General features: G+C 43.0%; 96 protein-coding genes, 3 tRNA genes and 4 pseudogenes. 34 read left to right on the top strand and 69 right to left on the bottom strand.

The genetic code is table 11. The annotated features are described in order from the left end of the window. Positions 1-29 precede the first annotated feature (29 nt). From L2744_RS08060 to motY, 12 genes are all read right to left on the bottom strand, one after another. Positions 30-105: transfer RNA gene (locus L2744_RS08060), tRNA-Lys, on the bottom strand. A gap of 51 nt (positions 106-156) precedes the next feature. Continuing rightward, positions 157-246 (bottom strand) — tRNA-Lys (locus L2744_RS08055). 58 nt (positions 247-304) lie between these two features. Continuing rightward, positions 305-380: transfer RNA gene (locus L2744_RS08050), tRNA-Lys, on the bottom strand. 142 nt (positions 381-522) lie between these two features. Further along, positions 523-1,272, bottom strand: coding sequence for a tol-pal system protein YbgF (gene ybgF, locus L2744_RS08045; protein ID WP_248991425.1), 750 nt, complete (start codon positions 1,270-1,272; stop codon positions 523-525). A gap of 24 nt (positions 1,273-1,296) precedes the next feature. After that, positions 1,297-1,833, bottom strand: coding sequence for a peptidoglycan-associated lipoprotein Pal (pal, locus tag L2744_RS08040; protein ID WP_248991424.1), 537 nt, complete (start codon positions 1,831-1,833; stop codon positions 1,297-1,299). A gap of 46 nt (positions 1,834-1,879) precedes the next feature. Further along, positions 1,880-3,208 (bottom strand): Tol-Pal system beta propeller repeat protein TolB, encoded by a 1,329-nt coding sequence (gene tolB / locus L2744_RS08035; protein ID WP_248991423.1) that lies wholly within the window; start codon positions 3,206-3,208, stop codon positions 1,880-1,882. Positions 3,209-3,218: 10 nt separating this feature from the next. Continuing rightward, positions 3,219-4,208, bottom strand: a complete 990-nt coding sequence (gene tolA / locus L2744_RS08030) for a cell envelope integrity protein TolA (RefSeq protein ID WP_248991422.1) — start codon at positions 4,206-4,208, stop codon at positions 3,219-3,221. Next, positions 4,209-4,643, bottom strand: a complete 435-nt coding sequence (gene tolR / locus L2744_RS08025; RefSeq protein ID WP_248991421.1) for a protein TolR — start codon at positions 4,641-4,643, stop codon at positions 4,209-4,211. After that, positions 4,643-5,329 carry a protein TolQ gene (tolQ, locus tag L2744_RS08020; RefSeq protein WP_248991420.1) on the bottom strand — a complete coding sequence of 229 codons (687 nt, stop codon included), beginning with the start codon at positions 5,327-5,329 and terminating at the stop codon, positions 4,643-4,645. The genes tolR and tolQ overlap by 1 nt, the downstream gene beginning before the upstream one ends. Continuing rightward, positions 5,319-5,720: a tol-pal system-associated acyl-CoA thioesterase gene (gene ybgC, locus L2744_RS08015; protein WP_248991419.1), complete on the bottom strand. Its 402-nt coding sequence runs from the start codon at positions 5,718-5,720 to the stop codon at positions 5,319-5,321. The genes tolQ and ybgC overlap by 11 nt, the downstream gene beginning before the upstream one ends. Positions 5,721-5,889: 169 nt before the next feature. Next, positions 5,890-8,079: a prolyl oligopeptidase family serine peptidase gene (locus tag L2744_RS08010; RefSeq protein ID WP_248991418.1), complete on the bottom strand. Its 2,190-nt coding sequence runs from the start codon at positions 8,077-8,079 to the stop codon at positions 5,890-5,892. A 556-nt stretch (positions 8,080-8,635) separates the two neighbouring features. Further along, positions 8,636-9,505 (bottom strand): flagellar protein MotY, encoded by an 870-nt coding sequence (gene motY / locus L2744_RS08005; protein WP_248991417.1) that lies wholly within the window; start codon positions 9,503-9,505, stop codon positions 8,636-8,638. 142 nt (positions 9,506-9,647) lie between these two features. On the opposite strand from motY, the gene rnt reads away from it, so the two are divergent. Next, entirely contained in the window at positions 9,648-10,319 is a 672-nt protein-coding gene (gene rnt, locus L2744_RS08000; protein ID WP_248991416.1) for a ribonuclease T, read from the top strand. Positions 10,320-10,402: 83 nt separating this feature from the next. Here the strand turns inward: rnt and L2744_RS07995 are convergent, their stop codons facing one another. After that, positions 10,403-11,008 (bottom strand): peroxiredoxin, encoded by a 606-nt coding sequence (locus L2744_RS07995; RefSeq protein ID WP_248991415.1) that lies wholly within the window; start codon positions 11,006-11,008, stop codon positions 10,403-10,405. A gap of 384 nt (positions 11,009-11,392) precedes the next feature. On the opposite strand from L2744_RS07995, the gene L2744_RS07990 reads away from it, so the two are divergent. Next, positions 11,393-12,712, top strand: coding sequence for a Na+/H+ antiporter family protein (locus tag L2744_RS07990; RefSeq protein ID WP_248991414.1), 1,320 nt, complete (start codon positions 11,393-11,395; stop codon positions 12,710-12,712). Positions 12,713-12,828: 116 nt separating this feature from the next. On the opposite strand, the gene upp is transcribed toward L2744_RS07990, so the two are convergent. After that, positions 12,829-13,455 (bottom strand): uracil phosphoribosyltransferase, encoded by a 627-nt coding sequence (upp, locus tag L2744_RS07985; RefSeq protein ID WP_248991413.1) that lies wholly within the window; start codon positions 13,453-13,455, stop codon positions 12,829-12,831. Positions 13,456-13,788: 333 nt separating this feature from the next. On the opposite strand from upp, the gene purM reads away from it, so the two are divergent. The 3 genes from purM to L2744_RS07970 all read left to right on the top strand — a co-directional run bounded on the left by purM (position 13,789) and on the right by L2744_RS07970 (position 16,379). Beyond that, on the top strand, positions 13,789-14,826 hold the full coding sequence (gene purM, locus L2744_RS07980) for a phosphoribosylformylglycinamidine cyclo-ligase (RefSeq protein ID WP_248991412.1): 1,038 nt from the start codon (positions 13,789-13,791) through the stop codon (positions 14,824-14,826). Beyond that, positions 14,826-15,470: a phosphoribosylglycinamide formyltransferase gene (gene purN / locus L2744_RS07975; RefSeq protein ID WP_248991411.1), complete on the top strand. Its 645-nt coding sequence runs from the start codon at positions 14,826-14,828 to the stop codon at positions 15,468-15,470. Before purM ends, purN begins: the two co-directional genes overlap by 1 nt. 162 nt (positions 15,471-15,632) lie before the next feature. After that, positions 15,633-16,379: an HAD-IIA family hydrolase gene (locus L2744_RS07970; protein ID WP_248991410.1), complete on the top strand. Its 747-nt coding sequence runs from the start codon at positions 15,633-15,635 to the stop codon at positions 16,377-16,379. Positions 16,380-16,399: 20 nt separating this feature from the next. Here the strand turns inward: L2744_RS07970 and L2744_RS07965 are convergent, their stop codons facing one another. Beyond that, positions 16,400-16,540: a hypothetical protein gene (locus tag L2744_RS07965; RefSeq protein WP_248991409.1), complete on the bottom strand. Its 141-nt coding sequence runs from the start codon at positions 16,538-16,540 to the stop codon at positions 16,400-16,402. A gap of 94 nt (positions 16,541-16,634) precedes the next feature. Here L2744_RS07965 and L2744_RS07960 point away from each other — a divergent pair, with 94 nt between their 5' ends. Continuing rightward, positions 16,635-18,311 carry a M28 family metallopeptidase gene (locus L2744_RS07960; protein ID WP_248991408.1) on the top strand — a complete coding sequence of 559 codons (1,677 nt, stop codon included), beginning with the start codon at positions 16,635-16,637 and terminating at the stop codon, positions 18,309-18,311. Positions 18,312-18,897: 586 nt separating this feature from the next. Continuing rightward, positions 18,898-20,562, top strand: a complete 1,665-nt coding sequence (gene asnB / locus L2744_RS07955) for an asparagine synthase B (protein ID WP_248991407.1) — start codon at positions 18,898-18,900, stop codon at positions 20,560-20,562. Positions 20,563-20,711: 149 nt separating this feature from the next. On the opposite strand, the gene L2744_RS07950 is transcribed toward asnB, so the two are convergent. The 4 genes from L2744_RS07950 to L2744_RS07935 form a co-directional block, all read right to left on the bottom strand. Beyond that, complete coding sequence (locus L2744_RS07950; protein ID WP_248991406.1) at positions 20,712-22,040, bottom strand: DKNYY domain-containing protein; 1,329 nt, start codon at positions 22,038-22,040, stop codon at positions 20,712-20,714. Between the two features lie 113 nt (positions 22,041-22,153). After that, the gene (locus tag L2744_RS07945; protein ID WP_248991405.1) at positions 22,154-23,062 is read right to left on the bottom strand and encodes a DUF1444 domain-containing protein; all 909 of its coding nucleotides are present in this window, start codon (positions 23,060-23,062) and stop codon (positions 22,154-22,156) included. A gap of 235 nt (positions 23,063-23,297) precedes the next feature. Then, a complete protein-coding gene (locus tag L2744_RS07940) occupies positions 23,298-25,547 on the bottom strand; it encodes a TonB-dependent siderophore receptor (RefSeq protein WP_248991404.1) in 2,250 nt (749 codons plus the stop codon). Positions 25,548-25,914: 367 nt separating this feature from the next. After that, positions 25,915-27,705, bottom strand: a complete 1,791-nt coding sequence (locus L2744_RS07935; protein WP_248991403.1) for an acyl-CoA dehydrogenase C-terminal domain-containing protein — start codon at positions 27,703-27,705, stop codon at positions 25,915-25,917. Between the two features lie 245 nt (positions 27,706-27,950). On the opposite strand from L2744_RS07935, the gene L2744_RS07930 reads away from it, so the two are divergent. Beyond that, complete coding sequence (locus tag L2744_RS07930; protein WP_248991402.1) at positions 27,951-28,799, top strand: D-hexose-6-phosphate mutarotase; 849 nt, start codon at positions 27,951-27,953, stop codon at positions 28,797-28,799. 102 nt (positions 28,800-28,901) lie between these two features. Here L2744_RS07930 and L2744_RS07925 read toward each other — a convergent pair whose 3' ends face one another. From L2744_RS07925 to yceD, 11 genes are all read right to left on the bottom strand, one after another. After that, positions 28,902-29,777, bottom strand: a complete 876-nt coding sequence (locus L2744_RS07925) for an NAD(P)-dependent oxidoreductase (RefSeq protein WP_248991401.1) — start codon at positions 29,775-29,777, stop codon at positions 28,902-28,904. A gap of 315 nt (positions 29,778-30,092) precedes the next feature. After that, the gene (locus L2744_RS07920) at positions 30,093-30,572 is read right to left on the bottom strand and encodes an acyl-CoA thioesterase (protein ID WP_248991400.1); all 480 of its coding nucleotides are present in this window, start codon (positions 30,570-30,572) and stop codon (positions 30,093-30,095) included. Between the two features lie 118 nt (positions 30,573-30,690). Next, entirely contained in the window at positions 30,691-31,059 is a 369-nt protein-coding gene (locus tag L2744_RS07915) for a hypothetical protein (protein WP_248991399.1), read from the bottom strand. Positions 31,060-31,278: 219 nt separating this feature from the next. Next, entirely contained in the window at positions 31,279-32,517 is a 1,239-nt protein-coding gene (gene fabF / locus L2744_RS07910) for a beta-ketoacyl-ACP synthase II (protein ID WP_248991398.1), read from the bottom strand. A gap of 236 nt (positions 32,518-32,753) precedes the next feature. Next, positions 32,754-32,987 carry an acyl carrier protein gene (acpP, locus tag L2744_RS07905; RefSeq protein ID WP_006081231.1) on the bottom strand — a complete coding sequence of 78 codons (234 nt, stop codon included), beginning with the start codon at positions 32,985-32,987 and terminating at the stop codon, positions 32,754-32,756. Between the two features lie 164 nt (positions 32,988-33,151). Next, positions 33,152-33,898, bottom strand: coding sequence for a 3-oxoacyl-ACP reductase FabG (gene fabG / locus L2744_RS07900; RefSeq protein ID WP_248991397.1), 747 nt, complete (start codon positions 33,896-33,898; stop codon positions 33,152-33,154). Between the two features lie 10 nt (positions 33,899-33,908). Next, positions 33,909-34,835, bottom strand: a complete 927-nt coding sequence (gene fabD, locus L2744_RS07895; RefSeq protein ID WP_248991396.1) for an ACP S-malonyltransferase — start codon at positions 34,833-34,835, stop codon at positions 33,909-33,911. 90 nt (positions 34,836-34,925) lie between these two features. After that, complete coding sequence (locus L2744_RS07890) at positions 34,926-35,885, bottom strand: beta-ketoacyl-ACP synthase III (protein WP_248991395.1); 960 nt, start codon at positions 35,883-35,885, stop codon at positions 34,926-34,928. Between the two features lie 9 nt (positions 35,886-35,894). Then, positions 35,895-36,923 (bottom strand): phosphate acyltransferase PlsX, encoded by a 1,029-nt coding sequence (gene plsX / locus L2744_RS07885; protein WP_248991394.1) that lies wholly within the window; start codon positions 36,921-36,923, stop codon positions 35,895-35,897. A 15-nt stretch (positions 36,924-36,938) separates the two neighbouring features. Beyond that, complete coding sequence (gene rpmF / locus L2744_RS07880) at positions 36,939-37,109, bottom strand: 50S ribosomal protein L32 (protein ID WP_006081226.1); 171 nt, start codon at positions 37,107-37,109, stop codon at positions 36,939-36,941. Positions 37,110-37,126: 17 nt separating this feature from the next. After that, positions 37,127-37,651 (bottom strand): 23S rRNA accumulation protein YceD, encoded by a 525-nt coding sequence (gene yceD / locus L2744_RS07875; protein WP_248991393.1) that lies wholly within the window; start codon positions 37,649-37,651, stop codon positions 37,127-37,129. Between the two features lie 263 nt (positions 37,652-37,914). On the opposite strand from yceD, the gene L2744_RS07870 reads away from it, so the two are divergent. Then, positions 37,915-38,499: a Maf family protein gene (locus L2744_RS07870; RefSeq protein ID WP_248991428.1), complete on the top strand. Its 585-nt coding sequence runs from the start codon at positions 37,915-37,917 to the stop codon at positions 38,497-38,499. Positions 38,500-38,664: 165 nt separating this feature from the next. On the opposite strand, the gene L2744_RS07865 is transcribed toward L2744_RS07870, so the two are convergent. Together L2744_RS07865 and rluC are read right to left on the bottom strand one after the other, a co-directional pair. Continuing rightward, positions 38,665-39,381 (bottom strand): HAD family hydrolase, encoded by a 717-nt coding sequence (locus tag L2744_RS07865; RefSeq protein WP_248991392.1) that lies wholly within the window; start codon positions 39,379-39,381, stop codon positions 38,665-38,667. A 23-nt stretch (positions 39,382-39,404) separates the two neighbouring features. Continuing rightward, a complete protein-coding gene (rluC, locus tag L2744_RS07860) occupies positions 39,405-40,367 on the bottom strand; it encodes a 23S rRNA pseudouridine(955/2504/2580) synthase RluC (RefSeq protein WP_248991391.1) in 963 nt (320 codons plus the stop codon). A 538-nt stretch (positions 40,368-40,905) separates the two neighbouring features. Here rluC and rne point away from each other — a divergent pair. Beyond that, on the top strand, positions 40,906-44,301 hold the full coding sequence (gene rne, locus L2744_RS07855; protein ID WP_248991390.1) for a ribonuclease E: 3,396 nt from the start codon (positions 40,906-40,908) through the stop codon (positions 44,299-44,301). 908 nt (positions 44,302-45,209) lie between these two features. On the opposite strand, the gene L2744_RS07850 is transcribed toward rne, so the two are convergent. From L2744_RS07850 to L2744_RS07840, 3 genes are all read right to left on the bottom strand, one after another. Continuing rightward, complete coding sequence (locus L2744_RS07850; protein ID WP_011789734.1) at positions 45,210-45,419, bottom strand: cold-shock protein; 210 nt, start codon at positions 45,417-45,419, stop codon at positions 45,210-45,212. 299 nt (positions 45,420-45,718) lie between these two features. Next, positions 45,719-46,534, bottom strand: a complete 816-nt coding sequence (rlmA, locus tag L2744_RS07845) for a 23S rRNA (guanine(745)-N(1))-methyltransferase (RefSeq protein WP_248991389.1) — start codon at positions 46,532-46,534, stop codon at positions 45,719-45,721. A gap of 42 nt (positions 46,535-46,576) precedes the next feature. Continuing rightward, positions 46,577-47,383, bottom strand: coding sequence for a hypothetical protein (locus L2744_RS07840; protein ID WP_248991388.1), 807 nt, complete (start codon positions 47,381-47,383; stop codon positions 46,577-46,579). Positions 47,384-47,561: 178 nt separating this feature from the next. On the opposite strand from L2744_RS07840, the gene sbcB reads away from it, so the two are divergent. Together sbcB and cdd are read left to right on the top strand one after the other, a co-directional pair. Further along, complete coding sequence (sbcB, locus tag L2744_RS07835) at positions 47,562-48,974, top strand: exodeoxyribonuclease I (RefSeq protein WP_248991387.1); 1,413 nt, start codon at positions 47,562-47,564, stop codon at positions 48,972-48,974. 165 nt (positions 48,975-49,139) lie between these two features. Next, entirely contained in the window at positions 49,140-50,030 is an 891-nt protein-coding gene (gene cdd / locus L2744_RS07830) for a cytidine deaminase (protein WP_248991386.1), read from the top strand. Positions 50,031-50,200: 170 nt separating this feature from the next. Here cdd and L2744_RS07825 read toward each other — a convergent pair whose 3' ends face one another. The 3 genes from L2744_RS07825 to L2744_RS07815 all read right to left on the bottom strand — a co-directional run bounded on the left by L2744_RS07825 (position 50,201) and on the right by L2744_RS07815 (position 51,539). Beyond that, complete coding sequence (locus L2744_RS07825; RefSeq protein ID WP_248991385.1) at positions 50,201-50,413, bottom strand: DUF1289 domain-containing protein; 213 nt, start codon at positions 50,411-50,413, stop codon at positions 50,201-50,203. Next, entirely contained in the window at positions 50,388-50,738 is a 351-nt protein-coding gene (locus tag L2744_RS07820) for a VOC family protein (protein WP_248991384.1), read from the bottom strand. Before L2744_RS07820 ends, L2744_RS07825 begins: the two co-directional genes overlap by 26 nt. A gap of 96 nt (positions 50,739-50,834) precedes the next feature. Continuing rightward, on the bottom strand, positions 50,835-51,539 hold the full coding sequence (locus tag L2744_RS07815) for a DUF445 domain-containing protein (protein WP_248991383.1): 705 nt from the start codon (positions 51,537-51,539) through the stop codon (positions 50,835-50,837). Positions 51,540-52,130: 591 nt separating this feature from the next. On the opposite strand from L2744_RS07815, the gene L2744_RS07810 reads away from it, so the two are divergent. Both L2744_RS07810 and L2744_RS07805 read left to right on the top strand, forming a co-directional pair. Continuing rightward, positions 52,131-55,406 carry a DUF748 domain-containing protein gene (locus tag L2744_RS07810; protein WP_248991382.1) on the top strand — a complete coding sequence of 1,092 codons (3,276 nt, stop codon included), beginning with the start codon at positions 52,131-52,133 and terminating at the stop codon, positions 55,404-55,406. A gap of 311 nt (positions 55,407-55,717) precedes the next feature. After that, entirely contained in the window at positions 55,718-56,074 is a 357-nt protein-coding gene (locus L2744_RS07805) for a glutathione S-transferase N-terminal domain-containing protein (RefSeq protein ID WP_248991381.1), read from the top strand. Positions 56,075-56,132: 58 nt separating this feature from the next. On the opposite strand, the gene L2744_RS07800 is transcribed toward L2744_RS07805, so the two are convergent. Continuing rightward, positions 56,133-56,822: an energy-coupling factor ABC transporter permease gene (locus L2744_RS07800; protein ID WP_248991380.1), complete on the bottom strand. Its 690-nt coding sequence runs from the start codon at positions 56,820-56,822 to the stop codon at positions 56,133-56,135. Positions 56,823-56,972: 150 nt separating this feature from the next. On the opposite strand from L2744_RS07800, the gene L2744_RS07795 reads away from it, so the two are divergent. Continuing rightward, on the top strand, positions 56,973-57,437 hold the full coding sequence (locus L2744_RS07795; protein ID WP_248991379.1) for a hypothetical protein: 465 nt from the start codon (positions 56,973-56,975) through the stop codon (positions 57,435-57,437). A 58-nt stretch (positions 57,438-57,495) separates the two neighbouring features. Here L2744_RS07795 and L2744_RS07790 read toward each other — a convergent pair whose 3' ends face one another. From L2744_RS07790 to L2744_RS07775, 4 genes are read right to left on the bottom strand one after another with little or no spacing between them, the layout of a single operon-like run. Then, positions 57,496-57,675, bottom strand: a complete 180-nt coding sequence (locus L2744_RS07790) for a Trm112 family protein (protein ID WP_248991378.1) — start codon at positions 57,673-57,675, stop codon at positions 57,496-57,498. Continuing rightward, entirely contained in the window at positions 57,662-58,675 is a 1,014-nt protein-coding gene (gene lpxK / locus L2744_RS07785) for a tetraacyldisaccharide 4'-kinase (RefSeq protein ID WP_248991377.1), read from the bottom strand. The genes L2744_RS07790 and lpxK overlap by 14 nt, the downstream gene beginning before the upstream one ends. Beyond that, a complete protein-coding gene (gene msbA, locus L2744_RS07780; RefSeq protein WP_248991376.1) occupies positions 58,676-60,484 on the bottom strand; it encodes a lipid A export permease/ATP-binding protein MsbA in 1,809 nt (602 codons plus the stop codon). A gap of 32 nt (positions 60,485-60,516) precedes the next feature. Next, entirely contained in the window at positions 60,517-62,841 is a 2,325-nt protein-coding gene (locus L2744_RS07775) for a DNA internalization-related competence protein ComEC/Rec2 (RefSeq protein WP_248991375.1), read from the bottom strand. Between the two features lie 32 nt (positions 62,842-62,873). Here L2744_RS07775 and L2744_RS07770 point away from each other — a divergent pair, with 32 nt between their 5' ends. From L2744_RS07770 to L2744_RS07750, 5 genes are all read left to right on the top strand, one after another. Next, entirely contained in the window at positions 62,874-63,383 is a 510-nt protein-coding gene (locus L2744_RS07770; RefSeq protein WP_248991374.1) for a DUF2062 domain-containing protein, read from the top strand. Between the two features lie 214 nt (positions 63,384-63,597). Continuing rightward, the gene (locus L2744_RS07765) at positions 63,598-64,002 is read left to right on the top strand and encodes a phosphate-starvation-inducible protein PsiE (protein ID WP_248991373.1); all 405 of its coding nucleotides are present in this window, start codon (positions 63,598-63,600) and stop codon (positions 64,000-64,002) included. Between the two features lie 159 nt (positions 64,003-64,161). After that, positions 64,162-64,464, top strand: coding sequence for a PilZ domain-containing protein (locus tag L2744_RS07760; protein ID WP_248991372.1), 303 nt, complete (start codon positions 64,162-64,164; stop codon positions 64,462-64,464). 77 nt (positions 64,465-64,541) lie between these two features. After that, positions 64,542-65,210: an AAA family ATPase gene (locus L2744_RS07755; RefSeq protein WP_248991371.1), complete on the top strand. Its 669-nt coding sequence runs from the start codon at positions 64,542-64,544 to the stop codon at positions 65,208-65,210. Then, positions 65,197-65,538, top strand: coding sequence for a ribbon-helix-helix domain-containing protein (locus tag L2744_RS07750; RefSeq protein ID WP_248991370.1), 342 nt, complete (start codon positions 65,197-65,199; stop codon positions 65,536-65,538). Before L2744_RS07755 ends, L2744_RS07750 begins: the two co-directional genes overlap by 14 nt. A gap of 63 nt (positions 65,539-65,601) precedes the next feature. On the opposite strand, the gene L2744_RS07745 is transcribed toward L2744_RS07750, so the two are convergent. Further along, on the bottom strand, positions 65,602-65,844 hold the full coding sequence (locus L2744_RS07745; RefSeq protein WP_248991369.1) for a YecH family metal-binding protein: 243 nt from the start codon (positions 65,842-65,844) through the stop codon (positions 65,602-65,604). 128 nt (positions 65,845-65,972) lie between these two features. Here L2744_RS07745 and L2744_RS07740 point away from each other — a divergent pair, with 128 nt between their 5' ends. The 5 genes from L2744_RS07740 (at position 65,973) to L2744_RS07720 (ending at position 71,086) form a co-directional block, all read left to right on the top strand. Next, entirely contained in the window at positions 65,973-67,655 is a 1,683-nt protein-coding gene (locus L2744_RS07740) for a sensor histidine kinase (protein ID WP_248991368.1), read from the top strand. Beyond that, positions 67,652-68,362, top strand: coding sequence for a two-component system response regulator BtsR (gene btsR, locus L2744_RS07735; RefSeq protein WP_248991367.1), 711 nt, complete (start codon positions 67,652-67,654; stop codon positions 68,360-68,362). Before L2744_RS07740 ends, btsR begins: the two co-directional genes overlap by 4 nt. Before the next feature lie 150 nt (positions 68,363-68,512). Beyond that, the gene (locus tag L2744_RS07730; RefSeq protein WP_248991366.1) at positions 68,513-69,961 is read left to right on the top strand and encodes a carbon starvation CstA family protein; all 1,449 of its coding nucleotides are present in this window, start codon (positions 68,513-68,515) and stop codon (positions 69,959-69,961) included. 150 nt (positions 69,962-70,111) lie between these two features. After that, a complete protein-coding gene (locus tag L2744_RS07725; RefSeq protein ID WP_248991365.1) occupies positions 70,112-70,486 on the top strand; it encodes a VF530 family protein in 375 nt (124 codons plus the stop codon). A 147-nt stretch (positions 70,487-70,633) separates the two neighbouring features. Further along, the gene (locus L2744_RS07720; RefSeq protein WP_248991364.1) at positions 70,634-71,086 is read left to right on the top strand and encodes a FlxA-like family protein; all 453 of its coding nucleotides are present in this window, start codon (positions 70,634-70,636) and stop codon (positions 71,084-71,086) included. A gap of 93 nt (positions 71,087-71,179) precedes the next feature. On the opposite strand, the gene L2744_RS07715 is transcribed toward L2744_RS07720, so the two are convergent. The 7 genes from L2744_RS07715 to rssA form a co-directional block, all read right to left on the bottom strand. Next, entirely contained in the window at positions 71,180-71,971 is a 792-nt protein-coding gene (locus tag L2744_RS07715) for a hypothetical protein (RefSeq protein WP_376711937.1), read from the bottom strand. Positions 71,972-72,141: 170 nt separating this feature from the next. Then, a complete protein-coding gene (ribA, locus tag L2744_RS07710) occupies positions 72,142-72,753 on the bottom strand; it encodes a GTP cyclohydrolase II (RefSeq protein WP_248991363.1) in 612 nt (203 codons plus the stop codon). A 255-nt stretch (positions 72,754-73,008) separates the two neighbouring features. Further along, entirely contained in the window at positions 73,009-73,365 is a 357-nt protein-coding gene (locus L2744_RS07705; protein WP_248991362.1) for a YibL family ribosome-associated protein, read from the bottom strand. Positions 73,366-73,479: 114 nt separating this feature from the next. Then, a complete protein-coding gene (nrdG, locus tag L2744_RS07700; protein ID WP_248991361.1) occupies positions 73,480-73,941 on the bottom strand; it encodes an anaerobic ribonucleoside-triphosphate reductase-activating protein in 462 nt (153 codons plus the stop codon). A gap of 114 nt (positions 73,942-74,055) precedes the next feature. Then, positions 74,056-76,173, bottom strand: a complete 2,118-nt coding sequence (gene nrdD, locus L2744_RS07695) for an anaerobic ribonucleoside-triphosphate reductase (RefSeq protein WP_248991360.1) — start codon at positions 76,171-76,173, stop codon at positions 74,056-74,058. Positions 76,174-76,679: 506 nt separating this feature from the next. Then, positions 76,680-77,375, bottom strand: coding sequence for a hypothetical protein (locus tag L2744_RS07690; RefSeq protein WP_248991359.1), 696 nt, complete (start codon positions 77,373-77,375; stop codon positions 76,680-76,682). Positions 77,376-77,462: 87 nt separating this feature from the next. Then, entirely contained in the window at positions 77,463-78,425 is a 963-nt protein-coding gene (gene rssA, locus L2744_RS07685) for a patatin-like phospholipase RssA (RefSeq protein WP_248991358.1), read from the bottom strand. Between the two features lie 244 nt (positions 78,426-78,669). On the opposite strand from rssA, the gene L2744_RS07680 reads away from it, so the two are divergent. The 4 genes from L2744_RS07680 to L2744_RS07665 all read left to right on the top strand — a co-directional run bounded on the left by L2744_RS07680 (position 78,670) and on the right by L2744_RS07665 (position 81,719). Continuing rightward, positions 78,670-80,019, top strand: a complete 1,350-nt coding sequence (locus L2744_RS07680) for a DEAD/DEAH box helicase (protein WP_248991357.1) — start codon at positions 78,670-78,672, stop codon at positions 80,017-80,019. Positions 80,020-80,156: 137 nt separating this feature from the next. After that, positions 80,157-80,594, top strand: a complete 438-nt coding sequence (locus L2744_RS07675) for a DUF3010 family protein (protein WP_248991356.1) — start codon at positions 80,157-80,159, stop codon at positions 80,592-80,594. Positions 80,595-80,637: 43 nt separating this feature from the next. Continuing rightward, positions 80,638-81,147 carry a M48 family metallopeptidase gene (locus L2744_RS07670; protein ID WP_248991355.1) on the top strand — a complete coding sequence of 170 codons (510 nt, stop codon included), beginning with the start codon at positions 80,638-80,640 and terminating at the stop codon, positions 81,145-81,147. Positions 81,148-81,248: 101 nt separating this feature from the next. Further along, the gene (locus L2744_RS07665) at positions 81,249-81,719 is read left to right on the top strand and encodes a hypothetical protein (protein WP_248991354.1); all 471 of its coding nucleotides are present in this window, start codon (positions 81,249-81,251) and stop codon (positions 81,717-81,719) included. Between the two features lie 337 nt (positions 81,720-82,056). Here L2744_RS07665 and L2744_RS07660 read toward each other — a convergent pair whose 3' ends face one another. From L2744_RS07660 to L2744_RS07645, 4 genes are all read right to left on the bottom strand, one after another. After that, positions 82,057-83,352: a peptidoglycan DD-metalloendopeptidase family protein gene (locus L2744_RS07660; RefSeq protein WP_248991426.1), complete on the bottom strand. Its 1,296-nt coding sequence runs from the start codon at positions 83,350-83,352 to the stop codon at positions 82,057-82,059. 267 nt (positions 83,353-83,619) lie between these two features. Next, on the bottom strand, positions 83,620-86,676 hold the full coding sequence (locus L2744_RS07655) for an AAA family ATPase (protein WP_248991353.1): 3,057 nt from the start codon (positions 86,674-86,676) through the stop codon (positions 83,620-83,622). 2 nt (positions 86,677-86,678) lie between these two features. Next, complete coding sequence (locus L2744_RS07650) at positions 86,679-87,818, bottom strand: exonuclease SbcCD subunit D (protein WP_248991352.1); 1,140 nt, start codon at positions 87,816-87,818, stop codon at positions 86,679-86,681. Between the two features lie 341 nt (positions 87,819-88,159). Beyond that, on the bottom strand, positions 88,160-88,930 hold the full coding sequence (locus tag L2744_RS07645; RefSeq protein ID WP_248991351.1) for a TSUP family transporter: 771 nt from the start codon (positions 88,928-88,930) through the stop codon (positions 88,160-88,162). A gap of 156 nt (positions 88,931-89,086) precedes the next feature. On the opposite strand from L2744_RS07645, the gene L2744_RS07640 reads away from it, so the two are divergent. Beyond that, complete coding sequence (locus L2744_RS07640; protein ID WP_248991350.1) at positions 89,087-89,983, top strand: LysR family transcriptional regulator; 897 nt, start codon at positions 89,087-89,089, stop codon at positions 89,981-89,983. A gap of 209 nt (positions 89,984-90,192) precedes the next feature. Here the strand turns inward: L2744_RS07640 and L2744_RS07635 are convergent, their stop codons facing one another. From L2744_RS07635 to L2744_RS07615, 5 genes are all read right to left on the bottom strand, one after another. Continuing rightward, positions 90,193-90,588 (bottom strand): ribonuclease E inhibitor RraB, encoded by a 396-nt coding sequence (locus L2744_RS07635; protein ID WP_248991349.1) that lies wholly within the window; start codon positions 90,586-90,588, stop codon positions 90,193-90,195. 22 nt (positions 90,589-90,610) lie between these two features. After that, a complete protein-coding gene (locus L2744_RS07630) occupies positions 90,611-90,841 on the bottom strand; it encodes an RNA-binding S4 domain-containing protein (protein ID WP_248991348.1) in 231 nt (76 codons plus the stop codon). A 215-nt stretch (positions 90,842-91,056) separates the two neighbouring features. After that, on the bottom strand, positions 91,057-91,593 hold the full coding sequence (locus tag L2744_RS07625; RefSeq protein WP_248991347.1) for a GNAT family N-acetyltransferase: 537 nt from the start codon (positions 91,591-91,593) through the stop codon (positions 91,057-91,059). Between the two features lie 66 nt (positions 91,594-91,659). Beyond that, a complete protein-coding gene (locus L2744_RS07620; RefSeq protein WP_248991346.1) occupies positions 91,660-91,938 on the bottom strand; it encodes a peptidylprolyl isomerase in 279 nt (92 codons plus the stop codon). Positions 91,939-92,117: 179 nt separating this feature from the next. Continuing rightward, entirely contained in the window at positions 92,118-93,947 is a 1,830-nt protein-coding gene (locus tag L2744_RS07615; RefSeq protein WP_248991345.1) for a DUF885 domain-containing protein, read from the bottom strand. Positions 93,948-94,027: 80 nt separating this feature from the next. Here L2744_RS07615 and L2744_RS07610 point away from each other — a divergent pair, with 80 nt between their 5' ends. Next, positions 94,028-94,537 carry a diguanylate cyclase domain-containing protein gene (locus L2744_RS07610; protein ID WP_248991344.1) on the top strand — a complete coding sequence of 170 codons (510 nt, stop codon included), beginning with the start codon at positions 94,028-94,030 and terminating at the stop codon, positions 94,535-94,537. A gap of 83 nt (positions 94,538-94,620) precedes the next feature. Here L2744_RS07610 and L2744_RS07605 read toward each other — a convergent pair whose 3' ends face one another. Genes L2744_RS07605 through L2744_RS07580 form a run of 6 tightly spaced genes read right to left on the bottom strand, consistent with a single transcriptional unit; the run spans position 94,621 to position 99,569 of the window. Then, positions 94,621-95,862 (bottom strand): tetratricopeptide repeat protein, encoded by a 1,242-nt coding sequence (locus L2744_RS07605; RefSeq protein WP_248991343.1) that lies wholly within the window; start codon positions 95,860-95,862, stop codon positions 94,621-94,623. 2 nt (positions 95,863-95,864) lie between these two features. Then, complete coding sequence (locus L2744_RS07600; RefSeq protein ID WP_248991342.1) at positions 95,865-96,485, bottom strand: energy transducer TonB; 621 nt, start codon at positions 96,483-96,485, stop codon at positions 95,865-95,867. A 1-nt stretch (position 96,486) separates the two neighbouring features. Further along, positions 96,487-96,891 (bottom strand): ExbD/TolR family protein, encoded by a 405-nt coding sequence (locus L2744_RS07595; protein WP_248991341.1) that lies wholly within the window; start codon positions 96,889-96,891, stop codon positions 96,487-96,489. Between the two features lie 13 nt (positions 96,892-96,904). Next, entirely contained in the window at positions 96,905-97,432 is a 528-nt protein-coding gene (locus tag L2744_RS07590; RefSeq protein ID WP_006081157.1) for a MotA/TolQ/ExbB proton channel family protein, read from the bottom strand. Next, a complete protein-coding gene (locus L2744_RS07585) occupies positions 97,432-98,787 on the bottom strand; it encodes a MotA/TolQ/ExbB proton channel family protein (protein WP_248991340.1) in 1,356 nt (451 codons plus the stop codon). Before L2744_RS07585 ends, L2744_RS07590 begins: the two co-directional genes overlap by 1 nt. After that, a complete protein-coding gene (locus tag L2744_RS07580; protein ID WP_248991339.1) occupies positions 98,787-99,569 on the bottom strand; it encodes a DUF3450 domain-containing protein in 783 nt (260 codons plus the stop codon). Before L2744_RS07580 ends, L2744_RS07585 begins: the two co-directional genes overlap by 1 nt. A 563-nt stretch (positions 99,570-100,132) precedes the next feature. Between L2744_RS07580 and L2744_RS07575 the strand changes: the two are divergent. The 3 pseudogenes from L2744_RS07575 to L2744_RS07565 form a co-directional block, all read left to right on the top strand. Further along, positions 100,133-101,174, top strand: a pseudogene (locus L2744_RS07575) (IS630 family transposase). Positions 101,175-101,275: 101 nt separating this feature from the next. Next, a pseudogene (locus L2744_RS07570) lies at positions 101,276-102,031 on the top strand (IS5 family transposase). A gap of 517 nt (positions 102,032-102,548) precedes the next feature. After that, positions 102,549-102,865, top strand: a pseudogene (locus tag L2744_RS07565) (IS1182-like element ISLpn13 family transposase); the annotation flags it as partial. Positions 102,866-103,017: 152 nt separating this feature from the next. Here L2744_RS07565 and L2744_RS07560 read toward each other — a convergent pair. From L2744_RS07560 to L2744_RS07550, 3 genes and pseudogenes are all read right to left on the bottom strand, one after another. Beyond that, a complete protein-coding gene (locus L2744_RS07560) occupies positions 103,018-104,847 on the bottom strand; it encodes a 2OG-Fe(II) oxygenase family protein (RefSeq protein ID WP_248991338.1) in 1,830 nt (609 codons plus the stop codon). 76 nt (positions 104,848-104,923) lie between these two features. Next, on the bottom strand, positions 104,924-107,644 hold the full coding sequence (locus tag L2744_RS07555) for a TonB-dependent receptor plug domain-containing protein (RefSeq protein WP_248991337.1): 2,721 nt from the start codon (positions 107,642-107,644) through the stop codon (positions 104,924-104,926). An 845-nt stretch (positions 107,645-108,489) separates the two neighbouring features. Beyond that, a pseudogene (locus L2744_RS07550) lies at positions 108,490-108,648 on the bottom strand (porin); the annotation flags it as partial. Between the last annotated feature and the right edge of the window lie 111 nt (positions 108,649-108,759).

Here is a 108,759-nt window from a genome sequence, read left to right as displayed (position 1 = left end):
ATCTTGCATTCACAATGCGTAAGATTAAGTGGTGGGTCGTGAAGGATTCGAACCTTCGACCAATTGGTTAAAAGCCAACTGCTCTACCGACTGAGCTAACGACCCATCTATATGTCTATTAAAACTGTTACGCTGATTTATGCACTTTCAGTAAAGTGGTGTGCCGTGAGGGATTAGAACCATTCGACTGATTGGTTAAAAGCCAACTGCCCTCGCTTTATAAAAAAGCGACTGAGCTAACGACCCAATATACTTATAACTATCACACTAAAAACCACTAACTTATTCTATTCATTAGAGTAAGTGGTGGGTCGTGAAGGATTCGAACCTTCGACCAATTGGTTAAAAGCCAACTGCTCTACCGACTGAGCTAACGACCCATTTACTGGTATTTTGCGCCCCGAACGACCTCGCCGCTCTGAGGGCGCCTATAATACCTTTTTCATCTTCCCATGCAAGCGCAAATTCCCATTTTTTTATCGTTTGCATGAAAAACAGACTAAGAGTATGTTTTTTAGTTAATTACACTTTAATTGCAGCTAATTGCTGCTGGGCGATACGTGCAGCTGCGCTGTTTGCGTAGTCTTTCACTACTTGTTGGTAATATTGAGTGGCACCGGCTTTGTCACCTGTTTTCTCTGCGATCATGCCAAGTTTTACTAAACTATCGCCACGTTTATTCGAATCACTAAAACGTACAACCACAGTATTGAAGGCTTGCTTCGCTTCTGCAAATTCACTCTTATTAAATAACAACTGTCCTAACCAGTAATTAGCATTAGCGGCATATACTGAATCTGGGTATTGTTTAATAAAGGCACGAAATGCAGGAATAGCATCATCATACTTACGTTCTTTCAAAACTAAGTTAACGGCGCTTTCATAACTTGCAGTTTCGCTTAGGCTACTTGCGGCAGCATTTGCAGTAGCCGCAGAAGGTATTGATGTCGCAGCAGAAGCTGCTGGGGCGGCAGAAGCCTTTGATGATAAATTAGCTACGTCATCATAAAGCTGACGTTGACGCTGTTGCATCTGCTCTATTTGATAATTCTGTTGTTCGGTTAAACCACGTAATTCGAGAACTTCCTGCTGCAGAGTATCCAGACGACGCTGCATTTCTAACTCGCCTTGTTGTCTCGATTTAACTATGCGCTCTAAACGAGCAAGTCTGTCATCACCTGAACCACCAGCAATATCTTCCACTGGTGCCGGCGCTGCAACTGCAGCACCCGCGCCAAGGAACATTGCCGTAATTAAGACGGCACGTTTCATGTAGTTACTCTCCGTAATTCAATCTTAGTAAACTAAAACTGCGCGACGGTTTTTACCAAAACCTTCATCTGTACGAGAAAAGTCTAATGGCTTTTCTTCGCCATAGCTGACGACACTCATTTGGCTAGGTTGTACACCCATACCTTGTAAGTATTTAGCAACAGCTTTAGCACGGCGCTCACCTAGAGCAATGTTGTACTCAGGAGTACCACGCTCATCCGCATGGCCTTCAATCAGTACACGCACACTTGGGTGTTCAACTAGATAAGTGCCATGGGCTTCTAATATTGCGGCGAATTCAGTTTGAACTTCACTGCGGTCAAAGTCGAAGTAAATGATGTGCTCTCTTCTTAACTCTTCTAACTGCTGACGTTGTTGCTCTTCTGGTGACAACAGAGCGCCAATACCACCCGTTTGAACGCCACCGCCATTCAGTTCACTACCAGAACCATTTGTAGAGCCCATTGCATCAGTTTCTGATTCAGAAGTTGAGCTACATGCACTAATAGCCATAATTGGAAGTGCTACCAACATAGCTTTTAACAACTTGTTCAGATCCATTACGTGTTCCTTATAAAATTAAATGTTAATAAATCAGTGTAATACATTAGAGAAACGGAGACCAAGAAGGTGATTTAACCTCACCCTGACCTACCGGTAATCTTGCTTTAAAGCGTCCGTCCGTAGAAACAGCTGCTAAAACTTGTTTGCCTTGATACGTAGTGCCATAAATCACCATAGTTCCATTGGGAGCCACACTTGGAGATTCGTCTAGACGTGTCGATGTCAGCACCTGCATAAAACGCGTATTAAGATCCATACGCGCAATATTAAATTTACCATTTGTTCGGTTAACAAAGATCATACTACGGCCATCGGGAGTAATAGAACCACCCATATTCCATTCACCTTCAAAGGTTTCACGATTAACTTTGCCAGAAGCTAAATCTACGCGATATAACTGGGGTTTACCACCACGCTCAGAGGTAAACAACAGAGATTTGCCATCAGGATACCAAGTGGCCTCTGTATCGATTGCATAATGGTTAGTAATGCGCTTAATAGCCTTTGTTGCGATATCAATGATGTAAATTTCGGGTTGACCATCCTTAGATAAAGTCACCGCTAGGGATTTTCCATCAGGTGAAAATGCGGGCGCACCATTAATACCAGAGAAACTGCTCACCTTAGTGCGCACTTGGGTATACAGATCTTGTACAAAAATTTCGGCTTTCTTGTTTTCAAAACTCACATAAGCCAAACGACGTCCATCAGGTGACCAAGTCGGTGACATTAACGGTTCAGGCGAGCGCAGTAACATTTGCTCGTTAAAACCGTCATAGTCAGCAATCATCAACTGATAGGGTGCTTTTTGCCCATGGTTTACAACCACGTAAGAGATACGCGTTAAAAATGCACCGCGGATACCTGTCAATTTTTCATAAACAATATCGCTGATCCTATGTCCATATTGGCGAAATTGTGCCGCTGATATGACGGTTTGGCGGCTGTCCATCAAAAACTCAGTTGGACTGACAGCACCTTTTAAGCTTTGGTTTTGCGCTTTAACAAGATCAATCAGATCAAAACTAACAAGATACTGATCTGCGCCATAGGGCTTAACTGAACCTAAAACCAAGGCCTCTGCACCCACACTCGCCCAAGCATTGGCCTGAAATTGCGCTACTGCTCCAATATTACGCTGGGGCAATCCTAACTCGTCTAAAGGTTTAAAAGTGCCACTACGCACAAGATCTGACATGACCACATCAGCGATGGCTTGAGGCGGCGTACCAGTGCCTTGCCATACAAAAGGCATGACGGCGATAGGACGGGCTGCATCAACACCTTCAGTAATCACAATATCCAATGCCGCTTTTGCGGGGGTGCTGCATAGCAATACTGCCAATGCTAACCATTTTGCCAAAATTTTCATGGGACTCCTTTTAATTAAACGTTGGTTCAACGATTAAGTTAATTTCTTTCATCAAGTTATAAACTGCAGGATCTGGAGACACAGGCAGCTTACCCGCCTTTAAAATCGCGGCTTTAGTCGCCCGACACACATTTGCATCACCGCCTTGGGTTTGACTACTGATCACAAAACCATCATTAGCTAAACGTACAGAGACCTTACAAGTTTTGCCGCGCATCGATTCATCAACAACAAGATTGCGTTGAATCGTCGATTTAATCATTGCCTGATACTTACCAACTTCCGTTTGCATCTGCTTATTCATGGTTTGCGACAACGCCGTCTGCTCGGCTGCTAAAGCATCTGCCATTTCCTGCTCTTGTTGTGCACGGGCTTTGGCTTCTGCGTCAGCTTTACGTTTACGTTCGGCTTCTTCCTTCAGTTTACGATCGGCTTCTTCTTTCTTCTTGCGTTCAGCCTCTTCCTTCTGCTTACGCTCAGTTTCCGCCTTCGCTGCAGCTGCTTCCTCAGTCTTACGTTTTTCTGCCGCTTTCTCTGCGGCTTCTTCGGCAACTTTACGCTCTTGTTCTTTCAGCTTACGGTCGGCTTCGGCTTTTTGCGCCTTTTCCTTTTCCTGCTGCTGTTTCACCTGCGCGACTTTGGCAGCCTCGTTGGCCTTTTGAGTTTCAATCTCTTGATGTTTACGTTCTTGCTCTAGCTTTTTAAGCTGTGCTTGTTCACGTTCGCGTGCTTGCTTTGCCTCTTGAGCTTTGCGTTCAAGTTCGGCTTGACGTTCTTGTTCAAGACGCTCAGCTTCACGCATTTCCTGCTTAAGCTTTTCAACCTGATTAGCGACTTTCTGCTGATCCACCATAACAGCTTTTACCGCAGGGGCACTAACTTGTTGCACAAGTTCAGGTTTATGGGTGAAGTCAACGCCAAGCGCTAGAATAATTATCACGCCAATATGAATACCTGCTGAAATTGACAGAGGTAATGCAACATTTGAATTATCCGCCACCTATTTCTCCTTGGGTGAATCCGTCATCAAACCGACTGATGGTACGCCAGCACCTTGCAAGGTCACCATCAACTGAATCACTTTATCGTAAGGAATATTTCTGTCGGCTTTAACTACTACAGGAACCTCTGGAGTAACTAGCATAATTGCAGCTACCTCGTGAGCAAGTTCGTCCAAATCCATAGGCACATTCGTTGAACCACCTTTATTCAGATAATAATCTCCATCACCATCAATCGAGGCAACGACGGGCGGTTTACTGTCCGCAGGTAAAACTTCCGCAGCCCCTTGGGGCAGCTCCACTTTTACCCCTTGAGTTACTATGGGTGCTGTCACCATAAAGATAATTAACAGCACTAGCATGACGTCGATATAGGGCACCACGTTAATTTCAGCAACGGGGCGACGACGTTTACGCTGATAAGCTGGTTGCATTATGCCCCTTCCTTCTCGCTGTACGCTTGGCGATGCAAAATACTGGAAAACTCTTCCATAAAGTTTGCGTAGGCCATTTCCAATTTATCGACTTGAGTCGAGAAACGGTTGTAAGCAATAACTGCTGGAATTGCCGCAAATAGGCCCATAGCCGTTGCGATCAATGCTTCTGCAATACCTGGGGCAACCATTGCTAATGTGGCGTTTTCCATTGAGCCAATTGCAATAAATGAGTTCATAATACCCCATACCGTACCAAATAAACCGATATAGGGGCTAGTTGAACCAATGGTGGCTAATAGCGGCAAATTAGCTTCCAATTTTTCCATTTCGCGAGAAAGCGTCACACGCATGGCACGGGAAGTACCGTCCATCACAGCGTCTGGCACTTTACTATTTAATTTATTTAAACGTGAATATTCTTTAAAACCAGTCACGAATAATGACTCTAAGCCAGTATTATCGGGACGAGCAGATAACTCTTTATACAGACGGTTTAAATCTACGCCTGACCAAAATTTATCTTCAAATTTTACCGATTTACTTTTAGCCGATGTCAATAAGTTACGGCGTTGCAGAATCACCGTCCAAGACATTACCGACAAGCAAAGTAAAGTGAACATGACAAACTTCACTAATAAACTGGCTTGTAAAAATAACCCAACAATCGACATATCAGCTTGCACTGTCAAACTCCTGCACAATATTTAAGGGGATAGCACGGGGACGCATACGTGATAAGGCTACACAGACCACAAGCACTGAGCCTTCACAATAACATTCTCCCTGATGATCAACCAAGCGTTGATGAAATACCAACGAGGCCTTTTTCAACTCTATGACCTTAGTTTCTACAATAAGGTTCTGTTCAAAACGTGCGGCTTTTCGAAAATCGAGTTCAGCACGCTTTACTACAAATGCCGTATCGTCGGCCAACAACGCAGTCTGACTTACACCAAGGGCTTTTAGCCATTCGGTTCTCGCACGCTCAAAAAAGTTGAGATAGTTTGAATGATAGACAACGCCGCCAGCGTCGGTGTCTTCGTAATAGACAGATATAGGCCAATGAAACGTCATTTAAAGGAAGCAAATTTTGGTTGAAAAATTGAGGCTACTATACCTAGGGAAACAAGACTTGTGAATGACTCCATGAAGATATAGATAGGGATAATGCGGGTTTCAGTGGAATTAGGGGGTTTGTGAAAAACAATGGGGTCAAATGACCCCATTCCATTAACATAGTTCGCTATTTTGCAATAGTTTGCGGCAGCGTCAAACCGAAACTTTGCCATAGGAAACTATAAATATCGGCAAACTCATCGATCTTCATTGCCGTTGGCTTACCCGCACCGTGACCCGCATTGGACTCGATACGCATGATCACAGGCTTGTCACCCTGTTGTTTTTCTTGCAGCATGGCTGCAAACTTGAAACTGTGTAGTGGCACAACACGATCATCATGATCGGCTGTCATTACCATAGTCGCAGGATAAGACTGTGCTTTAACATTATGGTACGGTGAATAAGCAAGTAATGCGGGAAATTGCTCTGCATTATCGGCGCTACCGTATTCACTTGTCCAAGCCCAACCAATCGTGAATTTGTGGAAACGCAACATATCTAATACGCCCACCGCAGGTAATACTGCAGCGAACAGTTCAGGACGTTGAGTTATCGCCGCGCCCATGAGGAGCCCACCGTTACTGCGACCATAGGCGCCAAGCTTAGATGTATTAGTGTATTTTTCGTTAATCAAGTATTCGGCAGCAGCAAAATAATCATCAAACACATTTTGCTTTTTATCGAACATCCCTGCTTGATGCCAACTTTCACCGTATTCAGCGCCACCTCGTAAACTTGGCACGGCGTAAATACCCCCCATATCTAACCAAGCAATATTGGCAGGACTAAAGCGTGGGGTCATCGAAATGGCAAAACCGCCATAGGCATAAAGTAACGTTGGGTTTTGACCATTCTTCACTAAGCCTTTTTTATAGGACAGCATCATAGGCACTCGTGTGCCGTCTTTGCTGCTATAGAATACTTGCTCAGAAATATAGTCATCGGGATTAAACGAGACTTTAGGTTTGGCAATAACGGTTGATCCGCCAGTTTTAAAGTCAAACTTATAGGTGGTTTCGGGTTGAATATAGCTATTAAACACATAATAGAAATAGTCTTTGCTCGCCTTGCCGAAAGGCCCTGCCACATTGCCTTGACCTGGCAAAGTCACATCTTGGCGCTTCTGACCGCCCATGCTGTAAATCGATAATTGACCTAATACATCGTGTAAATAACTCACGACTAAATGATCATTAATAATGGCAACATTATTAATCGGATCCTTTGATTCAGGAATAATCGTTTGCCATTGGGATTTATCACTATTGCGAGTATCAATCGCAATCACTCTACCATTAGGTGCATCTAAGTCGGTTTTAAAATAAAACACCGAGCCATCATTGCCTAAAAACTCATACTCAGCTTCTAAATTGAGGATCAATTCCACCACTTGAGATTTAGGTTCAAACAGAGATTTATAGAAGAAGCGATTGCGTTTATCCGTACCTTGGGAAATAGACAATAATAAATATTCACCTTTCTCCGAGACATCAATTCCAAAACCCCAATCTTTATTCTGAGGGCGTTCGTAAATCAATAAATCTTGACGTTGATCAGTACCTAAGGTGTGGTAATAAACTTTTTGATTAAAGTTAACATCGGCTAATAAATCCCCACCAGCGGGGGCATCATAGCGCGCATAAAAAACACCTTGGTTTTCTTTATCCCAAACTGCGTTAGAAAATTTAATCCACTTTAATTCATCCGCAAGCTTTTTACCTGTGGCGATATTGATAAACTGCCACTGCTGCCAATCAGAACCTGAATTAGACACTCCATAGGCTAAAATTTTACCATCATTGCTAACAGATACACCTGATAGTGCAACCGTGCCATTTGCAGAGAGCTTATTTGGATCGAGTATTGGCTTTTCAACACCATCACGACCTTTTACATACAGTACAGATTGAGCCTGTAAACCATCATTGCGGTAATAGAATTGATTATCACCATGTTCAAAGGGTGCTGAAACTTTCTCGTAATTCCACAGCTCAGTGATACGCTCGACGACGGCTTGTTTATTCGGGATTTTTGCTAAATAGTTTTGACCGAAAACTTGCTGCTCTTTTACCCACTCGTCTGTTTCTGGTGTGTTTGCTTCAAGATGGCGGTAAGGATCCGCCACCGAAATACCATGAATGGTTTCAACTAAGTCGCCTTTATCCGTGTCGGGATAAACTAATTTATTTGCACTCGCCTGTTGCATCTCAACTGAATTTTGCTCAGGAGTATTGCCACTTTGGCAAGCACCAAGCGCCAGTCCTAGTGTGGCGACTAGCAAACCTTGTTTTGCAAGGTGAAATCTTACTGCCATCTCGTTATCGTCCTTCTTGTGGTTTCGGGCTTAACGCCTTTTTCAGCAAGTACTATACAAGCTAAAATCTCCATGGCAATCCCGTAATCCCATTGAGCTTTTTTTAGGACGGTTAATGGATTTAATAAAGTGGTAACAAAGATAAGCTTATTGAAATGTATTTTTATGCACTTAAACTGATTGATAAGTTATTAATCAAGCTAAATAGTGACTTAAGTGAGCTAGATCACTTAATCAACCATTAGATTTGCTAATGTATATGGGCAATTTTTCTCGTTTGTTTTGTGTAAAATCAAGCACTAGAATAGCTTTGTTTTCAGGAAGTATCTGCTTGCAGATATTGAAAACAAGAACTTTTAAGCTGATGTGTTCCCAACATGTCAGTTTCATCCCTGGTTCTTATGCTTGACTTCCTTCCTTCAATTTGTTGATTGCAAATGCATTATTTTGCGGCCCACTTAGATTAAGTGGGCTTTTTTTTATTTGGAGCAAAAATAATAATGCCAAGTCGTAAACTTGGCATTAACAGTATTTTCCATTCAAATTGTTATACAGGTTACATGGGTTTACTGATCCTGATCACCACTCGGCGATTACGAGCCCTTTCATCCATATCTTCATTTGAAGCAACATGGCGACGTTCACCGTGCCCAACCGTTAAAATACGATCTTGAGGAATGCCACTGGATAGGAAAAACTCTTTAACCGACTCAGCGCGGTTATCTGACACTTTTTGGTTAACCGAACGGCCACCATAACTGTCGGTATAAGCATCCACCAGCACTAATTCAACATTAGGATCATAGGCTAGATATTCCTGTACCCGTGTTAACTGTTGTTTAGAAAAACGCGTTAAGTCGGTACCACCTTCATCGTAATTAAGCACTGTGAACGCTATGTCCTCAAAACTATAAGGTAATAAGTGAGCAAGACAAGCCTTAAACTCGGCATATTTACGGCCAAAATTGGCCGCTGATAACCCCACTGCAATTTTAGTCGATTCGTTATACCAATCCGCATAATAAAACGTTGGCTGCATACCGCGGCTTAATTCGTCTAGCATTGACCAAGCAGCGCGCTTAGGCACTTCACCATTAAAATATTTTTGATAATGTAAAGAGGTAATTTCTTTAGATACCAAGCCAGGACGCCATTGCGGGGCGCGGCTTATCAGCTGTGCTTGCGTCACTTGATCCGGTTTGACCCACATATCTAAGGTAAAGTTAAGATTCAACTGTTTACCCGCTTCACTGGTAAAAATAGCTCTACCATAAGACGGGATATCGTGCTCAAGGCGACAAACGATAGGAGAATTTTCACTGACCCGCCATTGGGAATTATTTAAAGAGGCCACATAATGGCGCAACTCTGCCACTGCAGTTGCTGGAACGCATAAAATTGATACTAATATCAGTTTTCGCCACATAGCCTTTACTCATGTTTATTCGGTTACATGGCTTTATCGGCAAACTATTTAGTTCCTTTAGCTCATAAAACCATCAATCAAGCATGACACGCCCCAGTGCATTTAGCATAATAGCGCCCTGTGAATTTTCTTGGGTACCTTAATGAGCGACATTTGCGACGCGAACAAATTGAAACACCGATTTCGAGGCTATTTTCCTGTAGTCATTGATGTCGAAACGGCGGGCTTCAACTCTCAAACTGATGCGTTGCTGGAAATAGCCGTCACCCTGCTGAAAATGGATGATGAAGGCATACTAGGCATAGATAAAACCTTGCATTTCCATATAAAACCATTTGAAGGTGCAAATTTAGAACCTGCTGCCCTAGCCTTTAATGGAATTGATCCTAACAATCCATTACGTGGTGCTATCAGTGAAAAAGAGGCATTTTTAGACATTTTTAAAGCCGTCAAAAAGGCACAAAAAGCCTCTGATTGCCATCGCTGTATTATTGTGGCCCACAATGCCGCCTTTGATCATGGCTTTGTCAGTAAGGCAATTGAGCGTTGTGACTTAAAACGCTCACCATTCCATCCTTTTGCCACCTTCGATACCGCTACACTCGCAGGACTTGCTATTGGTCATACGGTTTTAGCGAAAGCATGCATGATGGCAGGTATTCCCTTTGATAATAAAGAAGCTCACTCAGCGTTATATGATACTGAACGCACAGCGGAGCTCTTTTGCTACATAGTCAATCGCTGGAAACAATTAGGCGGTTGGCCTTTACTGGCAGTTGATGCGCAAGATGCCGAGAGTGGTACTGAAGAATAAACTCAACGACTTACACTAAATTTATTCTATAAAAACAAAAAGCTGCCAATTGGCAGCTTTTTTATTCACTCGCAGTAGTTAGATTACAGAGAGCTTGCGTTTTCAGATAGGTAAGCAGCAACACCTTCAGAGCTTGCGTTCATACCTTTGTCGCCTTTTTCCCAGCCAGCAGGACATACGTCGCCGTGCTCTTCGTGGAATTGCAGTGCATCGATCATACGTAGCATTTCATCGACGTTACGACCTAATGGCAGATCGTTAACCACTTGATGACGCACCATGCCTTCTTTGTCGATAAGGAATGAACCACGGAAAGCCACACCTGCATCTGGATGCTCAACATCGTATGCTTTACAGATTTCGTGTTTAACGTCAGCCACTAGCGTGTATTTAACTTGGCCAATGCCGCCTTTTTCAACTGGAGTATTACGCCATGCGTTGTGAGTGAACTGAGAATCGATAGACACACCGATCACTTCTACTCCACGTTTAGTGAACTCTTCCATGCGGTGATCAAAAGCGATCAACTCTGATGGGCAAACGAAAGTGAAGTCAAGTGGATAGAAAAATACCACTGCTGGTTTACCTTTAATGGCCGCAGTTAAGTTAAAGCTATCTACGATTTCGCCAGAACCTAATACCGCCGCAGCAGTGAAATCCGGGGCCGGACGGCCTACTAATACGCTCATTTTATATCTCCATCTATGAGTTGAACTAACTATAAAGTAAGACACTCCCCTAAAACACGACTTATCCAGCCAAAGGCTGCAAAGTGGAATACGCTTAAGAGGTGTGCTTACCAATCAAATCTTTAGGCATTATAAGTCGTACATCGTGCCTTACAACCTATATAAGACCAATATCACATTTTTCAAGGGCTATTCGATTTTATTGACTAAGGATAGAGCAATCTATCTAAGTCATACCCATCACACAGCACATTCAACTAACACCCTAACGCTAAGGGGATCACATTCTCAAATATTTTGCAGAATAATTCTCGCCAAACTGGACAGACATAGCCTTTGCAGTCAAAAATACGCCCTTTGGTTTACAGAATTAAGAAATTGACTATGAATGCAGTCGTAATTGCAGTGTGCTTAATGTTAGCACTCAGTTTAGTGAGGGTGAATGTGGTTATCGCCCTGACCGTTAGCGCCCTAGTAGCGGGGTTGATGGGTGGCATGGATCTTCATCAAACCATAGATGCCTTTAACACTGGTTTAGGTGGTGGTGCACAAATTGCGCTCAGTTATGCATTATTAGGTGCCTTTGCCGTCGCATTATCACACTCTGGATTAACGACCCTGATCTCCAAATCCATTATCAGCAGTTTAGGTCAAGAGCCTAATGCGACAAACACCAATTGGGTTCGTTGGTTACTCTTATTGTCGCTGCTTGCTATGTCGATGGCCTCACAAAATATTTTGCCAATTCACATTGCCTTCATTCCGATTTTAGTGCCACCACTATTACATGTGATGTCCAAACTGAACATCGACCGCCGTCTAGTCGCTTGTGTTCTCACCTTTGGTCTAGTCACCACCTATATGATTCTGCCAATAGGCTTTGGGGGCATTTTCTTAAATGACATTCTTCTGTCTAACTTAACCAACAATGGCTTAGTCGCGGCACGCGAGCAAATTCCGCCAGCCATGTTAATTCCTGCCGCGGGGATGGTGGTGGGGTTACTCACTGCCGTATTCATCAGTTACCGTAAACCTCGGAGTTATGATGAGGCCAAAGTGCTGGTCGCTGAACCTGAAGAAAACCTCAATAAACGCAATATTGTCATAGCAACGCTGGCAATTATTGCCACGTTATTAGTGCAACTTGAAACTGACTCGATGATTTTTGGCGCCTTAGTCGGCTTTATAATTTTTAGTTTTTCAGGTGCCTTAAAGCATGTCGCCGACCAAGATATTTTCAATCAAGGCGTGCGCATGATGGCAAACATCGGCTTTATTATGATTTCTGCCGCAGGCTTTGCCGCCGTGGTAAAAGAAACGGGTGAAGTCGGCACGCTGGTTGCGTCACTTAGCGACCTTATTGGTGACAATAAGGCCCTCGCCGCCTTTTTAATGCTCGTTGTCGGGTTACTGATTACGATGGGAATTGGTTCATCCTTCTCGACTATCCCTATCATTGCGACTATTTATGTCCCCCTAGCGTTAAGTTTTGGCTTTTCGGTGGCGGCAACTATCGCGTTAGTCGGTACAGCGGCGGCATTAGGTGATGCGGGATCGCCTGCATCGGATTCCACCTTAGGCCCCACTGCGGGTTTAAATGCCGATGGTCAACACGACCACATTCGTGACAGCGTGATCCCGACCTTTATCCACTACAATATTCCTCTGTTAATATTTGGTTGGATTGCGGCTATGGTGCTGTAGCAGCAAATAACACACAAAATAAAAAGGCCGAGTCGCATTGCGATTCGGCCTTTTAGATCAAGCGCCCAATATTATCAGGCAATATTCACAGGTAATATTAACTGGCGCAGGAACGATTATTTAGTACCAAAAATTTTGTCACCCGCATCACCTAAACCAGGCAGGATATAACCTTTCTCGTTTAAGCATCTATCGATAGCGGCGGTATACAATTCAATATCAGGATGCGCCGCTTCTAAGGCTTTAATCCCTTCAGGTGCCGCCACTAATACTAAAGCCTTGATCGAAGTACAACCGCGCTTTTTCAGTAAATCAACGGTCGCTATCATAGAGCCTCCCGTCGCCAACATAGGGTCGACGACCAGCGCAATACGCTCATTCATATCACTAGCAAGCTTTTCAAAGTAAGGTACTGGCTCTAAGGTTTCTTCGTTGCGGTAAATCCCGACAACTGAAATACGCGCACTTGGAATATGCTCAAGCACGCCATCCATCATACCTAAACCCGCACGTAAAATAGGCACGACAGTGACTTTTTTACCTTTAATTTGGTCAACGTCAACCGGACCATTCCAGCCTTCAATCGTAACAGTTTCAGTTTCGAAATCTGCGGTAGCTTCATAGGTTAATAAGCTGCCCACTTCAGCAGCCAGTTCACGGAAACGCTTAGTGCTAATGTCACCTTCGCGCATTAGGCCGATTTTGTGACGCACTAACGGGTGTTTAACCTCGACAACTTTCATTTTTCTCTCCTACTTTTGTTCGCGGATATTATTTTTTGAGGCAAATTTTTCAGATTCTAGTTGATTTGTTTATTGGGTAAAACATAAAGTTTTGCCATTCGGTCTAATCGTGAGCGATCTCCCAAGAATAATCCCCAATCGTCTAAGATACCTACTGTGATTTACTATTTTGTGACCAAACTCAAGACCTCGAAAAGTGGAATATTCCACATTCAGACCAAAAAAACTCCGCCGAGGGCCATAAATCCAAATCATGGCTTTCGACCCCTAGCACAAGCTGGTAGAATACCGCCGCATAAAATCCAATAACGATGTACCCGAGAGGATCCCTCCGTGAGCACACCTACCCCACTGAGCTATAAAGATGCCGGCGTTGATATTGATGCAGGTAATGCACTGGTAAGTAACATTAAAGCCGCCGTTAAACGTACCCGTCGTCCAGAAGTTATGGGCAACTTAGGTGGTTTTGGCGCCCTGTGTGAAATCCCCACTAAATACAAGCAACCTGTTCTAGTCTCTGGCACCGACGGTGTTGGTACTAAACTGCGTTTAGCTATCGATTATAAAAAACATGACACTGTCGGCATCGATTTAGTTGCCATGTGTGTGAACGATCTGATCGTTCAAGGCGCTGAGCCACTGTTTTTCCTCGATTACTATGCAACGGGCAAACTCGATGTTGAAACTGCAACTTCTGTAGTGAACGGCATCGGCGAAGGTTGTTTCCAATCTGGTTGCGCGTTAATTGGCGGTGAAACCGCTGAAATGCCAGGCATGTACGAAGGTGAAGATTACGACCTAGCAGGTTTCTGTGTGGGCGTAGTTGAAAAAGCCGACATCATTGACGGTAGCAAAGTAGCAGCGGGTGATGCACTTATCGCATTAGCCTCGAGCGGCCCTCATTCAAATGGTTATTCTTTAGTACGTAAAGTATTAGAAGTGAGCCAAGCAGACCCTCAGCAAGATCTCAATGGCAAACCGCTGATTGAGCATCTACTTGAGCCAACCAAAATTTACGTTAAATCATTGCTCAAACTGATTGAAGCATCAGACGTCCATGCAATGGCACACATTACTGGCGGCGGTTTCTGGGAAAACATCCCTCGCGTACTGCCGGATAATTGCAAAGCAGTTATCCAAGGTGATTCATGGCAATGGCCTGCGGTTTTCAGTTGGTTAATGGAAAATGGCAACATTGCAGAGTACGAAATGTATCGCACCTTCAACTGTGGCGTTGGCATGTTAGTCGCGTTACCAGCCGATAAAGTGGATGCAGCGCTTGCATTACTGGCTGCTGAAGGCGAACAAGCTTGGCTTATCGGTGCTATTGCACATCGTGAAGGCAATGAAGAGCAAGTGGAGATCCTGTAATGCCCAAGAGCTGTCGTGTAGTTGTATTAATTTCCGGAAATGGCAGTAACCTGCAAGCGATTATCGACGGTTGTGACGATAATCTGCAGGCCGAAGTTGTCGGAGTGATCAGTAATAAACCCGATGCCTATGGCCTAGTGCGCGCCCATTATAGTGAAATTGATACCAGCTGCGTGATAGCTCACCAAGGTGAATCTCGCGCACAATACGATGCACGCTTAATCGCGGTGATTGAACAGTATCAGCCCGATTTAATCGTATTGGCGGGATTTATGCGGATCTTAACCGATGACTTCGTCAATCGTTATTTAGGTCGCATGATCAACATCCATCCTTCGCTGTTACCCAAATACACGGGCTTAAACACCCATCAACGCGCCATCGACGCTAACGACAGCGAACATGGCGCAAGCGTGCATTTTGTCACGCCTGAGCTAGATGCTGGCCCGGTGATTTTACAGGCTAAAGTCCCTGTTTATGAAGACGATACCGTTGACATGCTCGCCGCCCGCGTGCATGAGCAAGAATATGCAATTTACCCATTAGTGGTAAAATGGTTCAGCCAACAGCGTCTTAACATGCAAAACGGCCAAGCCTATCTCGATGGTAATCTTATTGGCCCAAGCGGTTACGCACCTGATTAATGCTCGATACTGTTTACTGATAGTACCGATGAATACAGAAAGAGACCTTAGGGTCTCTTTTTTTTCTGCCATTTGCCACAAAAGCATTGTTTTCTAGCACAATGTGGCATTAGATAACCCAACAAAAAGTGAATTTTGCTCGGCATGAAAAGAGACTATTAGATGAAAAATATTATTTGCGATATCGATGGTGTACTACTGCACGACAATAAACTGATCCCCGGTAGCGATAAATTTATCCAACGTATTTTAGAACAGGGTAATCCTTTAGTGATCCTCACCAACTATCCAGTACAAACGGGTAAGGATCTGCAAAACCGCTTAAGTGCTGCCGGCATGGATATTCCTGAAGAATGTTTTTATACCTCCGCCATGGCAACTGCCGACTTTTTAAAACACCAAGAAGGCAGCAAAGCCTTTGTTATCGGTGAAGGAGCCCTCACCCATGAACTCTACAAAGCGGGCTTTACCATTACCGATATTAATCCTGACTTCGTCATTATTGGAGAAACGCGTTCCTATAACTGGGAGATGATCCATAAGGCCGCAGGTTTTGTGGCTCGCGGCGCACGCTTTATTGCCACCAATCCGGACACCCACGGCCCAGCATTTAGTCCAGCTTGTGGCGCACTATGCTCACCCATCGAACGTATTACTGGTAAAAGGCCCTTTTATGTGGGCAAACCTAGCGCTTGGATTATTCGTTCGGCACTTAACCATATGGATGGGCATTCGGAAGATACAGTCATCATTGGCGACAATATGCGTACCGATATTTTGGCGGGCTTTCAAGCAGGGCTTGAAACCATTCTGGTCACCAGTGGCGTGAGTAAGCTTGAAGATATTGATAAGGAACCCTTCCGCCCTAATCATGTGTTTGCCTGCGCTGGCGATATAGACGTTGTCTAATCATTAGCCTACAGACTCCATTAGCCACTGATTCTTACTAGCCATTCAGACATCAGCCTATGCAATAAACCTGCTAGAAGGCGTATTGCATAGGGTAAAGCAACATTAAGTAACACATTCACCAGCCGCTCAGCCTTGTGGCCCACAGCGGCTTGCTTCATGATAAGCCTCGCTTTCCATTAATTAAAAGTCATTGATAAAAACCAACTTTAGAAGTCAAAACCCTATTAATTAAAACAACAGTAGGATTAACCTATGCGACGTTTGTATCCACTCTGCGCACTTGCGATGCTGAGTGCCTGTAACCCTAATACGACACAACCCGATGCTAAAAAGACTTTAACAGAACCTCAAACAGCGCAATTTAATGAAACGCGCATTAGAGATGATATTAAAGCTCTGTCATCCGATGAATTTGAAGGTCGTGCACCGACCACTCACGGTGAAAAACTCACCTTGGACTATCTATCCAAAGCCTTTACAGAGATGGGGCTCAAGGGCGCATACCAAGGCAGCTTTTTGCAACCTGTGCCTATGGTGAGCTATACCGCAGATGAAGCGCAGCAAGTCACGCTGGCAGGATTAGCCTTTAAATACCGCAAAGATCTGGTGCTTAGCAGTCGCCATGATAACGGTGGTATTAACATTGAAAATGCGCCATTAGTTTTTGTTGGCTATGGCGTCAATGCCCCAGAATATGGTTGGAATGATTACCAAGATCTCGACATGAAAGGCAAAATCGCGGTGATCTTAGTGAACGATCCCGGCTTTGCCCGCCCTGACTCAGGTAAGTTTAACGGCAAAGCTATGACCTATTACGGTCGTTGGAGTTACAAATTTGAAGAGGCCAGTCGTCAAGGTGCCCTTGGCGCCTTGATTATCCATGATACTGAGCCCGCCTCTTACCCGTGGTCTGTAATAGAGAATAGTTGGACTGGGCCACAGCAAGATCTGGTGCTCAGCAAAGCAGAGCAAGATAGCCGAGTGCAAGTTGAAGGCTGGCTCACCTTAGATGCCGCGACGCAAATTTTTGATAAAGCTGGTTTATCACTCACTAACTTGATGGCTCGCGCCGCTGATAGCTCAATCAATTTACCCCTTGAGCAAACGGCCAGTATCGCCTTTAAAAATAAGGCTGAATACGCGAATAGCTACAACGTGGTCGCCACACTCCCCGGCAGCAAACAAGCCGATGAGCAGATCTTGTTTACCGCCCATTGGGATCACCTAGGTAAAGACGAGACAAAAACAGGCGATCAAATTTACAACGGTGCCATGGACAATGCCTCAGGTATTGCGGGCATTCTCGAAATCGCCAGGCAGTTGGCCGACAATGCGAAACAAGACCACGGTTTAGCGCGATCGGTCACCTTTATCGCCACCACAGGTGAAGAACAGGGCTTACTCGGTTCGCGCTTTTATGCTGCCAACCCACTTTATCCTATCGATAACACTGTGGCGGTATTAAACCTAGATAGCACCAATATTTATGGTAAAACCAAAGACTTTACTATCGTCGGTAAAGGTAAATCCGAGTTAGAACCTTACCTTATCGATGCGGCGAAACAACAAAATCGCATCGCCATGGGTGAGAAAAATCCCGCTTCGGGCGGTTTCTTCCGTTCAGATCATTTCAGCTTTGCCAAACTAGGCGTGCCCGCCGTCTTTGCAGGGGGCGGTAGCGAGCCCGTCGATGATTCCACAGCGGCCTATAAAACCCAGATGCAAGCCACGATGAAGGGCTGTTATCACAATGTCTGCGATGAATATCGTGAAGAATGGGATTTAAGTGGCGCATTGCAAGACTTGCAAGTCTACTACCAAGTCACGCGCACATTGGGCAACAGCAAAGATTGGCCGGGATATTATCAAGGCACTGAGTTTAATAGCCTGCGCCCCGCCAAAACGACGCTAGCAACGGATGCGAAATAGTGCGCATCCAGAGTAAGGCGCTGCTGAGTAAGAGCCACCTTAGTAAGGAGTCTTTTAGTAAAAAGTCTTCTGAATAAAGCGCCTTCTAAAGAGCTACAGATTAGGCAAAGTACCAAATAATTTGGAAAAGCACGTGAGCCATTCACGTGCTTTTTTGTTTTTAACTCACTAAACCCGCAGTTGTCACAAAATATCCGTCCCTCAATATCGTTATCCATAGGTTTATGCCGCCTTTTGATGTTAAAGACAGCATAATAATTGATTAAAAATAAAACACTTAAACGTGATAACTCGCCATTTAAGGTCTTTTTTGACGATTTTCTGTCGTCGACACTTTTTAAAAAAACATTATGAATTCCCCAAAACCCCCCGCGTCAAATCAAACAATAAAAACAAATCATCAAAAATAACGCAGATTAAATGAATTATCCTCAAATAAAACACTTAAACATAAAGATCTAAATCAACAAAAACACCAATAAGCAGATAAAACATCAAAAATAGTGTTTGGCAAATACCTAAATTGCTGGCACATTAAACCTCAATTGAGACATCCTCAAATGACAGACAGTGTGGGAGTTGTACTATGTGTTCAATCTTTTCGATTTTAGATATCCAATCTGATGCCAAAGAACTGCGCCAAGTCGCGCTAGAAATGTCTAAGCTCATGCGCCACCGTGGCCCTGACTGGTCAGGTATTTATGCCAGTGATAAGGCGATTCTTGCCCACGAACGTTTAGCGATTGTTGACATTGAACACGGTGCCCAGCCGCTGCTGACCGAAGATGGCAGTTTAATTCTCGCGGTCAACGGCGAAATCTATAACCACAAAGAACTGAAAGCCCAGTTAGGCGATAAGTACAGTTATCAAACCAACTCCGATTGCGAAGTGATCTTGGCGCTGTATCAAGAATACGGCACTGAATTTCTTGATAAATTAAACGGTATCTTCGCCTTTGTGTTATATGACAAAGCCCAAGATAGATACCTTATCGGCCGCGATCACATGGGTATCATCCCGCTATACACAGGCCGTGACGCTGCGGGTAACTTCTATGTTGCCTCAGAAATGAAAGCCTTGATGCCAGTGTGTAAAACGGTAGAAGAATTCTTACCGGGCCACTATCTCTATTCAAAAGATGGTGAAGCCGTTAAATACTATAGCCGCGATTGGCAAAGCTATGATGCGGTTAAAGATAACCCAGCAAGCCAAGAAGAATTGCGTGACGCATTAGAAGCGGCGGTCAAGCGCCAATTAATGTCAGACGTGCCCTATGGTGTGTTGCTGTCGGGCGGCTTAGATTCATCGATCATTTCCGCCGTGACGCAAACCTTTGCTAAACGCCGAATTGAAGACGATGGCGAGACCAACGCTTGGTGGCCACAGTTGCATTCTTTTGCCGTCGGCCTTGAAGGTGCGCCAGATTTAATCGCCGCCAAAAAGGTCGCCGAAGCGATTGGTACGATTCACCATGAGATCCATTTCACCTTCCAAGAAGGCTTAGATGCGATTAAAGAAGTGATCTATCACTTAGAAACCTATGATGTCACCACCATACGTGCTGCCACACCAATGTATTTAATGGCGCGTAAAATCAAAGCCATGGGCATTAAGATGGTGTTATCTGGCGAAGGGGCTGATGAGCTATTTGGCGGCTATTTATACTTCCATAAGGCGCCAAACGCACAGGCATTCCACGAGGAATTAGTCCGCAAACTCGACAAGCTGCATCTGTTCGATTGTCTGCGAGCCAACAAAGCCATGGCCGCTTGGGGATTAGAAGCTCGCGTGCCCTTCCTCGATAAAGAGTTTATGGATGTGGCCATGCGCATCAATCCTGAAGCGAAAATGTCTAAGGATGGCCGTATCGAGAAACACATTTTGCGCCAAGCCTTTGAGCACAAGTTGCCAAAAGAAGTGGCGTGGCGTCAGAAGGAACAATTCAGTGACGGCGTGGGCTACTCATGGATTGACGGTTTGAAAGAACAAGCCGCAGCGCGTGTGGATGATTTACAACTGGCGAACGCGAAATTCCGTTTCCCATACAACACGCCAGAAACCAAAGAAGCCTATTTCTATCGCTGCTTCTTTGAGGAACATTATCCACTGAGCGGCGCTGCAGAAACGGTTCCAGGCGGTAAATCCGTCGCCTGTTCAACACCAGAAGCGCTAGCTTGGGACGAAAGCTTACGCGGCATTATCGACCCATCAGGTCGAGCAGTACGCTCAGTGCATACAGCGAGTTATTGATCAACATAGTTAAGCAAACATCAGCTTACCAAAAGCAAATAAATGAAAAAGAAACAACCACCTTAAGGTGGCTGTTTCTTTTCAGAAAATAAACCAAATTAGAGATGTAAAGGTGCATAAACCATAGGTTTGGCATTACCTAACATAATTTACTTAGGCATTAGAGGTAATAAATCTTCACGTACCATTTCAAAATTTAGCATACCATTATGTTCAGTCGAAAAATAAACTGGTAATCCGTAACGGTTATAAATAATCACCTCTTTCATGGTAATTCCATTACTTAGATTAATATTCCTATACCAAACACCTTCATTATAGATGACATCAATGCTCTTTTGTTGTAAGTATTCACCTGACGTTAACACCACTTTTGAATATTCAGTACATTGTCCGACTCGATAAGCACACTTACCCGTATTGTACTGCAAAAAATTGTAGCTTCTCCCCGTATATACTGGCTCTTTAATTATTTCCCCATCCAAATTAAATTCCAATTGCATAAGTCCATATACTGCAGAATTATATACATTAAAAACTGCTCCCCCTTCCCTCTTACCTAAAAATTTAAAGCTAACTTTGTTAGGAATTAAGTCTGTCGTTATTAATGTAAAACCATAGTCCGTATCTACTTTATCAAAACGTTGTGCTAGCAGCACTTCTGGACTACCGATATCACCAGCTAAATGCTCCACTATCATGCCAACATGAGCGATTTGATTCTCCTGTGCTTGACTTAATATTCGAGCTTTCTCATCACGGAAACCTTTTACTGTTTTCGAAATAAAATCATCGCTACTTATATTAGAAATAGGTTTATTAACGTCGACATTTTCACAACCCACCCTTAATGCATCTTGATAACAACCAAGTTTATCTCTAGCACTAAACTTATGCCAATCAATGACTTTAAACGTCGCTAAATCTGCGTCATCTAAACGTGTAGACTCATAAAATATACCATTTTTATCTTTTGCGTATTGATAGTTCAAAGGCATGAATGTGTTTGCATCAGCAGTAGCTATTATACGATCTTTATAGTAGACACATTTTGCATCTCGACTCCAACGTTCTTCATTTTTAAATGGTAAAAAACTTTTAACATCACAAGGATTAAATCCCTTATACTCATAAAAAATAAATTCACCAGCTTTGATAACACTTATATTATCATTAAAAAAACTCACTTGTTTTGGTGAAGCGCCGTAGATGATTTCACCTTGTAAAAAAACATGCTTTTCATCTATTGCATAGCCATTTTTAAGCAATTTGAAACTACCAGGTTCTGCAAAAGGTATAGGAATGCCAGAATAGTAAACTGCTTTATTATCAACTGCATAAATCTTTTCATCTAGTACCCTAAATGATGAAAGATCGACGCCATACATAGGCACCTTCTTTCCTTTTGTGTAGTTAATATCCGAGTAATCTGGCTTAACCCAATATACATGTGTATCATTATAAATATACTTGTTCATTGAATTACAACCTACCAACGTAATCAATGAAAACATTATCAATGAAAGTCTAATCATAGTGCGCCTATATAAATAATACATCCAAAACTAAAGCTATAGCAGAGCATACAATGTTAAAATTTAAATACCGTACAGCGTAAAACATCCCAAGAACGGCCATGTCGCTCAAATATTAATCTGGACAACTCATGATTATCCGTAGCTTGGTATTCGGACAGATAGTGAGTTAACTCTTGAATAGCTTGTTGGTTTTCTTTATCAACAAATATAACAACATCACGATGAAGTGCCGCTACCGCTACAGACAATTGATTATCTCTCTCAATTTGATCCCATAATTCTGGCCACAACAAAGTACAAGCCGCCATATTATCTTCAGCACTAATAAAGTACATTTCCCCCTGCTGCGTATATTTTAAGCACGACAAGCTAGGCAATGTATTCATTTTTGCCGTATCTTGCCACGTATCACCCTTCAATCCAAAGTGCGCTGCCGTATTAGGGCTAACGGCAATAAATTGTGAATTTGTATCAAAGGCATACGATAACAAGAGGTCACCAACGAATGGTGATGTGTACGGAATATCATCAGCCACATTGTGTTCATCTTTCAGGTGCCTGATGTAGTTCACATTTTTTAATCTTGGTACAATACTCAATTCATTCCCTTGCGCGTCATAAGCAGATCCTTCATTACTCGTATCTCTAGCATTATCTGCATCAACAAGACTGCTTTTTATAAAACCCGTTCCTATCCCTTGATAGTAACAATACTCTGCAATAATAAACATTATGATTATAGATAGAAGTAAGAACTTATTACCAAGGGAATAATGTTCGTCAACGAAAAGGATCCCAATTACTGCGACTGCAACTAAGAGAGCACTGAATATAGCGGCAGGTAAATTGACTACTATTTTATTTTCACAACCTATACAGTTTATTTTAAATGGGTTTGATGAAGAACAAACTGCAAAAAATCCTACTTGACTACCACAGTGACGACAAACCATTTTAGACATTAATACTTCCTAATTTTATGGGCGTTATTTTTATATGCAGACTAATTTTCCGCCATTTTATCAATAAAACAACTTGATACAAGTTTTTCATTTCACATTATCACTAAAATAAAAGCCATTTTAATAATTTACCTATCACTGTGAAGCATGGTTTGTGTATGCAATAAGGCCTGATATGTTTCGTAACATATCAGGCCTTATCAGATTCACCGTCTGGAGTTTAAATTATGAACAATTAAAACTTATGACTCAGTTCTAGAGTGATATTGCGCGGCTCACCGGGGAAATGACCATTATGCTTAGTAAAACCACTGACAGCGTATTCTTTATCAAAGATATTTTTAAGATTTAAGCGAACTTGGGTTTGATCCCACTGGGTCGTCCAACTCATATCAAAAATCGTATGGGGTTTTACTGTTTGGCCCTCGAGGCTAAACTGCTCACCCACGTAATCCATGCCAAAGGCAATCGCAGAATCTAACGCATCGATATCATAACGCGTCCATAGTCCGGCTTGATGACGCGGCGCATTAGCAAAGTGCTTACTGTCAAAGGTATTCGTTAAACTGTCGTTTGTAACACCTTTAATCACTTCGGTTTCGTTATAGGCATAATTTGCCGTAACGGTTAGATTATCGGTTAGATCACCTACCAGCGTCCATTCAACGCCTTGACTGCGTACTTCACCCAAATTAAGCAAATTTGGAATACCATCGTCATCGCCAGTATCTAAGGGGTTAGCTTGAGCAACATTTTGCTTTTCAATTCGATACAAAGCCAAGGTTGTCATAAACTGGCCATCAAGCCATTCATTCTTCATCCCAAGCTCAATTTGATTGCCGGTTTCAGGATCGAGGAAACCGTCACCAATATTTTCAGCTTGATTAGTTAAGGATGCAGGTTTAAAGCTTTCAGAGTAATTCAAATAAAAGGACATTGAATCGATAGGGCGATAATTCAGCCCTGCCCTTGGCGTTATCGCGTTATCGCTGAAGGAGAAACCCGTCTTTTTATCATAATCATCAAACTGGCTAAAACGCAGACCTGCAATTATGGACCACTGTTCGTTAAAGTGCAGATGTTCCTGTACATAAACACCATAACGCTTAGCGCGGACGCCATCGGTATCTTTGTCCGTCAGGTTGTAACTACTAGGGTCGGTTTCACCATAATTAAGGTCAAAAATATTCAGGTTGCCGACGCCTGTCTTATCAGTCGCCAGTTTGTAGTGGTATTCGGTTTCAACGTAGTGATAATCACCGCCGAACAGGAATTCATGTTCAAAACCTAAGGCATCGAATGCATAGACAAAGTCATTGGTTAAACTGATTTCATCATTAGCGCGTGATTGCACGCGATACTCACGCTTAATGGTGCCATCAAGCACATCAGCACTACCATCGCCATTGACATCCACCCAGCCTCGCGACTCATGATATTGCTGATCTGACTCATTATTGAGATAACGGACCTGAGTTTTGATCGAGAAATTATCGGTAAATTGATGATCGAGAATAGATTGCAGCACCAGTGCATCCATCTTCTGGAAATCACTTTTCTCATTGGTGTTATAGGAAGGATCAACGAGGAAGTTACCGTCATCATCGGTAGGAACACCGCGCAATCGATTGCCGCCTAAATCCTGCTTAATGATATCGAAAGTGGTGGTGAGCTTAGTATCATCACTGATTTCGTACAGTAACCCTCCTGCCACTTCCGCATTTTGACTATCGGCATTATTACGGAAGCTATCTTCCTGCTGGTAATAAGCACCAAAACGATAGGCGAGATTTTTGGTTAAGCCGCCCGTTAAATCCAGCGAGCCACCCATCATATCCTCGCTACCCGCGCTTAATGTCAGCTCTTTACTTTCCACAAAGGTCGGTTTTTTAGTGACATAGTTAATCATGCCACCGGGTTCACCACCGCCATAAAGTGCCGATGCAGGCCCTTTTAACACTTCAACCCGTTGCACATTAAACAGTTGTGGCACAGAAAACCCAGAGTAGGGATCGCCCCTTACCCCATCATAGAAGACGTTAGCATCATCACGAAAACCACGAAAGGTCACACCGGAATAACTGAATTCACTCACACCTGCGATAGAGCGATATAAATCGGTGATATTGCGCGCTGCTTGGTCAATGATTAACTGTTCGGTTAGCACTTGCACCGACTGCGGCAGCTCCATGACATTAATCGCTGTCTTAGTACCTATCGTTGTTTCCTTATCGACATACATTTGCATCGCGCGGCCATGCACGGCAATGCGCTCAGGAGCAACCAGCGTGACTTGCTCGGTGGACTCTGATTGAGTCGCTACTGAACTTGTTGCTGACGAGTTCGTTGTAGACAGACTCTGTTCAGATGCATCTTTATCGAGTACGGTTTCGGCGGCAATGACAGACTGATGTTGAGCCAGTGCAAGTGCGATTAATGAGTAGGCGAAGCGAGTCTTCACAAAATTTCCCCAGCGCGAGCGCATAAAATTGTATAAACCAAAGGGTTTACAACTGTTTTCAAATGAATTGGCGTCATTATAAGGACTGATACGCGAATAACAATGATTATCGTTTGAATTTACATAAGAGGGTTATTGATTAACACTGGATCTCTCTCGCGATTCTGCAGAAATATTTCGCTCAAGTTCAATCTAAGTCGCACGCTGGTAGCACAAAGCAATAAGAGTGGGTTTGAGAGGGATCAAATAGCGAAATATATAGAGCACATAGAACAGGGCCTGAACGGATAAGCGGCCTAAAGCAAAAACCAGCGACAAGGCGCTGGTTTTGACTGTTGTTAAGCTCTTATTAAGCAAGGGCTTAACTCAGCATAGCTAAGAATGTAAGGATTTAAAAGATAGCTTCATCCAATTGGGTTAGCATCTCACTCGCTTGCTCAATTTGCTTACGCAGACTGCGACCTTGCACCGCCCAATACGCCATGTAGAAATCGGCGGTTTTCAATTTAGCCCGATAAAATGCAGTTTCTTCGGTGCCCTGCTCCAGCGCCGCTAATGCCACGGCGGCACTTCTGGCCCACATCCACGCCAGCGCGGTCACTCCGAATAACTCCAGATATGCCATGGAGGCTGCGCCGATAATGTCAGGATTGGTCGCCGCTTGTGCAGCTAAATAACCGCTGGCCTTTTGCAAATCGCCCGCACAATCCATCAAACCGTTCACATAGGGTTGCATCGCCGCATTGGTGCTATGCGACTTAATGAACTCAGTCACTAACGCCGACCATTGCTGCATCGCCGCGCCGCGATCGCTAAGCAACTTACGCCCCACTAAATCCAGCGCCTGAATGCCATTAGTGCCTTCATAAATCAGCGCAATACGGCTATCACGCACAAATTGCTCCATGCCCCATTCATGGATATAACCATGTCCCCCAAAGACTTGTTGCGCATCGACACAGGCATTAAAACCACGATTAGTGATAAAGCCTTTCACCACTGGCGTAAACAGCGCCGCTAATTGGGATGCGACCTTGGCTTTGGCAGGATCGGTATGACGCTCTGCTTCATCGAGCCACAAAGCTTGTTGCCCAACTAAGGCTCTAGCGCCTTCATTAAAGGCTTTTTGCGACAGCAACATGCGGCGCACATCGCCGTGAACCAAAATCGGATCGGCGGCTTTTTCGGGGGCTTTTGCACCGCTCAAGGCGCGGCTCTGTAATCTGTCTTTAGCATAGGCCAGCGCATTTTGATAGGCAATCTCAGATACTCCCAGCCCTTGCACACCCACGCCTAAACGCGCTTGGTTCATCATAGTAAACATGGCACGTAAACCTTGGTGTGGCTCACCGACAAGCTCGCCCAATGCACCATCAAATACCATCACGCAGGTTGAGTTACCGTGAATGCCCATCTTATGTTCAAGGCCACTGGCATATAAAGTGTTCGGTGCGCCTAAACTACCATCGTTATTCACTAATACTTTAGGCACGGCGAACAAAGATATGCCCTTCACGCCTTCAGGCGCATCCGGCAGACGAGCTAATACGAGGTGTACTATGTTGTCGGTGAGTTGGTGATCGCCTGAGGAGATAAAAATCTTCTCGCCCGTAATGGCAAAAACGCCTTCGGATACAGGAACGGCTTTGGTGCGCAATAAAGCTAAGTCAGTACCGGCGTGGGACTCGGTCAAGTTCATGGTTCCTGTCCATTCACCGCTAACAAGTTTGCTCAGATATTTTTGCTTAAGTGCATCACTGCCGTGGGTGTGTATCGCGGCATAGGCGCCATGGGTTAAACCGGGATACATGGCAAAGGCCATATTAGTTGCCGTTTGCATTTCAGCAGCAAAAATCCCCACCACTTCGGGTAGACCTTGGCCGCCATATTCAGGATCGCAGGTCAGCGTCGGCCAGCCATTATCAACAAACTGCCGATAGGCATTATCAAAACCCTCCGGTGTAATCACCTTACCATCGACCAACTTACAGCCTTGCAGATCGCCGACACTATTGAGCGGCAGCATAACTTCAGTACTAAAGTCGGCCATACCTTGCAGGATCGCATCGACAAGATCTGGATCGATTTCATCGAACCCCTTGAGTGCATCTTGCTGATAAATATGTAACATCTCATCGAGGATAAATTGATAGTCGCGCAACGGCGCTTGATAAACTGGCATAATCGCTTCCCTTTTCTTGTTAGACTGCAACTCAACTAAGTGATCTGACCACTTTGGTGCTCTGACCACTTTAGCTAAATCTGCCGAAAAAGGAAGCACCCCAACATCCGTCACAGACTTTTGTTTACACAACTAAACAGCAAAAGCGTAAATTGATCGCAACAAGGACTTATGCTTAAGCGGAAAACTTTGTAAGCTAACTGCCTGTTTTCTGATATGCCATCAGAGTTGAGGATATTGCAACTATGGGTTCTGTCACTACTAAAAAGCACGCTAACGGGCTCGATTATGTCGAAGTGAATACGACGTTATGTCAGGCAAGAATTTTTTTGCAGGGCGCGCAAATCGACTATTTTCAACCCGTAGGAAAACCACCTTTGCTGTGGGTTTCATCGGCTGACGATTATCAACCCGGTAATGGGATCCGTGGCGGTGTACCCATCTGCTGGCCTTGGTTTGGCATGAGTAGTGAAGCGAACTTTCCCCAACACGGTTTTGCCCGTACCCGCATTTGGGCACTAGAATCGGTAGAAATGCGTAATCAGTTAGTGGATTTACGTTTTAGCTTAAAAATCAGTGAACAAGATAAAATCTATTGGCCGCATAACACTCAGGTCAGCGTGTTATTCACCCTAGGCGACACCCTAAGCATTAGCCTTGTGAATACCAACTTAGGCGATGAAACCGTCACGCTCACCCAAGCGCTGCACAGTTATTTCCCGATTGAAGATATCCACCAACTCAAAGCCAGCGGTTTTTGCGGGTCAAAATACATCGAATTTGCTGAAGGGCCTTATCCGCAAACCACGGATGAAGTGCGATTTGATCGCGAAACAGATCGTGTCTATACCGATCTCGGCCCAGTGCAGTTATTGCATACGCCGCAGGGGACAATTGAAGTGAGCCGTGAAAACAGCCAATCAGCGGTATTATGGAATCCATGGATTGAAAAGTCACAACGCCTTGGCCGATTTAATCCAGAGGATTATCTGACCATGGTCTGCCTAGAAGCGGCCAATGTATTAGAAGATAAAGTCGTGTTTGCCCCAGGTGAAAGCCACAGTTTAGTGACCCATATTCGCTGGAAAGACTAACGTTAAATATCCTAGTAAAAACAATACAAACAAAAATGCCCAGTTCAATACAAATGAAGACTGGGCATTTTTATAGCGGTCGAAACCTTAAAATGAGATAGCTTACTTAGCCGATTTTTCTAAGCGCGCCAACAGACTAGACGTATCCCAACGGTTACCGCCCATGCCCTGCACTTCTGAATAGAATTGATCGACTAAAGCGGTCAATGGCAAGTGTGAACCATTACGGCGAGCTTCTTCTAAGGTGATACCTAAGTCTTTACGCATCCAATCGACTGCAAAACCAAAATCATAGCTCTGGCCCCACATCGTCTTGTAGCGGTTTTCCATTTGCCAGCTCTGCGCCGCGCCTTTGCTGATCACTTCAATCACTTTCTCGCCATCGAGTCCAGCCTTGCGCGCAAACTGTAATGCTTCCGCCAAACCTTGCACCACACCCGCGATACAAATTTGGTTCACCATCTTAGTTAACTGGCCTGCGCCGACATCACCCAAACGCTCGGCGCAGCGGGCAAATGCCTCGATAACAGGTTTAACGCGGGCAAACACCGCTTCATCGCCGCCAACCATCACAGTTAAGGCGCCATTTTCGGCGCCCGCTTGACCGCCTGACACGGGCGCATCGAGGAAATCGATGCCTTTTCCGGCTAAGACGTTAGCAAGCTCGCGGGCGACATCGGCCGAAGCCGTAGTATGGTCAACCAGCACAGCGCCCTTTTCCATGCCATGGATAACACCATCGTTACCTAACACGACTTCACGTAGATCGTTGTCATTGCCCACACAGGTAAACACAATGTCTTGACCTTGAGCCGCTTCCTTTGGCGTTGGGCAGCAACGTCCTCCATAGGTGTCAACCCAAGTTTGTGCCTTGGCAAAAGTGCGATTATAGACAGTGACCTCATGGCCTTTGTTAAGTAAATGCCTCGCCATGGGATATCCCATTACGCCTAAACCAATAAATGCGACTTTTGCCATGAAGTGATCCTCAAATAGGTAAAAAAGGTGAATTGATTAGAAACTGTAGAATCTGGTTATGTTTCGTCTGCCAATATGTTACCGCTAAAACCTGAGCAATAAACACTAAAAAATGCCAGTAAGTGTTTCAATCTATGGGGTCAATTTAGGGTTTCTATCTAGGCTAATGAGCAGTAAAAATACTGGCCGCAGTTTAGCATTCATCCCACATAGCGTCAGGGTCAAATCGGACCGAGTGGCAAACGCTCTTTTCTGCAGAGACAACAAAGGCGCCAACAGCGCCTTCGAACAAACTAATACAACACCACAATGCAGTTATTTCACCACATGGGCTTCCATCTCAGCGCCAATCTTTTTACGCATTTCCATCAAGCGCAGCGCTGAATCCCGCAGATGAATGTCGTGTTCAGTCTGTGGTACCCATTCAGGTACAGGCGTCGGTTGACCATCCTCATCCACAGCCACCATGATCACAATACAATGGGTGGTAAGATGACGCTCCGAAACTTTAGGATCCCCCGCCCGCACATCGATACCAATATGCATAGAGGTCTTGCCCGTATAAATCACTTTTGCGCTGACTTCGACGATATTGCCCACCAAAATCGGTTGCACAAAACGGATCCCGCCCGCATAGGCAGTTATACAATATTTACCACTCCAACCCGCGGCACAGGCATAGGCTGCAAGGTCAATCCACTTCATCACAGCACCGCCGTGAACTTTACCACCAAAATTAACATCCGCAGGCTCGGATAAAAATCTCAGGGTACTTTGTCTCTCTATACCAGCCATAAAACCTCAACTTATTCAGCCACTGTGGCTCAATATTCTTGCGCAATAAGCTGAGTTTACGATAGAAATCCCTGATAGCGTAAAAATAATTGCGATTGACCACACCAAAGAATTCGATTTAGCCGAAGCGGCTAATAAGCGTGCAAAAGATCAATAGGCACGGCAAAGCCAAACGATAAATCCATAACTGCAGCGCACTAGTGACAAAGCGGGAACATTTAGCAAAAGTATAAACACCTAAACCTAAAATAAAAAAGCCTAGCACCTCAAACCCTGCCAACATATCTGAAGTGCCACCAGCATTAATCGCCGTCACCAGTAAAGCGAACCAAACTGCAACATAGGCAGTAATCGCAAGAGTGAATGTCTTTATTCCGATTTCCATCTCAGGATGCCAGATTTTAGATTCTCCGCGGATTAATTCGGTCAGATTCGCTGCTATGGCGCCAACTATGGGTATAAGCGGGATCACCGCAGGGTTTAACATGACACACTCCATTATAAGCTGAATAGAGGGTCATTATCGACAGTAGAAAAGATTAAACAAGTGAGATGAACAAAGGTTAACATTATGGATATCAGATAGTTAGAAAGTGATTTTAATCACAATAAAGGCGTATCTAACTGTGTTCAACTCACTATATCTAAACGTTTGACTCATAAAAAATGCGCCCTCGGGCGCATTTTTAACACTGACTAATGGATTTTAGACTTTCTTAAACAGTAATGAACCGTTCGTCCCACCAAAACCGAAGGAATTACACAAAGCGTAATCCATCTTCACATCACGGGCGGTATGGGCCACAAAGTCTAAGTCACAACCCTCATCTGGATTATCCAAATTGATGGTTGGCGGTACGGCTTGATCACGCAGTGCTAATAAAGTGAAAATCGCCTCAACCGCACCCGCTGCACCTAACAGGTGACCCGTCATCGATTTAGTCGAGCTAACCAGCACTTTATAAGCGTGGTCACCAAATACTGACTTAACCGCCGCCGCTTCCGCTTTATCACCCGCTGGCGTCGAAGTACCGTGGGCATTGATATAACCAATTTGCTCCAGTGATAACTTAGCGTCATTAATGGCATTGACCATAGCTGCCGCAGCGCCAGCACCATCGCTTGGAGGCGATGTCATGTGGAATGCATCACCGCTCATACCAAAACCGACTAACTCACCGTAAATGGTCGCACCGCGCGCTTTTGCGTGTTCGTACTCTTCCATCACCATCACACCAGCGCCATCACCGATCACAAAACCATCACGGTCTTTATCCCATGGACGGCTCGCCGCAGTCGGATCGTCATTGCGTGTCGATAACGCTTTCGCTGCACCAAAACCTGCTACGCCTAAAGGAGAAGTCACATCCTCTGCGCCGCCTGCAACCATAACGTCCGCATCGCCATAGGCAATGGTGCGCGCCGCGAAACCGATATTATGCACACCAGTAGTACAAGCGGTGGTCACAGCAAAGTTAGGCCCTTTCATACCAAACATGATCGACAAGTGGCCCGCTATCATATTAATGATGGTACTTGGAACGAAGAAAGGAGAAACTTTACGAGGGCCGCCGTTCATCAATGCGCTGTGACCTTGTTCAATTAACCACATTCCCCCCATACCAGCACCGATCGCAGTACCGACACGATCTGGGTTTTCTTTGCTCATATCCAGACCTGAGTCTTGGATAGCTTGGATGCCAGCGGCCATACCATATTGAATAAAGAGGTCCATCTTACGGGCATCTTTTTTCGTTACGTATTGCTCAACATCAAAATCTTTTACTGAGCCACTGAAACGAGTGGTAAACTCACTGGCATCAAATTTGGTTATAGGCGCAATACCACTCTTACCAGAAAGCAAAGCCTTCCAAGTTGTATCGACAGTATTGCCCACTGGAGTTACTAACCCCAAACCGGTTACCACTACACGACGTTTAGACACGGCAGTCACCTTTAAATGCTAATTTGTTAGTTCTGATAGATAAAACAAGGTTTTCTATCATTAGACAATTTCTTAAATAACGTTTATTTAGAAAAATTCGCCAATCTGCGGCGAGCATCTCGTGGATAACAATTAAAACACTATCCAGAGACGATTGAATGGCACTACAGCAGGATTTGACGGGGGTAAAACAAAAACAGGCGGCAAAAATGCCGCCTGTCTTCAAGAATTCAGAATTACTGATTCTTAGAAACGTAGTCGATCGCTGCTTGAACAGTAGTGATCTTTTCAGCTTCTTCATCAGGGATCTCGGTATCAAACTCTTCTTCCAGAGCCATAACCAACTCAACAGTGTCCAGAGAATCTGCACCCAGATCGTCAACGAAAGATGCCGCTGGCTTAACGTCTTCTTCTTTAACGCCCAGTTGCTCTACAATGATTTTCTTTACACGTTCTTCGATGTTGCTCATTAGTTTTCTTTCCTATTCAAATTACGCACTTGCGTAAGATTGCGAGTAGTTTATTAGATTTGGCTGACAATGCAAGCTTAGTTTTCGTGGTCTAACCACGAAATTTAACAACCAATTGATACAGATCACTACTCAATTGGAGACAGTATCCCTGCCATCCGCCCTTAAACCATGTACATTCCGCCATTCACATGCAAAGTTTCGCCTGTGATATAAGCAGCAGAGTCCGAGGCCAAAAAAAGCACAGCGTTAGCAATTTCTTGCGCTTGCCCTAATCGTTCCATCGGAACCTGAGACATGATAGCTTTTTGCTGATCTTCGGTCAGCTCATCAGTCATATCGGTCTGGATGAATCCAGGAGCGATAGCATTAACCGTAATTTGACGAGATGCAACCTCTCTTGCAAGAGATTTTGTAAATCCAATCAATCCGGCTTTTGCTGCCGAGTAGTTAACTTGACCTGCATTACCCATGGTGCCTACCACTGAACCTATATTGATGATACGGCCGAAACGCTTTTTCATCATGGTACGCATCACAGGTTTTGATAGTCTGAATAATGATGTCAGGTTGGTATCAATGATATCCTGCCATTCATCATCTTTCATTCGCATCAGCAAATTATCACGGGTGATACCCGCATTGTTGACTAGAATATCAACATCTCCAGCTTTTTCTTTGATCGAGGCGAATAAATGTGTAACAGATTCACTATCTGTGACATTAAGCACTAAACCAAAACCTTTGTCACCCAGATATTCTTGAATCGCTGCGGCGCCCTTCTCACTTGTTGCAGTTCCAACCACAACCGCCCCCGCTTCGACTAATGTTTCGGCAATAGCACGACCTATACCACGGCTCGCACCAGTAACCAAAGCCACTTTACCTGTTAAATTCAGGCTGATACTCATTGCAAACTCCTTACTCAGTTAATGCTGCTAATGAAGCAACATCATTAACCGCTTGGGCTGAAAGTGATTTATTAATTCGTTTTGCTAAACCAGTCAATACTTTACCTGGTCCACACTCGACTAATTGGCTGATACCATTCTGAGCCATGACTTCAACAGTCTCACTCCAGCGTACTGGACAATATAACTGGCGCACTAACGCATCTTTAATCTCATCTGCAGAGTTAGGCGATGCCACATCGACATTATTGATAACCCTAATCTTAGGGGGATTAAACTGCACATCGTTCAATGCCACAGCAAGTTTATCTGCAGCGGGTTTCATTAAGGCGCAATGCGAAGGCACGCTAACAGGTAAAGCCACCGCCATTTTAGCGCCCGCCACTTTACAAGCTGCCGCCGCGCGCTCAACCGCGTCTTTTTGACCCGCGATAACCACTTGACCAGGACTGTTAAAGTTAACAGGGCTGACAACTTCACCCTGAGCCGCTTCGGCACAAGCTGCCGCAATGCCATCATTATCTAAACCGATAATGGCATACATAGCTCCGGTTCCCGCAGGAACAGCCTGTTGCATTAGTTGACCGCGTAGTTCAACCAGTTTAATTGCATCTTTAAAATCAATCACACCCGCACAAACCAAGGCTGAATATTCGCCTAAGCTGTGACCCGCTAACATGGCAGGCATAGATTTGCCTGAAGCGACATAGGTACGCCAAATAGCCACACTTGCCGCTAACAACGCAGGCTGTGTTTTATCGGTTTCGTTCAGGGTTTCAACAGGGCCTTGCTGAACCAATGCCCACAGGTCATAACCTAGTACGCCACTCGCCTCGGCAAAGGTTTGTCCTACGATAGGTTGAGATTCAGCGAGTTCGGCTAACATACCTAAGGCCTGTGAGCCTTGGCCAGGAAATACAAACGCTACATTTTCCATATTCAAATTACCTATGGCGAACTTAATTTATTGAAAATTACCTACACATCTAAGATAAGCTAACGCTATGTCACTTAGATGAAAAAAAGCTTAGAAACGTACTAATGCACTGCCCCACGCAAATCCAGCGCCAAAGGCTTCAAGTAACAACAATTGCCCACGTTGAATACGGCCATCACGCACGGCTTCATCGAGTGCAATTGGCACTGAAGCCGCTGAAGTATTACCGTGTTTAGCAAGAGTCAACACCACTTTATCTAAACTCATATCGAGTTTTTTAGCTGTGGCATTAATAATACGGAAGTTGGCTTGATGCGGTACTAACCAATCGATGTCTGACTTATCAATATTGTTAATACGTAAGGTTTCAGTCACAACATGGGATAACTGAGTCACGGCCACTTTAAAGACATCATTGCCTTTCATGGTCATAAACCCAACCGCTTCGGAAGTTTCTCCCTTGCGTGGTGGGAAGGCACATTTCAGCAAATCGCCTTGACGACCATCTGCGTAAATATGGGTCGAAATGATCCCAGGTTCATCAGACGCACCGATAACGACTGCGCCAGCACCATCACCAAAAAGAATGATTGTGGTACGATCTTCTGGCTCACATAAGCGAGACAATACATCGGCACCAATCACTAATACTTTTTTAGCGGCGCCCGTTTTTACAAATTGGTCGGCAACCGATAACGCATAGACAAAGCCTGAACACGCCGCAGCGATGTCAAAGGCTGGAATGGTATGCACCCCAAGCATGGCTTGGATTTCACAGGCCGCAGCCGGAAAAGCATTGGGTGCACTAGTAGTGCCGCAAACGATCATGTCTAAATCTGATGCTTCTATGCCGGCCATTTCTAGCGCTTGTAATGCCGCTTGATAGCCCATAGTTGAAACGGTTTCATCGAACGCCGCAATGCGGCGTTCTGATATACCAGTACGTTCAACAATCCATTGGTCAGTGGTTTCCACCATTTTTTCCAAATCTTGATTGCTACGCACCTGCACTGGCAGATAACTACCAGTTCCGAGAATTTTTGTATGCATAAGGAGGGATCAGCTATTTATATCTAAAAGAATCGACTCTAAACGATCTTTTATCATTTCAGGGAGTCGACGTTGAGCTTCAGTTACTGCCAAACTAATTGCTTGTAAATAGGCAGTTTCATCCGCATTTCCATGGCTTTTTACAACTATTCCGCGCAATCCTAACAGACTTGCTCCGTTATAGTGGTCGGGGTTCATCTGGCTAAGCACCGCCTGAATGCGAGGAGCGATAAGTTTAGCCAAGAAACGCACGAATAAACCTTGGGTTAATCCCCGTTTTAACTGATGTACCAATAACTTGGCAATGCCTTCAGAGGTTTTCAACGTGATGTTACCCACAAAACCATCACAAACAATGACATCTACGTTACCGGAATAGATTTCATCGCCTTCGATAAAACCTGTGTAATTGATTTGTTCTGTATGCTGCAGTAACTGTGCAGCTTGCTGTACTTGATCATTACCTTTAATTTCTTCAACACCAACATTGAGCAAGGCAACCTTTGGACGCGATTTTTTATCTACCGCTTCACATAAAACCGACCCCATAACGGCGAATTGAAATAAGGTCTCTGAATCGCAGGAAATATTAGCCCCAAGATCTAGCAAATAAACAGGTTTTTGAGTCACAGCGGGTAAACAGCTTACTAATGCGGGACGGTCAATTCCTGGCAAGGTTTTTAATAGCACTTTTGCCATTGCCATCAGCGCACCAGTATTGCCAGCACTCACACAGGCTTGCGCACGTTCGTCACGCACCAACTCAATGGTCAAACGCATCGAACTGTTTTTACGTGTACGCAAAGCGTGTACAGGTCTATCGGACATACTGACGACTTCATCGGTATGGATGACTTCAATACGGGAAAGTAACAGTGGATCTGCTTGACGTAAATAGACATCAATTTCAGTCTTATCACCGACTAAAATGATCTGAAGAAAAGAATGTAATTGTAGTGCCCGCAAAGCTGCAGGCACTGTGACGTGGGGGCCATGATCACCACCCATCGCATCTAACGCAAGCGTCAGACTCGTCATTAGGAAACCAACAAATTACTTGTTGATTACCTTTTTACCGCGATAGAAACCATCAGCAGTCACATTGTGACGCATATGGATTTCACCGCTGGTAGCGTCTACAGACAGCTGAGCAGTGCTCAGTGCGTCATGTGAACGGCGCATACCGCGCTTTGAACGAGATTTTTTGTTCTGTTGTACAGCCATTGGCCCTGTCTCCTAGATTACTTGCTCTTCAGTTTTTCTAACACTGCAAACGGATTTGGACGCTCCTCTTGAGCGGGTTCGATCTCGCCTACAACTATGTCTTTAGATCCTACAGTGCAATCAATTGCTTCATGCATTGGGATTATCGGCATAGCGACTATCAATTCATCTTCGATCAATTGATGCAGACGTACTTCGCCAATTTCATTGCACTCAATTGGGTCATACGCATCCGGGAGCTCATCGATTTCTGCCTTAGTCCGGCATGGACCGAAGCAAAACTCGACCGTAACCTCAGTGGTAAATAGTGTCATGCAACGTTGACATATCAGAGTGAGCTCCGTCACAGCCTTCCCTTTCAGGTAGACTATCCCCTGTAAATCCACGCCACATTCAATCGACACTGCCACATCGGAACAGTCGCCGGCACATAACTCACTTAATCTTTTCAAATACTGCCCAGGCACAATCCCATAATAAACGAGGCGGCTTGAGGCGGCACGAAATGGATCAATTGAAACCGGTATCTTTACTGTTTGCATAAGGCGCGCATATTATAGTTTGAAAACGCTAGAGTCAAAGAAAAATTTCTAACTTAAGTCCCAGTTTGCGACTTAAGCGTTTCTCTAGCCCCAACATTGAAATTAACGGAAGCAAAATTCTACCCAAGCTAGTGCAGGCATACAAGCATAAGCCATCTAAAATAACCGCATTCATTGAAAAGAAACGCCGAAATACGAAACTCTTGCACTCTGTAGCGCAGATTGGTCACAATATGACTCATTCTTTTGCGGATATTCCTTTTATGCCAACCCAATTAATCTTAGCTTCGACTTCTGTATACCGACAATCTTTACTGCAAAAGCTCGGTTTACCCTTCAAATGCTATAACCCTAACATTGACGAAACGGCACAGATCAATGAATCGGCTCACGCCTTAGTCCTGCGATTAGCCAAAGCGAAGGCCGTCGCGGGGGCAACGCAATTTCCCGATGGGTTAATCATTGGCTCTGATCAAGTTGCGGTCATTGATGGCAAAATTATCGGTAAACCCCATCATTTTGAGAATGCTGTTGCGCAACTAAGCCAAGCCTCAGGCAAAGCAATCACCTTTTATACTGGCCTTGCACTCTATAATGCCGCAACTGGTACGATTAACGCCGAAGTTGAACCATTTACGGTACATTTTCGTCATCTTACCCGTTCGCAAATTGTGGCCTATATCGAGAAGGAAGAACCCTATTATTGTGCAGGTAGCTTTAAGAGTGAAGGCTTAGGCATATCACTATTTACACGACTCGAAGGCCGCGATCCTAATACCTTGATTGGCTTACCACTAATACTACTGACTGAAATGCTGTTAACCCAAGGCGTAGACGTTCTCGCTTAGTACGCTTAGGTTTTACTTAGTGCGCCCTGTTTATTGAGTAGATAAACAGCATCCAGAAATCCTAGTCGCAGATACGCGTCATCTAAAGGATAATCCACGAATAAAGGTAAAAGGGAAGTCTTAAGCGAAGCTGTGTTTATCACCTTCTGAGCATGAATAGAATATTTAGACGTATTGCAATAACTGTTCAGGTGAGTCAATCAAGGCGATGGGGTTCGCCCGCATCAATCTCTCGGCACTGTGAGCGCCATAGGTGACACCAACACTATCAATCCCAGCATTGGCCGCCATAGTCAAATCTAACAATGAATCGCCCACCATTAGGGCTCGATTAGGTGCGATGTTCAATTCCTTAAGCAAGCTTGAGATCATTTCAGGATGGGGTTTACTGCGTACCTCATCCGCGCAACGTGACGCGACAAAGTATCTTCCAAGACCCGTTTGCTCAAAGACACGGTCAAGACCTGCACGGGCCTTACCTGTTGCGACTGCTAATTGGTAGCCTTGAGTATGTAGGTCATCGATTAAAATGGGGGCTTGTGCAAAGAGCGGCGTTGGCGTGGTGTCTAAATGCAAATATTGTGCTTTAAACTCGGCGCGCATTTGCTGATATTCATCATGCCCGCCTTGATTTGGTTCATTGTTTGAGGGCTGACTCTGTGAATATGCTGAAGAAGCACTAAGATTGTACCCTTGTGGGAACAGAGCTCGCAGCGCCTCGGTCATAGAAAGACCAATAACATCACGAATCTCGCTTTCGGTTGGGGTAGGTAACTGCAATGCCCTAGCCATATTTTCGATACAAACGATGATTTTACCGATGGAGTCCATCAGGGTGCCATCCCAATCAAAAATGACTAAGTCATATTGCTTTATTTTCATCCTTGAAACCTATCCCCCCTCGATTACACACGCTTTAACTTATCGAGTAATTGCGACAAATTATCATCTAAAGGTGCAGAAACTCGCATCACTTCATCATTTTCTGGATGAATAAACATCAATTCAGCGGCATGTAAAAAGAGTCGAGTTAAGCCTAATGAACGCATACTATCGTCAAACCCTTGCTCGCTGTACTTATCATCACAGGCGATAGGATGACCGGCAAATTGGCAATGCACCCGAATTTGGTGAGTACGTCCAGTAACAGGACTCGCCTTCACTAAAGTACAACCTTGGTAACGCTGCATAATTTTAAAGCGCGTTTCTGAAGGTTTACCTTCCGCATTAATACGCACAATGCGCTCACCGGATTTGAGGGTGATTTTCAATAAAGGCTGTTTAACAGCTTTATCTTGAGCAGACCATTCACCTTTAACTAAGGCCAAATAGTCTTTCTGCATCTTTTTATATCGAAGCTGATCATGCAGATGCTTGAGTGCACTGCGCTTTTTTGCAACCAATAAGACACCTGACGTATCTTTATCAAGACGATGCACTAGCTCTAAAAACTTTTGTTGAGGACGCAGTGAACGTAAGGCTTCAATCACACCGTAATCGACGCCACTGCCACCATGCACGGCAATCCCCGCAGGTTTATTAAGTACAATTAGATGATTGTCTTCATGGAGAATACGATCTTCAAGCTGGGAGACTTTACTTAAGTTGGCCGACGGCGCGGTGCGGTTATCTGGCTCTGCCACTCTGACAGGCGGAATACGCACTATGTCACCCATCTGCAATTTATACTCAGGTTTAATCCGTTTCTTATTCACTCGTACCTCGCCCTTACGGACGATACGGTAGATCATACTTTTCGGAACGCCCTTAAGAGCAGTTATGAGGAAGTTGTCTATACGCTGTTCGAAGTGATCTTCATCAATAGTGATCAACTGAACCTGTTGCTGTGGGGTAGATACTGTATTCATGATGCGCCATCTGATTATAACGGCCGCCATTGTACAACAACTAAGAAGAATTGTGCCTTTCCATTGCTGAATTTTTTGATTATTGCTATATTTCACCAGCGATTAGGGATAAGCAGTGAATAAAGTGTTCACAAGGTCCCTGTCCCAAGCGGAAAGTTTCTCGAATAAAAAAACATTTTCTTGATAGCAACTCATTGATTTGCAAATCGTATATTGAGTAAAAATACCACAAATGCGTTTTTACGATTAAATCGAGAAAGTCACCTTATTTTTATAGGGTTTTCTAGAAGCTTTTCTCCCAGATTTCGAAGAATATTTTAACTTGTCGTCAGACAAACCGATTCGACTTGGGCATTACCGGAACGAAACTAAAGAATTTATGGGGTTGGTTGATGTTTTACAACGAATTCCTTGTTTTTGTAATCATTAAAAAATAAGCCATAAATAGGATGCGACACGCAGCGACTGCGTCTAACAGTAATGCGCACCTTGCCTAGCCACTAGCCGTGAGGCTCAGTTGACCACTGCTAGGCCCGTAATGCAGCGAAACGTGATGTTTGATGACCTCTATTTAAAGAAGAATGACGTCATCATGAAACGTATGTTAATCAATGCAACTCAATCAGAAGAGTTGCGAGTTGCCCTTGTTGATGGGCAACAACTGTATGATCTCGATATTGAAAGTCCAGGTCACGAGCAAAAAAAATCCAATATTTACAAAGGTAAAATTACCCGCGTAGAGCCGTCTTTAGAAGCAGCTTTCGTCGACTATGGCGCCGATCGTCATGGCTTTTTGCCCTTAAAAGAAATCGCCAGAGAGTATTTCCCTAAGGGTTATTCCTTCCAAGGTCGCCCAAACATCAAAGAAGTAGTCAGTGAAGGACAAGAAGTTATTGTTCAAATTGACAAAGAAGAACGTGGTAATAAAGGCGCAGCCTTAACCACATTCATCAGCCTAGCGGGCTCATATTTAGTGCTAATGCCAAACAACCCACGTGCAGGCGGAATTTCTCGCCGCATTGAGGGAGATGAGCGCACTGAATTAAAAGAAGCAATGGCCGATCTAGAAGTGCCAGCAGGCATGGGCCTTATCGTCCGTACCGCGGGTGTAGGCAAAGAATCTGCCGAGTTAAAGTGGGACTTAAAAGTTCTACAACACCACTGGGCAGCAATCACCGAAGCAGCACAAACCAAAGGCTCTCCTTTCTTAATTCACCAAGAAAGCAATGTCATTGTGCGTGCAATCCGTGACTATTTACGCCGTGATGTAGGCGAAATATTGATTGATCACCCCCGTATTTATGAAGAAGCTAAGCAGCATATTTCCTTAGTTCGTCCTGATTTCGTTGAGCGCGTAAAACTCTATGAAGCCGAAGTGCCGTTATTCACCCACTTCCAAATTGAGTCACAAATAGAATCCGCCTTCCAACGCGAAGTACGTCTGCCATCTGGCGGTTCGATTGTTATCGACCCAACGGAAGCCTTAACTTCTATCGATATCAACTCGGCCCGTGCCACTAAAGGCGGTGATATCGAAGAGACCGCATTAAATACCAACCTTGAAGCCGCCGATGAAATTGCTCGTCAATTACGTCTACGCGACTTAGGTGGCTTAGTGGTTATCGACTTTATCGATATGACGCCTGTGCGCCATCAACGCGAAGTTGAGAACCGCTTACGTGACGCCGTTCACCACGACCGCGCCCGTGTGCAGTTAGGTCGCATTTCTCGTTTCGGTTTAATGGAAATGTCGCGTCAGCGTCTGCGTCCATCTTTGGAAGAATCCGCTGCCCATATCTGCCCTCGCTGTCATGGCCAAGGTACAATTCGCAGCACTGAGTCTTTGGCGCTATCGATCCTACGTTTGATGGAAGAAGAAGCCATCAAAGAAAACACCTCACAAATCGAAGCCATTGTGCCTGTCGATGTTGCCGCTTTCTTGTTAAATGAAAAACGTAAAGCCATTCGCATCACAGAGCAACGTCACGATGTCGAAGTGTATGTGATACCCGATGCGCATATGATGACGCCAGATTACCGCGTGATCCGTCACCGTAGTGACGATGAAATCAGCGAATCGAGCTATAAGCGTATTGAACATCCAGAAGCTAAATTATACGAGCCACGCAAACTGGAACGTACGACAGCACCTTCTCCTGCATTAAAAGGTTTTGCAGCACCACAAAAAGTGGAACAAGCACCATCACCGACAGTGAAAGTTGAAGCACCACAACCTAGTTTCTTTAGCAAACTAGTGAGTACAATAAGTGCCTTATTTACACCAAGTGAGCAAGCTGAACCAGCAAAAGCGGCTGAAACCAAAAACACAGACACTAACGCGGCTAATGCAAATCGCCGTAACCGCCGCACTGACACCCGTCGCCCTCGTAGTAATCAAGATGCTGATAAAGCAAAAGAGGGCAACCGTGAACCCCGTAACCGCAATGCGAAAAAAACCGCAGAACCAGCAGCAGTAGCAACTCAAGAGCGTCCAGTTCGCGAGAAAGAAGACTCTGTCAAACGCCCTGCGAAAGCGGAAGTTAAACCTCGTGTTCAAGCACCAAAAGAAGTCGTTGCTGATCTAGAGGCCGATGCGCCGAAGCAAGAAGTTGCGCGCGAACGTCGTCAACGTAGAAATATGCGTCGCAAAGTCCGTATCGATAATGGCCATAACACGCCAGATAACGCGATCCCAATTGCACCAGAGGAAGCTGCTGAAGTACTCGCGGAAATTGCAGCAATTAACGCCGCGGCAACTATCGATACTAAAGCTGAGGTAGCTGCCGAAGCACCGACTACAGAACCCAAAGCACCGAGAACTCGTCGCCAACCTCGTAAAGAAGCTATCCCCGTTCAAGCTACGCTAGAAACGGTAGCCGAAGAAGGTCCTACTGTTGAAACAGCACCAACAGAGATCGCTTCTGTTGATGTTGTGGAAACACCTGTAACTGTCACTGTAGACACTTCAGAAATTGCTGAACCTGTTGTCGTATCTCAAGATAACGAAGCTGAAAATGCTGAAAATGCTGAAGATGAGAATACTAATGTAGATGAGCAATCAAAACGCGAACAAAGAGATGGTCAACGTCGTAGCCGTCGTAGTCCACGTCATCTTCGCGCTGCTGGCCAACGTCGTCGTCGTGATGAAGATGATCAAGGTATGTCAGCACCAGCCCAGTTCGTTCCTAACGACGAATTAGGCGCAGATCAAGAGTACCCAACTGAAGTTACTCACAGCACACACGTTACGGGTCCAAGTTCAGCCCCAACTGTTGAAGCCGTAAAAGCAGAAACAGTTGAGCAGGCAGTGACAGAAGTTGTCGCCGTAGTGGAATACGTCGCTCCAGTTACAGCACCAGTATCTACTACAGAAATAGAAAAGATTGCCATTGCAGACGCTCCTGAGGCAGAAACACCTGTCGTTCAAAAAGTGGTCGCCGAAGCAACAATCACTCCTGTTGTGTCTGAAACTACTGAAATTCAAGTGCCAGAGCCAAAAATCGAAGAAACCAAAGCAGAGACGGTTGAACATATTGCTGAGGCCAAAACAGAACCACAAGTCGTTTTACAACCCGCCTCAGTGGTTAAAGCAACCGTTGTACAAGATATCACTAAAGAACCAACTAAAGCAGTTGCATCTGCACCAATGACAAAACCGGCAGCCATTGTAAAACCACAAGCAAGGGTTCAAACAGAGGTGACAAGTATTAATCCACAAGTGACTGATGCTACCGATACTGTTGTTAGTAAGCCCAAAACGACAAGTCGTTTTGGGGCTATGGTATCGTCGGATATGACTAAACCTGTCGTTGAGGTGAGAACGCAGGTTGAGGTACCCAAAGGACGCGAGTATGACAATACGGCGACCGAAGAAACCTCGGCACCTAAAATAAAACTAGCTAACAGCGCAGAATCGGATATGGCTCGTCCATAATCCTCGTTCTTAGCAAGAAGTAATTTAACATTAAAAAGCCACTCCCTATGGTGAGTGGCTTTTTTATTAGGCATGATACAGTCGACAGTTTCTAGGCCTATTTTAAGACTGGACACTTTCAGGGACACAATCAAGCAAGGACATATATAATATCGTTTCTCAGATCTTCTAATATATGGGTAAGCCACTACACTATCAACGGCTAAGTGGATTCTGGCTGAATAGCCACCCTGCTCTTACCTGTGTACTAAGAACCTAATGTCACGGCGCCACCGCCTTGCTAATGAGCCCGCACGCACAATCAAATCATCAATAAACACCCACTCCAAGTCAGTAATGCTAGCTAACTTTTTTAATAAAAGGGTAAAAACACCTTTCTAGACCGTAGGCAATACCCATCATACTAAATATCTGTTCATTGGGAATTGAAAGCACTTTAGGCAAGGTTGTTAATGGCTCCTTGATAAATGACATTCTTGCCATATACGGACCCATAGGTTTTGCAAGGTTTGAAGGTATAGTGATAATCGGCTCTGGCATCCTGCTTCGCCCTACCTCTTAAATCCAATTAGTCATCTATCGAAAGACTTCAACGCTGGATTAAAATGCTTTCAAACTGTTTAAAAATCTCTCTCGAAAGATCAACAGCCCCGAGTACTGATACAGTAATATCCACAAGCCATGGCGCGTATATACACTAAAATTGAAAATATTATACTGGGTATGGCTTGCCTTGGAGGGATCGAAAGTAAGGCAAATTAGAACTAGAGCACGAATGTGAGTTGGTCAAGGAAACAGGGAGGAATTAATTAGAAATTCATAAATTTAGTACAAACAAAAAGAGCTATGGTATAGACCACAGCTCTTTAAATCCATTGCGATTAGCTCTTGGCTAATTGCACTGAAAATTAACCAATGATGGTTACGTTTTCAGCTTGTGGACCTTTTTGACCTTGAGTCACAGTGAAAGACACTTTTTGACCTTCGTCAAGAGTTTTGAAACCGTCAGAGTTGATCGCACGGAAATGTACGAATACATCTGGACCTGATTCTTGCTCAATGAATCCGAAACCTTTATCAGAATTGAACCACTTAACAACACCAGTAACTTGAGACATAATATAAATCCTGTAAATAAAATTAAAGCCTTAACGGCGGTGGAGCTGGAAAATGCCGGTATTACTTATGTTTACAGGACGAACTGGTCGTATTGAACACATAAATATAAGCCCAACCTTCAAGCTAGTAAGACTATAAACCATTCTAAAGATAAGTCAACATACTGCGACACTTTGAAATATTTATTTTGCTTAGTTCAACTTAGGGTTTTGCAACCGGCTTGCAGAACATAATGTTCATGCGGTCTAGCTATTATAGTTAAGCACTTTAAATAACTTATTTCAATAGCTTAAATTGACTATCTTGAAATGCGATGAACCTCAATTTGAAAATCTAATTCACAACTTAGCCCTTGCGTTACCAAAGACAGCTTCTGCTCTGTAGTAAACTTCCATGCATAGGGTGTCATCTCTAGGAAATGCGAGATGTGCTCAGCGTTCTTTAGTGCCAGTTGAGACACCAGTCGTTGCTGATGAATACATTCAAACCCTTCAATGCTCGCATTAGACTCTGGGTGTAACCTTGGCTCAGCGTAAATTTGCTGTTTAAGGGCAAAGTGGTGCATTGGTCCAGGTGAAACAGTGATTAAAACGCCATCATTAGCCATGATCCGCTGAAGTTCTTCAGCTTTAGAGGGCGCATAAATTCGAATGGCTAAGTCGACACTTTGTGATGCTATCGGCATCTCATAAGCACTTGCTACACAAAATTGTAAGTTAGGATATCGTTTTGCGGCATATTTGATTGCCGACTTAGAAATATCCAATCCCTGTAAAACACAAGGATGGTTCTGCTCAAATACGTGAAATAATCTGTGGCTGTAATAGCCTTCTCCACAGCCTATATCGAGAATCTGTTGTGCGTTACCAGCATATTCCAACGCTAATTCATTCACTCTATCGCTCAAACCTTGGTAATATCCAGCATTTAAAAACTCCCGCCTTGCAAACATCATCTGTTTGTTATCACCTGGATCTTTTGAATTTTTATTTTGTACTGGCAGTAAGTTAACATAGCCTTCTTTGGCTATATCGAACTTGTGCTGCAGTGGACACACCCAACTAGGTCTGGCAAGAGTAAGCGGTCCAGAACAAAGTGGACATAAATAATGCATAGGTAGACTCGTTATCTTGTAGCTAAAAATGGGAAAACAAGCTTACGCCTCGTCTTCCGTTAATCGTTTGACCATTTCTATGAGTTCAGGAGATGCGAGTAACTCGTAGCACTCGAGTTTTCTTAGTGACTTGTCAACATTATCGGCATCATTTGATGATCGGCCATAGTTAGGTCGCTCGTGCATATTTGTATAAATCCGGAACATCCATTGGCATTTTTTCAGCAATAATGGTTCCAACTTTACTGCTTCTTGTGCCAAACGTTCATGGCATTGTCCAAGCTCCCCACGTAAAAAAGTGTGTAACTCAGCTCTGACCTGTTCTATTTCAGCCATATGCACAGCAAGCGCTTCTGAAGATATAGTGTAGTCATACTGTCTTGCCAATATGGCTTTCGCCATCAGTAGCACTCGAGGCTCGTATAATATTCTTAAGTCAGCTTCGAGTGAGATGAGCTCAAATTTAGAGGTTGATTGCAATGCTAAACTCAAACCATGACTTAAATCTAATTTGAGTGATACTCCAGACCTTAATTCATCAGCACAAAACTTAGGTGCGGTGCCCATACGGCTATACAGACGTATCCCCTGTCCTATAGTTCGAGGAAATGTCTCGCCAAATTGACTATTTGGCGACAAAGCAGAATTTAGCGTCAGTTCCAATAGTGGCTGAAAACGGATTGCAATCTTTGGTCTAACACTATCCAAGACTACAATAAGCTCCAGTAACGGTGCACTCATCGCTTGAAGCACGATAAAGTCACTGATATCCGAGGGCAATGTTAAAGTCAAAACAGATGCTTGGTCGGCATCAAGTACCATAGGTTCATTGAGATATTGCTGAAACATAAGACATTAACTCCCCTTTTCAAGGCGGATTGTAACGCCCCAATGCAGGAAAAAACATCTATTAAGCGTTTATCTTTTCAAGATAATTCCTCAACTTCAATCATATAGTCAATGTTCTTCCGAGGAGTTTCAGTGTTAAGATGCTATTATTCGATAAAATGTCATTCGATTTAAATTTATGTCTATACCATATCAGCCAAGCATATTCTGGCACGACTACGAAACTTTTGGTGCCAATCCCGCAAGGGATAGACCTGCACAATTTGCGGGCATTCGAACAGATTTAGAACTCAACATCATCGGCGAACCAGAAACCTTTTACTGTAAGCAAGCGACTGACTACTTACCTTCACCAGAAGCCATTCTGATCACAGGCATTACACCACAACTTGCGAATTTAAAAGGCATTCCAGAAACTGAGTTTATGGGTCGGATCCAAGCTCTTTTCAGTCAACCGAATACTTGTGTCGCTGGTTATAATTCCCTACGATTCGATGATGAAGTCACCCGATATGGATTTTATCGCAACTTTATTGACCCCTATGCGAGAGAATGGCAAAGCGGAAATTCTCGCTGGGATATCATCGATTTAGTTCGTGCTTGTTATGCATTCAGACCCGAAGGTATAAACTGGCCACTGAAAGATGATGGCTCACCTAGCTTTAAATTAGAACATCTGACCCAGGCAAACGGTTTAAGGCATGAGAAGGCCCACGATGCAATGTCTGATGTATACGCTACCATTGCAATGGCTAAACTCATCAGAGAAAAGCAGCCTAAGTTATATCACTACTATTTTGAGCTGCGCCGCAAACAAGCAGTGAGTGATCAAATTGATGTGCTTAATATGCAGCCCCTAGCCCATGTCAGCTCGAAAATTAGTGCACGCAATGGCTGCACAACATTAATTGTACCCGTTGCCCATCATCCAACCAATAAAAATGCCGTTATTTGCGTTAATTTAGCGATGGATTTAAGTCCGTTGATTGAGCTCGATATTGAACAAATTAAAACTCGGATGTATACCGCCAGAGCCGAACTTGCCGCAGATGAATTGCCTATCCCAGTAAAACAGATCCATCTTAATAAATGCCCTTTTATTACCTCTGCTAAAATTTTGGACGATGCTCAAGCGTCAAGGCTCAATATCGATAAAGCATTCGCAAGGGAGCAATATAAGCGATTAAGGAATCATCCAGAGCTTAGGGAAAAACTTGCGCAATTATTTGAGCACGATGGTGAAAGTGCTATAACTGATCCCGATTTAATGTTGTATTCTGGTGGTTTTTTTAGTTCCGCGGATAAGGCTAAAATGGAAATTATCCGTCACACTCTACCGCAGAATCTAGCTGCACTCGAATTACAATTTGACGATACCCGTATTCCTGAAATGCTGTTCCGCTATAGAGCACGCAATTACCCAGAATTACTCGATGATCAAGAATCCCATCGCTGGCGTGAATTTTGCCAAAATCGTCTAGCGGACCAAGATTATTTATTGAAGCTTGAGAACCTGCTTCAAGATACTGTAGCCGATGAAAACAAACAAAGACTGCTTGCTGCGCTGTGCCATTATTTGCGTGAGCTATAACTTTTCTAGCATCAGCGAAAATTTGTTTTATTTGTATGGTGAAATCGGTCAAATACATAACTCATTTCCACCTTGGGCCGCATAAACGCGAGCTAACTCGCATTTATGCTGTAACAAAATTACTAGAATGTTCTTCCATGAACTTAACAAATAAGGAATCGGGAAATGCAAGATAGATTCATTCGTAGCATAACCCAGCTGCCACTGCCGTTAGCTGATGCGCTTATTCCCTTGCTGCATCAAAACTTTGCAGGCCATATTGATGCACTGCAACTTGCCAAATTAACCCTAGCAAGCAAGATGACAGAGGCGGAGGTACTACTCGCCCTGTTGCCTATCGCGGCTGCACTGGCAAAACCACCGATAAGTGAATTTTACGTAGGCGCAATAGCCAAGGGGAAAAGTGGCGATATTTACATGGGAGCGAACTTAGAACTTCCGGGTGAAGCCCTATTTCATTCAGTACATGCAGAGCAAAGTGCGATTAGCCACGCTTGGCTAAGTGGTGAGAGCCAAATTATTGATATAATTGTAAATGCTAGCCCCTGTGGTCATTGTCGGCAATTTATGAATGAACTGGTTGATGGCGCAAAAATTACCATTCATCTACCCGCGCAGGAAAGCCATTCACTCGCTTATTACCTCCCCTATGCTTTTGGTCCAAAAGATTTAAACGTCATGTCCCCACTGCTTGCTAAACAGCAAACTGAGTTTGTGCTAGATAGCAGCGATCCCATGATTATTGAAGGTTTAGATCATGCGGGTTTAAGTTATGCGCCTTATACTCAAAGCTTTGCCGCTGTCGTGCTAGAAACCCATGATGGAGCGACCTACTGCGGGCGCTATGCCGAAAATGCTGCCTTTAACCCTTCAATGCTGCCGATGCAGATGGCATTGTCGAACTTAACCCGACACAATCGTGAATTTAGCGATATTAGCCGTGCGGTGTTGATTGAATCTTCACAGGGGAAAATAAGTTTAGTCGGGGCAACCATGGACGCGCTACACACAGTAGCGGCAGTTGAGCTAGAACATATTGTTGTCGATCCCGTCTAATGACGTACTAAGGCATGTTGACGTTTCGTGATGAGATCTTGTTCGCTGTGACAAGGTTTTACTCACGAAACGTGAAGATAAATCAAAGCATGAAACCGGCAGCAACCTAATCGTCAGCACTAAAGTTAACAAATTGATAATTCGATGAAATATTTAAAATCCTCATCGCATCATTTGGGGTTCATGTGTTTTGCTTGCTGTATGTTTCGACGCTCAGTCATTCTCACAAAACAGCGATAACGATCTTCATCTGTCATGGCACGCCAAGCTAAAATCTCATTAAGGTGACGAAAACACCCTAAACAAATATCTTGCTCATTCAAACAACAATTGCGAACGCAAGGATTAGCATTAGGATCATTCGGACCAAACAGCATATTCATTGCCACTGGGTTCAGTAAAATGGAAACGCCGCCCGCCTGGAAAACTAAAAATATCAGCACTAATTTTACCGCCTGCGGCGATAACTGAAGCTTGAGTTTGTTCTAAATTCTGGCTGTACAACACAATCAACGGACAACCTCGGGCAAGAGTAAAACTGACATCGGCTTGGTAGAATCCTCCTGTGATCCCCACATCCATAAAACAGCTGTATTCAGGACCGTAATCAACGTAGTTCCAGCCGAAAACTTGGCTAAAAAATGCTTTCGAACTCAGTATATTGCGAGTTGGAATTTCCAAATAATTAATGCTGTGATGACGGTTCATAGACTTCCCTTCTATTATGGCTAATGTGAATATGATAAAAGACAGGTGAAGATAATGGAAACCATGGCTACCATTATCTTCTTAAACGGTTTCAGATTAACCTTGAAATAACGCAGCAACAAGCCCTATTAAGCCACCGAATACACCGCCCCATACCACTAACCAACCCAAGTGAGTTTGGATCATCTCTTGCACAATCTGTTTTACCATTTGTGGCGTCAGCTCATTTAAGCGCTGTTCAACAATATTGGCAATTTTCACTTGCAGATCGGCCATAATACTAGGCTGTTCAATTTCTTGCTTTAGTAACTCATGAAATTCATCGCTTTGTGCCATATTCACTAAAGACGCTTTCATTTTCTCAATAAAAGGGGCTTTTAATGGCATTAAAGCCTCGGTACCACCAAACATTGCCAGCATTCCACCAAAAGATGACTGGGCAACGGTACTAACAAGGGCATCGAAAGACGGGGCAAGATCGACTTTATCAATCACAGGGGCTAAATCGATTTTAGTGATCCCTTCTTTTTCAGATAGAAAACGGTCAATATTTTCAGTAGTAAAAAACTGCTTCATCATCAAGTGTGCAATACCGGCCTTAAATTCTTCAAAACGAGAAGGCACCACCCCTGAGCCATACAATCCCGGCACTTTTTCAAACAGCATATACACGGCTAACCAGTTGGTAATAGCACCAGATAACGCAAATAAGCCTACATTAAACAAAATGGGCGACCCTATGCCGTATCCAATCAAAATGCAAATCGCGGCTAATACATTTGTCACTAAGCTTTTATTCAATCTTAAATCCCCTCTCATTCCATCAAAATGATGCAAAACCGCACTATATTACCAAGCGAATGGGATTAAGGTCTAATAGTGCAAGCAATCATTTAAACCACCCGTTGATTTGTTCCACTCAGCTCGATTATCAAGATATAAAACCCTGCCAATACTGCATCTATATTAGAGGCTAAATACCAGCACAGCCTAATTATTTTATTAATTAACATAAGGTTAACTTAAGCTCAAGCTGCACCAAATGATGGAATATTTCAAAATCTACTTATGAATTATTAGGGCGTGTTGACGTTTCAGGGTTATTTTTGCAGCGATAAGCTACACCGCTACCTAAAATGTGTAGGCCTATAGTAGATGGAGAAAACAGATCTGTGTCCGTACTCTTTAGGAACAGATAGTAGGTAACATCGATGAACTCTGGATTGTTGTTTAATTTCAACTAAAACTTAAACGGGTTACCGTAAAGTAACACTAAGATTTTACTAGTAAAAACATAAAACAATATGTGTAAACCTAAGCGTTATTGGCTAGAATAGCTCCATTTCCTGATAGATTTAACGCTAATCTACACATCGGAGCCTTGATTCTACTATGCAGAACCCGCTTTCAACCTTGAAAAAGACTTTCTTTGAACGCCCAAGATACCAAAGGGTTCTCATCTATCTCATTACTCTCTATTGTTGTTACGCGGCTATCTTAGGACTCATTATCCCTTTCGGTATTGTATCCTTCGCCCCTGAGAAACTCTCGCAATTGCTTGGTCGCCAAGTCATGATTGCTGACGTTCGTATTAATCCCTTCACGTTTAAAGTGGACATTGACGATCTGGTAATTAAAGAAAAGGACGAACACATTTTTGCGGGTAGCAAAGGCATCCAGCTCCAACTCAATTTCTGGCAATCAATTTTCAAAGGGGCTGTGGTTATTGAAAACCTTCATCTACAAGGCCCAAATGTACATATCCGTCGTTTTCAAACACAGGGCAAAGCAGCATTTAATTTTGACGATATACTGATAACCCTTAGCCAAAATGCCGAACCCGCAACGGCGTCTAACCCCAATGAACCAACTAAACCGCTACGAGTATTGCTCGGTCAATTTACCTTAGATGCAGGTAAATTTAGCTTCGATGACAATATCACTCAAGCAAACATCAATTACCCCAGCATTGATATTAAAGTCAGTAATTTAGATACTGACTATATAATGACAACAACGACATCAGCGTTAAAAAACACAATAGTATCCTCGGCAGAAGCATTAAAAACAGAAACAAACCCAGAGGTTACTCCTTCTGTACCGACAGAAATAGCATCCTCGAATGTCACACCACAGTTAATCAATAATCACTTTGCGATGCAGTTTAAGGATGTCCACGAAGGAGAAATAAGTCTAGAAGGGCAATTTCAACTCTTCCCGTTTATGCTCGACGGTGATATCCAAATCGCAAAGTTAAAACTCAGTACACTGTGGCAATTTATCGATGACCAATTTGATATTACGCTTAAAGATGGCGAAATAAGTGCAAAGTCACATTATCGGTTTGATCTACCTGATAATGGCTCTCTACAAGTCATGACTAATCGCGGACAAGTGATCCTTGAGAAGCTGAATGTGACAAACCAAGACACTCCAGTCCTGACGCTTCCTCTACTGGCAATAGATGGCATTGCAGCCGATCTGCAACGGCAAAAAATTAATATCAACCAAATACATAGTGATGGATTATCCCTCAATGTGATCCTCGATGAACAAGGTGTTGATCTTACAAAACTCCTAACCCCAAAATCGATGGCACAATCTCAAGCGTCTACGGCTAAAGAGATTAATGATCCCACTCAGGCACCAAATGAAGAAACTAATAAAGAAGATTTGGTGACATCTCCAACCTTAGTTAACACAGAGGATAGACAGCACACAAGTGAACAACCCGCCCCCTCATGGTTAGTCCAACTCGATAAGCTCACCCTTGAAAACTATGATATTAATCTCAGTGAACAAAAACTCACGCCTTCACCTCAACAATGGCGTATATACCCTCTCAATTTTGCCACTAAGACCATAGTGAGTGACTTAAAAGCACCTATCGAATATGAACTATCCTTTGCTATCAATGATAAAGGGAGTTTCGCATCACAAGGACAAGTTGATCTAACCAGTGAGTCCATTGATGCCAAATTACAAATGGATAAACTGGCATTAGCGCAATTTCAACCTTATTTAGCGCCCTATGTAAATATCAAGCTTAAAAGTGGCCTATTGAGTTCACAGGGACAGGTAAATGCCGATGCTAAAGGCCAAGCAATTTATCGCGGCAGTGTCGAGCTGGATGACTTGAATGTGCTAGATAATTTACGCAATGCGCCATTAGTTAAATGGCAAAAAATGCATATTAATCAGCTAGATTTTGACCAGCAAAAGAATCAAATAAAAATTGACCATCTCGCCCTTAATCAGCCCTACGCTAAAATTGTTATTGCCAAGGATAGAAGTACAAATATCAGCGATCTGATCGTTGAAACGTCCGCTGATAACACTTTGGTCGTAAAAGCACCGCCTAATGTTACCGTCCCCGAAACGGGAAATTCTGACGTTAAAAATACGGGTAACCAAACTCGTGAAAGTGTTACCCACGACAAACCTGACTTAAGTTTAGACATTCAAAAAATCAGCTTTAGCCAAGGCTCAGCCTATTTTGCCGACAATTCCTTAACACCCAATTTTGCCTCTGGTATTGAGCTACTTGATGGCAATATCAGTCACTTATCTTCAATACCGGGCACTAAAGCCTCTGTTGATATCAAAGGTAAAATTGATAAATATGCCCCCGTAACCCTAAAGGGTGATATTAACCCATTGTTGGATATGCCTTATCTTGATCTCGACCTCGTATTTAAGAGTGTTGAGCTCACATCCGTAAATCCTTATTCAGGAACCTATGCGGGTTACTACATAGATAAAGGCCAACTCTCCCTCGCACTCAATTATAAGCTTGAACATAACCAGCTAAAGGGCAGTAATCACTTAGTCATAGATCAACTAAAACTCGGCAAGCCCAGTAATAGCGACTTAGCCACAAGTCTTCCTATCACCTTAGCCATTGCATTACTTCAAGATCGGAACGGCATTATCGACCTAGGGATGGAGGTTTTAGGGGATTTAGACTCGCCCAGCTTTAGTGTAGGAAGCATTATCATGACAGCCATCACTAACGTGATAACCAAAGCCGTTACTGCGCCATTCTCATTTCTCGCCAGTTTAGTCGGCTCAGATGAAACTTTAGATAAAGTCAGCTTCAATGCCGGAAGCTTTACCCTAGATGGCAAAGAACAAGCAAGCTTGGACAAACTCGCCAGCGCCTTAACCGATAGACCTATGCTAAAACTTAGCATAGAAGGTGAAGTCGATGCGATTAACGATAGCCAAGCAATTGCTGAACGTATGATGAAGCGTAAATTAGCTAAACTTGCAAATATCCCATTTAAGGAACTCCCTACAGACTTAAGCCCAAGCCAATTTCCAACAAAAGGAGCACTCGCAGAAGCCTTGGCAAAACTGTACGAACAGGAAGTAAAAGCAGATCCGCAATTAGTGAAAGACGCCGTGCTGAATGAAGTAAAAGAGACACCACTGTCGGATGAGGATATCGCGACTCGCTGGCACATAGCCCTCTATAACTTGTCGGTGAAAGCACAAAATGTCACCGAGGGCATGCTAGGAGATCTCGCCCAAGAAAGGGCAAAAACAGTTAAAGCTTATCTAGTCGATACCAAAGGGGTCGCACCCGAGCGGGTTTTCTTACTTGATAGCCGAGTCACGTTGAACCAAAACACTGCCCAAGTGAATATGACGATTGATGCAAAATAAACTACGCGGCTAAATCGTAACGAGGCACCTCTCAGCCTAGCACCACTAAACACCCAGCAATTGCAGGGCGCATTATTTATGGCGCTCTGTCGGCTTTTAACGGCCAACCAAACTGTCACGAATTAAACTATTGGTCTGCACTATTGGCCTGCTTAGTACCTTAGGTTACACTTTGCCAGCTTATGCAAGGACCATCACACTAATCACTTATACAATATGACGTTAATCACAGGTGCATCAAAGCGATTGCTAAGCTTGATTGATAATAAGCACCTGTAACGCCCCAAATAAAACTATTACACGAGGTACTCATGTTCATTATTCGCTGGATTTTAGGCCGGATTATTTTATTTCTAAACTTTGTTTTTGCGCCTAAAAAACGTCAACGCCCGCGGGAAGATCAACAAAAAGTTGATGCAGAAACCCAAGCTATGGCACTTTATCAATATCCAGCCTGTCCCTTTTGCGTAAAAGTACGCCGTGCAATACGCCGCCAAGGGCTCAATATTCAAACCCTTGATGCGAAAAAATCCCCCCATAAAGATGAGCTGACGGCTCAAGGTGGTAAACAGCAAGTGCCTTGCTTACGTATTGAAGAAAATGGCCAAGTGCAATGGCTGTATGAATCTAAAGATATTATCCATTACTTAGATCAACGTTTCGCATAACATTGAAGGCGCGTAGTGAAAGCTGCGTGCCTTCTATCAATCTATAATGTCAAAAGTATTACTTTTGCCATAAATATTCGCGATCAGAATAATCAAACAACCACTGGGGTTGATACACCACCAGCAGTGTGACCGCCATACCATTCAACAATGCTTCCGGAAAAGCCAGTAACGGTATTAACATTAAGTAATTATCCACTAATAATCCCCAGTCATAATCTGCCGAAAACCATAGCCAAATGGCCCAACTAAACTGGTGAAATACCGTTGATAATCCCGCATTAATAAACGCACCGACAAAGATAAAAACAAAGATATGTTTGGGAAAAAGATGGTAACTGCGGCTATACAACATGAAAGATAAAAACAGTGGTATCGCTATAGCAAATAAACCAAATGCGCCAAATACACCCGGTTGTTTTAGGACAAAAAGACTGAAAAATGCGCAGGGCAATAGCAAGCTGACAGTGGCTAACCGCCAACCGAACATCAATAAACAGGTCACAATCCCTAAAAAGTGCAAATGCAAGCCGATCTGGATACTGGCATTTAAGAGCCATAGCGCATTGATTGCGACCAAAGTCAGTAACAATCGCCGTTGCAACCCCTTATCCTTGGCCACTTGCTGCAACTCTTCCTTGGGCCAAATGACATAAACCCACAGTACCAATAGCACCAAAGCCATAGCTTGGACTAAACTCATGCCCCATTCGATTTGTGCTAATTGACGCGACCAAAACTCCCACATTAAAGCTAATTCCTTGTTCACAATGTCTGTTACTCAGCAGAGCTTAAGCGGTACTGAGTCATATGGCAAAAATCACCATAAATCTATGATATTTGCCGCCATATTAAGGTATTCTTCAGGGAGTTAATAACCTACGAGTTAAATTTGATTATGCCACTGAGATCTATCAGCCTTGCAGTTCTAAGCTGTATATCGCTTATCGCCTGTAGCAGCGCCCCCATCGATCCCGCTGAATTAGCCGGAAAATTAAAGGATAAGTTAACAACAGACATTAAGGCCGATGGTCTTAAACTCTTTATCTATCAAGCGAATCTTGTTGATGAAAAATCAAGCAGAGACAATATGGACCGCACTTTCCCCCACGAAGATCGCATGCGTCAAAAGCCACAGGATCCCAGCGAGCAACGCAGAAACTACAAGGAGAAGGAGGCTATACTCGAAGTGTGGGGGCAGCAGGTAGAACTTGGCCTCACAAAAACACTAGAAATGACAGGTTACTGCCGGGAAGGATACTTCGAACTGAGTCGTATAATAGAGTCGGGCCGGGGTGAAATACGCGGGGAATGCAAAGAAGGTGCAACAGACGCAGATAGGCAAAAATTTGTGCATTTTTAATGGAACAATGCGCGTAAATAAGCTACGCGCATACTCAATCGACTCAAACTGATTTAGCTTAAACAGTTTCCGTCAGTGGAATTGCACGATTTTCCAGTAATACAGGTATGCCTTCAGTAATAGGATATGCCAGTTTATCGGCTTTACAGATCAACTGCTGCGCAGTTTTATCATACTCAAGTTTTCCCTTGCATATTGGGCAAGCTACTATATCCAAAAGTTTTTTATCGAATGCCATGAGAGTTTCCTTGTTTAGCTGCAACTACCTCGTGAAGACGGCTTAATAGCTGCTCATCAAATTGTGGGGATAGCTTGGCATTGACCGCCAAATACCACCAGTTTTCTTGTGCAAAATCGCGACATTTAACCGCATCTTTTTCAGTCATCATCAGCGGAAGATTTTTCGCCAAATCACATAATTGTTTTTTATCATAGGCTTGATGATCATCAAACCCTTGGGATAACGCCAACTGATAGCCCTGTGCTTGCAATGCATCGAAGAAACGAGCGGGATGACCAATACCAGCCATAGCGACAAGGGGTTGAGATTTATCAAAATCAGTACTCACCACATTGCCATTCACCGCTTTGACCTCCATAGGCACCAGCTGCATCTCAAATTGTCCCACATCGGCAGTACCACCATTTATGACCACAAAGTCGACGTCTTTAAGCCGCCAAACCCCTTCCCTTAATGGCCCAGCAGGGAGCAAATATTCATTACCTAAACGGCGTTGACCATCAACGACGACAAGTTCGATATCCCGTCCGAGGGCGTAATGTTGTAAACCATCATCACAGATGATCACATCGACCCCAAACTCGGCGATAAGGGCATTCGCTGCCTCGACACGTTTAGCACCTACGATCATAGGAACACCCGTACGCGCTACGATCATAGCGGGTTCATCACCCACATCAGTGGCACTTGCACCATGGGTGACGGGCTTAACACCTTGTATATTGGCACCATAACCACGACTTATAACCCCAGGATTAAAGCCATGTGCACGTAATAACTCAATCAGATAAATGACCGTTGGCGTCTTGCCACTTCCGCCTACGGTAATATTGCCCACCACAATCACGGGAACAGGAAGCGTAGTTTGCGATTTTAACCCTAACCGGAATAAACCGCGGCGCACTGAGGTTATCAACCCAAATACAAAGGATAATGGCAGTAACAACCACCGCAATGGATGGCCCTGATACCAAATTTTATTAACGAGCGTTTGCATCTAGTTACCAAATTGCATTTGATACAGCTTGGCATACATACCACCCAATTCCAGTAAGGATTTGTGTGTACCGCGCTCAATAATACGACCTTGATCAACCACGAGGATCTGATCAGCACTTTCAATTGTCGATAATCGATGGGCGATCACCACCGAAGTGCGGTTTTGACGCAGGTTATCCAGTCCCTGTTGAATCGCTTTTTCAGATTCAGTGTCAAGAGCCGATGTGGCCTCATCGAGGATAAGCACTGGTGCATCACGCAGCATAGCGCGCGCTATGGCAATACGTTGTCTTTGTCCACCGGAAAGTAACACCCCGTTTTCTCCGACTTGCGTATCGATCCCCTCAGGAAGCTGTTCGATAAATTCCATCGCATGGGCAAGTGTTGCCGCTTCAATAATCTGCTCACGGGTCACTTCACCTGGATACGCATAAGCAATATTGTTAGCAATAGTATCGTTAAACAAAGTCACTTGTTGGGATACTAGGGCCACTTGGTTACGTAGTGATTTCAATGAGTAATCATAGATACTCACATCATCAAGTAAAATATCGCCAGACTCTAGCCCCGTGTAAAAACGTGTCACCAAACTTGCGATGGTTGATTTACCCGAGCCTGAACGGCCCACTAAGGCCAAGGTTTGGCCTTGTTTAACCTCAAAATTGACATTGTCTAAGGCTCGGCGTTCTTGGCCTTCATAACTAAAACAAACGCCATCAAACCGTAAATTGCCTGTGGCCCTTTTAACACTGTAAGTGCCCGTATCAGATTCAGGTAAAGTATCTAACAATTCAAACACTGTGGTACAAGCAGCAATACCGCGCTGAAATTCAGCATTAACGCGGGTTAAGTTTTTGATGGGCTGTAGCATGGCCATCATAGCGCCAAGGATAGTGGCAAAGGTCCCTGCGGTGAGGTCCGTTTTCATACTATCTAAGCTTGCGGCATACAGTACAAATGCTAAGGCAAAGGAGCCAATCACCATAATCACAGGCTGACTAATCGCCTGCGCTACGGCTAATTTCATATTCTGATGGCGGTTTTGATCATTTACCTTCGCAAAACGAGCCATTTCAGTCTCTTGTCCGCCAAAGGCTAAAACGTTTTTATGGCCTTTAATCATCTGCTCCGTAGTGGCACTGACCCCGCCCATGGCAGTTTGAATTTGCTTAGACACTTTACGGAAACGACGACTGACCACAGTGATCACTAACCCCATAATGGGGCCAATAATCAAGATACACAGGGATAGTTTCCATGAATTGTAGAACATGAGTACCAGCATACCCATCACAGTCACACTATCTCTTACGATAGAAATCAATGCACTGCCCGATGCTCTAGCGATTTGCTCGGTATCAAAGGTAACCTTAGATATCAAATTTCCCGTGTTTTCTTTATCCATATAACTGACGGGTAAACTGAGATAATGCTCAAATACTTGCTGACGCATGTCCGTGATTAAACGCGCACTCATATAAGAGATGCCATAAGTTGAAACAAAGTTGGCAAAACCTCGCAGGGAAAACATTAAGATAACCACAAGGGGCGCCATCATTAACACATCATTGTTGGCATGGAACCCTTGGTTACTTGGCAATGCAATGCCGTTACTGATTGCAGCAGGAGCTCCGCCTGAAAAGCCTTTATCGATAAAGGGACCGATAAAAGCGATGAAGGTCGCATCGACGACCCCATAAACAATAAGCCCCGCGACTGAAAGCAAAAACATGCCCTTCATCGGTTTAAGATAGCCCAGTAATCGTTTGAAAACTGTCCACATTTCGTCTTTAGGAGATTCTGTCATTGATAACACTAAATTATGGCAAAGTAGGCATTCTACTCCGGATTAATCAAGTCACCAAATCTAAACAAGCGGTTGTACCAAAATGGCGCAAGATCACGCCTGTAGGTTTTCACCTCTCGGCCATTATGCTGAAAAATCACACTAATCTGCCCTTCTATTCCCGTTGTCAAATGAGCGATATGCCGATCTTGATAACGCTCAACGACAACGGATTTAGGAAAACCGTATCGATTGGCAAGCCCTGCGGAGAAGATGACAAGTTCGGGAGCAACCGCATCGATAAACGCTTCGGTTGATGAGCTTTTGCTACCATGGTGCGGTGCAATTAAAACTTGACTCGCTAATGTCGTAGACTGCATTTTTGTTTGTTCTAATAGTCTCATTTCACTGTTTTTTTCAATATCGCCAGTCAGTAATACACTCTGCTTGCCATCATCAATACGCAGTACACAAGAGCCATTATTCCCAGCTATCGGTTCTTTCGGAAAAATGATGGTTAATTTAAGATCCTGCCAGCTAATTTGCTGCGGTCTACAACCTTGCCCAGCGAACTCAGGCACATCTGTTATCCATTGGGCTTTAGGATATGCAGCCAAGAGAACTGAGGCACCACCTGCGTGATCATTATCGCTATGGCTGATAAACACATAGTCAATTTCTCGAATCCCTTTAGCATTCAGAAAAGGAATAATCACCCGTTCAGCGTAACTAAAATTATCTCCAAACGCTGCACCAGTGTCATAAATAAGCCCTCGGCCATCTTTCTCTATCACCACAGCTAATCCCTGTCCCACATCTAACAAATGCATAGACCAAGTCGATGATCTTAAAGGTAACCATCTGAATAAAATTGATAATATAAGTGGCATAAATAGTAATCCGACAATAAAAAGCCAAGGCCCGTACTGGCGACTTTTAGGAATATAACGCCACAAAACACCGCCTAATAATCCACATAATGCTAATGCCAACACACTTTCGGAAACCGCTTGCCAATGGATGGGTAAATGGCCACTTATCTCTAATAACTTGCCATAGGGCATCAAGGTCCAATCGCTTAAACCTAGTAACCCCATCCAAGAGAATCCAAACGCAGTGCTAATCCACCAGCACACAAACCCCGCCATTGCCAGTGGTATAACCACAAAGCTAAACCAAGGCACGGCAAGCATATTCATCCATAGACTATGTGCACTTATTCCTCCAAAAAGGACCGCTTGCACTAATCCAAGCCCAAGACTCAATCGCCATTGAATAGACCAAAACTGTGATAATCCTGCACGAATACGCATAAAAGGAGTGGTGCTATCTATCAACTGCGGTGCTTTAGACGCAGTTTCTAAGGTGTACAAAATAATGGCTAACGCACAAAATGACAGCCAAAATCCAGCACTTAAACATGCAAGAGGATCAATTAACAACACCACAAATAAAGCAAATAATAACCGCTCCCACGCACTCGAAAACCGCTTTAATAAACTAAGCAACATTAAGAGTAATATCATCACCAATGCACGTTGTGTCGATACACCAAAACCAGCTAAATAAGCATAAAATGCGGTACCTATACCCGATAGTAATAGTGCGAATATCCAATTTCGACGACTGGGGTGGGAAGCTAAACGGGTGAGTCCAAATATAACAACAGCATAAATCCATGCTGTAATCACGGACAAATGTAAGCCTGATATCGCGACTAAATGCCCTGTCGCCGTTTGCCTCAACGTTTGCCAGCGTTCTTGTGAAATGAGCTGCTTATCCCCCAAGATTAACGCCAGTAGAATATCTCCCTGCTGCAATGGAGCCAATTGAGGAGCCAATGCCGATACAAGTTGATTTCTTAAGGAAGGGTTGACCTTAATCAACTCAGCTTTAACAACTCTCCCTTTACCTACAATATGCTGACTAATTAATTGCTTTTGTTCATTATATCCGCCTTGATTTAGCACACTAGAAACACTTTTTGGTGCAATAGTGAACAACCAAACTTGCCCTACTTCCACTTCAGGTGGTGTTTTCCATGTCAATCTTAGCTTTGCTTTTGGTCCTAAGATTAAATTTGGTTTAATGACCGCAATATCCAGACTAAGCCAGTCGCTGTTTTGACTAACTAGTGATATGATTTCGCCCCTCACCTGTAGAGGTTGTTGTAGCACAGGAAGATCCTGCCTAGATAATCCTAAGCAAAAAACCGTTAGCCACAACATCGCGAAGAGTACCCCTGAACAAAGCGGTATTTTTTTGTATAAGATTAAAGCCCCAACCAAAAGATAGGGTAAATAAGCGACAGGCAGAAATGATGGCCACAACATCGCCGATAATAAACTGGCACTAAAGCCAAAAATAAATCGATTCATAGTGAATTAAGTTAAGACAGCAATTTCAACCTATGCCAAAAAAATTCATCACGAAATTTATGCCTAAGCCTGAAACCCTGCGTGAGCATAAACACTTGCGCATGTTCGGACGCTTGCTACACAACCCAAATCTTTGGGCGTTGAACCGAAAATCAGCTCCAGGTGCTTTTGCTGTTGGCCTTTTTGTCGCATGGATCCCCATGCCCTTCCAAATGGTTGCTGCTGCGGCATTCGCGATTCTATTTAATGTCAATATCCCCGTATCCGTTGCATTAGTATGGATAACTAATCCACTCACTATGCCAGTGATGTTTTATGGTGCTTATTTACTGGGTGCAAAAATTTTAGGCCATGCACCGCAGGATTTTACCTTCGAAGCCAATTGGCAATGGATTGAAGCATCGCTGACAACTATTGGCCCACCTTTTTTAGTCGGTTGTTTAGTATTGGGGATCATCTTTTCTGCGATAGGTTATTTGCTTATCAGCAATTTATGGAAATATTCCATTATGTTTAAATGGCAGAAACGCCAGAATAAGTAGTTTCGTTCAGTAAAAGATATACTCACATCCTTGGCTCAAATACTTAAGCTTGTCAGCTTATTTACGCTCACTGTATGCCTACAGATAAACCCTTCTTCTTTTACTGTGACCAATATCTATCTTGTGAATTGAGTCACAGAGAATTCACGTACTTTTTCCTAACTAACCCGCTTTTACTGTTACTATTTATAAAAATATTGCGTAGGGAGTTTATATGCCATTTTATCGTCAATACGGAGCTAAAGGCCTTAAAGCCGTAGAACATTTCGTATTATTCATTATTGCTATTGCAACGGTAGTTGCGATTGGTCAAGAAATTGTCCATATTTTTGAAGCAGGTGCCGTAGCACTCGCGGACTTACTCTTACTGTTTATTTACCTTGAAGTCTTAGCCATGGTGGCCAACTATGCTGAGTCCGGTAAGTTACCCGTGCGAATGCCACTGTATATCTCCATAGTCGCATTAGCGCGTTATCTGATTTTAGATATGAAGAGCATGGATGATTGGCGGATTGCAGCCATTTCAATATCAACCTTAATCTTAGCGGCTACGGTTATTGTGATCCGTTGGGGCCAATTGAAAATGCCTTACCCCAAAAATCAAGAATACGACAACTAATCAAATACCTGAGTCGGTGCCATTAAAATAACTATTCAATGGCACCGCTGCCCTCGTTTTAAAACTCTCCTCAAAGACCTCGCTTTTCACATTGGTATTCTGCCAAAAAGCAATTATGCTAGTTTTACAAAGATCAATTATTTACGGGGCAATTGTGTTATGGGTGATCATCCTACTGGTTTTGAAGAAAAACGCGCCTCTCTGCGAGTGGATATGGAAGCAGAGCGGGTGATCCTAAACTGGATCGATCCAGAAGGAGTAAACCATTGCGACGATGGTATCTGTATCGATTTGGCCAGAAAGGGCATTCTGTTTGATTATAAGAATCCTTTCGCACTCGGTGAGCTAGTTGAAGTCACTTTCAACCCCAATACTTCCAAGCAAAATATGGTAAAAGGCCAAGTATGTCGCTGTTCCCAATGCCACGAGAAAAGCTACCATATTGCCATGCAATTACTTTAATTTTTCTTAAGCTACGCAGGGTTAACGGGGCTGTTCTACACTGAATTAATTCAAAGATTCATTCAGGGGATGTCACTATGATATTGCTGGTAGGTGGAGAAAAAGGAGGAAGCGGTAAAAGTTGCCTCGCACAAAATCTCGCTGTTTATATTAAACAAAAATCCCAAGCAAATGTTCTTATGGTTGACTGTGATCCCCAGCGCACCACTTCCGATTGGATCCAAGCTAGGAATAACGATCCGAGTTTACCCGCCATTAACTGTATTCAGCTTTACGGTAAAATACGTAATGATTTACTCAGCTTAGATGAGCGGTTCGATTACGTGATTGTTGACTGTGGTGGCCAAGATAACCTTGCAATGCGAGCGGCAATGTCAGTAGCAACCTATGTAGTGATCCCCTTAAGACCCAAGAGGCGAGATCTCAAAACCTTGCCTCACATGGAAGATATGCTCAGCACCTGTAAAATGGTCAATCCTAAAATGGTAGCCACTATTGTGCTAACCCAATGTCCTGCACTTCCTACACAGTTTAAACGCATTTTAGAAGCCAAAGAAGTAGTGCAATCCTTTGGGTTGAGGGTACTCAACTCAGTCACCTTTTGCCGTAACATTTATGATGATAGTGAGGAAAAAGGCTCTTCAGTCATCGAAATAGAGCCTAATGGGAAAGCTGCCGATGAGATTCGCGCTATAGTGGATGAATTATTCACATTACCACCAGAAAATAGCTATGAGCTTAACTGATCTTAAACGTAAGAAACCCAAGCAAATCATCACCCCGGTTTCTGTTGATGATTTTATTGAAGATGCGAATAATTACGCTTTGGGCAAAGCGAGTCAATTAATTGTGCCTCCGGCTAGCATTAGTAAAGGTTTAGATAAAAAGTCAGTAAAAATATACCGACATGCTACTTTTTCCCTAACTGAAACCAGTATCTCCCAGCTCGATACCCTTTCAAAGGAGACTAAAATCGCAAAGTCACGATTACTGCGGATTTTAATCGACGAATTCAGTCAACGTTCGATGGATGAGCAGTATCAGCTGCTCCATAAAAATGATGAAGATAGCTAACTCGCATAAAGATACGGGTGCTATCTATCTCTACTTATCAACACGCTCGGACGCACTCAAACACTAGTGATTACATTGGCGTCCTGCGACCAATGTTATTCCATGTGCGGTTTCTTGGCACTTACCTTTACTCACTAAAAAATCGATCAACTCTTGCGCAGTCAACGCTTCAACGCTGCAAGTGTGATAACGCGCAGACTCACCAAACTTTTGTGCCATAAGGGAAATCAATTCAGACTTTAAAATGACGTCCCCTTGAGCTACCATCAGCGCCATAACATCATGACCGTGAACAGAATCGGACATATACTCTCCAAAAGATGCAATTAATATTGTTCTTTATATCCGAACTGTTAAATTTGAACTCTGATCTCGCGCACATACTGTCAATTAGAATCTTTACGCCGACATCTGTGACGATAATGTGAGCCATTATGTCCCTGATCCTATTACTTACCCAACAGATGTCGCTGTACTTAGTGATCGTTTACTTAGTCAGTAAAACCCCATTATTTAAGCTCTTTGCCGAGACCTCGCCACGCCTGCCCCACAAGGTTTTTATTTATCTGTTTTTTTCCTGTTTCTGCATTATGGCGACCTACTTTGGTGAACAAACGTCTGGCGCAATTGCCAATACTCGCGCCATGGGAGCGGTACTCGGTGGATTATTGGGTGGCCCTGTCACTGGTTTTCTCGTTGGACTCACGGGTGGACTGCATCGTTATAGCATGGGGGGATTTACCGATGTTGCCTGTGCCATATCGACAACTATGGAGGGATTATCTGCTGGTATGATTAGCTTTTATCTGCGTAGAGCGGGTAAAAGTGAACTTATCTATAATCCACTTCTTGTTTGTTTAGTCACCTTTTACGCTGAGATGATGCAAATGAGCATTATCTTACTCATTGCAAGTCCCTTTGATGCTGCATGGGAATTAGTACGCCAAATTGCGCCACCTATGTTACTCGTGAACTCTATCGGTGCGGCACTGTTTATGAGCATGATCCGCGATCAAAAAACCATGTTTGATAAACTCTCTTCGAGCTTTTCAACCAAAGCGTTAAAAATTGCCGAGCGCAGTGTAGGTTTACTTTCTAAGGGGTTTAATGAGGAAAGTAGCGGTAAAGTTGCACAGATTGTGATCCAAGAAACCAATGTCGGCGCGGTTGCGATCACCGATAGGGAAAAACTCTTGGCTTTTATTGGTATCGGTGCTGATCACCACCTTCCGGGAACACCTATTTCATCTAAGATAACCCTAGAGGCCATTAACCAGAATAAAGTGATGTTTGCCGATGGTGTTGAAACACCTTATGCCTGCTCAATTTCAAGTCAATGCAAGTTAGGATCGAGTCTAGTTATCCCGCTGCGTAGCGATAACGAAGTCATAGGTACTATCAAACTGTATGAGCCTAAGAATAAGCTTTTTTTAAATATTAATAGAACCTTAGGCGAAGGCATTGCGCGTCTCTTATCGAATCAGATCCTATACGGTCGCTTCGAGCAACAACAAAATCTACTCACACAAGCCGAGTTAAAGTTGCTCCAAGCACAGGTAAATCCACATTTTTTATTTAATGCGCTCAATACCATTAGTGCCATAATCAAACGCGATCCGGATATGTCAAAACAGCTATTACAACAATTATCACAATTTTTGCGTATCAACCTTAAGCGTACGACAGGCCTTGTCACACTTGGGGATGAGCTAGATCACATTGCATCCTATCTCACTATTGAGAAAGCACGTTTTATTGATAAATTACAGGTCAATATTGCTATTCCCGAATCACTATATCCCTGTAAGGTGCCTGCATTTACCTTACAGCCAATCATTGAGAATGCCGTAAAACACGGTACATCCCATATGATTGAACAGGGACAAATTAAAGTGACCGGTAAATTGGAAAACAATATTTTAGAATTGGATGTTACTGATAATGCAGGTTTATATGAGCCGACTTCTGGTTCTGAAGGATTAGGCATGAACTTAGTCCATAAACGTATCCAAAACCTATTTGGTGAGCAATACGGCATAACCGTAAAATGTGAGCGAGATGAATATACTCGAGTCATCATCCGCCTCCCAATTGAACCAACGGAAACCAACACGTGATCACTTGTTTAATTGTTGATGATGAGCTGTTTGCTCGTGAAGAACTGACTGAACTTCTCAGTCAAGAAGCCGATATTGAGATTATTGGTCAATGCGCAAATGCAATTGAAGCATTACAAATCATTGCCAAAGAAAAACCTCAGCTTATTTTCCTCGATATCCAAATGCCGCGTATTTCAGGAATGGAGCTGATTGCTATGCTCGATCCCGACAGCTTACCTAAAATTGTATTTGTCACCGCGTACGATGAATTTGCCGTCAAGGCCTTTGATAATCATGCTTTTGACTATTTGCTGAAACCCATTGATGCCGACAGACTCAGCCAAACGCTAAAACATGTGCGTAAAAATCTCGCGCCACAGGCCGTTAATTCAATCGCACCTAGAAGTCTTGAGCACCTTCCCTGCTACAGTGGTAGCAAATTGAAAGTCATCTCCATCACGGATGTCGAATATGTGTTTAGTGATTTAAGTGGTATCCATGTCGCCTGCACAAAAGGCAAGGTCCACACCCAGTTAACCTTAAAAGTGCTCGAAGAAAAAACACCACTAGTGCGTTGTCATCGCCAATATTTAATTGCACCTAAGGCCATTGCCGAAATTGAGTTATTGGATACAGGAGCAGAAGTCACAACGCATTCTGGGGGTAAAGTGCCAGTGTCACGCCGTTATCTGAAGAGTTTAAAACAACTTTTTGGCTTCCAATAACCAATCCATCTAAAGACTGATGTTTATCGAAAACCGCTCAAGTCATCCTATTGCCGCTGACCCTACATTTTCGACCACTGAGTAAAATTGCACTGTTTTGTGTAAACAACTTGTTTACACTCCTCACAACTCAAATGGGGAGATAACAAAATGATGTGGTTCCTACTCTGTATCGGTTTATTGATCGGCGGTTACTTTATCTACGGTGCTTTTGTCGAGAAGGTTTTCGGCATCAACGCTAAACGTCAAACACCCGCGTTCACCAAAACCGATGGCGTTGACTATGTGCCTATGTCTAAGGGCAAAGTCTATTTAATCCAATTACTGAACATTGCTGGTGTTGGTCCAATCTTTGGTCCTATCCTCGGCGCACTCTACGGTCCAGCAGCCATGCTATGGATTGTGATCGGTTGTATTTTTGCCGGTGCAGTGCACGATTACTTCTCAGGTATGTTGTCGGTTCGTAATGGTGGTCAATCCGTACCTAACCTTGCGGGTAAATACCTAGGTAAGAGCGCAAAACATTTTATGAATGTGTTTGCCATCATCCTATTGTTGCTCGTTGGTGTGGTATTTATCTCTGCACCAGCCGGGCTACTCGGTAAGCTAACGGGTTGGGATGTCAGCATCTTCGTTGGTATTATTTTCTGTTACTATCTGATCGCTACAGTTGTGCCAGTTGATAAAATTATCGGCCGTCTATACCCCTTCTTTGGTGCTCTACTGTTTTTCATGTCCTTTGGCCTTGCCTTCGCGATTATTTTATCGAGCGAGCATACCTTACTGCCTAATGTACAAGCAGGAGATTTCTTCCAAAACTTAAATCCTAAAGACATGCCGCTTTGGCCTGCATTGTTTATCACCATCGCATGTGGTGCCATTTCTGGTTTCCATGCAACCCAGTCACCGCTAATGGCACGTTGTGTTGAAAATGAAACCAATGGCCGTTTCGTGTTCTTTGGTGCCATGATTGGTGAAGGCATTATTGCATTACTTTGGTGTGCAATTGCCCTATCCTACTTCGGTGGTGTAGAAGGTCTTAACACTGGAATGGCGGGGAACCCTGCTAACGTAGTATATGAAGCTTCAACTGGCTTACTCGGTGCGGTTGGTGGTTTTATGGCAATCCTAGGTGTCATTATTCTCCCCATTACTTCTGGTGATACGGCATTCCGCTCAGCTCGTCTGATCTTGGCTGAGTTCTTCAAAATGCCACAGATTGCACTGCCAAAACGTTTAATGCTGGCTATCCCACTGTTTATTATTGGTGGCCTGCTAACTCAAGTCGATTTTGGTGTGATTTGGCGTTACTTCGGTGTAGCAAACCAAGCAACCGCAGTATTAATGCTATGGACTGCTTCAGCTTACTTATTACGCCATAATAAACTGCACTGGATCACGACTATTCCAGCAATGTTTATGACGACAGTAGTTATCACCTTCCTACTAAACTCAGCAACCTTAGGCGCAGGTTTACCAATGACCTTGTCAACCGTTGCAGGCATTATTTCAACCTTAGTGATCACTGGTCTACTGATTGTGAAAACCAAAGGCAAAGGTGAAATCGATAGCGACTCAGAACTACCGGACGAAGCCTAAACACCCGCTTAATATTTATAGCTTCACACCTAAATGAATGAAACAAAACAGGCACTGCAACAGTGCCTGTTTTTTATGTTAGCAAATACGCCTCTAACTCTGCCTATAAAACTGCTATAATCCCGCCATAGTTCACTGCAATATACAAATATGACTCAAGTAAATAACCCTCTGCACGGCATTAAACTCGAAACCATAGTCACTGATTTAGTCGAACGCTACGGCTGGGAAGAGTTGGGTGAGAGAATACAAATCCGTTGTTTTACCCATGATCCCAGTATTAAATCGAGTCTGCGTTTTTTAAGAAAAACCGACTGGGCAAGGGAGAAAGTAGAATACTTATACCTAAAAGCCAATAAGCTACCTTTACCTCCACCGAAAAACGAAACTGCGACGACCCCTAAAAAAACCATCAAGATTCATTCGGCTAATCAAGGGCAGAGTACAAAAACACCTACCCAAGATAAAAATAGGTCCAGCTCTGCTGATAATATCAACAGCCACATATGGGGTAAGAAAGACTAAGCTACAGTCACTTTATCTTTAGCCCTTATCACATCAGGGCTACCCTCTTGACTATTATGTATAGAATAAAAAATTGACTTAAGAATCTTAACTCGCTGCCGATAACCATTTAAGTCTTACTACATCTAGCGTTATCAGGAGTCGTTGATGAATATTAATGGATTAAACAATGCAGCAAGTGGTGCGACATTCAAGCCCGTATCCAGTGCCTATATCGCCATATCTCCAACATCATCTTCCACCACTACTGATGGAACAGAAGACACTAATAACCAAGATACAGTATCGATTTCCAATGCAGGTCGCGCTGCATTAGCGACTGATTTCGGTGCAACGCTGAGAGAAAGTAACACAGAGAAAAAACAGCAAGCTGAAGCTGCTGAATCAGGAGAAGCCACCTCTCCTATTGATCAACAAATCGAACGGATAAAAGAGCAGATAAAAGCCCTACAAGAAATGTTAACAAAGCTTAAAGGTGATAATTCAGAAGCTGCAGAGCAACAACGCAAGGTGATCCAAGAGCAAATATTACAGCTCAATAGCCAAATGGCGGTCTTAATGGATAAGAAAATGCGTGATGCTCAGAAATCTGCAGAATAATCGCTAAATTAAAAAATCGTGCGTAAATTTTTACTTTTTAGCTGCTGGACTGAGTTTCAAGTGGGATAGTAGTTAATTTCAACTAAGCCATTGTTAAATAGGAAAACTAAATAATAAACGCCAAATGCTTAATCCATCACCGGTGCGATAACTCAATCCAATTCGGTCTATACTCAACAAATCAGCGTCTATAGGCTTAGAAAAAACTAAGGTCGCACCCAATTCATAACTACCCGAGACAACCGTATCCTGCTCACTATCACTACTGAAATTTAACGCATTAAAATACCAATAACCGAGTAAAAATAGTCTGGGTTGAACTTGAATATCTTGCCATTGCCAACGAGGTGAAAGGCCTATATCGACGCCAGTTTGTAATACCGCAAATTGATCTGTAAGCTTACCAACTCGTTCGCTATAGCCTGCAAAATGCAATCTCGATACCCAAACACTCTCTTCACCACCGAAAGTAAAATCATACAAGGTACTGATCCCTGTGGCTAAAATTGCCAGGTTATCACTGGTATCAAAGTTTGTCCCAAAACCCACATCAAAATAAGCCTCCATACGAGTGTTTGTACTCGCCTGCCAATGGTGCTCAATACCAGGGGTCACCGTCATAGTCCCAACAGATGAAGGGAATTCACCTTCGGTAAGATCCTGTGCTAAATAATCAAAAAAACCAAAGGAGAGAGGCAAACGCAACCAAGTTTGGCTTTCACTGTCCTTTTGAAAATCGAAAGAAAGCGGGATACTCACAACGGTCGCATTTTGCTCTGCGGCTCGATAAACCCCAGTACCGAGATAACTGCCAAAAGCATAGACAGAACTAGGATTATCCTTAGTATCAATGGGCAACTGACTGTTTATAGGTGAAGAAGCGATGGAATTGTCATCAGAGGGGTAGACCTGTGCCCAGGTAACGTTAGGGATAACGCTCCCTAATAACCACGCAGACACGGTCAAAATATTTAAGAATAACCGATTAAAAAAAGGGCTCAATTTACTCAAACCGTCCTAGTTTATGTGACTTTGGCGGTATTAGCCCAGAGCAATTAATCTTTGTCCACAAAATGATATTCAGACATCATATGGCCAAGCTCTGTGGATTTGGTTTTTAAATAGGCTTCGTTATAACGGTTTTTGCCCACTTGCAGAGGAACCCGCTCAACCACTTCGATACCAAACTCTATCATCGCTTTGACTTTACGCGGATTATTGGTCATTAAGCGTACGTGCTTCACACCAATCTGTTCAAGCATTGGTTTGATCATATCGTACTTACGCATATCTGCAGGAAACCCTAATTGCTCGTTCGCTTGAACTGTATTAGCACCTTTATCTTGTAACTCATAGGCACGGATCTTATTCAATAAGCCAATTCCACGGCCTTCTTGGCGTAAATATAAAATAAAACCGCTACCTGTTTCGGCAATATTTTGCATAGCAGTTTGTAGCTGAAAACCACAGTCACAACGCAGGCTAAATAGCGCATCACCGGTCAAACATTCTGAATGGATACGACCTAAAACGGGCTCATCTGCACTGAGCGTTCCAAAGGTGAGTGCTACATGCTCTTTGCCTGTTTCTGTATCTTCAAAACCATGCATAGCAAACACGCCCCAAGGAGTGGGTAACTTTGACGTCGCGACATATTTTATCGACATGACATAACCTTAAACGACAACTCTCATTCCGTGAGACGAAGGAACATCCCTAAAAACAAAACCAAATTAGGCTCTTAAGCAACGAGCACCCCATTCTTAAGTGTTTTGAGCAATCAATTTAATCAACTACAACTTGAATCAAGTTCAATAGTTCCGATTGCCCCACTTGGCAGCAAGGGAGCCAGTATAACATCGACACTCGAATCTATACTTGTACTCCCCAACTTACCTTGCCAGATTTGACTATTTAGAGTCTTAAAACTTTGCAGGTGCGTAACCCGTCACTTCGGTTAAGCCCATCTCACGGCCGAGTGCCGTCATTGGGTGAACCACAACCAGACCTTTAACGGACTTTTTCAATTGTCCCATGTCAGCTTGTTCAGCTTTAGTCAACGCTCGGTGAAAAGGCAGATGTTTAATATCATCACCCTGTTTATTCAATAAGCGTGTATGTTGGCCTTTTACACTGCTAATTTGCTTAGTGACTGCAGCAATTTCGCGTTTGAACTGAGCAATAACAGCCTCATCACCTCGTTGTTCAGCCGCAGCAAGTTTACGACGAAATTTATCAAGCTTATCGTTAAGCTGCTGCAGTTCTTGCTTTAAATTCATTCTGTTACCTTAAATTACCTATGTTAGCCACAGTAAAATCTTAGCCTAATTATGCTAGCATCTGTGTCAAGGTTTGGGATTATAACAGCAAGTTGCAGATCCTCGTTACCGCTTTTATAACAAACGTATGATCTGATTACTGCTACCACGAAACTGTAAACTGGGATCCGCTAAACTTTGTTCAAATTTTCCATCTACCAACACATCTAAATAAGCAAGCACAGCCCTTTGCTGTTCAGACAGTTCATCGAGTACATAACCCGTCCATAGCCAAATATCTTTAGTCGGACATTCAACCTTTACCCGTTTAACTAAGGCTAAAACCACCTCCAGATTGGCGGGTAATAAAGGATCGCCCCCAGAGAGAGATAAGCCGCGGCGAACGATACGCTTATCGTTAAGATCAGCAATAATCCGGTCTTCCATTGCTTTATCAAAAGGATGGCCAGATCGTACATCCCAAGTACTTTGATTATAGCAACCACGGCACTGGTGCTCACAGCCCGAAACAAACAAGGTTGCCCGGGTTCCCGGGCCATTAACCACATCGATGGGATAATATTGGTGATAATTCATGAACTCAGTCCTAGGTTCAACACCTTGAGCCGATTTAGGTTAAATACACGGCGCAGCAGAGAATTCTCGTGCTGCGCCTCAAGGTCAGTTTAACAGAAGCATTATTCAAAACTGTTACAAGTGTTTGATCCTACGTTTTACTTCTTCCTGCTTACCGTGGTTGAATGGCCTAGCATCTGGGCTACCTAAATAACCACAAACACGGCGGGTTACCGACACTCGGCTCGGCTCATGGTTACCACATTTAGGGCAAGTAAAACCTTTACTCGTGCAGCTAAACTCACCTGTAAAACCACAGTCATAGCATTCATCAATAGGCGTATTAGTTCCGTAGTAAGGTATGCGGCTATAACTGTAATCCCAGACATTTTCTAATGCTTCGAGGTTGTGTTGCATATTGGGATATTCGCCGTAGCAAATAAATCCACCACTGGCGATTTCCGGATAGGGCTGTTCAAAATCAATTTTGTCGTAGGGATTGACTTGCTTTTCAACATCTAAGTGGAAACTATTAGTGTAATAGCCTTTATCTGTAACTCCTGCAACAACACCATACTGCTTCGCATCCAGTTTACAGAAGCGGCTACACAGACTCTCACTGGGTGTGCTATATAGACTAAAGCCATAGCCTGTTTCGGCTTTCCAAGCATCGGTCGCAGCCTTGAGATAGGCGACAATCTTAATCGCCTTTTCCCGCAGCTCAGCACTGTCAAACACGTGGGACTTAGTACCATAGAGCGCATTCATGGTTTCATGCAGGCCAATATAACCTAATGAAATCGACGCTCGACCATTTTTGAAAATCTGCGCAATATCGTCATCGGCGCGCAAACGTACACCGCAAGCACCTTCCATATAAAGAATCGGTGCCACTCGAGCTTTCACGCCATTTAAGCGTTCGATACGAGTATCTAATGCTCTGCGGGCAAGTAATAGGCGTTCATCTAAAATACGGTAAAACTCGGCTTCATTACCATTGGATTCTAAGGCGATACGTGGCAAGTTTAGGCTCACAACTCCGAGGTTATTTCGGCCTTCATGGATCAACTCGCCATTTTCCTTATAAGTACCCAAAAAGCTGCGGCAACCCATTGGGGTTTTAAATGATCCTGTCACCTTTTCAACCTGTTCATAGTTGAGAATATCGGGATACATCCGCATCGTCGCACACTTGAGCGCCATTTGTTTTACATCGTAATTGCAGTCCCCTGCCTTGTGGTTAATACCATCACGAATGGCAAACACAAGTTTAGGGAATACGGCTGTTTTACGGTTTTTACCTAGACCAGCCATACGAACTTTGAGCATAGATTGCTGAATTAGACGTGATTCCCACGAAGTGCCTAAGCCAAAGCCAAAGGTGACGAATGGCGTTTGTCCATTGGCAGTGTGCAAAGTATTCACTTCATATTCAAGGGACTGAAAAGCATCGTGACATTCTTTTTCAGTTTGAGCCGTGGCAAAAGCTTTGGCATCTTTAATCTGCCAATTCAGCGCAACTTGGTAGTGTTTGTCATAACTTTTGGCCACAAAAGGTGCCAAGACTTCGTCAATGCGATTGATGGTCGTGCCGCCATAAATATGACTCGCAACTTGGGCGATGATTTGCGCAGTCACTGCGGTTGCAGTAGAAATTGACTTTGGCGTTTCAATCTCGGCATTGCCCATTTTAAAGCCATGGGTCAACATCCCTGCTAAATCAATTAGCATGCAGTTAAACATCGGGAAGAATGGCGAATAGTCTAAATCGTGGTAATGGATCTCACCCGCTTCATGGGCGGCCACCACGTCTTTTGGCAAAATATGACTCTTGGCGTAATGTTTTGCCACTATGCCAGCCAGCAAATCCCGTTGAGTCGGGATGACTTTTGAGTCTTTATTGGCATTTTCATTCAAGAGTGCCGCATTGCTCTGCTCGACCAGACCACGGATTTCTAAATTCAATTTACTGGTCGCTTCGCGGCAAATATCTCTGTCATGGCGATATTCAATATACACCCGTGCCAATGACTTATAAGGACCTTCCATCAACAAGTTTTCAACGGCATCTTGCAAATGATGAATATCGACTTCGGCTAAAGATGCAACACGTTGACTGACACAAGCGGCCACCGTCGCGGCATAGTCTGCATCCTCTATCCCAACAGAGTTTGCAGCGGCCATAACTGCATCTCTTATCCTTGTTTCATCAAAAGGTGTGCGGCAACCATCACGCTTGATCACGACTGGCATTGTTCAGTTCCTCTCCATCCCGATTAAAATTAACACTATATATAGTGATTAAATAATTGATAGGCACAATATATAGAGTATTAGGCGGTATTGATGCTAAAACTTCCATGATCCAGATCATAGTTTTTAGGATAGAAGAAAAGAACAAATAGGAACTGTAGCAAAGCCCAATGATCTGAGAATCGCACCTTGACCTAACTAATAAAGCGAGCTAGTAGCCGGAAAAAAGCCATAACAAGCGCTTGTTGACGTTTGAGTTTTTGCAGCGATTTGGCGCTCTTTTATGTAATACCAATCACATTGGCTGTGTTCACATTAACTGTGTCTGTATCGTCAATACGATTGATATAAGGCAAAGCCCATGTGGTGCAGTTATTCTATATAAACGGGCAATAAACCAGCAGAAACACCAGCCAAATGCAGCCTGAAGCGGTTATCTGGCAAGCTATTATTGCACTTAAGTTGATAACATTTACGATTCAGCTAAACGTTATTTACTTTGTAAATTAACGTTTTGCCAATGCTAAGTAACTACTTAATTGACCAGATGCGGATTGCTGAGCTCCAAGTGATGAAGCCACTTGCATTGTCGATTTGAGTCCTTGCCACTGTTGTTTTTGCTTGTCCGTCATAGGGGGTTCAGAGTTTAAATACTCTGTTAATTGCCCAAATACCTTAGCTGCTTTTTGTGCCAATACTGGCGACTGAGCATCGTCCATATTGGATAACACACTTTTTGCATCGACTAAGGTGTTTATAAGTGGGCTGTCAGGTGAGTTTTTGGCAAGTGTTTTTAATTCATCATCCAAAAAGTCCTGCAGTGATTGTTTGCTTGGCGTACTCGTACTCGTACTCGGCACGGTAATACCATTTTGAGATAAACGTTCAAGCTGCGAATCAGATAAAATACCGTCCTGTTGTAATCGAGAAACTAATGCAGGAATATCAGCAACGCTGAATTTTCCGTCGGCAAAAAAATCCTTCGACATCGCCTGAATTTTTTGAGCCCGTAGTGCTCGTGGAGATAAGGCAATATCATCGGAACTTGCCGGATCTGTTTTAGTGGCACTCGCTTGGGTTTGTGTCGTTTCAGTACTAGTGTCCGTTTTTGTCGTGCTTGCCTTTTGGCTATTTACGCCATAAGCATCGATGACGCTAGCACTGCTACGATTTAGGTTCAGAGAGTTTAAAATTGAATTCATTGTCAAAACTTCGGCGCCGATAACTGATTTACAGTTTAAGCAAAAAATAGGCCAAACAAATAAGTTGTAAAATTATCTATCAATGAATCATTTTCTATTATCGTTACCCTTCCATAATGCGGCTTCAATCAAATGAGCCACTTTCGCTACAGCGGCTTCACCAGCGGCAATCGCCTCACCAGCACGATGAAACTCCATTGTTCCAATCTCAGCCACTTCGGGTACGATACAAATATCGGGTGGATCTCCCATTAAACGCGACCGTTTATGCCTTTGCTCTAAAATACCCATCGACTGCGACATCACAGCAATCATGCCCGGATTAGACTTAGTTCCAAGGGAAAATTTATCCGTCAAACTACTCACATATTCCCTGCCACGGGCAAATAAGTCCATAAACCGAGTATCGTGCCGAGCAGGCAAATCCATTTCCCCTTGAGCCACCTTATGGCTTGTCATATTAACGGGCAAGACCTGCAATCGTCCCGGATGATATCCATTTAAATCAACGGCAATCACTATATCGACTCCCATAGCACGGCTGACGGAAACGGGAACAGGATTAACTACAGCACCATCGACTAACCAGCGTTCACCTTGCCGAACTGGGGCCAAAATGCCTGGCATAGAACAAGAGGCCCTAACGGCTTGGCGCAAATCACCATGGCGAAACCAAATCTCTTGCCCTGAATATAAATCCGTTGCCACCGCAGCAAAGGGGCGATTAAGCTCCTCAATTTTCACATCACCAACACGGGATTGCAGTACGTCAAAGATTTTATCACCACCAATCAAACCACCCTTTCCCCAGCGAATATCCATCAATGCCAGCACATCCCAACTGGAAAAACTTCGCACCCACTCTTCAAGTTCGGGTAAATGGTCATGGGCGTATGCTGCGCCAACTAAAGCCCCTATGGAACAGCCTGCAACTTTATCAGGCTTAACCCCCATAGCGGCTAATCCATTTAACACACCAATATGTGCCCACCCTTTTGCCGCTCCACTACCTAAGGCAATGCCAATAGTGGGTGACGTTCCCTTAACCATAAAATGCTTCCCCTTTACTCACTTAGACACAGAATAACCTAAGTTCCCACCACTTCCACTGTCAATGGTGAAATACACATATCAAGTAGTTGTAACGTCAATGTAAATAAATGCAATGGAATGAAACTAGCCCACTCCGTTTTCACAAAAAGGGCACTAAACCGAGATTATTATCAATGTGGATAGCTGAGAACAGCCCTTTAAGGCTATAATCTGCCCTTACTAAGATTTTGGGGATATACCTTTGCAATTTACCGATTTTTCTCTGGACCAGCGTCTGTTACAAAGCTTAAAGCATATGGGGATCACAGCCCCTACCGCCATCCAGGAACAAGCACTGCCTATCGCATTGGCAGGTAAAGATTTAATGGCGTCATCAAAAACGGGCTCGGGTAAAACCTTAGCCTTTTTGCTGCCTGCATTGCAAAGAGTCATATCCACCCGCTCACTCAGTAAACGCGATCCTAGGGTATTGATTTTATTACCGACACGAGAATTAGCACATCAAGTTTATAGCCAGCTTCGCTTACTCGTGGCAAATACCCAATACAAAGCGATTAGCGTACTAGGGGGTGAAAATTTTAATGACCAGGCTAAAGCATTGGCGAAAGAGCCCCATTTTATCGTCGCTACGCCAGGGCGTATTACAGATCATTTAGAGCAAAAACATTTGTTCCTCAATGGATTAGAGCTATTAATCCTTGATGAGGCTGACCGTATGCTGGACTTAGGCTTTGCTCCACAGCTTAAAGCAATCAATGATGCCGCAGATCATAAACGTCGCCAAACCTTGATGTTCTCTGCAACCTTAGATCACAGTGAAATCAATGATATTGCAGCAACACTATTAAAGAATCCGGCACATGTTGCGATTGGTGCAGCCCATAGTGAGCACCATGATATTCACCAACGTATTTTCCTTTGCGATCATTTAGATCATAAAGAAGCCCTGCTGACTCGCTTACTTCAAGATGAAACCCATAAGCAAGTGATTATTTTTACTGCAACCCGCCCCGATACCGAGCGACTCGCGGCAAAATTATCGACGCAAGGATTTGCTACTGCAGCACTTAGCGGAGAGTTAAAGCAAGCTGCACGTAACCAAATCATGGATCAATTCGCCCGCGGTCAACAGCAAATCCTCGTCACTACCGATGTAGCATCACGCGGTCTTGATTTACTCAATGTGTCATTAGTGATTAACTTCGACATGCCAAAATTTGCCGAAGAATACGTGCACCGTATTGGCCGAACTGGCCGAGCTGGCGCTAAAGGTGACGCTATATCCCTAGTTGGACCCAAAGATTGGGATAACTTCAAGAAAGTCCAAATTTTCCTCAGAAAAACATTTGAAATCAGTGTCATTGCTGGTTTAGAAGCAAAATTCAGTGGTTTAAAAGAGAAGTCCAAGCAGACACCAACAAAACGCATTGCAAAAGTCGGTCCTGCGGCAGGAAAAGTCAAAACAAAAGCGGTTAAAGCCGCACCGTCTAGGGACAAACGTTTTATAACAGGTGTGGATATCGGCGATGCCCCAATGCGTAAAAAGCCTGCTGCCCCTTTATTACAAGATAATGATACTGAAGAAGTTTAATTTTAAATTGAAATTGATAGTGTTTACGTATTTAGGCTCAATACTATCAACTTGAACCATCAATGAGCTAATGTCATTCGCTCATTGATCCAGATTCCAGCTACAATAGCGCTATTATTGATATTTGAAGGTGTAACATGAGAGTTTGTGGTGTTGAATTAAAAGGTGGCGAGGCCATCATCAGTTTATTGAGCTATGAAGGTGAAACTTTTAATGTGCCTGAATGCCGTAAGGTATCGTTCAGTGTTTCAGAATCAGCAACCACTGAAGCCATTCGTGACTTTCATTTTGCTTTTCATAAACTAATGCAGGACTATAAAGTCGATGAAGTTGTTATCATCGAACGTGAACAAAAGGGCAAATTGGCTGGCTCTGCCACTAGCTTTAAATTAGAGGCGGCCATCCAATTAGGCGAGATTCCCGTCAATTTGTTATCACCAGTGACCATTAAAGAGCAAAATAAACGCAATCCTCCCCAAGTGGATTTTGACAGTTTAGATCTCAAACGGGTACAACAAGCTGCTTTTGAAGCCGCTTACGCCCAGCAAAATCGCCATATTTTCGGTAAAGTGTAATTACGATTTAGGCTCCGAGTGGCTTCTCGGGGCCTTGAAACTTATGCAATTATTAAAATACCTCAGCGGTTATAGTCCTGATATTCAGTATCAAGTACAGCAGTTACTCGATGCTGGCACCCTAGCAAATGTACTCCTGCGTCGTCACCCTAAGATCCATGATATTCGTAGTGATAAAGCCCTATACGACTATACCCAAGAGATAAAAAACAGCTTTCTACGTCAATCATCTCCATTATCAAAAGTGATTTTTGACGATAAAATTAACATTAGCCATCATGCACTTGGCTTGCATTCCTATGTTGCACGCATACAAGGTAACAAAATTAAAGCGAAAAACGAAATTCGCATATCTTCACGTCTAAAGCGTGTGCCTGAACCTTTATTACGCATGGTTGTTATCCATGAGTTAGCACATCTAAAAGAGAAAGATCATAATAAGGCGTTCTATAATTTATGTACTCATATGGAGCCCGAGTATCATCAACTCGAGTTTGATTTACGCTTACTACTCACTTGTATTGATGCAAATTTATCCCCCTATTCCGCTTAGTCAGTAAAAACGCTTTTGTACTCAAAAAGATCCAATATACTTGACTGATAATAGTTTTCATTTAGAATCATTTAGTCTCTTTAGTAAAGAAGCCATATGATATGAAAAAGCATAAAATTGATAAGCGGCTTGATAAATGGTGCAAGAAACAAGCGAAAAAAATACTAAAGAAACAGGCTAAATTAACAAAAGCACGAGCAAAGTCGACGTTTAGCCTTACAAGGTCGTATCATATTGCCGATAAAGTCGATAGACAGAAAATACACAGTAAGAAAACACTTCGTAAACGCATTGCTAAGTTATTAGCTGTATATATTTCAAACCACCCCATAACTCACCTCGATAAATCAGCCTTAAAAAAGCAATTAAAACTCGCTAAGGCGACCTTTATAGCTGCAAATGACGCCAAATTGTCATCATCAGCCGTTATTCGACACCTTACACCATTACCCTCAGAACGTAGCTTTGCATTACGTCCTTATAAAAAGTCCCCGTGTGGTGGTTGTCCGGCTCTCAAAGGGAAATTATGTAAGTGCGCACTAAAAGTGATACAAAGGCGTCAAGCAAGCTAATTACTGCTCAATAAACCGATGCTACACAGACTATTTTTAACCCACTCTGTATTTATGGATTAGCATCCTACAAATAGTTTGATTTTACCAAATTAGCTATTATTGCTAGTTTCCTATTTGTCGCTCCGTGCCATTGTGAGTCGTTTTAGTAGGCAGTATTGTTCGATGACTACACTCGAATTTACTCACCTCATATTAAATAGCTAGAATAAAAAATGCCGATGAAATGTATATTTCATCGGCATTAGTGAGTTTTATCTTTGTTATAAACGGCGTGTAAATCTATCTTTAAACTTTATGAAATACACAGCTTCAACAATATCAAAATCTATCGCGATTAACCTAAATCCATTAACGCTTGGCGGCTTTTAACTAAATTTGTAAATGTGTGCAGTTCTTGATTTGCTAACTGGCTAGACATTGGAATGTCAGCTTTCATTGGATCAACTGGCTTACCATTAATATGAAACTCATAATGTAAATGCGGACCAGTAGAGCGACCCGTATTGCCAGATAACGCAATCACTTGTCCTCGAGTCACGCGCTGACCTTTACGTACAAGCGATTTGGAAAGATGCAAATAACGGGTGCGATATTTACCACCATGTTCGACAACAATATATTTACCAGCAAATTGATGATCGGTTACTAAACTGACAACACCATCACCAGGCGCAATCACTTTAGTACCAATAGGTACTGAAAAGTCTGTACCATTATGCGGAGAAATTCGCCCCGTAATAGGATGTTTACGATAGGCGTTAAAACGAGAACTCATACGCGGTTGTTTAGCTAATGGAATACGCTGGAATGCACGAACTAAACTTTGGCCTTTAGCATCATAATAACTACCATCAGTATGCTGAAAAGCACTCACTTCAGAGCGGCCTGTTTTAATCGTTACGCCCAATATCTGACTGCTTCCCGTCGCTTCACCTTCAACATATTGATCATTTACCAAAACAGAAAATTTATCCCCTACACGCAAGTCACGCGCAAAATTCACTTTCTCTTTGAGTAAATCTTCAATCCGCTGAATATCTGCAGCAGCTAAGCCCATTTTTTGAGCGGAAACATAAAATGAACCTTTAATATCACCGGTTAAAATGCGATTTTGCCAGACACCTTCTATGTTGACTTCTTCAACATTAAAACTGCCATCTTCATAACGAGTAAATACAACTTGGCGTGCCGCGTTAAAATACAACTCTAACTTCTGTAATTGACCATCATTATCAAGCCAAAACTGGATCCGGTTACCGGGTAATAAGGTATCAAGCGCAAGGATATTTAAATCTGCTTCTAATACTTTATACATAGTTTGGTGATCGACACCCGCTTTTGAAAATAAACCACTTAAGGTATCTCCAGAAGCAATAATACGCTCAAAATCCGGGGTATTATCGATGATAGCGGCTTGTTCAACAGGTTCAGAAACCTGAGGTAAGATATTCTCGATATCGAGCACGACAGGGATACGCTGAGCAGTTGGCACTACATGGTTATTGTTCGGTAATAGCATAGCTGCACCGATCAATAAACCGCCCATTAATAGAATATTCTTATGAGTTGATGATAAATTTTGCAAACGGGGTTGCGAAAAATTAATCAAATTGGGTTTGCCTGTCTGCAACGCTTTCACCTTTCGTTATCTTTTTTTGGCGTTATATCTTGAACCAGTCCCGTAGCGGGAAGCCCGAATTTTTCCAACTTATATCAAAAAACCGATTATGACAAACGCTATTTCACTCTTTTGTTGAACTATTAATGAAAAACATGCGCTAGTTAGCACTTTAAAGTGATTTTGTCTACCGCATCAAGATGTTAAACAAACAAAAAACTTTCAACATTAACCTTTAAAAACAATTAATTATAGATTAAAAACAACCATCTTACTGAACTAAGGTAAAACTAGCGCTATTTCGCTTCCATGTGAGCTTTTAATGATGTCGATACGCGTGTTTATCTGTTCTTTCATCTCAGAAACATGTGATATCACACCAATCATGCGGCCAGAGGATTGCAAGTCCATCAAAGTGCGGATAGCGAGCTCCAATGAATCTTGATCTAAGCTGCCAAAGCCTTCATCAATAAATAAAGTATCGAGTTTGATACCACCTGCATAGGCTTGCACTACATCGGATAAACCAAGCGCCATTGATAATGCTGCCATAAAGCTTTCGCCACCGCTTAAGGTTGCAACCGGACGTACTTTCGATGTGTAAGCATCTTCGACCTCCAGTTCCAATCCCGAAGCTTTATTTCCCTTTGCTCTATCTTCTTTACGTAGCAATCGATAACGGCCTTTACTCATAATGTGCAACCGATGGCTTGCCTCCAACAACACATCGTCCAGCAACACACTTAACACAAAACGCTGCAGGCTTATCTTATTACCCGTATTGCCATTGGCTACATCGGCAAGCGTGCCAATAACCGCATATTCATCCGCCAAGTCCTTGGCTTTAACATCTGTAATCTCGAGTTGAACTTGAGTCTGCCGCAATAAGGTGGCACGCGTATGGAGTAATTGCCATGCCTGTTCTGCAGCTTGTAACGCTTGTTGTGCCAACTCAAGCTCGGCAGCAAGCTTGATACTATCGGGTGGCATTTTATCCTTAAGCTTAAGTGCCAGTTGCTCACACTGGGCTTTGGTCAAAGCGCTATGTTGTTGGTAAGTCTCAATCTCACTGGCCAATGCATGTAACTGCTCTTCATCTAACATGGCCTCAAGCAAGGCTTGTTGGCTAATAAAACCTGCAGCAACTAGTTGTTGGTTTAGCTGTTGCTGGGCTCGTGTTTGCTGAGTTAATGCCGCCTCAGCAGCATTTTCGGCACCATTAAGCGCCGCTTTAGCAGCAACAAAAGATTGACCTGTCTGTTGTTGAAGCTCCCTAACGCTTGCGATCTGTTGTTTAATCTGGCTGATATCTTGCTGATTTTGCGCTATCGCTGCAGTTAGCGCCTCAAGCGTGGCGAGCACCGATGGCACGCTTTGCTGCATTTGCGCGAACTGCCCTTGCAATACATCCACTTTGGATTGCAGAGCATTCTCTTGTACTTGTTCGTGCTCAAGCTTTTGCTGTAATTGTGTCTCTTGCATTTGTAGCAACAAGATATCTTGTTGTAATTGCTGCAAATGTTGATGAGCTTGCTCGGCTTGCATGAGTGAAAAGGCTAATTGTGATAAGGCCTGTTCATGGTTATCTAGAGGGATATTAACCGCAGTGCCTAATTGTACTGCGAGATCCTGCGCTTGTTGCCGCAGGGCTGTTAACTGTGATTTTAATCCGTGATATTTCTCTCTCGCCTTGCTCAATGTCTCTTGGGCCGCGGCTTCAGTTTCTTGCGCCAATTGCAAAGCGGCATCTGTTGGCAAAAGATCTTGGCTTTGTGCGGGCTGTGGATGGGTTTGGCTACCACAGACAGGGCAAGGTTCCCCTTGTTGTAATTGCCGGGCTAAAATGGCCGCCTGTCCTTGGTGCCAAGTCAACAATAAGGCTTTATGTGCAACCTGTGCTTGCTGATGCTGCACCTTAAGCTGTTGCCCTTGTATTACGGCTTCATCGAGCTTGGTCTGTGTCGAGGCAGCCTTTATCGACACTTGCTGCCATTGCTGATAGGCAAATAATAACTGCTGTTGCTGCTGGTGCGCCTGCTGCAGTGAGAGACGAGTTTCACTGCTGGCCTGCGATTGTGGCAGGGCAGATTCCAGTTCACGGCGTTTTTGAGTCACTGTGGTTAACTCATTTTTGCTGTGCTGAACGTATGTTTTAACCCTAACTAACTGAGTGCGTTCTTGCTCGAGGGTCTTAGTTAATCTATCAAGTTCCCTAAGCTGTGGCCCCAGTGCATTCAGTTGCTGTTTAGATTGTTCTCGCTCGAGTAGCGACGCTTCCCAAACTGGCAAGTCCATCGCTTTTTGCTCTACCTCATCAAAGGCTTGCTTTGCATGCGTTAGAGCTATTTTTGCATGGCTAAGAGCAAGGCTTGCAGCCTTGGCTTCCTGCTCTCGGGCTAAAAATACCTCAAGTATGGGCGCTAAGCGTTGTGCTTGCTTGGCTAAATTCAACTTGTGGGTTTGCGTGGCTATGCTTTCTTGCTGCGCATCAAGTGCCATAACCGTTTGAGTTAAGGTCTCCAACTGGACAAATTCAGCCTGTAAATGTTGGGCGGCGTCACTATTTTTGGCGGCGAGTTGCTGCTGCTGCAATGCCTGCTCTTTCGCACTTTGGGCAGTTTCAAGTTCTGGCGTGAGCTTTGCTAATTCAAAGCTAAGCTCATCATCGGATGCTAGCCCCGCGCTTTGTAAAATCCCATCTCGGCGGCTATTTTGGTCTTTGACTAGCGACTTAATCTCTGACGCTTTACTTTTTAAAACATCTTGAATTCTTTGATAAATATGTGTTTGGAATAGTTGACTAAATATAACCTCTCTGTCACTGGAATTGGCCATCAATAATTCGCGAAATTTTCCCTGCGGTAACACCATCACCTGACGAAATTGTTCGACATCGAGTCCTGTTAAGGCTTCAATTTCAGCGGTTGCCTCAGAAACTTTACTGGCAACAATTAAGGTTTCATTAGCATTGGCGTCAATCTTATATAGCTGTGCTTCGGGCTTTTGTACGGTTGAACCACCACCGCTTTTTTTCACCCTTTCCTGCTCTGGAACACGGCGTATACGAAAATGATTCTCGCCCAACTGAAAACTAAAGGTGACTTCGGTGAGTAAGCTATCGTCAGCCATATCGCAACGCATCTGGCTGCCTTCGCGTTCATTTCCCGTTGTTTTACCATAGAGAGCAAAACAGATCCCATCCAGTAAGGTTGTTTTACCCGCACCAGTAGGTCCATTGATTAAAAATAGTGGATTAGAACCAAGCGCAGTAAAATCAACTGTTTGAATCGATGCAAACGGACCAAAGGCCGACATTGAAAGGTTAAGAGGTCTCATGCTTAACGATCCTCTTGGTGTAACTTAGTGAGGATCTGCTCCATAACGGCTTGCTGCGCTGGCGTTAATCCTTCACCTGCTACCTGGGAGTAAAAGTCACGAAACATATCCATCTCGCCTTTTTTAATATGATCACGGCCCAAGATGACTGGCTGCTGCCCCGCCATCAAGCCTGTGCGCTCTAAATGCAAAACATTGGGATATACGGCTCTAATTTTGCCCATTGCATCTAGAATGGCGTGTTTATCAAGAAGCCTAACCATAAGATAATCATCACGTTTTATATCTGTTTTGCCTTGGGCAAGTAAAATATCTAACTCCCCTTCGAGAATGCGCACATCGCGCATGGAGGATAAGGGTAATAAACGAATATCAGCGGGTGTTTTTTCACAAAGTTCAACTAAAGTCACTGACTTATTCTGATGCTGCTCGCTAAAGGAATATTTCAAAATCGAGCCGGAATAACGCACATGCTCTGCACCTTTATATTGCGGACCGTGCAAATGCCCCAGAGCAACGTAATCAAACTCAGTGAATAGCTTAGGGGAAATTTTATCCGCACCACCAATACTGAGTGGACGTTCAGATTCAGACTCACTGCCCCCGTCCAAAAAACAATGACTCACCACAACTTTAGGTAAACCTTGACTATCATGCATCCGCACTTGTTCGAGTAAGACCGCCATCGCCGCTTCATGGGTCGAGGCTTCACAGTCAAAAACTTGTCTAACCATCGCGGGTTCGGCATAGGGGAGTGGGTAAAATAATGCGGCGCCATTTACACCCTCAAGTCTGATAGGTTGCAGTGCTGTGGTCAGAGGCCCTACAATGTGTAACCCACTAGATGCCATTTGTTTTGCAGCAAAACCCAAGCGCTCATGACCATCATGGTTGCCAGCAATCATAATGACTTGCAGACCTAGATCATGGACTAGACGATTGAGCACATTGTCTAACAGCGCCACCGCATTCGCTGGCGGAATTGATCTATCATAAATATCTCCCGCCACAATGACGGCATCGACCTTATTGTCTTGCGCTAAAGCGATAATCTGCTCGAGCACAAAGGCTTGATCATCCAATAATGACTGATTGTGTAACTGACGCCCAATGTGCCAATCGGAAGTATGGATAAATTTCATAATCGCTCTTATAAAGAAGTGGTGGCGCTAAACCCGAGCGCACGTGCCGTCCGTAAACACCAGGATCAGCCAGACAAGATAGACACTGCACTTATGCAAACGTATTAAATATGTACACAATTTTAAAATACACACCAAAATATCTAAAAAGTGCATTAAAAATCACAGGTTATACTATTCAAAAATCTTCGAAGAGTACACCTATTGCAAAATAGGAGGAGGCGTTTTCGGTAGCCTTTGGCGGAGATTTCCACCTCGACTTAACTTTTGATCCAAGGTGGAAGTCACTAAAATGAACTAACCAGCAGTTTAAGAAGTTCTTATTGATAAGAAACAGTCTATTAGAATAAGTGATATTGACTCGCAAGCAGTTTAAAACTCATAGCAAGTGACATGGTCACGACTAAGGGCTTGATGATCTTTGTTCCTTTTGTCACAACCAATCGAGAGCCCATGGTTGCACCAATGGCTTGACCCGCAAGCATCACCAATCCTAATAACCAAATGACCTTTCCTCCGAGAGCAAAAAAGATCAGCGAAGCAATATTGGTTGAAAAATTAAGTAATTTAGCATGAGCCGTTGCCTTCGCTAGACCAAAACCCGCCAAAGAGACAAAGGCCAATGCAAAAAAACTGCCTGTACCTGGGCCAAAAAAACCATCATACAGACCAACCCCTAGCGCCGCCGTAAAAGCAAAAGCTGTAGGTGTCAGCACTTGATGCTTATCGTCTTCTGAAATCTTTTTCGAGAATAAAAAGTAACAGCCAATGGCCAAAATTAAAAATGGCAACATCAATTCAAGCATTTTAGTATCAATAAGTTGTACTAAAATCGTTCCCAACGCTGCACCGATAAAAGCACAAATCAACGCTAATTTAACGGATTTAAGATCAACTAACCCTTTGCGGACAAAATAAAGACTGGCAAAAAAGCTACCACCACAGGCCTGCAGCTTATTTGTGCCTAAGGCAACCGCAGGCGGTAATCCTGCCCACATAAGTGCAGGAATTGTCAATAAACCACCACCGCCAGCAATTGAGTCAATAAATCCCGCAACCATAGCAACGGCAAAAAGCAACGCTGCAATTTGTAGAGTCAGTTCAAATTCCATGATGAGTTATTATTCTTTGGAGAAAAAGAGTGATTACCACGCATTAGACTGTGTTTGCGTTATAAACGCAAAGGAGTTATTGTCGCTGTAGCGTGAGATAAACTCACACTAATGATATTATTCGTTAGGATGCTTGCCCGACAAGTGGGATATAAAATGTATACAGAACTGCCGCCACTCAATGCCCTTCGAGCCTTCGAAGCCGCTGCGCGTCTTCAAAGTATGACGCTTGCGAGTAAAGAACTGCATGTTACCCATGGCGCAATTAGCAAACAAATCAGAGTATTGGAGGATTATTTAGGTTTTGCACTTTTTGTTCGCTTACACAAAAAAGTGGTGCTTACCGACGAAGCCCAACGCTATTTACCCCATGTGCAAGCCGCACTACAAACCTTATCTAGCGCCACAAGTGATTTACGCCGCCAGAGCACAAGGCCCCAAACATTGGCAATTAACGTTCTACCAAGCCTGACTATTAATTGGCTTATTCCTAGAATGGAACAATTTAAATCCCGCCATCCCCACCTTTATGTCGATCTATCCATTGGGGATTTTGCCGTTGATTTTAGCCAAGGACGTTATGATATCGCGATCCGCAGTAGCACTGTCATTCCCAAGGGCGTCAATCATATCAAGCTGATGGATGAAGATTTATGCCTCGTTTGTGCTCCCTCATTAGCACCCAAGCTCAGCACTATTGCTGATATCAATCATGTCACCTTACTTAAGCATACAACCAGACCTGAGCTATGGGACTATTGGGCAGAAAAAGTAGGGCTTGTGTTAACTCAGGAACAAACTTTTGGGGTCGAACACTTTTATATGTTAAGTCAAGCTGCCGCCAGTGGCATGGGTGCTGCACTGATCCCCCGTTTCTTTATTGAAGAACAACTATCAAACGGTAGTTTAGTGATCCCCTTTGATGCGTCTTTTACTAGCCCCTATGCTTATTACCTACTCACGCCAAAATCCCCTAGCCTATCATTAAAAGTCCAAGCGTTTATTGATTGGTTATTAGAGATTTTTGCCCCCTATCGCCAGTCGATTTATTGAGTATCTTAGTTTTTCGGCTAGATTTCGATCACGCATCTAGGATGGATCCCTAAGTCCAGTTTCTTATTTTGCGAGCACAGCCTTTTAATAACAGAAAAATCTGATCTCAACACGTCGATACAAAATAAATAATATTGGCAACAGCTAATAAAAAACCACCATAATGGTGGTTCTTTATTATAAATTCACTAAGTAAAACTCATTTTAACTTAGTGATTACAATGCTCACCGTGAACATGTTCATGGTCATCATCGTCCATAAACTCATCGTCACCGTCTTGGTGTTGCATCACGCCCCAACCGTCTGTCATACCGTCAAACTCTGCGGCAAATTCGTTAAGCATCGTTTCTTGCTCAACCAGCGTATCGTAATCAGGAACCATGTTGATACACACGATAATTTCCCACTTACCTAGCTCATCATTTAAGTTAAGCTCTAGCTCGCCGTCTAAATCAGAATTAGCCAACTCTTCAAGTGCAGATTCTGCATCGCGCTGATCATCAAAAACTAAAAAGAAATCAACATCTAAAGCCTTAGTTAAATCGATACCCGCTTCAGCCATTGCGGCCAGCATTTTACCATTGTCATCATCTGGAAATTGCATGTCTTGCTCCACTATTTCAGGGTTATTCTGCCGCAATGATTTGAACTGATCCACCGTTAAAACTGACGATATCGCCAGCTACGATTTTTTTACGCTTACGGGTTTCAACTTCACCATTAACGGTGACTTGACCTGCGTCGATAAAATGCTTGGCTTCGCCGCCCGCATTCGTCATGCCCTGTACTTTTAATACTTTATACAATTCAATGAAATCTTCACCTGAATGCAAAGCTAATTGATTAATTTGCGTCACTTAATACTCGCCTTCTAAAAACAAACCTGCTGCAGTATATACCCAAACAACCTGAAGATGCAGGGTTCAGCGGGAATTTAACACACTTTAGGCAAAGCTACGCTCCTGCATAAATGGCATTCACGCCATCCATGGCGATTGCGGCTATTTACAGTCCTAGTGTGCTAAGTTAATCATCACTAACACAGCATGAAGTACATTGAAGATAATCGAGTTTATCTTTGCCTTTCTTCGGCAAGTAAGCCATAAGCACAATCATCAACCCAGTGCTCGCCAATTTTAAATTGCTGCCTTAATAGGCCCTCGAGTTGAAAACCACATTTTTCAAGCACTCGCGCTGATGCTTTGTTGTCCTTGGCACAATGAGCAATAAATTTATGTACATTAAAGCTCAAACAGGCCCAATCGATCACGGCTTTTAAACTTTCTGTCGCATAACCTTGTCCATGGCTTTCCTTTGTGAGCAAGTAACCTACTTCAGCACGTTGTTCTTCTATACTCTGGCAATAAAGTCCATTTAAACCAATAAACAGGCCTGTATCAACGGTTTCAATCACAAGGGTGAGCCACTCTCCTGAACCATAAAACCATGTGTCAGCACGCTGCATAAATTTTTTACGGATCACATCTTCGGGTTCAGGGGTACGAACATAAAGATTAATTTCAGGATCACTGTGCAGCGCATAAAAATGTTCCCAATCACTCTCTTTCAAGCACCTGAGTTTCAATCTATCTGTGTATAGCGCTAACATAGTGACTCCCTATTTACCAGAAACAAAAACGGCAGCATAAGCTACCGTTTAATTAAATCATAACCCTTAGGCACGACTTGTCACTTCAAGTAAATGATAACCAAATTGGGTTTTTACGGGGCCTTGTACTTCATTCAAGGGCGCGCTAAATACCACTTCATCAAACTCTCTAACCATCATACCCGGTCCGAATGAACCTAATTCACCACCTTGCGCTCCCGATGGGCAAGATGAATGCGCACGAGCGATTTGCGCAAAATCCGCACCGTCTATGATCTGCTGTTTTAGTGCTTGGCACTGTTCTTCACTACTGACTAACAAATGTCTTGCTGTTGCCTGAACCATAGTAAAACTCCTTTAAATATCCTGAGACATTTGCCCAAAATATCATGTAGTTCCCGTTCTTTTACCCGCTTAGAACAGATTTTGAATGTTCAGTATAAAAACATTCTGTTTAATTAAAAAGATCTATATATACCGCCATTAATTTCGTTCTAGACATAAATGGCGTCGATATGAGCCGCTTATGCTTGAGTATCTGCAATCCAACGATCAATCTTTTGCTCCATAACGGCCATAGGCAATGAACCAGAAGTCAGGATCTGATCATGGAACGCTTTTAAATCGAACTTCTTACCCAAGGCTTTTTCTGCACGAGCGCGTAGCTCCAGAATTTTTAACTGACCGACTTTATAAGACAAGGCTTGACCTGGGATCGCCATATAACGCTCAACTTCGGCAACAATATCGGACTCTGCCATAGGCGAATTGTCCTTCATATATTGGATAGCCTGCTCACGGCTCCAGCCCTTAGCGTGCAAACCTGTATCAACGACTAAACGCATCGCCCGCAGCATCTCATCGGATAACTTGCCAAAGTACTGGTAAGGATCATTAAAAAGACCCATTTCAATACCAAGATATTCAGCATAAAGTGCCCATCCCTCTTCAAAAGCAGTATAACCACTGAAACGCTGGAACTCGGGCACGCCTGTCAATTCTTGTTTAATGGCGATTTGAAAATGATGACCTGGAGCCGCTTCATGTAAAGAAAGGGTCGTCATACCCCATTTAGGTTGTGCCTTTAGGTTATAGGTATTGATATAAAACACCCCTGGGCGGCTACCATCAACAGCAGGTGATTCGTAAGAAGCCCCAGCAGCAGATTGCTCTCTAAAACTTTCAACCGGCTTAACAACATAATCGGCCTTGGGCATTACATTAAAATACTGAGGTAATACTTGGTTAATTTTCTCTTTGAGCACCATATAACCATCAATCAAACCTTGAGGATCTGTATAAAAGTATTGTGGTTCAGAGGATAACGACGCAAAGAAAGTGGATAAATCCCCTTTAAACCCGACTTGTTCACGCACTTTATCCATTTCAGATAAAATTCGGGCAACTTCACTTAACCCAATCTGATGGATTTCATCCACTGGCATTGTGGTCGTTGTGTGAGAGTTGGCTAGTTGCTGATACCAAGCCTTTCCATTAGGCAAACCTGACCAACCATCTGTTGCTCGTGATTTAGGTAAATAGGTTTGCTTAAAGTAATCCCGTAGCCCAGTCAACGCAGGTACTAATCGCTCGCCTATCATAGCTTGGTAACTGTTGGTTAAGGTTATTTTATCCTGCTCAGAAAAACTCTCAGGAAAATGCTGAATTGGCGAGTAGAAAATACTTTGAGTGACATCCGTGGTGAGCATAGTATCTAGCTGCGGAATAATGCGTTCAACCAACACTCGCGGCAACACAACCTTACTTTCGATCCCTTCATTCATACGGTTTTGAGCAAGTTGGATCCACTTAATGAAACCATCCACTCTCTGCTCCCAATTACGGTAATCTTGAACCGTATTAAAAGGTTGAGCACTTTCGCCACTACCAAGCTGAACCATAGTAATAACAGTACTATAGAACTGGCTTATTGGCATAAAGCGAGACGGAAAAGTTTCACCTACCAGTGCCATCTCACGGTCATACACAAACAATGCATAACTGAGTTGAAGATCCACGGGTAATAGCTGAATATCAATCGCCTTAACTTTTGCTAAATATCGAGTATTTAGTTCATGGCGAGCCTTGAGATACTCTTCGCTTAAATCACCGCCAAACTCTGCGTTATAGTCGTTTACACCAACAAAAGTCGCATAAATAGGTTCGAGTTTTAGATAATCATTAAAATAGGTATCCACAAGCGCCAAATAATCTTGTTTGGCCGTTTGCACATCGCCCTGCTCGGCAGTCGCATTAGATGAGCTGGTTTGTTGGGACAAGGTAGCCTCAGGTTTTGAGCAGCCTTGTAGCGTAAACATTAACGCAAGCGTTCCAGCCAATAAACTCAATTTCATTTTTTATATTCTTCCTTTTGGGTCTGTAATAGCCAAACAGTTTCTATACTTAGCTAAAGGTCTGCTAACGGAGTTAATCTATGATCTACTCATTTCACAATTCGGGTTTTCGAGATCCTGAAACTGGTGTCTACAATCAAACCTATTTCATGGAGGTGTTTAACCGAGAATGGCATCGGCATATGAGAGAACAGCAAAGTTTGGCACTATTGTATCTATGCCCTCACATTCATGAAACAGTCAAACAGCCCCATTTACTCGAATTCTTCACTAAACAAGTCCAAGAAGCCTTGCTGAGAGCAACTGATATGATTGCAAGGCTCGACCACAATCATTTTGCCTTAGGCTTATTCAACATAGATGAAGAAGGTACTGAAGTCGTTTTAGAGCGTATAGATCAACATATACGCGAATTTAATCAAGAGTTTGGTAAAAACCACAAGTTAAAAATTGACTACAAACTTGCTGCATGCATTTGCTCGCCAACACAAGAGCAGAAAATTGAAACTTTATTTACTAGTGTATCCAAATTATCTCAAGAACTTGAAAGGGAGCAACTACAATCTCAGGCATTGATTCGATTGCAATAATGAGGACGAAGCTACCCAAAGAAAAAGCCCCTTACTAAGGGTAAGGGGCTTTTATTCAAACATTAGAGATACAAAACGATAAGTTAAAGCGCAACATTATGCATACGAGCTTTCTCTTTAATGTAAGAGATATAGCTGTTTGCACTCTTCTCAGTCTTCTTATCTTTTGCCGCTAATTGTGCACGGTTATAAGCAGACTTATATTGCTTCAAACTCAAATGGGCTAATGCCAATTCAAAGTTTGCCTCACCTGGATGGTCAATACCTAACGAGATTGCCTTTTCAAGGACAGGTATCGCAGCAGCATAATTTCCATCTAAGCTCAGTAAACGACCTTGTTTTAAGTAGAGCTTGCCATCATTGCTGATCGCAGCAGCCTTACCGTAGAACTCAGCAGCCTCTTTAAACTCTTTTGCGTTTTGGTAGAATCCAGCCAAAATCTCTAATGACTTCGCATCCTCAGCGATCATGCCAGATTTCATGTGTTTCTGATAAATTTTAGCCGCTTGGTATGGAGCACCTTTCTGCGCCATTAGCTGTGCTAAACGAGTAATGTTACTCCCACTATCTAAGAAACCATTTCTGTAGGCTAAATCATAAGTCGCAAGCGATTTGTCATAGTTTTCAATCATCAGATAAAACTGAGCCAATTGAACCCACAATCTGCCATCTTCCGGAAACAAAGGCACCATGGTTTCTAAGACACCTACTGCGTTCTTATACTTCTTCTGATTGAAGTAAGCAGTCAGTTTCATTTGATACAGACCTTTATCAGGAGCTTCAGCTAATGAAAGACCTTTGTCAGCCACTTCAATTACTTTATCCCACTGCTTAAGTTCTGAATGCGCAATACCAATACGACGATACATTTGAGCATCAGCTTTACAAGTAAATGTCATCCACTTGTAATAGTAAGGAATCGCTTCCTTAAACTTCTTCTCTTGTAACAACAAATCGGCATAGAGACGCATAGTTGCAGCATGATCGGTTCCACCTAAAATATCAGCTTCAACAGCTTGCTTTAGGTATTTGATCGCAGTATCCATTTTGCCTTTTTCGGCATAAAAGTTACCCAGCATGCGCGCAACATACGCCTTATCGAAATCATTCTTAGCATTCGCTTCAAGCAATATAGCAATGGCTTCATCAAGCTGACCATTAGTATAAGCTTCAAAAGATTTCTGGATCTTTTTTGCAGAACTTTCACCCACTGCCTTAGATTGACGAGTATCAATTTCACACTTTTCAGCAGCAATTGCTGACGAAACTGTACCGCCAAACAAAGAGAGCAATAATAGGGCTGCGATTTTATTAACATTACGCATTATTAGTTGCCTCCTTTATCTAAAGTGAAGTCAAGTTGCACTGTCATACCCGGTTGCTTGAGTGGCTTGCCATCAACAATCTTTGGCTTGTATTTCCACTTTTTCAGTGCGCGAATCGCTTCTTTATCAAATAAACGCTTTGGCTCTGCTTGAATAACTTCAACGTCGTCGATACCACCGAGTTCATTAATGGTAAAACGAAGTTGTACCCAACCTTCTTTACCATCACGCGCCGCAGCAATTGGATATTGTGGCTCGATACGGACGATAGGTGTTGCATCGCCATCACGAGTCATCATATTGCCCAATTTAAAACCAGTACTTGGACCACCTGCTTGTACTCCTCCCATATTGAACGACATTGATGTATCAATGTTGGAAGAAGTATCCGGAGGTGTAGTATCAGGCTTCTGTGGCTGCTCTGGTGGTGGTGGCGGTTTAGGCACCACTCGTGGCTTATTCTGTGCTTTTGAATCCTGTCTATCCATCGTGATTTCAATTACAGGGGTCTCAGCCGATGTTTCAGCGCGCTGCGCTCCACCACCGACCAAGAACGCCATAAAAGCGAACAGACCAAAAGTCACAGCAGCACCAATAATGATTGATACTAGTGCTCTTAGCATATTAATCGTTCCCCGCAGCTACCGAAATCTTATCTATACCAGCCGCTTTGACTTGGTCTAGTACTTTAACCACTAAGCCATGTTGCGTATCTTTATCCGCTTGGATAAGCACCGCAGCTTCTGGAGCTTCAGCGAGCATACGCTCAACGTTTGCAGTTACACGTTCGATATCAACCTGACGGTTTTCCATCATGATCACGCCTGTTTTACTGACGCCGATAAAGATGTTAGCCGAAGGCTTTGAAGTCGCTTGTGAAGCTTTAGGTTTGTTATAGTCCAAACCGGAAGGTTTCACGAATGACGTTGTAACAATGAAGAAGATTAGCATGATGAACACGATGTCTAGCATCGGTGTCATATCAATTTGCGCTTCCTCATCTATACTGGAATGCTTTTTACGTGCCATGTTCAATCTCTCTCTAGTGGTGCGGCATGCTGTCTTTTAGCTTTTCTAAACTGATTTTCATCTTGGCATCGAGGCGAGTACTGAAAAATACTCCCGATAATGCTGCAACCATTCCCGCCATTGTGGGCATAGTCGCCATTGAAATACCAGCCGCCATCAAACGAGCATTACTCGTCCCCTGAACTGCCATCACATCGAACACTGAAATCATACCGGTTACGGTACCTAACAAACCTATCATTGGACAAATAGCCACTAAGGTTTTAATAATCAGCATACGTGCATTCAAATCTTGCTTCGCTTGGGACATCCAAGCTTCACGGATACGGTGTGCATACCAAGAGGTTGTTTCCTCTCTGGCGTCCCACGCAGCTATGATTGCTTTATGTTGCTTTGGTGATATCCAATTAAGATACCAATAACGCTCAAGCATCAATACCCACATTAAGAACAGAACAGCCGCTACAAGCCAGAGGACGTCGCCTCCGGAGGCCATGAAGCCCCTGACGGAATCCCAAATGTCCATCAGGTATAGCATCATTAGTCAGCCCTCTTCTCAGCATGTGCCGCGATGATACCAGCACTTTGCTCTTCCAAAATCTGCACAATTGACTTGCTACGTGCAACAACAATTGCATGCATCAACATTAACGGCAGAGCAGCAACTAGACCTTGTACCGTTGTTACCAATGCCATTGAAATACCGCCAGCCATCAGCTTAGGATCGCCGGTACCGAACAGTTGGATACTTTGGAAGGTTGCAATCATACCAGTTACTGTACCTAACAAACCCATCATAGGTGCAATAGCAGCCAGTACTTTAATAATTGAAATACGCGCTTCTAATGCCGGAGTTTCTTTCAGAATTGCTTCATCGAGTTTTAACTCTAATGTCTCAACATCAACATCTTTGTTTTCTTGATAAACTTTCAGAATACGACCTAAAGCATTATTGCCTGGGTTATTAACGTTCTTACGTTGGCTATTAACACGAGCACCAATAATAGTCATAGTCACTAAACGTTCGATAGAAATCAACATACCTAACGCAAGTAATATCATGATGATATAACCAATTGTACCACCAGACTCGATACGATCTTCCATGCTAGCTTTGTTAGTGAAGATGTTTAACAACACGCCACGGGCAGGGTCAATGTAGAAAGGTGCTGTACCAGAAGTTGTTTCTTCCCACTTAGCAACAGCGCTAACTTGATACCCTTCAGGCTGTTGAGATAACTGCTGAATTAGACCTAAATCATGGTTATATACAACGTACTTACCATCGGCAGTTAAGTTATACGCACCAACACGGTGAATAGTGGTCGTTTTAACGCTTCCGTCGATACCGGTAACAGAACCTTCAAACTTAACAACTTTGCCAGACTGTGCCATTTCGAATAGCTGCTCTTGCCAGAATTGCTCAAGTTCTTCGATTTTTGGTAATTGCTTGCGAGAACCTAAATCAGCGATAAATTTATCGCGATTTGGGAACTGAGCACTGATGTTCGAACTTGCCAGTTTGCCAGCAAAATCACCGGCTTCACCTTTAACCACACCAAACATTTCACCCAAGTCACCTTGAGCTGTTTTTAGATCTTCCTCTAATTGAGCAATTTTGCGCTCGTTATCTAAGAACGCTTGATTTAAATCTTTACCACGTTGCTTTTCAGCAGCTAAAGCATCTTTTTCACGCTTCAACATAGCCGCTTTATCGCCACGCTCGGCTTGGAATTCTTGCTCGCGTTTGCTGTTGACTTTACCTTCGGCAGCGCGTTCAACTTTAACTTGTTGCAATAATTGGTCAATGGACTTAGGCGCATCAGCAGCGCTTGCCATACCAGCAGTTAAAGAGAAACTTGCAGCCAACACAGCTGTAGTAATTAACTTCTTCATTATTGTGCAGTCTCCGCAGCAGGAATTGGTAACGCGAATAGATCTAGAGCGCCTTGTTTACGGGCAATGCGGATACCTTTTGTCAGTTCACGCAAATAGCTGTCATCTAACTTATCCCAACCCTTAGTTTCTGGGTTGTATATCCAGCCAGTCTTTTGATCTAAGCTCTGTGCATAGAGAGCTACGCGACCTAAGTTAAAGAAATCAACTAACACTTCTTTACCATCTAGGTTCAATTTGCCTTGGTTTACAGCAACGGCACTACCATATTCACGCTCAATGCTGTATGCATCGAGGATCAAACGGTATTTTTCAGCGAGGGTAACCTCGGCTGTATTTAGAAGGTTTTTCAACTCATTAACACGATTTGTACGCACTTCAGAGTTAAATGGTAAATCCAGTTGGACGAACTGTTCTAAAGACTCCACCATTTTGAACATTAACGGCACAACACCCTGACGTAACTTGTCAACACCATTGATGTCGTTTTGAACAGCGTCCATTGTCTTTTGCTGATCAGCGACTAAACTAGCTACATAGTCATTATATGACTTCAGAGACTCTCGCTCATCTGCCACTGAGCCATACTCGAAAAGCATGTCTTGTGCTTGATCAAAATACTTATCAACATTCTTTTGCGACGCTGCTGCATCAGCATGGATCATACTATCCGCTTTCTGCACGTCGGTAAGAGGATCTGCAACCACTAAGTTGCTGCTCGCTAATGCCAGCACGCCGACAAGTGCAGTAGCGATTTTTGTTCTATTGCTTACCTTGGACATAGTTCCCAACCAATTTGAAGTGAATAAAAAGTTAACTTACCAATAACATAATCATTCGCATAAGCTGCGAAACACTATAAATACTGTAAGTTTGTCTATCTCTTGTGATTCTTAGTTTTTTCTTCCCTTTCCTATGCCATTACAGGCACAGACCCGCTGGCATCATTTCACAAAATGTTGACCTATGTCAACATTCGAAATGTGTAAAAATCAGTGTAAGGAAACCTTGAACGTGTAAAAACTGTAGGGGATGATTTTTTGGACGAAGATAGAAAAACTCACCGAGTAGAAATATACATATTATTAACAAAAACAGATGAATAAGGTATTTTTCAATCGATTAAAATTGCATTAGTTATAAAATCACTCTCACTTCATGTATTCTGTATTATAGGGTAAATTAGTTTCCCCTTTATTTAATTTTTTATCCAGAATTCAGGTTAACTCTAAATAACTGTTCCTAAATATAGATCACTAAATTTTTAGAAAGGGAGAACTCGGCTTCGTTTGTGTGATCTGCTCAATCGCCAAACCAACCATCCCACACAAAGAAGCCGGGAGCCATGATACTAACACTTCCCGATCGTGCCGTGCGACACCGCATTCAAAAAAGATCCACAAAACCCGAGATAAGGATGAGTGTCGTAGGCTGAATGCCATTCTGCTGCTGGCTGACGGGTATTCAGTCACCGCAGTGTCCAGCCTAATCGCCGCAGCCCGCTCATCCATTAACCGATGGGTTAATTGGTATACCGAATGCAGCCTTGAAGGTCTAGCGTCTTTAACTCGTGGACGCACGCAAGTATTACCTTTTAAACAAATTAGCATTGTGCTCAGAACCTTGCTTGAAAACTATCGCCACAGGACATCGGCTATCAGCGCTCTCGCTGAAGCGCAGAGCTCATGGCGATTGAACTTAATCGCCTTTTAAATCTGAAAATCCATTCGTCGATGCTGCGCAGATGGTTACCCAAGATCGACATTGTTTGGCGTAGAGTCGCCCCAACTCTGCATATCAAAGACCCTGATAAAACAGAGAAAATGGCGAGAATTCAACAAACGTTGACTCATTGTAGTATCCGCCCATCAGATATTCTACGAAGATGAGGTCGACATACACCTAAACCCCAAGCTCGGTGCTAACTGGATGGAAAAAGGCAAGCAAAAACGAGTGATTACGCCAGATCAAAATGCTAAGCGCGATTTGGCTGGTGAACTACATGCACGCGCTGGGTGAGTGTCTTGCGTAGCGAGTTCAAGTAAGGACTCAAACTTGTTTCTATCGATGCTAAAGCAGCTTAAACGTCTGTACCGCAGAGCCAAAAGCATCACTTTAATCATCGACAATTTATATCATCCATAAAAGTAAAAAGACACTGCGTTGGCTGGCCAAGAACCCAAAATTTATCTTGCTGTTCCAGCCGGTGTTCTCGCCTTGGGTGAACAAGATAGAGAAACGTTGGCATGCGCTTCATGAAACCGTGATCCGAAACAATCAATGTAAAACGCTGTGTAAATTGATGGAGCAGGTCAGGTACTTTATGGACAATGTCTCACCCTTTCCGGGTTGGAGACCATGGACTCCAGAAAGTGGAGCACAATTAGGAAGAGTTATTTAGAATCTGTTGATCTTTCGAGAGTGATTTTTAGACAGTATGGCAAGACGTTATAATTTGCTTCGCCAAAAGTAAGCATAACCTCAAACCATGCCAAGATTTATGCTAACCGATGCACGCTGGGAAAAGCTATTTCATTTAATGAAAAGCACAGGCCGTGTTTATGACAAACCTAAACATAGGTAAACATTCGAAGGTATTCTTTACCGTCTTAGAACAGGTATTCCTTGGCGAGATTGACCCAAAGAGTTTGGTCATTGGAGTACTATCTTTAGGCGGTTTCATTTATGGTCAAAGAAAGGCATTCTGGCTTATTTATTCAAAGCGTTAGCCAATCTTGCTGACATGGAATGGGTCTTTATCGATGGCTCGATAATGCGCGCTCATCAGCACAGTGCTAGTGCAGCCACACCAAGTAATGAGAGCATCGGTAAAAGTCAAGGCGATAATTCAACCAAAGCTCACTTAGCAGTCGATAGCGGAGGATTATCTATTTATTTCGAATTATCAGAAGGTCAGAAACACAATACTGCACACGCTCCCAGCCTAATTTAGCACCTGAAGCAGGTTGATACCGTGATTGCAGATAAAGGTTATGACAGTGATGCTTTTCGTGAATTTATAGTAAATAAAGGCGGGAAATCAGTTATCCCAAAGTCACTATAAAAATACAGCTCAAGTGACGGTAGATTGGTGTTTATATCGATGTCGGCATTTGGTGGAGAATGTCTTTGGAAGAGTCAAAAACTATCGAGCAATATCAGAAAGATATGATAAATTAGCGAGGAATTACACAGTATGGTTTCACTGGCGTTTACGTTAATGTGGCTCCAGATGTATTGCTGAGCAATATTTGTACAGCAAAGATCGACAGACCCTAGGCAAAGTAAGAAATTGATGTCGCCACTTAAATGCTGTTTTTACTGAAATATCACAGCATTTGGCACTATTTCTAATCGAAAAACTGTCGAGCATACAAGAAAAGTAAAACTGCCATTTATTAATGGTAACGCAGGCGATAAAATGGTGTATTAATAGTACACATGAATGTTTTATGGCAAGAGAGATAACTATATCACTGTTGCCATAAAACTTACCATGTCGCCTAATGTTTTCGTAATAACTATGAGAACATCGAGGTTTGGCAGTTAAATATTTTCAAGGATATTGATACATGAGCAGCTATTAAGCTGTTGCTGTAAAAAGGAAATAAGTAATATCTTCTGTTCAATAGGGGTGTTCTACTGCTTGCAGCTCAATTGCGAGTAGATGCGGGGACATAAGTGAGCTCCTCACACAACTTTATATAATAAAATCAGTATAGCAACACTTAGCTAAAACACAGCCAGTGGGATTGCTATCGATGTGCCATGGCAGAAAGTCCAGTTCGCGCACGATCAATGGTTTTAAACAGCATAATTGCAATAAATATCAACACAAAGCTTATTTTTGCCACTAGTGTACGGGCAGCCAATGAACCGGAACATAAAGCAGAATGGTTGAAATCCAAGCTGCTGAAATGTGCAGAAGTTAAAGATACTGAATGTTGACCGCGGTTATCTGGCTGCACAGAGGAAAGCTGAGTTACATTTGCACAATCAACTTGTTACACATAAGCCATGGACACCCACAAACAATGGGAAGTTCAGTAAAAAAGAATTTGAAATTGACCTAATCAACCACCAAGCAAAGTAGAGCACCTACTTGGATCCATCTTTAATCGCAAAAGCCACAGGATCTAATACATCGGAGTAAGGCTAAATGAATACGATCTAAACAGCACCGCAACCATTACTAACCTGTATATTTGCATGGTGATGGCTCCTTAGTTTTTAAACTATGTGGTGCTCTGGTACATATTTAGGTAGAATATCAAATGCTATTGTCATGCGTTCTCCATCATTTGATTTAGGTGTAGTTCCATGCCACATGTAAGAGGGAAATATAACTAACTTCCCAGCTTCAGGTTTCACTACAAATTCTGGTTCTAACTTGAGCCAACGACTGAGTTCGGGTTGGCCAAACTGCAACCATCCATTTCCATCGTTTGTTACACCACTTGTAGTCAAGTAATAACATGCACTGAATACTCCAGAATTATGATAATGATTTAAATGAAACCCAAACTCCCCAAGATTAACGGACCAAGAACCACTAAAATCAATTGAAACAGGTTTGGATCGAAAAAACCTTTGAAATAACACATCTGGCATAGAACTAATAAACCTTTCAATGACATACCTCACTCGTTCTTTAAAATCACAGATACTTTTTACTTCCAAGTTAAATAGTTCCCCTTTAGTTTGAGAACCAACTCTTAATGATTGATTAATTGGGTATTTATTATCAGAATGAAGATTGAACACGTCGATGGTTAACTGAGCATGCAAGTCAGGGTTAAATTCACTCAACAAATCAAACACTCCTATAAAATCCTTATAATTAAAAATATCATTATACTCTTCTCGATTAGATATACGTAAAACAGTTGCGTACAATGCTATAGAGCTTTGTGTAGGTTGGGGTTGTGAGTACATCAAGCCAGCACAAACTAACGCTTGTGAATAGTCTTTAAGACATAGTAACGTAATTACACGTTCATACATAGCATCTATATTTAGCTTATCTATAGTCAGTTTATCAAGCACCACTAAAGAACGTTCAAACTCACCCAACTCACGTAATACATGTGCAAACATGACAAATGCTCTATCGTTTAACATATAAAACGTATAATGTTCCAAAACATTTTTTGCAAGGATTAAATTATCAACTTTTATTAATTTATATGCATACTCTAATGTTAGAACATCTAACGGATTGTTTTTATATGCGGCTTCATACTCAACAAAAATATTATTTGAATGGCAATTCCACAGCATATTAAAAAGCCGTTCATGAATCTCTACGTCTAGAGGGTAATATTTGAGAAGCTTTCTATAGCATTGAAGTGCAATTTCAGTATTAGGTTGCAACTGTAAAAAATCAATATATGCAAAATTGAATATTCGGTTTTCAGGATAACGCTCTGCACATAGCTTCAGAAAATACCCAGCTTTATCATAGTCATCTCTACTTAGATACAATTTCCCCAACTGATACATTACAAGTGCACTTTCTTCTTTATTTATACACTTCTCGTAAAGAGTTATTGCATCAGTTACTCTACCAGTAGCAACGTAACTCTGCCCTAAACCTATAATAGCTCCGGTATGTTCACTAAAAATAAGCCTAGAAAAATTAAAGCTCAATATTGCTTCTTCAAAACGATTATTACTCATGAGCGTCAACGCTTTATTATAATGAGCATCAAAATACTCAGAATCAATATTTAATGCTTTGTTAAAGTATGAAATAGCATTGTCAACTTTGCCAATATCATTTAGAAGACCGGCGTAAGCACAGTGAAAAGCTGGGTGAGAATACTTTGAAATTAACTTTTTAAAAAAACACTCACTTTTTGAGTACTCACCAATACGCCTAAAGGACTGAGCGATAATATACAAAACATCACGATCATCACGATCATCACGATCATCACGATCATCACGATCATCACGATCATCAATAACTTGAATCAACGGCAGCAGCAAATGAAGTGCTTGTGAGTAATTATTGCACCTATAATAGGCCAAACCTTGTTCAAATTGTTTATTCAACATTTTAAACCTCTTACAGCTTAATTAACAAACATAAAAATGCCAGCTCACAAGGCTGGCATCTAAAATAAAAATTAGCTTAAAACTTTACATTTATTTTCGCATACCAATACTGACCTGCGGTGTCATATGATACTGGAATAGTGTTCATGTCTTGATTATTAGTAATATATGGAGCCTCTTCATCAAATAAGTTACGCACACCAATTGTTAGTGCAGTATTTTCAAAGACAAAATAAGTTCCTTGAACATCGTGATACCATATAGAATCAGCAGTATTATCTAAGTTACTTGCGCTCGCATACAAGTCTTCACCTTCTGATTGATAGCGACTTTGCCAACCAACTGACCAGTTATCCATTGTATAAGTTAAGTTTAAGTTTGTGCGTAATTTAGAGAAGACGGCAAGTGTAGTTTCCCACTGATCCGCCGCAACTTTACCAGCAGCTTCAACTTTATCTGCACCAGCAAATGGAGTGTAATCATACTTCTCAAGGTAAGTCCCATTCAAAGTTGCTGCAAAACTACCACTCATTAAATCAGTTTTATAAGTAAAATCGAAGTCATAGCCTGCTGTTTCAAATGTAGACAAGTTAGCATTTGTCAATAAAACCCCAGCAACAGTACCAAGTGCAGAGCGATATGGTGAAGTTGCATGTGGTGCATCACCAGTTAAACTAGGACCTTGAACGAACTGACATAATGGACTAGAAAAGTTCTCTGAATTCCAACAGCTGTTAATAACGTTATCAGTACCAGCAGTTCCAATACCATTGGTGATCTCAATATTGAAATAATCAACGCTCATCGTTATACCGATATCGTGACTATATACAAAACCTGCAGTAAAACTGTCAGACTCTTCGGGTTTAAGCTCAGGATTACCACCGACGACTGTACTGGATTGGTTTGAAGAAAGGGTAAAGTTACCAGGTAAGCCTTCAGCAGCGCAGTTTGCCTTAACTGTCGCTGATTGTGCACCAGTCGCATATTGCTTACAAGGTTCAGTATAAGCCAGATTAGTTTCACTTTGAGGAGCAAAAAGCTCACTAATACCTGGTGCACGGAAACCGGAAGCAACTGTTGTACGAAGCAACAAGCCATCAATTGGAACCCACTCCAATCCAAATTTAGTATTTGTAGAACTATCATTTAAGAAGTCAAAATCCGAATAACGAACTGCAGCAGTAACACGTAGTGACTCGGCAAATGGTAAATCGGCTAAAATTGGCAAGTCCAATTCTGCATAAAGTTCATCAACTGAATATTGTCCAGCTGTCGGCTCACCAGCAACAGAATATATCTGACCAATAGAAGCTGCACCGTCTGGTGTATTTGAATATTCTTCCCAACGCTTCTCAAAGCCCGTTGCAAACATAACTTCCCCACCAGGTAATTCAAATCCTAAACCACCAGACAGGTTACCTTGTAACTGACGTGTTTCACCACGAACTACTGGGGAGTTAGGGACTAACATGTAAGCTAACATTTCATCTGTAAGAGTATTTTCCTCTAATATATTCCAAACTCCAGGACAATCGGAATCTGCCGCACATAAATCGGGATCCAACATTGTATCAACACGAGTAGGGTTAACACGGCCAGAATCTAAACGAGTATCTATATAGCGGGCGAAGTTATACGATAAATCCCAATCATAGTTTCCTAAAGTTCCCTCAAAACCAAACACCATACGATAATCAGAGAAATCTTGTGAGAAACCACGTCCACCAGTTTCAGACAAACGACGAACTACATAAATGTCTTCACCTGTAATGTTATATGGATTAGATGTCGGCATTAGCGGTCCCCAAAATGTCCCTTCAGGTGCCATTAATTGGTCTGACTGCCGGTTAGTGAACCCCCCTTCAATAAATGTTGATAAAGTATCAGTAATCTCGTATCGACCTGCCGCATTAATGCTGAATACTTCCTGTGGAGTGACCATATAACTATCAGGAGCAAAGTTATAAGCATCTTTTGTGGGATCAAACAAACGAACTTCACCTGTGGTTTTATCTTTTACATAACCATCCGCACTTGGCGTTCCATCAGCATAAAAAAACTGTCCTTGTGGAATAGTGCCAGAACCACCACAATATTTACCGTCAGCATTCTCTGAAATAGGACATGCAGAGAAATCACGATCCCCCTGCCCAATAGCTTTTCGATCTGTGTATTGAAGTGATAACACTACATTACCACGCTCAGATGAAGCTCCAGTTGTTAATGACAGTAACGTTTTGTCACCATCCCCTTCACCAGTAACATCATACTGAACATTAAATTCAGCCCCCTCAAAATCTTTCTTCGTAATAAAGTTGATCACACCAGCAATTGCATCGGAACCATAAACGGTTGATGCACCATCACGAAGAACTTCAATTCGCTCAACATATGCTGTCGGAATTGAGTTCAAATCACCGGATGCAAATCTACGTCCATTAATTAAAACCAATGTACGACCCGAACCCAATCCACGTAATGAAGCTGTAGCATAGCCACGGCTACCATTATTTACGGAAGAACCTTCAGCCCCTCCGTTTATCGCTGGAATATTTTGTACAAAGTCTTCTAGTGTTACTGCACCAGAAGCGGCAATATCCTCTGAGGAGAACACAGAAATAGGGCTAGCAGTTTCTAAATCGGTACGTTTAATACGAGAACCTGTAACTTCAATACGCTCAACTTTTGCACCATCTTCTGCTGCTAATGCCATTGGTGCGGTTAATGCTACAGCCGCGGCGCCACCAACTAATGCTAATCGCACTGAATTAGCTAATAAATTACTTCTAAGCATTGTCTATCTCCCTGGACATATCAGTCTTCTTATTTATTCCACCTCTGCATTTGACGCGAGGTAGTGTTTGCAGACCTTTATAACTAAGCATGTTTAGTTTCAGTTACAAAGGTCACGCTTCAGGGCAATAAAATCACATTTGAAACACTTAATCAACAAGTGAAGCAAAAATAAAACCTTTCAGATTCAATTAAGCTACCTTTTAAAAGACTTTAAAGATAAAAATTGGCTATCAATATGTTTTTAATTAACATTGTAAACCGCATGCTGGCGTCAGAATAAACAGATAAAACCATTAAATTTCATTAATATAGATAAATCACTGTGCATAGTTACACTTTATCCTCCACTTCCACCACTCGTAACAAATAAAACAAACAATCAACAAACATCCTGCCGAGGGCTTGTTAAAAACTGAGTGATGATGAGTGATAAGCAAAGTGTGTTGATAAGACAATGTATTGATAAGACAAAGAAGATAGTTACGACGTTTGATGAAGAACGATGCAGTTGGCTATTGATCTAATTGTAGCGGTTTAAATATCGCAACCAAAAGACATAATAAGATATTGATATTTAAGTTATTTTACTTACCCATTAACGATAGCTAGATACTTTTGTCCATTGCAGAGGGTTTTCTATATAAATGGATGATGTAAACTGCTCACACATTTTGATACACATTTGTTACAAATACTAAGTATCATTTAGAGCAAAAAGCTAGATAAGTTTGGAGGTGTTGCGGGTGTGTATTCAACTAAGCGAAACAAAAATGCCAGTCACGACGGACTAGCATTTTGTTTAACATGCAACTCACATAATACTAAGTGCGAGCCGCTTTTTCTTTACATCGTATAACGGATGCCGATTGCAATACCATCATCTTCAGAAAGTGACATTCTCTCTTCTTGTGCGCTATCGGCACTCGTAAAATCACTGTAATCTTTACGAGCCTCTACGTAGAGGACAGTGTTTGGATCCCAAACAAAATGTAGGCCAACAACCGAGGCTGTTCATAATTCTGTGTCAGGTTAATTTCACAGATCGATATGGTTTTCTAAGCGCCCCTCAAAATGGATTGAGAGCTGTGATAGCGTCAAATTCCAATTTTGGAT

Origin of the sequence: Shewanella profunda (assembly GCF_023283765.1) — a bacterium.
Lineage (GTDB): Bacteria > Pseudomonadota > Gammaproteobacteria > Enterobacterales > Shewanellaceae > Shewanella > Shewanella profunda.
Note: the sequence above shows the minus strand (reverse complement) of the source record. Positions and strands in the feature narration are given on the sequence as shown.

What these genes read in the sequence shown, in the direction of transcription:
- ybgF (WP_248991425.1), bottom strand. Translation starts at nt 1,272, where the DNA reads ATGAAACGTGCCGTCTTAATTACGGCAATGTTCCTTGGCGCGGGTGCT.
- pal (WP_248991424.1), bottom strand. Translation starts at nt 1,833, where the DNA reads ATGGATCTGAACAAGTTGTTAAAAGCTATGTTGGTAGCACTTCCAATT.
- tolB (WP_248991423.1), bottom strand. Translation starts at nt 3,208, where the DNA reads ATGAAAATTTTGGCAAAATGGTTAGCATTGGCAGTATTGCTATGCAGC.
- tolR (WP_248991421.1), bottom strand. Translation starts at nt 4,643, where the DNA reads ATGCAACCAGCTTATCAGCGTAAACGTCGTCGCCCCGTTGCTGAAATT.
- ybgC (WP_248991419.1), bottom strand. Translation starts at nt 5,720, where the DNA reads ATGACGTTTCATTGGCCTATATCTGTCTATTACGAAGACACCGACGCT.
- L2744_RS08010 (WP_248991418.1), bottom strand. Translation starts at nt 8,079, where the DNA reads ATGGCAGTAAGATTTCACCTTGCAAAACAAGGTTTGCTAGTCGCCACA.
- motY (WP_248991417.1), bottom strand. Translation starts at nt 9,505, where the DNA reads ATGTGGCGAAAACTGATATTAGTATCAATTTTATGCGTTCCAGCAACT.
- rnt (WP_248991416.1), top strand. Translation starts at nt 9,648, where the DNA reads ATGAGCGACATTTGCGACGCGAACAAATTGAAACACCGATTTCGAGGC.
- L2744_RS07995 (WP_248991415.1), bottom strand. Translation starts at nt 11,008, where the DNA reads ATGAGCGTATTAGTAGGCCGTCCGGCCCCGGATTTCACTGCTGCGGCG.
- L2744_RS07990 (WP_248991414.1), top strand. Translation starts at nt 11,393, where the DNA reads ATGAATGCAGTCGTAATTGCAGTGTGCTTAATGTTAGCACTCAGTTTA.
- upp (WP_248991413.1), bottom strand. Translation starts at nt 13,455, where the DNA reads ATGAAAGTTGTCGAGGTTAAACACCCGTTAGTGCGTCACAAAATCGGC.
- purN (WP_248991411.1), top strand. Translation starts at nt 14,826, where the DNA reads ATGCCCAAGAGCTGTCGTGTAGTTGTATTAATTTCCGGAAATGGCAGT.
- L2744_RS07970 (WP_248991410.1), top strand. Translation starts at nt 15,633, where the DNA reads ATGAAAAATATTATTTGCGATATCGATGGTGTACTACTGCACGACAAT.
- L2744_RS07965 (WP_248991409.1), bottom strand. Translation starts at nt 16,540, where the DNA reads ATGAAGCAAGCCGCTGTGGGCCACAAGGCTGAGCGGCTGGTGAATGTG.
- L2744_RS07960 (WP_248991408.1), top strand. Translation starts at nt 16,635, where the DNA reads ATGCGACGTTTGTATCCACTCTGCGCACTTGCGATGCTGAGTGCCTGT.
- asnB (WP_248991407.1), top strand. Translation starts at nt 18,898, where the DNA reads ATGTGTTCAATCTTTTCGATTTTAGATATCCAATCTGATGCCAAAGAA.
- L2744_RS07950 (WP_248991406.1), bottom strand. Translation starts at nt 22,040, where the DNA reads ATGAACAAGTATATTTATAATGATACACATGTATATTGGGTTAAGCCA.
- L2744_RS07945 (WP_248991405.1), bottom strand. Translation starts at nt 23,062, where the DNA reads ATGTCTAAAATGGTTTGTCGTCACTGTGGTAGTCAAGTAGGATTTTTT.
- L2744_RS07940 (WP_248991404.1), bottom strand. Translation starts at nt 25,547, where the DNA reads ATGCGCTCGCGCTGGGGAAATTTTGTGAAGACTCGCTTCGCCTACTCA.
- L2744_RS07935 (WP_248991403.1), bottom strand. Translation starts at nt 27,705, where the DNA reads ATGCCAGTTTATCAAGCGCCGTTGCGCGACTATCAATTTATCCTCGAT.
- L2744_RS07930 (WP_248991402.1), top strand. Translation starts at nt 27,951, where the DNA reads ATGGGTTCTGTCACTACTAAAAAGCACGCTAACGGGCTCGATTATGTC.
- L2744_RS07925 (WP_248991401.1), bottom strand. Translation starts at nt 29,777, where the DNA reads ATGGCAAAAGTCGCATTTATTGGTTTAGGCGTAATGGGATATCCCATG.
- L2744_RS07920 (WP_248991400.1), bottom strand. Translation starts at nt 30,572, where the DNA reads ATGGCTGGTATAGAGAGACAAAGTACCCTGAGATTTTTATCCGAGCCT.
- L2744_RS07915 (WP_248991399.1), bottom strand. Translation starts at nt 31,059, where the DNA reads ATGTTAAACCCTGCGGTGATCCCGCTTATACCCATAGTTGGCGCCATA.
- acpP (WP_006081231.1), bottom strand. Translation starts at nt 32,987, where the DNA reads ATGAGCAACATCGAAGAACGTGTAAAGAAAATCATTGTAGAGCAACTG.
- fabG (WP_248991397.1), bottom strand. Translation starts at nt 33,898, where the DNA reads ATGAGTATCAGCCTGAATTTAACAGGTAAAGTGGCTTTGGTTACTGGT.
- fabD (WP_248991396.1), bottom strand. Translation starts at nt 34,835, where the DNA reads ATGGAAAATGTAGCGTTTGTATTTCCTGGCCAAGGCTCACAGGCCTTA.
- L2744_RS07890 (WP_248991395.1), bottom strand. Translation starts at nt 35,885, where the DNA reads ATGCATACAAAAATTCTCGGAACTGGTAGTTATCTGCCAGTGCAGGTG.
- plsX (WP_248991394.1), bottom strand. Translation starts at nt 36,923, where the DNA reads ATGACGAGTCTGACGCTTGCGTTAGATGCGATGGGTGGTGATCATGGC.
- rpmF (WP_006081226.1), bottom strand. Translation starts at nt 37,109, where the DNA reads ATGGCTGTACAACAGAACAAAAAATCTCGTTCAAAGCGCGGTATGCGC.
- yceD (WP_248991393.1), bottom strand. Translation starts at nt 37,651, where the DNA reads ATGCAAACAGTAAAGATACCGGTTTCAATTGATCCATTTCGTGCCGCC.
- L2744_RS07870 (WP_248991428.1), top strand. Translation starts at nt 37,915, where the DNA reads ATGCCAACCCAATTAATCTTAGCTTCGACTTCTGTATACCGACAATCT.
- L2744_RS07865 (WP_248991392.1), bottom strand. Translation starts at nt 39,381, where the DNA reads ATGAAAATAAAGCAATATGACTTAGTCATTTTTGATTGGGATGGCACC.
- rluC (WP_248991391.1), bottom strand. Translation starts at nt 40,367, where the DNA reads ATGAATACAGTATCTACCCCACAGCAACAGGTTCAGTTGATCACTATT.
- rne (WP_248991390.1), top strand. Translation starts at nt 40,906, where the DNA reads ATGCAGCGAAACGTGATGTTTGATGACCTCTATTTAAAGAAGAATGAC.
- L2744_RS07850 (WP_011789734.1), bottom strand. Translation starts at nt 45,419, where the DNA reads ATGTCTCAAGTTACTGGTGTTGTTAAGTGGTTCAATTCTGATAAAGGT.
- rlmA (WP_248991389.1), bottom strand. Translation starts at nt 46,534, where the DNA reads ATGCATTATTTATGTCCACTTTGTTCTGGACCGCTTACTCTTGCCAGA.
- L2744_RS07840 (WP_248991388.1), bottom strand. Translation starts at nt 47,383, where the DNA reads ATGTTTCAGCAATATCTCAATGAACCTATGGTACTTGATGCCGACCAA.
- sbcB (WP_248991387.1), top strand. Translation starts at nt 47,562, where the DNA reads ATGTCTATACCATATCAGCCAAGCATATTCTGGCACGACTACGAAACT.
- cdd (WP_248991386.1), top strand. Translation starts at nt 49,140, where the DNA reads ATGCAAGATAGATTCATTCGTAGCATAACCCAGCTGCCACTGCCGTTA.
- L2744_RS07825 (WP_248991385.1), bottom strand. Translation starts at nt 50,413, where the DNA reads ATGAATATGCTGTTTGGTCCGAATGATCCTAATGCTAATCCTTGCGTT.
- L2744_RS07820 (WP_248991384.1), bottom strand. Translation starts at nt 50,738, where the DNA reads ATGAACCGTCATCACAGCATTAATTATTTGGAAATTCCAACTCGCAAT.
- L2744_RS07810 (WP_248991382.1), top strand. Translation starts at nt 52,131, where the DNA reads ATGCAGAACCCGCTTTCAACCTTGAAAAAGACTTTCTTTGAACGCCCA.
- L2744_RS07805 (WP_248991381.1), top strand. Translation starts at nt 55,718, where the DNA reads ATGTTCATTATTCGCTGGATTTTAGGCCGGATTATTTTATTTCTAAAC.
- L2744_RS07800 (WP_248991380.1), bottom strand. Translation starts at nt 56,822, where the DNA reads ATGTGGGAGTTTTGGTCGCGTCAATTAGCACAAATCGAATGGGGCATG.
- L2744_RS07795 (WP_248991379.1), top strand. Translation starts at nt 56,973, where the DNA reads ATGCCACTGAGATCTATCAGCCTTGCAGTTCTAAGCTGTATATCGCTT.
- L2744_RS07790 (WP_248991378.1), bottom strand. Translation starts at nt 57,675, where the DNA reads ATGGCATTCGATAAAAAACTTTTGGATATAGTAGCTTGCCCAATATGC.
- lpxK (WP_248991377.1), bottom strand. Translation starts at nt 58,675, where the DNA reads ATGCAAACGCTCGTTAATAAAATTTGGTATCAGGGCCATCCATTGCGG.
- msbA (WP_248991376.1), bottom strand. Translation starts at nt 60,484, where the DNA reads ATGACAGAATCTCCTAAAGACGAAATGTGGACAGTTTTCAAACGATTA.
- L2744_RS07775 (WP_248991375.1), bottom strand. Translation starts at nt 62,841, where the DNA reads ATGAATCGATTTATTTTTGGCTTTAGTGCCAGTTTATTATCGGCGATG.
- L2744_RS07770 (WP_248991374.1), top strand. Translation starts at nt 62,874, where the DNA reads ATGCCAAAAAAATTCATCACGAAATTTATGCCTAAGCCTGAAACCCTG.
- L2744_RS07765 (WP_248991373.1), top strand. Translation starts at nt 63,598, where the DNA reads ATGCCATTTTATCGTCAATACGGAGCTAAAGGCCTTAAAGCCGTAGAA.
- L2744_RS07760 (WP_248991372.1), top strand. Translation starts at nt 64,162, where the DNA reads ATGGGTGATCATCCTACTGGTTTTGAAGAAAAACGCGCCTCTCTGCGA.
- L2744_RS07755 (WP_248991371.1), top strand. Translation starts at nt 64,542, where the DNA reads ATGATATTGCTGGTAGGTGGAGAAAAAGGAGGAAGCGGTAAAAGTTGC.
- L2744_RS07750 (WP_248991370.1), top strand. Translation starts at nt 65,197, where the DNA reads ATGAGCTTAACTGATCTTAAACGTAAGAAACCCAAGCAAATCATCACC.
- L2744_RS07745 (WP_248991369.1), bottom strand. Translation starts at nt 65,844, where the DNA reads ATGTCCGATTCTGTTCACGGTCATGATGTTATGGCGCTGATGGTAGCT.
- L2744_RS07740 (WP_248991368.1), top strand. Translation starts at nt 65,973, where the DNA reads ATGTCCCTGATCCTATTACTTACCCAACAGATGTCGCTGTACTTAGTG.
- L2744_RS07730 (WP_248991366.1), top strand. Translation starts at nt 68,513, where the DNA reads ATGATGTGGTTCCTACTCTGTATCGGTTTATTGATCGGCGGTTACTTT.
- L2744_RS07725 (WP_248991365.1), top strand. Translation starts at nt 70,112, where the DNA reads ATGACTCAAGTAAATAACCCTCTGCACGGCATTAAACTCGAAACCATA.
- L2744_RS07720 (WP_248991364.1), top strand. Translation starts at nt 70,634, where the DNA reads ATGAATATTAATGGATTAAACAATGCAGCAAGTGGTGCGACATTCAAG.
- ribA (WP_248991363.1), bottom strand. Translation starts at nt 72,753, where the DNA reads ATGTCGATAAAATATGTCGCGACGTCAAAGTTACCCACTCCTTGGGGC.
- L2744_RS07705 (WP_248991362.1), bottom strand. Translation starts at nt 73,365, where the DNA reads ATGAATTTAAAGCAAGAACTGCAGCAGCTTAACGATAAGCTTGATAAA.
- nrdG (WP_248991361.1), bottom strand. Translation starts at nt 73,941, where the DNA reads ATGAATTATCACCAATATTATCCCATCGATGTGGTTAATGGCCCGGGA.
- nrdD (WP_248991360.1), bottom strand. Translation starts at nt 76,173, where the DNA reads ATGCCAGTCGTGATCAAGCGTGATGGTTGCCGCACACCTTTTGATGAA.
- L2744_RS07690 (WP_248991359.1), bottom strand. Translation starts at nt 77,375, where the DNA reads ATGAATTCAATTTTAAACTCTCTGAACCTAAATCGTAGCAGTGCTAGC.
- rssA (WP_248991358.1), bottom strand. Translation starts at nt 78,425, where the DNA reads ATGGTTAAGGGAACGTCACCCACTATTGGCATTGCCTTAGGTAGTGGA.
- L2744_RS07675 (WP_248991356.1), top strand. Translation starts at nt 80,157, where the DNA reads ATGAGAGTTTGTGGTGTTGAATTAAAAGGTGGCGAGGCCATCATCAGT.
- L2744_RS07670 (WP_248991355.1), top strand. Translation starts at nt 80,638, where the DNA reads ATGCAATTATTAAAATACCTCAGCGGTTATAGTCCTGATATTCAGTAT.
- L2744_RS07665 (WP_248991354.1), top strand. Translation starts at nt 81,249, where the DNA reads ATGAAAAAGCATAAAATTGATAAGCGGCTTGATAAATGGTGCAAGAAA.
- L2744_RS07655 (WP_248991353.1), bottom strand. Translation starts at nt 86,676, where the DNA reads ATGAGACCTCTTAACCTTTCAATGTCGGCCTTTGGTCCGTTTGCATCG.
- L2744_RS07650 (WP_248991352.1), bottom strand. Translation starts at nt 87,818, where the DNA reads ATGAAATTTATCCATACTTCCGATTGGCACATTGGGCGTCAGTTACAC.
- L2744_RS07645 (WP_248991351.1), bottom strand. Translation starts at nt 88,930, where the DNA reads ATGGAATTTGAACTGACTCTACAAATTGCAGCGTTGCTTTTTGCCGTT.
- L2744_RS07640 (WP_248991350.1), top strand. Translation starts at nt 89,087, where the DNA reads ATGTATACAGAACTGCCGCCACTCAATGCCCTTCGAGCCTTCGAAGCC.
- L2744_RS07635 (WP_248991349.1), bottom strand. Translation starts at nt 90,588, where the DNA reads ATGCAATTTCCAGATGATGACAATGGTAAAATGCTGGCCGCAATGGCT.
- L2744_RS07625 (WP_248991347.1), bottom strand. Translation starts at nt 91,593, where the DNA reads ATGTTAGCGCTATACACAGATAGATTGAAACTCAGGTGCTTGAAAGAG.
- L2744_RS07620 (WP_248991346.1), bottom strand. Translation starts at nt 91,938, where the DNA reads ATGGTTCAGGCAACAGCAAGACATTTGTTAGTCAGTAGTGAAGAACAG.
- L2744_RS07615 (WP_248991345.1), bottom strand. Translation starts at nt 93,947, where the DNA reads ATGAAATTGAGTTTATTGGCTGGAACGCTTGCGTTAATGTTTACGCTA.
- L2744_RS07610 (WP_248991344.1), top strand. Translation starts at nt 94,028, where the DNA reads ATGATCTACTCATTTCACAATTCGGGTTTTCGAGATCCTGAAACTGGT.
- L2744_RS07605 (WP_248991343.1), bottom strand. Translation starts at nt 95,862, where the DNA reads ATGCGTAATGTTAATAAAATCGCAGCCCTATTATTGCTCTCTTTGTTT.
- L2744_RS07600 (WP_248991342.1), bottom strand. Translation starts at nt 96,485, where the DNA reads ATGCTAAGAGCACTAGTATCAATCATTATTGGTGCTGCTGTGACTTTT.
- L2744_RS07595 (WP_248991341.1), bottom strand. Translation starts at nt 96,891, where the DNA reads ATGGCACGTAAAAAGCATTCCAGTATAGATGAGGAAGCGCAAATTGAT.
- L2744_RS07590 (WP_006081157.1), bottom strand. Translation starts at nt 97,432, where the DNA reads ATGATGCTATACCTGATGGACATTTGGGATTCCGTCAGGGGCTTCATG.
- L2744_RS07585 (WP_248991340.1), bottom strand. Translation starts at nt 98,787, where the DNA reads ATGAAGAAGTTAATTACTACAGCTGTGTTGGCTGCAAGTTTCTCTTTA.
- L2744_RS07580 (WP_248991339.1), bottom strand. Translation starts at nt 99,569, where the DNA reads ATGTCCAAGGTAAGCAATAGAACAAAAATCGCTACTGCACTTGTCGGC.
- L2744_RS07560 (WP_248991338.1), bottom strand. Translation starts at nt 104,847, where the DNA reads ATGTTGAATAAACAATTTGAACAAGGTTTGGCCTATTATAGGTGCAAT.
- L2744_RS07555 (WP_248991337.1), bottom strand. Translation starts at nt 107,644, where the DNA reads ATGCTTAGAAGTAATTTATTAGCTAATTCAGTGCGATTAGCATTAGTT.